Genomic DNA, 115,343 nt, shown 5'->3' on the forward strand with positions numbered 1-115,343 from the left:
TCGGGGCCTCTGACCTCGACGCGGCCGTGTTCAGCTATAACGACCGGCCCGCTGGCCAGACCGACCCCGCGCTGGTTCATTTCAGCCTGGCCCCCGATGAGCGCCACCTGATTCCGATACTCAAGGAAATTCTGGCCATCAACCCCCAGCTGAGCCTGATGGCCTCGCCCTGGAGTCCCCCCGCCTGGATGAAGGACAATGGTGCCAGCAAAGGCGGTTCGCTAAAGCCCGAGTTTTATCCGGCCTACGCCCAATACTTTGTCAGGTATTTGCAGGAGATGCAGGCGCGCGGTATTCGCATTGGGGCGGTTACGGTGCAGAATGAGCCCCTACACCCCGGCAACAATCCCAGCCTGCTGATGCTGGCCGAGCAGCAAGCCGAATTCATTGGTCGGCACCTGGGGCCCGCGCTGGAGCAAGCGGGGCTGAATACCCGTATCATCTGCTACGACCACAACGCCGACAAGCCCGAATACCCGCTCACGGTGCTGGGCAACGCCACCGCCAACCCCTACGTGGCCGGCTCGGCTTTCCACCTCTACGCCGGGACCATCGATGCCCTGAGCAAGGTCCACGACGCTTATCCCAACAAAGACGTGTACTTCACCGAGCAGTGGACGGGCTCGAAATCTGCCTTCGCCGACAATTTGGGCTGGCACGTGAAGAACCTCGAAATAGGGGCCCCGCGCAACTGGGCGCGCGTGGTCCTGGAGTGGAATCTGGCTGCCGACCCCGAGCAAAATCCGCACACCCCCGGCGGCTGCACCGAATGCCTGGGGGCTGTTACGCTGGCCCCCCACGACGAGGTGACGCGTAACGTGGCCTACTACACGGTGGCCCACGCCAGTAAGTTCGTGCCCGCCGGCTCGATACGGATAGCCTCCAGCAGCGCCGACCAATTGCCCAACGTGGCCTTTCTGACGCCCGGTGGCGGCCACGTGCTGCTGGTACAAAATGACCAGCCCTCGGTTCGCACTTTCGCTATCCGGCAGGGCGGCCGGACTGCTCTGGCCACGCTCCCCGCCGGTGCCATGGCCACTTATGTGTGGTAGATATTTCCTGCTAAAACAACACCGCCACCTGCATGCGGCCGGTATGGATGGCACTCAGGCCCTGAGGCTTGCGGCCGTCGTAGGCCAGCGTGATGTTGAGGCCGTTGCTCAGGCGTTGCTCCAGGTTCAGGTTCCAGGTGAAGTTGGTGCCGGGGCGCAGGGCATTGAGGATTTCCAGGCCCACGAGGCTCAGCTGGTTGCCCGTGAAGCCCACGCCTACATAGCGCCCGGTGGCCGACACGGTCCGCTTGCCCACCTGACTGATGCGGGTTTCCAGGCCGGCCTCGTGGAAGGTGCCCTTTGTGCCTACATCGGAGCCGGCCAGGTTGCGCTTGGTGCTGAACAGGTAGGTAGTGGTGAAGCGCCAGACGGTGGAGGGCTGGTAGCTGACTTCGGGCGCTACCTCGTACTGCTCAACCCGGAAATTACGGTTTTCGAGGTAACTCGATAAGTTTTCGCGGATGCTGCGGGTACCGTTGAGCCGGCCCGTAAACGACTGGGCCAGCGTGCGGCGCAGCAGCAGGTTCTGGCTGGCCAGGTTGCGGGTGTCGAAACCCTGGGTTAGCAACACCTTCTGCTGGGTTTGCTGAATGGTGAACTCGGCCCCGAAAATGGGGTTGGAGCGGTTGAAGTAGAGCGTGTTGCGTAGCAGCTTGTTCAGGCTTAGCAGCAGCGAATCGGCCGTTTGGAAGGCGAAGGGGTTGAGGCGGGAGTTGAGGGTGTTTTCGGTGCTTTTGCGGTCGAGCGTAACGGTAGACAGTGTGCTGAAACGGCTGACTAACCCGCGCCAGCCGGCCGCATCGCGCCACTCGCGCGGAGCCGAGAGCGTGAGGCGGTAGCTGAAGCGGTTGGTGAAGGCGGGCAGGTAGTCGTCGGTGGGCAGAAACACCTTGATGTAGGTGCGAAACTGCGCATCAGGCGTCTGGGCCTCGAAAAACTCGTTTTTCTGCTGGAGTCCGTCTTTGTTCAGGTCGTTCCAGAAGTGGGTGCCCTGGCCGTTGGGCACGGACAGGTAGGCGAAGTCGCGGCGCAATTCGCGGCCGGTGGCCACGGCGTAGCTCAGCTCCGAGCGCACAGTGTTCTGCCAGAAGCTGGCGTTCCAGTCGAGCTTGCCCAGCACGGTCCGGTCGCGCACGAAGCCGGGCGCCGGGGCACCGGGTTGGGTCTGGCCTATGGTGTCGCGGGCGCTCAGGTCGCGGTAGGTGGCCAGAATATTGAGGTCCTGGGTGGCGCTCAGGCGCGAGTTGAGCGTGCCCTGCCAGGTGTGGGCCCGGCCCCGTTCGCGCAGCTCGGTTCGTTCGGCGTTGGGCGTTTGGTCGCGGCGGAAGCTGTAATCGGCCCGAAACTTAATGCGGGCCGTGTCACGGCTCTGCACGAACAGGGCGTGCTCATCGTAGTAGTTGGCCGAGGTCAGCGAGTCGCCCGTCGAACCGGCCACGCGGTTTTTATCGAAGCGGTAGGCGTAGCCGGGCTCCAGGGCCCCGCCCACGTAGCGGGCGGCCGCCTCGCCCCGGGCCCAGCGCGAAGCACGCCGGCCGGCTTCCGAGTTCAACAGAAACAGGTTGCCCCGCAGCTGCACCCGGCCGAGTTGGTGGGCGGCATCGAGCCAGTGCTGCACCCCACTTACCTCGCCGGCCCGGTAGCGGCGGCTCAGGCGGTAGCCCAAGGCATTGTTGGCATCTTTTATCAGCCCTACGCCGGCGTTGAAGATGTTCTCCTCGCGGGGCGTTTGGTTGTTGCTGATGAGCGTGTTGTCGGTGCTCCAGTTGCGGTCGAACTCAATATCGCGGTACCGGTCGATGGGCGTGAACCGGCGGCTGGTGTACTCGTAATCGACATTGCTGCGCAGTCGGTACCCCGCCAGGCCGGGCAGATTCACCGGCCGGTTCTGTACCACGTAGCCCACCCGCATGGCTTGGCCGGTGGCACCATCAGACGCAAAGCGGTTCAGCTCCAGCTCCGAAGAAGCCAAATCGACGAACACGGTGGCCGTCGAGTCGAGGGCGTAGCTGGTGCCCACCGTAATCAGCTGCTTTTTGAGCGGCGTGGGCAGCACCCGCACCGGCTCATAGCTGCCGCGGTTCGTACCCACGAACGTGTACACGCGGCCGTTGGCGTTGGCCTCGCCGGGCGTGGTGCCTAGGTTGTAGCTGCCCCGGCCTGGCCCCAGGTTGGTAAACTGCACGTTGTACACCAGCGCCAGCGTATCGAGCGGCGGGTACACAAACGCGCGGGTGGGCAGGCCGGTGGCGGGGTCGGGCAGCGTTTCGCGGCGGTACTGAATCTGGCGCCGGTCGTAGGACACGAGCGTGTCGCCGGGGGCCGTTACGCGGCTTACGTTGCCGCTGCGGCGCAGCAGGGCCTTCTGGCCGTCGTTTAGCGTCAGGTTGGGCGAGTTGTCGGGGTTGTCGGCTTCGCGGTAGAAGTTGGCGTGCACCTGCAGGCGGCCCAGCTGCTGGTAGTGACTGGCCTGCACCAGCGAGCGGGCGTAGTTGAAGTCGGAATACTCGTAATCGACCTTGATGCGGGTGTTGCTGGTGATGAGGTGGCGGGGCGAAAACGTCAGCTCGGCCTGGTTGTAGTCGATGATGTAGTCGGCATCGAAACCGCGCACCAGCAGCCGGCCATCAAGGTACACGCGCTCGGAGTTGGCCAGCACGATGATGAACTGCTCGCCGTTGGGCCCACGCAGCCGGTACGGGCCCTGCACGTTCTCTAGGGGCGCAATGTCAATGCTGGCAAACTTGCCCTTGGCCCCGCCCGCCGCCACCGAGGTCGTGGCAAACGCCTCGCCCTTGGCCACCGACAGCAGTGGCTGCCGCGCCCCGGCCGCCCGGCGCGTGGTCACACTCTGGCTCTGGCTGGCCGCGTTGGGCCCGAGGCCGTTGGGCGTCAGGGCCCCGTCCCGCGGCGCGTAGGGGTCGGTGGTACCAGCCGGATTGACGCCGGGCTGCTGCTGACCCGAGCCGGCGGCCGGGGCCACGGTGGTCGGGCTGGTAATAAAGGTGCCGGTGCTGCCGCCGGCCGCGTTGGGATACTGGAACAGCTGCTGGTTGCTGATGCCCGCCCCCGCCCCGCCGCCGAAACCGCCGGCCGGCAGCTGGCCAAAGTTCACCTCACCGGCTCCGCCCTGGATATTTTTGTAGTAGCGCAGAAAGTAGTCGGGCTTGTTGCGTAGCACCACGTCGCCGGCCGTCAGGCTCCAGCGCGGATTAGTGAGGGTGATGTAGATACGGTCGAACTCCTGGAGCTGCTGAGTGTTTCCCTCGGGCTGAAAAGGCACGTTCTGGTCGGATATGGCCGCCGTCAGGTCGATGTTGTCCGTCAGCTTGCCTTCGAGCTGCAGGTTGAGCGAGGAGTTGACGAACACGTTTTGGGCGTTGCCAAACGACACGCCCCGCGACAGATTACCGGTTTTGTTGATGCCCGGCGTGCTCAGGATCTGCTCCTTCACCGAGAAATCCTGTGCGCCGAATGCGGGCCGCTGCCATATTTCCAGCGTATCGAGCAGGCTGCGGGGCCGCCGGAAGCGGGGTTCGGCCAGCCGTAGCGGCAGCACCCGGTAGCATACCCGCACCGAATCGGGCCCGGCGGGCGGCAGCACAATATCGGGCTGGCCGGGCTCGGGGCTGGGAAAGCGCGAAGTGGGCCGCACGTAGCGGTAGCGGTCGGTAGCAGGGTCGTAGGCCACCGAGCGGCCGTTCAGGCTCACGGAGGCTGGCACCACCGTCAGCGTATCGGGCAAGCTGAACAGCGTGGTATCCCCTTTCGCTGCCAGCCGCACCCACACGCAACGCCGGGTGCTGGGCGGCGCATCGGCGGCGGCGGGCACCGCCGGGCGCTGCTGGGCCAGCGCGGCGGCCGGCAACAGCAGCCACAGCAGTGCCAGCAGCAACCTCCACAGGCGGCCGGTGGCGTGAGTACATGCTAATGAAGGATTAAAAGTCATCCATTCCAGCGGAATTTCCTGCGCAGCTACTACTTAATAAACGCCGAGTTGAAGCGCAACGTCTGCCGATCCGGATAAAATCCGTAGCTGCTGCCGATTTGCTCCCAACAGCCGCGCGTATCGGCGGCGCCAACACTGTTTTTCACTTTCCGCATCCCCTACCCTGCCAGCGGCAGCTCTATGTAGAAGCGGGTGCCTACGCCTTCCTCGGTTTCAAACCAGATATGGCCGCCGGCACTCTCGATGCCGCGCCGCACGACGGCCAGCCCGATACCCGAGCCGGTTTCCTTGGTGGTGAAGTTGGGCACAAACATCTGAGACTGCACTTCGGCCGGAATGCCGGTACCGTTGTCGGCAATGCAGATGCGTACCCGCCCCTGGCCCGGCTCGTCGCCCAGAGGCTCCAGAATGGCCACGACCTCGGGGGTGCGGTCTTCCGGCACCGCCTGCAACGCGTTTATAATTAAATTATTAAACGTGCGCACCAGCAGGCTTTCGTCGGCAAATACCACGTACTGGTCGGGGGCCGTATCGGGTGGCAGCGTCAGGCGGATACCGCCCCCACCAGGCCGGCTTTGGTGCAGATGCACGCAGCGGCGCAGAATAGGCACCACATCGAGCCGCTCGGGGCGCATGGCGGGCAGGTTGGTGAAATTGCTGAATGAGGTGGCAATGTCGGTCAGCACGTCAATCTGGGTGATGAGCGTTTGCGACACTTTGGTAAGCAGTTCCTCCAGATTGGGGCGCCGGTCCTGAATGGCGCGCTGCAAAAACTGCAGGCTTAGCTTCATGGGCGTGAGCGGGTTCTTGATTTCGTGGGCCACCTGCCGGGCCATTTCGCGCCAAGCAGCCTCCTTCTCCTGAATAGCCAGCTCCTCCTTGCTCTCGTCCAGCTTCAGTAGCATCTGGTTGTATTCGCGCACCAACAGCCCTATCTCGTCATCCGACTCGTAGGCCAGCATCTCGTTCTGGCCCGTGAGGGTGGTCTGGCGCAGCTTTTCGGTGAGCAGCTTCAGCGGCTCCGTCAGCAGGCGCGAAGCCAGGAAAGCCAGCCCAAGAAACAGGATAAACATGAGCGTGAAGATGTTGAGCACGGTGCTCACCAGCTCCGTCAGCTTGTTATCGAGGTCCTTCTCCGAATCGAAGAATGGGATACCCACGTAGCCGAGTACCGGGCCGGGGCGGCCATCCTGCACCACACTGGAGCGTAGCGGCAGGTATAGCGCATTGAACGAGAGGGTACCGGCCTGCTCCGTGAGCAGGGCCCGGGGCTGCCCATCTTCACTGAGCTCCGTGATGGCCCGCGGGTTCATGAGGCTGCTTAGCAGGCTGGCCTCAAAAATGAGCGGCTGGCTGCTCACGAGCAGCTCGCCGCGGGCATCGTACAGGTTGAGGTCGGTTTCGGTGAGCGACGCTACGTTTTCGGCCAGCTCCACGAGGTCGGCCCGGTTGGCATCTTCGGCCAGCAACGCCCGGTTTTTCAGTAGGTTTTCCTGCACAGCCTGACCCCGGCGCAGGTACGAGCGCAGCAAATCGCGCTTGTAAGAGCTGGTTACCTGCCCGGCAATGGCGGCACTCACCACCACCAGTGGCACCAATACGCCCAGGTTAAGAAACACCTGAATTTTGGTACTGAAATTGGTGCGCAGCATGGAGCGGTAACGCCCACGGGCCAGCACTAACGCCCCCATCAGCAGCAGCCAGCAGAAGCTGTAAAGCAGAAACAGAAACGAGAAATTAGCCAGCCAGCCCGTAAACGAGTACGTGGCCGTCGTCACCACCACCAGCCGGTCGGACTTACCTGGCCCGCGTACGGCCAGGTGGTGGTAGCCGTTCAGCACGAGCCCCGTGGAGTACAGCCGCGGATCATCAAAGAGGCGGGGCAGCAACTCGTTGATGTAGTCGAAGTCGCCTTCGCTGTACACCAGCTGGTTTTTCTCGAAGCCCGCGTAGCTCAGGTCGGTACCCAGCTGGGGTTGAAAGAACTTCTGATCGACCAGCAGCTCGGGCACTACGCTGTTGGTGGTCAGTTTTTTCAGCGTCAGCTCCAGCGCAATGGTGCTGCTGCCTTGTTCGGGCTCGGGGGCGGGCACGGCAATAAAGGCCACATAGCGCCGCGAATCAAAGGCGCGGTTGCCGTCGCGCACCAGGTAAATGTTGGGGTAGTCGGTGGGGCTGGCGTTGCGCAGCAGATATTCGCGGGTCGTTTGTAGGTTGCCCCCGATAGCCACGCCCCGTCCCTCGGGCCGGAACAGCAATACCCGAACTTCGTATTTGTCAAAGTAGTCGCGCAGGTAGTACTTTACTACCTTCTGCTTGATCAGGTCGAGGTTGATAAAGGGACTGGCCAGCATCGTGCGCAGCACCGGGTCGCGGGCCATTTCGCCACCGCGCTCCACCAGCAGGTACTCACCCTGCAAATCATTATCGGTTAGCAGGTTGGAGGCCAGGCTTTGCTTATTGAGCGTGAGCTGGCGGTTGAAGTGCTCATAGAGAGCCAATGCACCCACGGCCGAGCTGAGGCCCAGCAGCACAAACACAAACAGGTATAACTGGTACGGCAGCGCGGCGGCGGCTGGTACCAGCCCCGTAAGCCGCAATCCCAGAAAAAAGGCGAGTGTGAACCCTAGCAGCGTACTATGCACCAGCTGCAGGCCCAAGCCAGCCGCCAGAAACACCACGGCCGAGAGCAGCAGCAGCCCCGCTCCCAGATAGCGCGTGGAAGGCCGGACCACCCGCACAAACACCTGCGCCAACAGATAAAAGCCTACCACGTAGCTGCCGGCATGCAGCACAATAGCCAAGCCCAGCAACACCTTGAACGGGCTTACCTGAATGTCCTGGGTGATATCGAGCAGCAACTGCGAGTTGCTGAAGCTGCTGCTGTAGAAATCGTAGAGCAGCTCCAGCAGCCCATAGAAGCCCAGCACCACGCCGGCACCCAACGCCATGCGCATCTGCCAGCTTTGCAGCCGTTCAATCCGGAGCGGCAACCCGTAGCGCCGAAACAGACGCAAGCCGTACCAGGCGGCTGCGGCCAGCAATAAAGCGTTCAGCAGCAGGTCGCCCAGCGAAGGCGAAAGCCAGGAGGCGGCATACACCCGCGGGTCGAAGAGCCGGAACTCCAGCAACGAAAACGGCAGACTCAGCTGCAGCATCACGGCCCGAAGGGCCAGCAGCGGCAACAGTACCAGCAGCACTCCGGCCAGCGCCTGGCCCTGGGCAAACCGGCGGCGGGCCCACAGCAGCCAGGCCGCCACGTAGGCTCCCACGCCCAGCAACAGCAGCGCCAGTGGCAGGTATTTGCCCGTAATGGCATCGGCCTGCAGGCTTTCCACCGAAAACAGGTAGTTGCCCTCGTTCGACACTACCCGAGGCCGGCCCGTGTCGGTCTTCTCCACCAACAACCGCACGCTCAGGCCCTGGAAAACGCCCTGGCCGTTGCCGTCGCGCAGGTAGCGGTTGCTGATGCCGTAGCTGATTTCGAGCGGAATGTACGTTAGCAGCACGTAAGGCCCCTCGGCGTGGCGCAGCACCAGAAACTTACCGAAACGGGTTTCCAGCAGCCGCTCGTGGTAGCGTTGGGTGGCCTGCTCCACATCGGGGCGCACCGCATGATCAGACCAGTACAGCAGCTGCTCGTTGCGGAACACGAACGTCGGGTAGGTCGTGTGGCTCGTCAGGCTGCGGAAATCCACCCGGCCCGTAGCCAGCCGCTGCAGCACATCCGTCGACTCCCGCTCGCCCGTCATCTCGGCTTCCATCAGCACCTCCTGTAGCCGGGTAGCCGAAGCCTGCAGTACCAGCTTGGGGTCCTGGCCGTAGCGGTTGCTCGCGTACGCCCCCACAAAGCACAGCGTTGCCAGCAGCAGCAGCCAGCGCGGAAGATTACGACGAAGTTTCAAACAGATACCACAAGTAAGGCAGGGCTGTAAACCTACAACCTTGGGGCCAAAAAAAACGCCCCCCGAAGGTGGCGTATATTCTCACAGCTTTACCGGAAGTGGCTACGCCTCTAGCGAGCCTGGCCGGCTTCAGCATACTGCGGGTTATAGTTCACACCACCAAACAGATAGAGCATCAGTGTGCGGGAGTAGCGCAGGTTGAAAGGCGTCATCAGCACGGCTACTATTGCTACGGCCATTATGTACACCCACGTATCGGGGTCGCCGAGCAAGTAGTACACCAGCGCGCCAATCACGAGCATCATACCCGTCGAGAAGCCAAAGCTGATGTACATAGCACCCCAGTAAAAGCCCGGCTCGGGCTCGTAGGCCTGGCTGCACACCGGGCATTGGGCAGGCATTTCGGTGAAACGGGCCAGGTTGAGAGCCGAATGTGTGAACAACGGGCCACGGCGGCAACGCGGGCAGCGCTGCTGCACCATACCCGCCAGCACCGAGTCGGCTGCTGCAGGATACGCCTTAGAGGCCATCCTGGGCAGCTTTCTTTTTCTTCTGCTGATTTGTGTGGCGATACCAGAAAAAGCCCACGCTGCCAATCAGCAAATACGGAATGGCCATCAGGTACACAATGCCCTTGTTGAGGCCCGTGGTATCGTAGCTATCCTTGTCTTTGCCACCCGCTACCAACTGGGTTTTGCATAGTGTGCACTGGGCCTGGGCGGGTGCTGGTACCAGCACACTCAGCAGCAAGGTTACCAGCAGGGCCAGCAGACCCGTTACAGCAAATTTCTTCATGGCGTTGAGATGATAAACGTGTCTTTGTATAACCCTGAAACCGGCCCCGAAGGTTCGGCCACAGCTCTTTCTAGGAGGTGTAGTAGGGCGAAATCATGAAATACACGATAACCCCGGTTACCGATACATACAGCCACACCGGATACGTCCAGCGGGCAATACGGCGGTGCTTCTGGAACTGCTCGGTAAGGGCGAAATAGAGCGTGAACAATACTAGCCCCACCGTGGCGGCGGCCAGTACTATGTGCGTGAGCAGAATGAAGTAGTACACGCCCCGAATCAGCCCCTGGCCCCCGAACGTAGTACTGGTAACCTGCGAGTGGTAGGCCACATACGACACCAGAAACAATGAGCCCAGTAAAAAGGCCAGTCCCATCATGGCGCGGTGCCGGGCCACCTGCTTGTTGCGGATAAAGTAGTAGCCCAACATCAGGCATACCGCCGTCAGCGAATTGAGCCCGGCATTTACGGCAGGCAGAACCTTCACATCGAGCCCCGGGATGACGAATACGCCGGGAAAGAAGTACAGTACGGCTACTGCGAGAGGCACAACAGCACCGAGCACGGCGGCCAGCACTTTGTACTTGGCGGCACCGGTAGCAGGGTTGGCAAGCGGGTTAGGGGTTGTCATAGATGTACAGCAACACGCTGATTTCAGTGATAAGCCGGTTCATATCTCGCTCGCTGGTACCGTTGTAGCGGCCACGCACGTAACCGTCGCGGTCTACGAGCAACACAACGAGCGGATCTGGGCCGGCACTAGCGGTGGTGGCGGAAGGCAGAAGCTGTAGCTCCTGCTTTAATAACCGGTTCACCGTGCTTTCGTTTCCGGTCAGAAAAAACCATTTGCCGGCAATAGCGCCTGCCTGCTCGGCGTAGCGTGCGGCGGCGGCCATCGAGTCGGGGCTGGTGAGCACCGAAGCCAGCCGCACGCGGGGTTCCTGCCGGTATTTCTCCTGTAGCCGCACCAATTGAGCCGTCTGGCGCTGGCAGTCGGTCGGGCAGCCGGGGGGCATTGCGCTCAGTATGTACAGGCCTTGGGCCTTCAGCTCGGCACCGGTTACCTCGCGCCCGCCGGCACCTTCGCGCAGCTGGAACGACCCGAGTTGGTGGTAAACAGTATCGCGCTGCCACTTTCCGGCCACCAGCGTCGAGTCAACGCGTTCGGGCAGATAAAAGGGCAGCGCGTAACGGTTGGTACCGAAGCCTTTCAGAAACAGAAAAGCCAGGACCGGAACCAGCAACATCAGGCCCAACAGTAATACTTGTTGGGGCCGCATAGGCTAGAAAATAGCTTCGTGAATGGCGTTACCCTCGGTAATGAGTGCCACCAGCAGCCAGATCAACAAGCCCATCGGAATCAGAATCGTCCAGATGAGGCCTTTGGTCTCATGCTTCAAGTGCATGAACTCGGCCACGATGAAGAAGGCTTTGAAGATGGTGAGGATGATGAAAATCGAGTTGCGCAACGTGCTCGAAGGCATAACGAAGGCAATAGCAAATTCCAGCGCTGTAATGGCCGTAATAATCCAGAAGGTTTTCCAGATCCAGGCCGTGTTGGGCTTCGGAATCTCGCCGGGATGGACCGGCATTTGCGTGGTGTGATTAGCCATGAGCGTAGATAGGGAAACACAGCTGCCGACTGGCCGCCCCAATGGGTGCCCGCCGGAAGCAGAGCCAGGAAAATTAAACCAGGTAGAAGAAGGTGAATACAAACACCCACACCAAGTCAACGAAGTGCCAGTAGAGGCCGATTTTCTCCACCATCTCGTAGTGGCCACGCTTCTCGAACGTACCGTTGGTGGTGGCGATGAAGCAGTAGATCAGCAGGCAGATACCCGAGAATACGTGCGTACCGTGGAAACCGGTGATGAAGAAGAACAGGTCGGCAAAGAGCACCGGACCGTACTGGTTGACGGCCAGGTTGGCTCCGAAAAACCGGGTACCGTCGTTCATTAGCGTGCCCTCGTCGGTGCCGGTGATGAAGTGACTCCACTCCCAGGCCTGGCAGCTTACGAAAATAACTCCGAACAGAATTGTCCACAGCAGCCATTTCTGCACATCCTTCTTATCGAAACGCTGGCCAGCCTCTACGGCCAGCACCATCGTTACCGACGAGAAGATAAGAATCATCGTCATCAGGGCCACAAAGGCCAGTGGCAGGTCGAAACCGTGCAGACCCGGGAAGGCGTTGAATACTTTTTCCGGAATGGGCCAGTAAGCCGTGGAGAACTCGAAAGCCTCAGGCGTGCCGGTGTAAGGCTGGTACCGGTGGCGGATAAGGCCGTAGGTGGTCAGGAAGGCAGCGAACGTGAAGGCGTCCGACAGCAGGAAGAACCACATCATCAGCTTGCCGTAGCTGGCATTGAAGGGCTCATTGCCGCCGTCCCAGGTGCCAGTGCGTGGCTTGTCCAGGGCGGAATCGGAAATTGCCTGCGTCGTCGGGGAAATGGTGGACATAGCGTGCGGGGGAGTTTACAACAATCTAGTTGTTCAAAAGTAAGAACAAATACAGGTACAACCAAAGTACGCCCAGGAAGTGCCAGTAGATGGTAACGTTGCCAATGGAGAGCATCTCGCGGGAATGCACCTGATACTTAAAGCTTTTCCGCACGACAACCAGCAGAAAGATGAGGCCTGTAATGAGGTGAAAACCGTGAACTCCGGTTAATACATACAGAAATGAGCCGGAAGGGTTGGAATCGGTGCCCGCAAAAAAGATACGGCCATCAACCAGTTGCCCCCAGAGCATCCACTGGCCTACCAGAAACGCCATACCCAGCCCGAAGGTGAGCAGCAGCGCCAGCCGCACTTGTTTCAGGTCGTCGCGGCGTGCGGCCACCCAGGCCCACTGCACCGTAGCCGAGCTCAGCAGCAGCACCACGGTAGTATACAGAAAACCAGGAGGCAGGTTGAATTCCAGCCAGTTGCCCTCATTGCGGCGCACAATATAGGCACTGGTGTAAGCAGCAAAAATCATGAAAATGCTGACCATCATCAGCATGAGCAGAAACCGGGTCGGATGTATTCCGGTGGCCGGCTCCTTGGTATTCAGGGCTTCGTTAGCAAGCATATGGTTGAATGTGAGATTATGAGAGGTAAGAAGTGAGACAGGCATCGGGAGATGGATCTTGGAGAACCCGGGGACGACGTCTGTTTATTTTTAACACTGAACAAGAGCCTTTTGTCTCACTGTTTAGGTCTCAAATCTCACTTCTAGAGAAAGAGCTATATTTTATCCAGCACCAACGCAATCTGCACGATGGGCAGATATAGAAAGGAACCGAACATGATACTCATGGCCGCTTTTTTGCTGACGGTCCGCATCAGGTAAAACGTCTGCATCAGAAACAGCACCCCGCACACGGCTGCCACCATCGGGTACACAGTCCCGGTCATCCCGAAGTAGAAGGGCAGCAGGCTGAGCGGAATCAGCACCATGGTGTAGGTCATTATCTGGAAGGCGGTGCGCAAATCCTTTTTGCCGGGCGAAGGAAGCATCTTGAATCCGGCCTTCTTGTAATCGTCGTCGAGCACCCAGGCAATGGCCCAGAAGTGCGGGAACTGCCACATAAACTGGATACCGAACAGAATCCAGCCTTGCAGGCCCAGAAAACCAGTAGCGGCCACCCAGCCAATAAGCGGCGGCAACCCGCCCGGAATGGCCCCAACAGCCACGCAGATTGGCGAGATGGTTTTGAGCGGCGTGTACACGAACCCGTACAGGATAAGGGAGAGCAGCGCCAGTGCCGCCGACAGCGGATTGAACACCAGCGCCAGCAGCGTCAGCCCGGCTCCGCCCAGCACGAGCGTGAATCCCCAGGCTTCCAGCGGGCTGAGAATACCCAGTGGCAGTGGCCGTTGCGCCGTGCGCTTCATCTGCCGGTCGAGGTCGATTTCGAAAATCTGGTTGATTGTATTAGCCGCTCCCGTAACGGCCAGCCCACCTACCATTACCAGTAGTGCCCGTCCCCAATGCAGTTCGTTGGCCCCCAGCAAATAACCAATGGCGCTGGAGAAAGCCACCGTGAGGGCCAGCCGGAACTTAATCAACTGGAAGTACGCCTTAGCCTTACTCATTAACGGGAGAAAAACGGTGTATATGGCGGAAAACCGCCCCCTAATGGGGGTGCAAAGCTACGCAACAACGGCCGGAGTAGCCACCTGCAACGGTATCTTAGTAGCCTGGCTGTAGGCAATCATAGCCTGAAACTGTGCCCCGAAAAGCATAGTGGCAAGTGTTAGGTGCACGGGCTGCGCAAATGCCGGGAAGGCGAAGTGAGCCAGCGTAATGCCCGCCACGATTTCGGATACTACGAGTACGGCAATGGCTGTCGCCAGCCGGTGCAGCCCGCGTGAAGGCAGCTTGTACAGCATGTACACCAGATAGGCGTTCAGCAGCACGATGAGAATAGAAAACGACCGATGCACTTTGAAGGTGGTTCCGAGCTGATCTACCCAACCGGCCCGGCCCAGGTAATGGCTAGCCGAAGCCAGCAGATCAACTTCCTCGCGTACCTGAGTGCCCAGCACAATCTGGCCGAAGGTGAAGAGCACGGACACGGCCAGCGCTGCTTTCAGACCCGGCAGGACCATCAGAACCTCCTGGGTACCTCCTGCCAGCCGTTGCGAACGGATAACGGCGTACAGTAGTAGCCCCACAATCACGAGGGCGAGTCCCATATGCACCGTTACCATAATAGGTAGCAGGTTGGTCGACACGACCAACGAGCCCAGCCAGCCCTGCACACCGGTTAGTAGAAATGAGGCCAATGCCAACCAGAACACCGGTCGGTCGCGACGCCAATACGGCAGCGCAAACAGCACCGTAGCGAATACAAACACCCCGATCAGTACTCCAATCAAGCGATTTATGTATTCAATCCAGGTTTTCACCGGATTGAAGTCCGTTTCGATGTACTGCGAAGGATGGTCGAAAATGTCGCCCGCCACTTGATGAAAGCCCATGCCCTCCAGCCGGGCCGCCAGTTTCTTGTTCTTCGCCACGCGCTGGGCCGTGTAAATTTCCTTGTAATCGGCGGGTAGCTGACTGATATGCGTAGGCGGCACCCAAGTACCAAAACACTTAGGCCAGTCGGGGCAGCCCATGCCTGAACCGGTGCTACGTACAATGCCACCCACCAGGAACAGCAGATAAACGGATGCCACCGTCAGGATGCCGACGAACCGGAAGCGGCGCACAAAAGCAGGAATTACCATTAGTTGAAAAACTGGTGGCTGTTAACTGTCGATCAGCGAAAAAAGCGACTTGAAAAGAAACCCCAAGGCTTGACAGGAGAGCTATACCTCTGCCCCCTTGCTTACCTTATAATAACCGTTTAAGGAGCTAATTGCTTCTCCGCAGAGACTATAATTATCCTTAATGATGAGAATATAGGCCGAGGAGTATCACGCAAAAAAACAGGCCGCCGTTGGTACGGCGGCCTGTTCTCAAATGCATGCACCAACTGGCGCTTACTCCATCTCCTTCTCGTAGGGCAGATTTGATGATTGCGTCTGCGAGTAAGGTACAGTCTGAGGAATAAAATCCTCTTCAGCACCAGGCTTGCTGTAATCATAGGGCCAGCGATGCACAGCGGGAATATCGCCAGGCCAGTTGCCGTGACCGGGAATAACCGGCGTCGTCCACTCCAGCGTCGTCGAGTTCCAAGGGTTCTCGGTGGCACGACGGCCGCGCCAGATGCTGTAGAAGAAGTTGAAGATAAAGATGAACTGACCCAGGAAGGCAATAATAGCCGCCACCGAGATAAACTTGTTCAGGTCAGCAAACTGGCTGAACGTGTCGAAGCCAGTCCAGGCGTAGTAACGACGGGGGAAGCCGGCAATACCTACATAGTGCATTGGCAGGAATACCAGATACACACCGGCAAAGGTCAGCCAGAAGTGCAGGTAGCCAAGTTTCTCGTCCATCATGCGGCCGAACATCTTGGGGAACCAGTGGTAAACACCAGCCCACAGACCGAAGAAGGCCGACGAACCCATTACGAGGTGAAAGTGAGCTACTACGAAGTACGTGTTGTGCAACTGAATATCAAGAGCAGCATTACCGAGAACGATACCCGTAAGACCACCAGCAATGAACAACGACACAAAACCGATAGAGAACAGCATAGCCGTAGTGAAGCGGATGTTACCGCGCCACAGCGTAGCCAGCCAGTTGAACACCTTAACAGCCGAAGGCACTGCAATAATCAGTGTCAGGAACATGAATACCGATCCGAGGAAAGGGTTCATGCCTGTCACGAACATATGGTGGGCCCACACGATGAAAGAGAGCAATGAAATGCCAAGCAACGAGCCAATCATGGCGCGGTAGCCAAAGACAGGCTTACGGGCGTTGGTTGCCAGAATTTCCGACACCATACCCATAGCAGGCATAATCACGATGTACACCTCGGGGTGACCCAGGAACCAGAACAAGTGCTGGAACAGAATAGGCGAACCACCGGTGTTAGGCAGGGCCTGACCAGCAATGTAGATATCAGACAGGAAGAACGAAGTACCGAACGAGCGGTCAAAAATCAGCAGCAATGCGGCCGAGAACAAAACCGGGAACGAGAGCAGACCCAGAATGGCCGTCAGGAAGAAAGCCCAGATGGTGAGCGGGAGCTTGCTCATGCTCATGCCCTGCGTACGCAGGTTGATGACGGTAGTGATGTAGTTTACACCACCCAACAGCTGCGAAATAATAAACAGCGCCATTGATACCAGCCAGAGCGTCTGGCCCGCACCCGAACCGGCAATAGCCTGAGGCAGCGCCGAGAGTGGCGGATAAATTGTCCAGCCTGCTGCAGCCGGCCCGGTTTCAATAAAGAGCGAAGCGAACATAACCACGCTGGATCCAAAGAAGAACCAGTAAGAGAGCATGTTCATGAAGCCCGATGCCATATCGCGGGCACCAATCTGCAGCGGAATCAGAAAGTTGGAGAACGTACCGGATAGGCCGGCAGTCAGTACGAAGAACACCATGATAGTGCCGTGCATCGTTACCAAAGCCAGGTAGAACTCAGGGTTCAATTTGCCGGCCTCAATCCACTTGCCTAGTAACGGCTTAAGCCATTCCAGCGTAGCCTCAGGCCAGCCCAGCTGCAAGCGGAACAGGCTGGAGAGAGCACCACCAATAATTGCCCAGAAGATACCCGTAATCAGGAACTGCTTAGCAATGTATTTATGGTCAGTGCTGAAAACGTATTTCGACAGGAATCCCTGCTCATGATGCTCGTCGTGGTGCGCGTGGTCGTGGCCCGGTTCGGTGGCCCCGATGCCACCCTGCACCTGCTCTTGCGTTGGAAAGTTAGCTGCCATAGGTAAAACGTGCAGTAAGAATGTTTAAAGCGAAGCCTTAGCAGCCGTAGGCGTTACCACCGCAGCGGCAGCCGGGGTAGCCGGTGCTTTATCAACCAATTTGTCCGACTTCTGTTTGAAGCTGGCTAATACTTCCGGGTTTTGTTCCGAGAACGACTTCTGCTTGGTAAACCAAGCTACATAATCGTCCGGCTCATCCACGATGATGCTCATTTTCATGGCAAAATGGCCACGGCCGCAAATCTGATTGCAAGCTAACTCATAGGTGAAATTCGGGTTGCCCGTTTGGGCCCGCATCTCATCAGTAGTTTTAGTAGGCGTAAACCAGAACTTGGTCGGCATACCTGGTACAGCGTACATCTGCACCCGGAAGTTGGGCATATAAACCGAGTGCAACACATCGCGCGAACGAATACGCAGCAACACTGGGTGACCTTTAGGAACGTGGATTTCTCCGGCCGTAAAATCGTCAACCCCATTCTGGTCGCTCAGATCGAATCCGAACTCATTTACCGCGTCGATCAGCCGGTAATTGACCACACCCAGCTTCTGGTCACGACCGGGGTAACGCACCAGCCAGTTGAACTGCTTGCCCATTATCTCCAGCACAACCGCGTCTTTAGGAGCGGGACCGGTGATACGGGTCCACTCCTTCCAGCCAGCAAATACCAGAGCGGCCATTACAATAGCTGGAATCAACGTCCAGATAACCTCGATCTTGTTGTTATGAGGGAAGAAGAAAGCCCGGCGGTTATCCTTATGCTGGTACCGGTATGAGTACCAGAACAGCAACACCTGCGTCAGCACAAAGGCTACACCCAGAACGGCCATCGACCCCCAAAACATTTTATCGGTGGCTAAACCGTGTACGGAAGCAATCGGCGGATTCATTCTGTCGAAGTTCTCAACGAATGACCAGGCGAACCAAGCGCCACCACCTATCAGGAACACCATAAAGAGAATGGCATTCACGCGGTTGCTTACGCCCACCTCCCGATTGGAGCTGCCCGAGAATATTGAAGTCAGTATCTGGAGGCGAAACAACAGGCCGAATACGACCAGTAACAGCGCCAAAACCAGAACAATGCTCAGAGTAGTCATTTGCAAGGGTAGAAGTGAGAGTTGAGAGGCTAAAGGCAAGTCCCTGCTACCAGAACAGGATGGCCTTTCTACTACTCAATACTCATGTCTGAGATTAAGTAGTGTGATGAACGCTTTCGTCGAGGAAGGGATGATGAATCGGGGTCAGGGAAGCCTGAGCCAGACGTTTAGTCATCAAAATCAGGAAGCTACCGAGGAAAATCAGTGCGATTCCAATCTCAATAATAAACCCGTTTTCCCCCTTCATTGTTCCGGGCATGAACATCAAATAGAAGTCAGACCAATGGCCAATTAGAATGGCGATGCTCACGATTTTGAGCATGATCATCTGACGCTTGGCATCGCGGGTCATCAGCACCAAGAAGGGGAAGACGAAGTTGATAGCCAAGTTGGAATAGAACAGCCAGGTATACTGGCCGTTAAAGCCGCCCAGACGCTGGTTGAAGTACACTGACTCCTCGGGCATGTTGGCGTACCAGATGAGCATGAACTGCGAAAACCACAGGTAGGTCCAGAAGATGCTGAAGCCAAACATAAACTTACCCAAGTCGTGTAGGTGGCCGTCTTTCAGCAGGGGCAAGTAGCCGGCCTGCTTGAGTAGGATGGCACACAGCGTAACAGCTGCAATACCCGATACCCACCATGAGGCGAATACATACCAGCCAAACATGGTAGAGAACCAGTGCACGTCAACCGACATTACCCAGTCCCAAGCCGACATCGACGATGTAACGGCGTAGAATACAAGGAACAGGGCCGAGACATTGATGCTCTTATGGAAGTAAGCAGTACCGCCGTTCAGGTCTTCGGACAACGACAAATCGCGCAGACGCTTGGTGAAGTAAATCCACAGGCCCAGGTAAACGACCATCCGGATAACATAGAACGGTATGTTCAGGAAGCCCGACTTACCAGCAATGATGGCATCGTAGTTAGCGTTGCCTTTGTCCATGATACCGGGTACGGTCCAGTGGAATAGGTCGTAGTTGATGAAGTTGAGGCCGAATACGACCAGCATAATCACCAGACCGGGCACCAACCAGGCGCTGAGTGCCTCATTGATACGCTTTACCACAACCGACCAGCCCGCGTAAGCCACGTACTGAATAGCCATGAACACGGTACCAATGGCCGACACGCCCGTGAAGAACACGTTGTTGTGCCACAGGCTCACGATGATACGCTTGAGCCAGGGTGCGCTGCTGTGATGCTCACCACCACCGTGGCCGGCAGCTACTGCCCCATGGGCCGCCGTGGCTCCATGAGCAGCGGCAGCTCCTTCGGCAGCCTCATGGCCACCGCCACCAAACAGCGAGACAATAACGCCCACTATCAGCAGAACCACACCGGCTATGATAATGAGGATGAAATTCTTACGAGTTCCCGAGGTTACCTCCAGGTATTCCGCCGTAACGCTTTCCTGATGTGTCAGAGTTGCCATAGCAGGGGATTAAATAGCTTCGCCGTTGCGTGCCGGGTCGCCCGCTCCGGGGTTCTTCGACATCTCGTTCGAGCCAGCTTTTGTGGGGTTCGTTTTCATCTGGCCTGACGTCATAATCGAGTCGGCCGTGGGTACGTTAGCATTAGGGCTGCCAACTTTTACCATATCAGCCAGCCCATCTGGGCCTTTGCCAAGCTGCAGAGCCCGCACATACATGGCTATTTTCCACCGCTCTTCAGGGTTCACCTGCGAGCCGTGTGGCATCATGCGGTTACGTCCCCACTGAATTACGTGGTAGATGTGACCGTCATTCTGGTTCTTGTATGCGCCTGCCGAGTAATTGGGCACCCCTTTGAACTTGATACCTACCGGTCCCTGTCCATCGCCCTGCTCACCATGGCAATGCTGGCAGTTACGCGAGTATAGCACCTTGCCTTCTTCCAAGTGAGTTTTGGTGTAGGCATACGGGTTGTTCAACGTAGTCTCTGCCGTTTCTACATCGTCTTTGGCGATGTGCGTGTAGTAGGCCAGCTTGCCGCGTGGAATAGTACCCACAGCCGGCGTACGCTCGTTAATACCCATAGGATTAACGCGGTTGGCACCCACTTGGCTCAGCGGCTCGTACGGAATAGAGGTGTACATCTCAGGGGCGTACTCCAGGCCCGGATCGTTGGCCTGATTACAGCCCGTAGTCAGCGCCGCAGCCAGCAGCACCGCCGACGCCTGTAGCGATATTTTCAGCGAGTGCATCATTAGAACTTGGACATTTCTTTTTGATTAACCTCCGATGCCCCATTCTCGCGCAGGATCTGCGTGAGCTTGTTCATATCGGTGTTCTCATTCACTTCAATGGCCATCACGAACTTGTCGTCGGTCGAACGCACATCCAGTACCGGAGTGCGCCAGCGCGGGTAGAGCTTGCTGATGGCGTAGAAGGTAATCACCATTCCGTGGCAGCAGAAAAGCACGGTCAATTCGAATGTTACCGGAATAAAGGCTGGTAACGCGATATGCGGCTTGCCACCGATAATCATCGGCCAGTCGAAACCCAACATATAGATCTGCATCCATAGTGCGAACGACAGGCCAGTGAGACCGAAGAAGAACGCGGCAATGGGCAGGCGCGACCGTTCGATACCAAGAGCGTCGTCGATGCCGTGGATGGGGAACGGGGTGAAGACTTCGTAGATTTTAACGCCGGCTTCCCGAACGTTTTCCACGGCGTGCAGCAGCACGTCCTCGTCTTCGAAAATACCGAGGGCGAAGCGCTTAGTCATGCTTATCGTAGTTTACCGGGGCCGAGGCAGGCACTCCGTGGGTGGTAACGGGTTGAGGGGCGTGGTGCGGATCGCGGCCGGTGTAGGTCGGGCCATTATCCACCGTGTACTTGAGCACCGACTTTACTTCGGCCATGTTAATGACCGGGAAGAACTTGGCGAACAGCAGGAACAGCGTAAAGAACAGACCAATTGTACCCACGTAGATACCTACGTCGATAATAGTTGGCGAGAACATAGCCCACGAGGAAGGCAGGTAGTCGCGGTGCAGTGAGGTTACGATAATCACGAAACGCTCGAACCACATACCGATGTTCACAATAATCGAGAGGATGAACGTGAGCGGGATGCTGTAGCGCACTTTACGGAACCACACCAGCTGGGGCGTAATCACGTTGCAGGTCATCATGGCCGCGTAAGCCCACCAGTAAGGGCCGGTAGCCCGGTTGATGAAGGCATATGATTCGTACTCCACCTGCGAGTACCAGGCAATGAAGAACTCCGTGATATACGCCACACCTACGATCGAGCCGGTTACCATCATGATTTTGTTCATGAGGGCGATGTGCTCAATGGTGATGTAGTCTTCCAGCTTAAACACAACCCGGGTAATAAGCATCAGCGTCAGTACCATGGCGAAACCCGAGAAGATAGCACCAGCCACGAAGTAGGGCGGGAAGATGGTGGTGTGCCAGCCCGGTACAACCGAGGTAGCAAAGTCCATCGATACGATGGTGTGTACCGAGAGTACCAGCGGGGTCGAAACACCGGCCAGAATCAGCGAAACGGTTTCGTAGCGGCTCCAGTGCTTGGCCGAACCTTTCCAGCCCATGCTCAGCAGCGAGTAGGCTACTTTAGCAATCGGACCCTTGGCCCGGTCGCGGATGGTAGCAAAGTCAGGAACCAGACCGGTGTACCAGAACACCAGCGATACGGTGAAGTAGGTCGAGATGGCGAATACGTCCCAGAGAAGGGGCGAGTTGAAGTTCACCCACAGCGAACCAAACGTGTTCTGCAGCGGGAATACCCAGTAGGCCAGCCACGGACGGCCCATGTGCAGTACCGGGAACATGGCCGCGCAGATTACGGCGAAGATGGTCATGGCCTCGGCGGCACGGTTGATGGACGTCCGCCACTTCTGACGGAACAGCAGCAGTACAGCCGAAATCAGAGTACCGGCGTGGCCGATGCCTACCCACCACACGAAGTTGGTGATATCCCAGGCCCAGCCGATAGTTTTGTTCAGACCCCACTCACCGATACCATACCAAAGGGTGCGGTAAACAGAGTAGAAGAATACGCCGAGGAGCAGAAGGGCGACGCTCAGGGCGGCCATCCACCGAATATTCGGGGCGGCTTCTACCTGGCGACACACGTCCTGGGTGACGTCGTGGTACGTTTTCCCCCCGGTTACGAGCGGCTCCCGTACAGGTGATACGTGCTGCATAGTGGTTGAATTTGGTTGTTGGGGCTTCAGGAATTCGGGGACTTGGCTTCGTGGCGAATGAACTGGCGCTATAAAACCAACTCCCTAAATCCCCAACAAGCTAAGCACCGATAGTTTAAACGTTGAAATCGAGTTGATCCGTGTTACGGATTTTGGTCAGGTAGGTGATGTTGGGCTGCACGTTGATGGAGTCCAGGGCGTGGAAAGCCCGCTCCCCATCTTCGCGGCGCAACAGCTGCGACAGGCGCGACTCGGGGTCACGCATATCGCCGAATACGATGGCTTGGGTAGGGCACGACTGAGCACAGGCCGAAACAACTTCCCCATCCCGGGGGCGACGCTTCTCCTTCTTAGCCTCCAGCTTACCAAGCTGAATCCGCTGCACGCACATGGAGCACTTCTCCATCACGCCGCGGGCGCGCACCGTTACATCGGGGTTGAGTACCATGCGACCCAGGTCGGTGAACATGTGGCCGTTTACAGCTTCGAACTTCTCGTTGCTGTAGTACGAGAACCAGTTGAAGCGACGCACCTTGTACGGGCAGTTGTTGGCGCAGTAGCGGGTACCTACGCAACGGTTGTAGGTCATCTGGTTGAGACCTTCCGAACTGTGGGTAGTAGCCAGTACCGGGCAAACCGTTTCGCAGGGAGCGTGATTGCAGTGCTGGCACATGAGGGGCTGGAACACCACCGACGGGTTGGCCGACGGATCTTCCATAGCCGCGTAGGTGTCGAGCTTGCCCTTCTCGTCAAACTGCTCTTTATTAGCGTCGGAGCTGTAGTAGCGGTCGATGCGCATCCAGTGCATCTCGCGGCGGTTGATAACCTCCTGCTTGCCTACTACGGCCACGTTGTTCTCGGCCTGACACCCAACTACGCACGCACCGCAACCGATGCACGAGTTAAGGTCGATGGCCATCCCCCAGTGGTGGTTCTTGTACTCGTAGTCCTGCCACAGCGACACTTTACGAGGAGCCTCCAGTCCGTCGGGGGTCGAAATTCTGATGTAGTTGGTTACCTCTTTGGGGTTCTTCTGGTACTCCTTCAGCGACGCCACCTGCACCACTTCTTCGCGGTCCATGATGGTGTGGTGGGTCTGGGTCTGAGCAATCGGCGACTGGGTGCCGGTAGCCTCAATCTGCACCGAGGTGGTGTAGTTGATAGTGCCGTTACGCATCGTCAGCAGCGGCAGCACGTTAGCACCAACCTGGTCGGCAACTTTACCGGCAGCCTCGCGGCCGTAGCCGATGGCAATACCGATAGTGCCGGTAGCTTGGCCGGGCTGAATCAGGATGGGTAGCTGAATACTCTTGCCGTTGGCCGTTACCTTCACTACATCACCCTGCTCCCACTTCTGCTCCACGGCATAAGCGCGGGGAACAGTTACGTAGTTACCCCAGGTAGCCTTCGAAATCGGGTCGGGCAACTCCTGCAGCCAAGGGTTGTTGGCTTGGGCGCCGTTACCAAGGCCTACTTTCTCGTAAACAGCCAGCTCAATGCCAGCGCCCTTGTTGGCACGAATCGCGCTCATGGCGCTATTCGTATCCATTGCGGGCTCCAACTGGGCAACCGGAGCGGGCAGAGCCGAGCCGCGGGCTACGCCATCGTGCACAACTTTATCCCAAGCTTTCACGAAGCCCGCGCTGCCTAATACGCCCTGCCACTGCTGGCGGAGGTAGTTGTAGTAAGTGGTCGGGTTACCGGCCCAAGTCAGGAGCGAATCCTGCGCCTGACGGGTGGCAAACAGTGGCGTAATGACGGGCTGGGCCAAGCTCAGGTAGCCGCGCTTGGGCTCATAGTCATTCCACGATTCCAGGAAATGGTGGTCGGGAGCGGCGTAAAGGCACAGCTTGCCGGTTTCGTCGAGCCGGTCGTTAAGCGAAATGCTGGTTTTTACTTTGCCAGCCTGCAGTGCTTTGCCCAGTTCGGCACCCATTGGGTGGTCGTACACGGGGTTGGCATTGTAGAAAATCACTGCGCCAATCTGACCGGCGATGATGTCCTTGATCAGACGGGCCATGCGGGCGTCGTCGCCCTGGCGTACGTAGGAAGGGTTAGCTGTATCGACAGCGGCTGAGCCGAGGTTCTGGTTGATAGCGGCTACCAGCGTCTGGATGCCGGGGTCGTTGATGCCCGATACGACAAGGCCGCGCGAACCGGCGCGACGCAGGGCGGCCGCCGCCTCGGCGAGCTTCTTGGAGGCTGGGGCAACGCCCCCTCCCACTACGGCATTATACAGGTCGGCTGTGGCCGCACCCATGGCCGAAGGCTTCAGCGACTCGCGAACATCGGCGTTGGAGCCGGTAAGCGAGAGGTTGGTTTCAAACTGGTAGTGCTTCGACATGGCACGCCGCTCGCTCGATACCTTGCGGTTCTCCACGTACTGGCGGGCAAACTCCACGGGCGAAATCCAGGTACCCAGGAAGTCGGCGTCAAGGCTCACAATAACGTCGGCCTTGCTGAAATCATAGGCCGGCAGTACGCCGCCATTAGCCCGGAGAAGTGCCGACGACGAGTTCACGTCGTACATCACATGCTCGCCCCCACCGAAGCGGGCGGTAAACTCGTTGATTACTTTTTTGGTCGAGGGGCTGATGATAGTCGGCGACACGATGGCCACGCGGCCCGCACCGGCCAATGCGGCCCGTACTTCTTGGTCGAGCTGATCGGTAGCAATGCGCTGGCCCTTTTTGGTAAAGAACTGCAGCCGGGCATTATCATACAGGCTCAGGACAGCTGCCTGGCCACGAGCCGACAAGCCGCCACCCGTGATGGGCGACTCGGGGTTGCCCTCCAGCTTGATCGGCCGACCCTCACGGCATTTCACGAGCACGGCATTATAATCCTGGCCGTTGAAGAACGTGGAGGCGTAGAAGTTGGCAATGGTAGGATCTACTTCCTCGGGCTTGTTGAGGTAAGGAATAGCCTTACGGACGGGCGCTTCGCAGCTGGCCAGCGTCGCGGCGGCCAATCCGAAGCCCATCAGCTTCAGAAAGTCGCGGCGCGGGGCAACTGTCGCATCCGTCGAACCGTGGCCTTCCTTCACCGGCATGAAGTCGGCAAACTCGGTCATGGCGTTCTTGATGAACTCCGGCGAGTTTTCCAGTTCCTCAATTCCCTTCCAGTACTTGGGCGACTCTTGCATTTGTTGGGGGCTTGGGTTCCTGCGCACTGGGGGTCTTATGTTCGACGCCCTGCGGTCCGCAAGAGGGTGCTTGTCTTGACTTGGGAAGTTGTGTGTTGATCTTATTGCGCTGAAGGCTGACAAGAGCAATTTTGATTGCTCTCCAGGCTTACCGCACTAAGCGCTTAGTAGTGGCACTTCGAGCACTCGGTGCCGCCATTCGACGATACCGTGAAGGGAACTGCGCCGTTCTTGGAGTCGTGCAGCTTCACGAGGTTGTCGTAGTAGCCGTTGCCCTTGGTGTTGAGCGGCGTTTCGCGGTGGCAGTTGATGCACCAGCCCATTGTGAGGGCCGAGTACTGGTAAACCACTTCCATGTTCTCGATAGGACCGTGGCAGGTTACGCACTCCAGACCGGCCACTTGGGTATGCTGGGAGTGGTTGAAATAGGCCAGATCCGGGATGTTGTGTACCCGCACCCACTGGATAGGCTGTTTGCGCTCGATGGCACGGTAAATCTTCTTGATTTCCGGCGACTCCGTCTTGATCTGCGAGTGGCAGTTCATACAGATGTTAGGCGACGGAATGTTGGCAGATTTGCCCTTGTACACCGAAGTGTGGCAGTAAGCGCAGTTGATCTGGTTTTCGCCGGCGTGCAGCTTGTGCGAAAAAGCAATAGGCTGGGTAGGCTGGTAGCCTTGGCTCAGGCCTACGCCCATGGCACCCTGAATAGTTTCGTAGAGCACAGCCAGCACAAACACGGTGCCCACGATACCGCGTACAGCCGTCGACTTGTAGATACGGCTGTAGTCGAAACGCTCCTCAATCTGCTCCCGGTCGCGGCCATCGAGGTCCTTGCGGCCGCGCAGCACGTCCTTCATGATGTTGGCAATAATAACCAGCGTTACCACCAGTACAATCAGCACCACTACCAGCACAATCAGCAGGATGTTCATGGAGCTGCTGGCCTCACCGTTTGCAGCAGCTGTACCATCCACTGCGGCAGCATCACCCGACTGGGCAGTCAGGCCAGTGGCTGCGCCCGTAGGCTTACCCTCTTCCGAAGTAATGTAGGCAACGATAGACGTGATTTCGGCATCCGAGAGCTGGAAGCTCGGCATCTGCTGCTTCTGGTACTGATTGTAGATTTTCACGGCGTACTCGTCGCCGGAAGCTACCACCTTGCTGGAGTTCTTGATCCAAGGAATGATCCACGACATGGGCCGACGCTTGGTGATGCCGGCCATGGCTGGTCCCACTACCACTTCGTTGATGGCGTGGCACTGGGCGCAATTGCCTTTGAACAGCGCATCACCGGCGGCAATGGCGGCCGGGTCGGCGGTGGTGGTACCGGCAGCGGCGGCCGGCGCAGCGGCGGCTACGGTGCCGGGCGTTACGCCAATGTCGCTGGGGTTGTTAGAAGTCGCCACCTCTGCCCCATCCGACTGGACTCCTTGGGCCATGGCATAACCAAAGCTGACAAAGAACAGAAGCAGAGCAAGAAAGAGGCGGGGAAGGGAACGTAGTCGGATGCTATCCATCGCACAGATTAGCTAAAAAAAAGAAACGCGGGGGTGCTTCAAGGCCACAAATGTAACTTGGGAAAGCCAGAGAACAAACCAACGGGGGCTATTTTTCGCCCTCCGCGGCAAGCTTAGACTTATTCTAAGCTCTATTATTTTGTTGCTTTCTAGCAACCCAGTACCTGCCTGAACACCTCAATTCGGGCCCGGCCGCCGCACAAGGGCTGCAACCTATTCGGCTCGGCAAAAAAACCCTCGTTACAAGGATAAGGTTTGAGGCTGGACAGTCAAAAAGCTGAGAGGCAAAACTTTCCCTGTAATCTACTTGAATATAGCTGGTTATTGCGGCTAAAAAGCATACCTTTGCCCCTCATTTATTTTTTCACATCATATTCCACCCCGTCGTAATGGCAGTAAGAAATTACGAGACGGTCTTCATTCTGACTCCCGTGTTGAACGAGAGCCAAGTGCAAGAGACGGTCGAGAAGTTCTCGCAGGTGCTTAAGGAAAATAGCGCCGACATCATCAACCTTGAATCGTGGGGCCTTAAAAAGCTGGCCTACCCGATCGAGAAAAAAAACACCGGGTATTATTTCCTCGTGGAGTTCACCGGCGAAGGCAACATCGTAGATGTGCTGGAGCTGGCCTTCCGTCGTGATGAGCGCGTCATCCGTTTCCTGACTACCGTACTGGATAAGTACGCCCTGGAATACGCTGGCCGTCGTCGCAAAGGCGAAATGAATCAACCCAAACCTAAAACGTCCGAAGCAGTTGGCTAAGCAACGTAAAATGAGTCTCGCCAACGAGCGTCTGCACAAGCAGGACGCCCGTAAGAAGTACTGCCGCTTTCAGAAAGCCGGTATCAAGTACGTCGACTACAAAGACCCGAACTTCCTGCTGAAGTTCGTCAACGAGCAGGGCCGTATTCTGCCCCGTCGTATTACCGGCACCAGCCTCAAGTTCCAGCGTAAAGTAGCCCAGGCAGTAGCCAAGGCGCGCCACCTGGCCCTGATGCCCTACGTAACCGACTCGTTGAAATAAGTTGTTGGTATTTAGTTGTCGGTTGTCAGTTGTTAGCTGAAGCAGACCTTTTGAATCTAACAACTGACAACTAACAACTAGCAACTCAAAAAAGACATGGAAGTATTTCTGAAAGACGACGTTAAGGGCCTCGGCTACAAGAACGACCTCGTGACGGTAAAGCCCGGCTACGGCCGCAATTACCTGATGCCCCAGGGCCTGGCCGTACTGGCCGACAAAACCAACAAGAAAATCGTTGCCGAGAACGTCCGTCAGGCCGCTCACAAGGCCGACAAGGTGAAGGGCGATGCCCAGGGCCTGGCCGACCAGATCGGTGACATGGTACTCGACATCCCGGCTAAGGTGGGTGAAAGCGGCAAAATTTTCGGCCGCGTAACCACACTGCAGCTCTCCGACGCCCTCAAGGCGAAGGGCATCGAGGTAGACCGCAAGCGTCTCTCGTTCGATACCGACCCCACGTCGGTAGGCGAGTACACTGCTTCGGCCGACCTGCACCGCGAGGTGAAGCACAAGATTCGTTTCAACGTAGTGGCCGAGTAGGCTGCCACAGAAACGCCATTGAGGCAAACAAAACGCCCGGTTGCTTTAGCAGCCGGGCGTTTTGTTTATTGGCCACGGCATAAACTGCCCTACTTATTACGACCTTTGTTCGTATACCCGTCTGGCTGGCTTCTTTTTTGAAGTTTGTGCCGGTCTTCTCTCCCATCTTAAAGGCAGCAACTGAGCCGCGTTTCCACATAGGCAATGCGCCCCGCTGACCGGTCCGTTTGGCCGGAAGCGGGCGGTTGAGTAGGTTGCCTGCCCGTTGGCCCGTTCGGGGTCTAATTCAGCCCAATGTTTCGTACTGAAATCCCGCTTACGCCCCTCCCCCACCAGTTGCCGCCCTCGGCCCGGGTGCTCACGCTGGGCTCCTGCTTTTCGGATGCTATCGGCGCGCGCCTGACCGAGTTCAAGGTCGCGACGCTGGTTAACCCGTTTGGCACTGTGTTCAACCCCATCTCGGCCTGCAAGCTGCTACGCGCGGCGGCCGGCGAGGATGTTGACTGGCAACAGCACTTGGTAGAGGCCCGTGGCCGCTGGCAGAGCTACGACCTGCACGCCGAAATTGGGGCCGACTCGCCGGTGGAGCTGTTGCAGCATATCAACGAGCTAACCCGCGAGGTAGGGGTGTTCCTGGCCACGGCCGATGTGGTGGTACTCACGCTGGGCTCGGCCTTTGCTTACCGCCTGCGTGAAACCGACGAGCTGGTGAGCAACTGCCATAAGGTTGCGGCCGACCAGTTCGACAAGGAGCTGCTGACGGCCGATGAAATTATTGCAGCCGTTGCCGAAACCCACGCGTATCTGCGCCGGGTAAATCCTAAGCTGCGTTTTGTACTGACAGTGAGCCCTGTGCGCCATCTTAAGGATACGCTGGTGCTGAACTCGGCCAGCAAGGCGATGCTGCGCGTGGCCTGCCATTACCTGAGCGAGCTGCTGCCCGATGTTACCTACTTCCCGGCCTACGAGCTGCTGGTAGACGACCTGCGCGACTACCGCTTTTACGCCACCGATATGCTACACCTCTCGGAGTCGGCCGAGAACTACGTGTGGGACAAGTTTACGCGCACCTACTTCGACGCGGCTTTCGGGCGCTTTAAGAAGGAGTGGGAAGGCATCCGGCAGAACCTGGGCCACCGGCCCCTGCACCCGGCTGCCCCCGAGCACCGCGCCTTCCTGGAAAGTACGCTCGAACGCCTGCGCAAGCTCAGCACCACAGCCGATGTGCGCATGGAGCTGCTGCATGTGGAGCGCGAACTGGCCAACCTGCCCGAGCCCAAGGCTCCGGCACCTATAGAGGAGGAGGTATACGATGATGGCGAGGAGCGCATCGACATCGGCTCGTTCGATGACCAGGCCGCGACCCCGAAAGTACAGCCCGTTGCCGCTGCGCCGGTAGTAGCTGCCGCCATTGAGCCAGCTACTAAGCCGGAAGCCGGCAAGAAGCAACCTGCGAAGAAGGAAATCAACCGGGCGGTGTTTGCCAAGACCCGGCTTACATCCCAGGCCAGCCTCATCCGGCCCGGTTCCGGCTTACTGGTAGAGGATGCCGAAGAGACGGAAGCCGAAGAAACCGATACGACTGACACAACTGAATCCGCTGATTCGACTGTGTCGGCTGAATCGGCTTACGACCACGCCTACTCGCCCACCAGCACCGACCTGACAGATGAGGTCGAAACTGATGAGGACGACGAAACTGACGAAGCCGATGAATCGGGTGAGCCAGAGACGCCTGAGGAAGCGGCCCGCCGTAAAAAGCGCCGTTCGCGGGGTGGAGCCAAGCGCACCAAGCGCAAGCACGCCCGCTTGGCCGCTGAGCAGGGCCACACCGAAGGGCAGCCCGAGGGCAGCGCTGTAGCCACTGCGCCCGCGCCACTGCCCGATGCGCCATTGCCCCGTACTTCGGCCAATACTGTTCAGCCTGATGACCAGGAGGAACCGGCATCGGAAGTGGTGTACGTGACGGAAGCACAGTTGCGCCAACCCCGCCCGCAGCCCACGCCCTCTGCTGACAGCCCAATCGAGCCAGCCAGCACCGACGACACCGAGCCGGCCACACCGGAAGCAGACGAAACAACGCCCGAAGCCCGTCGTAGCCGGAATAACCGTCGGGGCAACAAGCGCGAGCAGGCCCCACGTTATGGTGGCCGCCCCGGCCGCCAGCCGCTTTACGCCATCGATGCCGAAGGCCCTGCACCTATTGCTGCTGATACGGCTCCCGCGGCAACGACTACGCCCACGGAGAGCAACACCACTGAGCCGGTGATGCCGAGCCCGGCCGTACCAGCATCTGCTGAGGTAAGCGAGAAGCCAGCCGCAAAGAAGCGCACCCCAAGGCCGAAAGCGCCCCGGCAGCCGGCAGTTGCATCAGCTACTCCAGCCGAACCGGCACCCGTTGAAGCTGCGCCAGCAGCAGCGACTCCGGTAGCCACACCCGCTCCTGCCGCTCCAGTAACACCAGAGCCTGCCGCTGCTAAACCGGCGGCCCGGCCTGCTCGCCGCAAGCCCGCTGCGCAGCCTAAAGCGACTACCGCCGCTGTAGCAACCGAAGCTGCGCCACCGAAAGCTGCTGCCCAGCCAGCACCGGAAGCTGCCAAGGCTCCGGTCCGAAAGCGAGCTGCTGCCAAACCGAAAGTTGCGGCAACACCTCAGGCTGCTGCTACCACTGAACCTGCCCTGCCAAAGCCAGCCGCCCCTGCCAAGCCTAAAGCACCAGCCAAAGCGAAGCCGAAGGCGACCAGCGAGGCACCCCCCAAAAAAACTCCTAAAGCCGCAGCCAAGCCCAAAGCAGCGGCCGAGAAGGCTGTAGCTGATCCGAAGCTTACTGCTGCCAAGACGGCTCCGGCCAAAGCCCGAACAGCCGCCAAACCAGCCAAGAAGTCTGGGCCCAAAAAGCCAGAAGCGCAGTAAACACAAAACCCAGCCCCACCGGCTGGGTTTTGTGTTTATAGGGAATTTGCACTACTTCACAGACAGTCAGTTTTCACTGCAACTGCGCAGCTTGCAATAGCAGCTACCAGGCCCGAACTGTCGTCTGCACACAAAATCGGCTGGCAATTCGGGCAAGCTCCTGCCTCATTGCATCAAGCGCCCAACATGATGGTAGCAACGGGTGGAATTTGCGCTAACAGCTTCCGCGGGGCCGGCCGGTGCTGTATCTTTACTACCTGTTCCGCCACCGCGGGCTGCTGCCGGCCAGCCGGTATTTATGTTTCTGTTTTTGCCTTCTGTTGAGTCTTTCGTTTGATTTTGTACAGCCCGCGCCGGAACCGGCGGCCGACCGCGTCACGCTGTTCGCCGACGTTATTCTGCCCCTGCCGCTGCCCCGCCTCTACACCTACCGCGTACCGTTCGAGCTGAGCGACCAGGTGGTAATTGGCGGGCGCGTGCTGGTACAATTCGGGGCCAAACGGACGCTTAGCTGCATTGTGGCGGCCGTGCACCAGACGCCGCCCGCCGCGTACCAGGCCAAGTACATCCTCGAATTTATCGACGATGCGCCCGTGGTGACCCAGCCCCAGCTAAAGCTGTTCGGCTGGATTGCCGAGTACTACCTCTGCACGCTGGGCGAGGTGATAAATGCAGCGTTGCCCTCGGCCCTCAAGCTCAGTTCCGAAAGCCGGGTGCAGCTGCACCCGGCCTACGAGCCGGACAATCACCCCTACCCACTCGGCGAGCAGGAGCAGAAGGTGGTGGACGCGCTGAGCACCGGCGAGGAAGTAGGCAAGTCGCTGACGTTTACTGAGGTGGGCGAGGTGCTGGGCATTGCCTCCTTCCACAAGTACATCAAGTCGTTGATGCAGAAGGATGTGGTGTTCCTGTTCGAGCACCTCAAGGACAAATTTTCGCCCAAAGTGGTGAAGAAGGTGCGGCTGGCGCACCGCTACGTAGCCGAGGCGGCCTTGGAGGAGCTGTTCGGGCAGCTGGCCAGCAAGGCCAAGCAGCTCGATGTGGTGATGCGCTACCTGCAGCGGGTACCCGTGTATCAAAGTGAGCACGCCAACCACCGGGGCCTCGAAAAAGCGGCCCTTACGTCGGCTCCGCACCTGTCGCCCTCGGCGGTGAACACGCTTATCAAAAACGGCATTCTGGAGCAGTTCGACCAGATTGTATCGCGCTTTCCGTTGGATGAGGATGATGCCCAGGCCAACATGCACTTCACGCTGAGCGAGACGCAGGTGGAAGCCCGCGACGCGGTGATGCGCGAGTTTCAAACCAAAGACATTGTGCTGCTGCACGGCGTAACGGGCGCGGGCAAAACCGAAATCTACATCGACCTGATAAAGCAGGCGCTGGATGGTGGCGGGCAGGTGCTGTACCTGCTGCCCGAAATTGCCCTTACGGCCCAGATTGTCACCCGGCTCATGCGGGTGTTCGGCTCGCGGCTGGGCGTGTACCACTCCAAGTTCTCCGACAACGAGCGGGTAGAAGTGTGGAACGGGGTGCTCTCGGGCCGGTTTCAGGTAGTGGTAGGCGTACGCTCGGCCGTGTTTCTGCCCTTTGATAATCTCTCGCTCACGATTGTGGACGAGGAGCATGAGTCGAGCTATAAGCAGTACGACCCGGCCCCGCGCTACAACGCCCGTGAGGTGGCCCTGATGATGGCCCACTTCCAGGGCAGCAAAACGCTACTCGGTTCGGCCACGCCGGCCGTGGAAACTTACTACCAGGCCCGCGCCGGGCGGTACGGGCTGGTGAGCCTGACCAAGCGCTTCGGCGAGGCGGGCCTGCCCGAAATCGTACTCGTAGATACCCGAAAGAGTCGGGAGCAGAAGACCATGCTCAACCACTTCACGCCCGAGTTGATGGCGGAAATGGAGAGCAAGCTGGCCCAGCAGGAGCAGGTGATTCTGTTCCAGAACCGCCGCGGCTACGCCCCGTTCATCAACTGCCTCGACTGTGGCTGGATACCCAAATGCACCAACTGCGCCGTGAGCCTCAGCTACCACAAGCAGGCCCACGAGCTGCGCTGCCACTACTGCGGCCATCACGACCGGATGCCTACCCAGTGCCCCGCCTGTGGTTCGCGCAACGTGAAAACCGTAGGCTTCGGCACCGAAAAAATCGAGGATGACTTGAAGGTGATGCTGCCCCAGGCCAACGTGCAGCGCATGGACCTGGACACGACCCGCGCCAAGAATTCGTATCAGCAGATTATTTCCGACTTCGAGCAGCAGAAAACCAACGTGCTGGTGGGCACTCAGATGGTGACCAAGGGCCTCGACTTTGCCAACGTGAGCCTGGTGGGCATCATCAACGCCGACTCCATCATTCACTACCCCGACTTCCGGGCCCACGAGCGGGCCTTCCAGATGTTTGTGCAGGTGAGCGGGCGGGCGGGCCGCAAGGGCAAGAAGGGCCGCGTGATTATCCAAACGGCCGACCCCGAGCAGGTCATCTTCGACAAGGTGATGCGCAACGACTACCTGGAGTTCTACGAGTACGAAATAACCCAGCGCCGGGAGCACGGCTACCCGCCGTTTATGCGCATCATCCGCCTCACGGTGAAGCACGTGGATGTAACGGTGGGCGAGCGGGCGGCGCTGCTGCTGACCCAGGAGCTGGTAAACCGGCTGGGCCGCGAGGCCGTGCTGGGGCCCGAGGCGCCCTATATCTTCCGCATCCGCAACTTCTACCTCCAGGAAATCACCATCAAGCTCAGCCGCGAGCACACCGTGCTCAAAGCCGCCAAAGCCGACGTGATAGCCGCCATGGACATAGTGCGCGACCAGAAGGAGTTCAAGCAGGTGCGCCTGGCTGCCGACGTAGACCCGATGTAGGCGAATTGCAATGGCGGTGTTGCGCTACACGTGCAACTCATTGGGAGCCCACCAGCAACAAGGTAAATCCTGCTAGTAAAAGCAGGGCGGACAGCCACCAGAATAAAGCAGCCAAACCTAGTAATAGGCCTATCCCAAAAGTAACTCCAGCGCCTAAGAGAAGTTGCTTGCCTAATTTCTTACCTGAAGGCTTATCAATTTCATTTTTGATAGATAACACCGCTTCTGGGGTGGTATTCATTTCTCGCGCTTCCCTCTGTAAACGTCGCCGGCCCTTAGGTCCTTGAACAAACAGCAGTGCAACCCCTAGACCAAACAGAATAAATCCCGTCAAAACCCCGATTCCTTGGGCCAACCCTCCCCAAGAGGTTGGTGTAGGGTCTGTAGAGCCACTAACTATTGCAACACCCAATCCATAAGCCGCCATCACCGCACCGCCTACATTCACAACCGTTGTTAGCGGGTCGGCTGGGATGGTAGGAGTTGGTCGCAACAGGCGTTCTAGAGCCGTATCGGGTAGGGCCACCAGTAACGTGGGCGGAGCGACTACCCAGCCATCCCGCACCTGTACTACTGGTTGAGGTGTTAGACCAGCAATCAGGTCGGGAGATCCTTGGGGCAAGGCAGCGGATGGCACCGGCTCGGTAGCGTACTTATTTAACAACGGCGGCACATCGGCAGGTTGCGGGCGAACTGCACCGTACTCACTGACTCGCGGGAGGGTTGGCGAGAAACGGGCGCTTTGGCAGCAGGCCAGCAAAGTGCATGTTAATATAGCGGTCAGTAATGTGCTTCTCACCATAAAAATTGAGCGTAGATGTTGGCTGTATGAGAGGGACGAAGGAGCTACTATGGCCCTTATGTAATGGATGATGAAAAGTACTGCAATGCGTGGTAGTATCTAATCCTTTTTCAGCTGAATCAGATTTCACAAAAGCACTCCGGATGCCTTATAAAGCCGCTCACGGCACTCCGGGCCACGCTCAAATCAGACTTCACGAAAAACGCCCCGGCTGCCAACTGGCAACCGGGGCGTTCTATAGCAATGTACGCTTTGTCTAGATTTCGTCGAGCAGGTACAGAATAACCAGTACTACACCGATGATGAAGATAATGGAGCCAAGGATGCTGAAAATGGCACCGATAGTACCCCCTAGTACGCCAAGTAAGCCTACCAGCAAGCCCACCAGCATCAGAATAAGACCCTGACGCAACTTGCCTTCAAGGCGGTTGGTAGCAGCCGTTTCCGACGACTTCTTCACGATGCCGGCTTTGGCCGCCAGCTTATCAGCTTGCTTGGTGATTTTATTCACCAACGCTTTCTGCATGAAGTTAAGCTTGGCGGCTTTGGTACCCTTGGCCGGAGCGGCAGCCGTTACGGGAGCAGCCTTGGCAACTGGTGCAGCTGTGGCTACAGCGGCGGGGGCAGCTACGGGAGCTACAACAGCCTCGGGCATTGCCACTGCCTCAGCAGCAACCTGCGGCGCTACAGCAACCTCGGGGGCTGGGGTTGGCTTGATGATGGTAGACCGCTGGGTGCCGTGGTAAGCCGAGCCCGTTTTGGGCAGCATAGCATACTCGGCGCGGTTGCAGCTCGTTAGAGCAATACCAACGGCCGCTACAGCGGTGAGTTTGCGCAACAGACTGGACAAGTGTTTCATAATAAAAGAAAGAAAAGTGGAAAATGTGAGAGCGTTTTGTACGAGCTAAATTAGAAAATAAGCATACATAAACAGAAAAATCATCCAATTATGCGCCGGCGTGCGGAGACTCTGGCCAAGTGGCCAAGTGCTTACTGCCGCCCGCACCCGCTAACTCAAGCCATACCGAACCGTTCCACCGACCTTTCTGTTAGCAGCAAGTCCGATATTTGCCTTCCGCTTATGGTCAACCAAATGAGATTATTCCTGCCCATCAGTGCGCTGGGAATCCTGCTGCTAGGCATCGGGGCCTGTACCCAGTCGCTGAGCGAGGGAACGGCCGCCCAGCTCATTGAGCAGCGCCGCGCCAACATTGCTCCCGATACCAGCGGCTACGAGCGGCGTGCCCCGCAGGATATCAATGGTATCGGCAAATACTACATGGGCCGCCAGATTGCCCACGTAATGGGCCACGAGGGTGCCTCCTGGCTCGACCGCTCCAACCGCGCCCGCGAGGAAGACACCGACCAGCTGTTGCGGGCGCTCAAGCTAAAGCCCTCCGATGTGGTGGCCGACATTGGTGCTGGCACGGGCTATTTCACCTTTAAAATGAGCGCGCTGGTACCTCAGGGGAAAGTGCTGGCAGTCGATATTCAGCCCGAAATGCTGGCCAGCCTGCGCGCAACCACGGCAAAGCTGGGAGCCAACAACGTGATTCCGGTGCGTGGCACCACCCAAAACCCCAACCTACCCGCTGGCCAGGTCGATTTGGTGCTGTTGGTAGATGCCTACCACGAGTTCGACCACCCGCGCGAAATGGCCCGTGCCATCCGTCAGGCACTCTCGCCCACCGGCCGGCTGGCGCTGGTCGAGTACCGGGCCGAAGACCCCAACGTACCCATCAAGCGCATCCACAAAATGAGCGTGGCGCAGGCCCGCCGCGAAATGGCCGCCGTAGGCCTGCGCCTCACCGACTCGGTGGAAACCCTGCCCCAGCAGCATCTGCTATTTTTCCAGAAATAAGCTTTTTTCTTAGCTATTAGCTGACAGCTGTTGGCTGTTAGCTCCCGTTCTTTGCGCTGCCGTTTGCTTTTGCTGATTAGATTTCGGCAAAAGCAAACGGCTTTATCATACTCGCTCAAAAGCTAACAGCTGTCAGCTAATAGCTATCAGCTCAAAAAAAATGTCTGACCCGCGCCGGCTTTCCATTCACGATTTCACCTATCAGCTTCCGCCCGAGCGCATTGCGCCCGAGCCCTTGGCCAACCGCGACCAGTCGCGGCTGCTGGTTTATCAGCAGGGGTTGTTGGGCGACCGGACGTTCTGCGACTTGCCCGCACTGCTACCGCCCGATAGCCTGCTGGTGTTCAACGATACGAAGGTGGTGCGGGCGCGGCTGTTTGCCCGGCGGCCGACAGGCGGCATGGTGGAGCTGTTTTGCCTGGAGCCGGTAGCGCCGCACCGCGCTATTGAGTTGGCCATGCAACAAACCGGCTCCTGCGTGTGGAAATGCCTGGTGGGCAACGGCCGCCGCTGGAAAGAAGGCCCCGTAACGTTGGAGTTCGAAGCCCACGGCCAGCCGGCCACCCTCCGGGCCGAGCGCACCGAGCAGCACGACGGCTACGCCCTGATTGCTTTCAGCTGGGAACCGGCCGAGCTACCGTTTGCCGAGGTGCTGCGTGCCGCCGGCCACCTGCCCCTGCCGCCCTACCTCAACCGCCCCGATACGGACGTGGATGCCGTGCGCTACCAGACGGTGTACGCCGCCCACGAGGGCGCCGTGGCCGCTCCTACGGCCGGGCTGCACTTTTCGGATGCCGTGCTGGCCGAGCTGGCCGAGCGCCGCACTGCCGCCGCCCGGGTAACGCTGCATGTGGGCGCGGGCACGTTTCAGCCAGTGAAGGCCGACCAGATGGCCGACCACCCCATGCACGGCGAGCCGTTCAGTGTAACGGCCGACACGCTGCGGCGGCTGCTGGCGCACCTGGCAGCCGGCCACCCCATCATTCCGGTGGGCACTACCAGCCTGCGCACGCTCGAAAGCCTGTACTGGCTTGGGGCGGCGCTGGTGCAGCAGCCGGCCCGGCTGCCTACCTGGCACGTTAGTCAGTGGCAGCCCTATGAGCCCGACACCGAGGTATCGACCCAACAGGCACTGGAGGCGCTGTTGGCCCAACTGGAGCTCACCGGCTCCGATACGCTGCACGCCACCACCCAACTGCTGATTGCGCCCGGCTACCGTTTTCGAATGGTGCGCGGCCTCATCACCAACTTTCATCAGCCCGAAAGCACGCTGCTGCTGCTAGTAGCCGCCCTGCTGGGGCCCGACTGGCGGCGCGTGTACGAGCACGCCCTGGCCAACGACTACCGCTTCCTCAGCTACGGCGACTCGTCGTTGCTGCTGCCCTGAGCGGCAGGCGAAGCCACCAGCAGAAGGAAAGGGAGAGCAGAACCACGCGCCCGACCTTACCCGGAAGGACAGCTTAGGAGGTTCCAGCTCATGATGGTAGCCAGGCGAACTTTACTGTTGCAGAAACCTGTTTACCGTCTTATGCGGCTCATTTCCCGCTGTCTTCGGCATTTCGCCGTATAAGGCCCCAAGTTCTTTTTTCCACTTGCTTTCCATCATGAAAAAGATATTTCTAACAGCTGCTGCCCTGGTTTTCACTACGGCCGCTGCTTTTGCTCAAAGCACCCCAGCCACCATTACCCCCGCTCCTACTGCCGATGACCGGACCAAAGCAGGCGAAGTAATCCAGGATGCCAAGCAGGGCACTGTGGAGGCTGCCCAAGCGACGGGCAACGCAGTAGAAACCGGCGCCCGCGCAACCGGCAACGCAGTAGAAACCGGTGCCAAGGCAACCGGCAACTTCGCCGAAAAAGCCGCCAATAAAGCCGCCCGTGCCGCCAAGAAAGCCGCCCGCGCCACCAAGAAGGGCGCTAAGGCCGTTAAGAACAAAGCCGTAGACGTGGTTGACTAAACGCACTTCGTTTCTTGTATAAAAAAAGAGCTTGCCTTCGGGCAAGCTCTTTTTTTATGACTGCAACCAGCTGTAATCGGTCATTATAGAATAAATATGGCGTTGCCGAACAGCAGCTTGCCGCCCTGCCAGAAGGCCCGGAACAGCGGATTGTCGGCCAGGTACACGATTTGGCCGCGGCCCAGGTCCTGGGTACCCAGTACGAAGCTGTCGGTGAGGCCGGCGCGGGTTTTGCGGCCGGCGAAACCCGAGGCGTAGCTGTTCTTTTTGAGGACACCCACGTTCCAGCCACCTTCGGGCAGGAATTTGTAGTTGGGTGCTTCACGGAGCAGAGCGAAGTAGGTGTTCCCGTAACCAAAGGCCAGCGGGTGGGTGTTGTCGAGTTGCACCCGAAACACACTGCCTTGCACCCGGTCGGCAATACCGTCGCGCTCGGCGTCGGCGTAGCGGCGCAGGGCGGCGTAGGGCGCTTTTTTGTTGATGGCCGTCGAGTCGGTGGGTTTGGCTTTGAGCAGCAGGTCTTTCTGGCCAGCCAGGAAACGCGAGGCTCCTTCGAGGGCAATGAGGCGGCCACCCCCGCGCACCCAGGTTTTCACGGCGGCCAGGGCTTTTTCGTTCATGATGTCGTCGTAGCGGCCATCGGGCAGTATCAGCACATCGAACTTGCTAAGCGGTACGCTGCCGAAATAGTCGGTGCCAAGCACTGTGATGGGGTAGCCCACCTGCTGCTCAAAAAAGTGCCATACTTCGCCAAACGCCGTGGCATCGACGCCCGGGCCGGCCAGCACGGCCACGTTGGGCATAGCCAGCGGCCGCACCGAGCGCGAGCCCAGGTCGCCACCGCTGGTAGAAAGGCCCGACTGCACGGCCTGCACCAGCACGCCCGCCGAATCGGCCTGGGCACGTACCAGTTGGTCGAACCGTGCCCCGAGCCGCTCGTTGCCGGTGCGCGCAATAATGAGCGTGCCGCGGCTATACTTCTGGCCTTCGGTTTCGAAGGGCTCCTCGGCCACCCGCAGCTTCACGCCCTGCTGCAGCAACCGGCTCAGGAAGCGCACATCCTGCAGGTTATTCCAGCGGGCCAGGTAGGCGTAGGGGGCGTCGGTAGTTGTTGGTTGCTGGTTGTTAGTTGTCAGCTTGTTCTGGCTATTCGCACTGACAACTGACGACTGACCACTAGCAACTGAATTCACTGCCAGCTGCCCCTTCAGCGCGTAGCCATTCAGGCCAAAGGCGTAGGGCAGCGACCAGGCAGTAAGGTCATACGTGAGCGAGTCTTCGAGTTGGGCCTGGGGCTCGAACAGCACTTTTACCAGCGTCGATTTGGGCTGATACATGCTGATAACTACGTCCCGGGGCTCGATCTGCACGGTTTCGGTTTTGCCGGTGGCGTAGCTATAGCCGGCCTGGCGGGTACGTTTGGTTGCGAAGCCGTAGCTGATCTGCTGGCGGTCGAGGTATTGCGTGAGGGCGCGCACCTGGCCGGGGTCGGAGGAGCCGGCCAGCACGTACGACTTGTACTCGCCCTTGGGCCGCGTGCGGGCGTCGTCGTAGAACTTGCGGAACTCGCGGGTCAGGTCCTGGTGGCGCTCGGCGGCGGCCTGCAGCGTGGCCAGGCTGGTGGCGTGGTGGTGCTCGATGCGCTGGCTCAGGGTGAGCGTGTCGCCGTCGGTTTTGGCGTAGGCCACGCCGGCCACGCCGCCACCGCCCTGCTCGTAGGTTACGCCAATAGCGCCGTTGAAGCTCGGCCAAGTGTCGCCGTAGAAAGGCGCGAACAAGTCGTAGGTTTCGCGGGTGAAGTAGAGCCAGTTGTTCTTATCAAAAACTTTCCGGTTGTAGTCGCCGATGATGTCCTGGAACTGCCGCTGCCAGGCCGTGAGGTCGGCGTGGAAGGGCTTGGCGGCAGGCGAGAAGTAGTAGGGGTTGTTGGGCCCCATCTCGTGAAAATCGGCGTGCACCTGGGGCAGCCACTGGTTGTACACGGCAATGCGCTGGCGGCTCTCCTGCTGGGTCTGCCAGGCCCAGTCGCGGTTCAAATCGAAGTAGTAGTGGTTGTAGCGGCCGCCGGGCCAGGGCTCCCGGTGCTCCCAGCTCAGGGGTGAGGCGTTGGTTTGCTTGTTGGCGACACGGTTGTACCACTGCGCATACCGGTCGCGCCCGTCGGGGTTCACGCAGGGGTCCACTATTACCACCAGGTTCTGCAAGTAGCTCTGCACAGTGGTATTGGCGGGGTTGGCCAGGTCGTAGAGCACCTGCATCACGGCCTCCGACGACACCGCCTCGTTGCCGTGCACGTTGTAGCTCAGCCACACCACGGCCGGCGTAGCGCCCTTCACGGCCCCGGTTTCGAGGCCAGCCAGCCGCAGGTTGTCGCGCCGGATATCGTCGAGGCGGGCCAGGTTGGCGGCTGAGGCAATGTACACCAGCTCCAGCGGGCGGTTTTCGTAGGTGGTGCCGTAGCGCTCCAGCTTCATCCGGTCGGGGCTGTGGGCCGCAATGTGGGCCACGTAGCGTAGCAGCTCGGCATGGGGCGTGAAGCGGGCCCCCAACTCGTAGCCCAGAAATTGGGCGGGCGTCTGCAGCGGGCCATCGGCCGGGCCGGCCAGCGGGTTGGGGAAGGGCGCTGAGGCCGGCGCCTGGGCCAAGGCGCCAAAGCACGTTAGCAGCCCCACTAGCAGCAGGCTCAGGGCCTGTAGCGTAATTTTTTTCATCATGCAGCGGAAGTAAAATCGGAGAGCAGTGAAACTCTGGCTCAAAGAAAGCATATTTGAGCAGGCCTTGCTTAGCTAATAGCGAAAATACGCGCTGTAGCGCGAAGCTCCAGCTTCGCGTTTCGTTGAGCCAAATCAGCCCAACGTCAGCAACGACACGCGAAGCTGGAGCTTCGTGATACACCTTCGTCAACCAAAAATATGCCCCACTCCTACTTCCGCCCGGCCCTGCTGGCGGCCCTGTTCTCGGCCGGCTGCTTCGCGGCCCAGGCCCAGCAGCCCGTTTCGTACCCGCTACCTTCTGAAGCCGACCGGCAGCAAATGGCCCAGGTGTTGTCCGATACGCTCTACATTCAGCAGCACTACACCAAAACGGAGCACCGCATTGCCATGCGCGACGGCGTGAAGCTGTATACCGTGGTGTACGCGCCCAACGACGCCGACAAGGTGCGCTACCCGGTTATGCTCAGCCGCACTCCCTACGCCGTGGGGCCCTACGAGGCGGGCAAGTACAAAAAGAGCCTCGGCCCCAGCTCTACGATGATGCGGGAGGGCTACATTTTCGCCTACCAGGACGTGCGCGGCCGCTATATGTCGGAGGGCGAATTCGTGAATATGCGGCCCGCCAAAGACGCGCCCAAGGGCAAGAACGACATCGACGAAGGCACCGACACCTTTGACACCATTGAGTGGCTGGTGAAGAAGGGCCCGAAAAATAACGGCCGCGTGGGGCAGTGGGGCATCAGCTACCCCGGTTTCTACACCGCCACCGGCCTGCTCAGCCGCCACCCGGCCCTCAAGGCCTCCTCGCCCCAGGCCCCCATTGCCGACTGGTTCTGGGACGATTTCCATCACAACGGCGCGTTCTTCCTGCCCCACGCCTTCAACTTCCTGGCCTCGTTCGGGCTGCCCCGGCCCGTGCCCACGCCTACCGGCAATCCCGGCTTTAAGCATGGCACACCCGATGGCTACGACTTCTTTATGAAGATGGGCCCGCTTAAGAACGCCGATGCCCGCTACTACAAAGGGCAGGTAGCGTTCTGGAACGAGATGATGGCCCATCCCAATTACGACGCGTTCTGGCAGGCCCGCAACCTGCGGCCTCACCTCAAAAACCTGAACAAGCAGACGGCCGTGCTCACCGTGGGTGGCTTTAACGATGCCGAGGATTTGTTCGGAGCGCTCAAAATCTACGAGAGCATAGAAAAGCAGAACCCCGGCATGCAGAACGGCCTCGTGATGGGCCCCTGGGTGCACGGCGGCTGGGCCCGCGGCACCGGCGAGGTAGTGGGCAACGTTGCCTACGGCGAGTCGCCCTCGCTTTACTATCAGAAGGAGATTGAAGCCCCGTTTTTCAAATCGTATTTGAAAGACAACAAGCGGCCTAATGTGCCCGAGGCTACTGTGTTTGAGGGCGGCACCAACAAGTGGCGCACTTTTGATGCCTGGCCGCCCAGGCAGTCCCAGGAGCGCACGATGTATTTTCAGGCCGATGGTAAAATTGGGTTCGAAGCCCCAACCGGCGGCCAAGCCGAGTTCGACCAGTACATCAGCGACCCGGCCAAGCCGGTGCCCTCCAACGAAAACATGGCCACGGGCATGACCCGCGAGTACATGACCGACGACCAGCGTTTTGCCAGCCGCCGCCCCGACGTGCTCACCTACCAGACCGACGTACTGACCGAGGATATGACGCTGGCCGGCCCTATTGAGGCACTATTGCAGGTGGCTACCACTGGCACCGACGCCGACTGGGTGGTGAAAATTATTGACGTTTACCCCAACGATACACCTGACAACCCACGCCTGAACCCGAGCGTGAAGCTGGGCGGCTACCAGCAGATGGTGCGCTCGGAGGTGATGCGCGGCCGGTTCCGCAATAGCTTTAGCCAGCCCGAAGCCTTCGTGCCGAACCAGGTAACGGCCGTGCCCTTCACCGTGCAGGACCTGTGCCACACCTTCCGCAAGGGCCACCGCCTGATGGTGCAGGTGCAAAGCAGCTGGTTCCCGATGGTCGACCGCAACCCCCAGACCTTCGTGCCCAACATTTTTGAAGCCGACGAAAAGGACTTCCAGACGGCAAACCACCGCCTCTACCACTCCCCTGCCAAGGCCTCACAACTGAAGATACGCGTGCTTTAACGAGAAAAACAGGACGTCATTCTGAGCGAAGCCGGAGGCGAAGTCGAAGAATCTCTACCGCAGTGCAAACCTCTTTATTGGGTTTACTGATGTAGTAGAGATTCTTCGACTTCGCCTCCGGCTTCGCTCAGAATGACGTTTTTTTGGCTATTGATTTACAACCGGCCGATGTTACCGTAGTCGGGCTCGGGAATCTGGTGGCGCAGGTCGTGCTTCACTTTTTCTACCACGCCGCGGCCGAAGAGGCTGATGCCGGCATTGAGCACGAGCAGGGCCGCCGTACCGGCCGAAACCCATTCGGCGGTCGATTCGCGGCGGCGTTTTTTATCGGCGGCCCATTGCACCAGACAGGTACCCAGGCCGATAGCTAGGAGGCCGGCCGGAGCGAAGGCCAGCCATTTTTCTTTGTGCGTCATGATGGAGCTACAGATGCGGAGTTGGACGGAACGAGCGGGAATCTGCTAAGATAACCAGCCGGCCGGCTTTTTGGCTACTGCCGCTCCTGTAATCGTACCTTCGCGGCCCAAGGTTCCCGTTTTCAAGCCAGATTCTCCGGATTACTCCGGCGCCACTCCTGCTGCCGATGCCCAACTCTCCCTACCAGCGCCTGCTCGACTTAGCCTTCGCCGAGCCCGCCGCCGCCGCCCGCTACCTCACGCCCGCCACCCGCGAGGCCTACCACATTTTCGGGCAGGCCGCCCCCGCTGATATTGCCTACCGCTTCGAGCGGGTGCGGCTGGGCGTGGCCCTGGCCCTGCTGCGCCTGCTGGCCGAATTAGGCGACATGGAGGAGGCCCGCCAGGTACTCGATGTGCTGAAAAACGCACTACAAGCCCCATCCGTAGCCGGCATCGACAAGGCCATGCAGAAGGGCGCTACTACGTTCGACCGCCTCTACGCCAACCTTTATGTGAACGAAGACGGCGAGCAGGTGCTGCACCTGTTCGAGCGCGCCCTCGACGCCGATACCCAACGCCTGATGGACGACGTTATTAGCGAGGCGCTGCGGCTGGTTCCGACCCTGGATTTCAGCCACGACGAAGAGGACGACGACTAGGTGTTTATCTTTCAAAAAAGTTGCCTGGTGCTTTTAGGGTCCAGTTCTGCTGGGCATTGCCCTGAGCACCATTCAGGTTACTAAGTGTTATTTTTCAATCAAAAAAAGCCGTTCCGGATATTCGGAACGGCTTTTTTTGATTGAAAAATAACACTTGCTACTCGTAGCCAGGGTTTTGCACCAGGTTGGGATTGGCGTTGATTTCGCGCAGTGGAATTGGAAGCACCAGCCGATTGGAGTTGAAAGGCAGCACTTCGGTAGAAGCGTTGGGCGGCATAGTACTGCTTTGGGTGCGCTTAAGATCATGGAGGCTAAATCCTTCAAAAAGCAACTCCAGCCTGCGCTCCTTTAGAATGGCGGCCAGTGTGAGGTTTGCCAGGGCCGGCAGGGCCACCCGCGCCCGGATGCGGTTGATATCAGCCAGTGGCGCGGCACCCACGCTGCTACCGGCCCGGAAGTTAGCTTCGGCGCGCGTCAGGTACATTTCAGCCAGCCGAATCAGCTTGATGTTCCCATATAGCACATTATACTTGGTGCTATACACCACGCCGCTGATGGTTTGGAATAGCTCGGCCCGTGCGTCGCCCTCTTCAAACTGGTCCAGTAGCTGGTCCTGCACTTCGATATCGGCCCGGCGGTCGGCCGAGTAAAAGGTATTCAACTCGTTGCGCCCGCTTTGGGCCGTTACCTGAATAGCGAACAGGTCTTCGGTCGTGTTCCCCAGCAGGTCGTTGTTGGAGGTGAACTCATCGGCATAATCGGGCACCAGGGCCCCGCCGGGTACTTGCAGAGCGCGGTTGGCAGCGGCGGCGGCGGCGGGGTAGTTGCCCTGCTGCAGATACACGCGGGCCAGCAGGCCGGCGGCGGCGTACTTGTTAGCGAAGAAGCCATTACTGGCCGGCAGCAGGGTCTCCGCCGACGTCAGGTCGGTAATTACCTGAGCATACACTTCGGCCACCGTGTTGCGGCTCACTTGGTTGGCCGGCGCAATAATGCTGGTAGGCATGAGCACGAGCGGAACACCAAGGTTGCTCTGGGGGTTGCCATCGTTCCAGGCCTTGGCGTACAGGCGCACCAAGTCGAAGTACACCAGCGAGCGAATAAATCTGGCCTCCCCTTCCACCCGCGCCTTCTTGGCCGGCGTATCGAGCCGGTCGATGGCACTAAGCACATTATTTACCCGGTTAATGGCATTGTACGATACCAACCAGGTACTTTCGGTGAAACCATTATCGCGCAGCACCACCTTGCGCTGGTACTGGTTGGGCGGAATGAAGGTACCTACGAAGTCGATGTCGCCGGAATTGGCCAGCAAGTCGCTCGTCAGCTGAAAGTAGCCCCCGTAGGCCTCGATGTTCTGAATTCCGGTGTAGCTGCCCACCATGGCCGCCTCCACGTCGTTGGACGTGCTCAGGGCCACGGCGGCGTTTATGTTATCGACCGGCTCCACGTTGAGCTTGTCGTTGCAGCCGCCCACCAGCAGGCCTAGGCCGAGAAATGCGGCGGTAGCCGCCTGATACAGTATCTTTTTCATGAGTTCAGCGGTTTAGGATGTCCGGTTGCCGGGGCTAGAAGCCCAGCGTGACGCCGAAAGTATAGGTGCGGGGCTGCGGGGCAGTGTAGAAATCGATGCCCTGGTTGATGTTGCCCTGCGTACTGGTACCGTTACCTGTGGGGTTGGAGTTACCCGCCAAGTAATCGGTGCTTACTTCCGGATCCCAGCCTTTGTATTTGGTGAAGGTGAGCAGATTGAGGCCCTGCGCAAACACCCGCACCGACTGCAGCCGCACCCGTTGCGCCAGCGTTACGGGTAGCGTGTAGCCCAGCGTAGCGGTCCGCAGACGCCCGTAGTCGCCGTCGCGCACGAACCTCGACGACAGCGCAATACCATTGCCGCCGAACAGTTCGGCCCGCGGTACGTCGGTGATATCGCCCACCTGCCGCCAGCGCCGGAGCTGGTCGCGGGTCTGGTTATCGGGGCCGTTATTGAAGCCCACCGAGTAGAACTGCGCCCCGGAGTCGAAAATCTTGTTGCCAAACACGCCTACAACCACCACATTCAAATCAAACCCTTTGAAGGTGAATGTATTGGTGATACCGCCCGTCCAGGTTGGGTTGGGGTCGCCCAGCGGCACTAGCCCGGCCTCGTTGCTGTCATCCGTCGTGTTCCGGTCGTTGTTGCCGTTGGCGTCGGGAGTGTTTAGGTAGTAAAGCGCATTGCCAGTGGCCGGATCTACCCCGGCGTACTCCGGTCCTACAAACACACCCAGCGGCTGGCCTTCTTGCGCCCGGTTAAGGTTGGAGCCCAGAATAGGCGGCCCGTCGAGGTTGGTGACGCGGTTGCGGTTGCGGGCCGCGTTGAAGCTGGTTGTCCAGGTGAAGGGACCTTCGATGTTACGAGTGGTCAGGGACAACTCGATGCCCCGGTTTTCCATGTCGCCCACGTTCCGGAACACGGAGGCGAAGCCCGAGGTACCGGGTACCGGCTGCGAGAGCACCAAGTCACTGGTTTTTTTCAGGTATGCGCCCACCTCACCGCTGAAGCGTCCATCCAGAAAGCCAAACTCAATGCCGGCATCCGCCTGGGTAGTCGACTCCCAGGTGAGGTCGGGACTGGCCAGTTGCAACGGCCGCTGGCCCGGAATGCCCACGTAGCCCGAAGTGCCCGAATACAGAGGCAAGGCCGCGAAGTTGGGAATACCCTGGTTGCCAGTGCGGCCCAGGCTACCCCGGATTTTAAGTAGGCTCAGCGCCGCGTTATCCTGCAGAAACGATTCTTCCGAAACCAACCAGCCCACCGATGCAGCCGGGAAGAAGCCATAGCGGTTGTTGACACCAAAACGGGAGGAGCCGTCGAGGCGGGCGCTCAGGCCCAGCAGATACTTGCCCGCATAATTGTAGTTGGCGCGCCCAAAGTAAGATACTAACGTACTCGCGGTTTCGCCCGACGAGCCAGCCGTTATCTGAGCTGCACTGACCAGCGTTTTATAAGCATCGGAGGCAAACTGCGACCCTTCAACGCTGTTAGTTTTAATCTGCGTTTCCTCATACGAAGTGCCCACCGTTAGGTCGAGGGTATGCACCTCGTTCAGCACTTTGTTATAGCCCAGGTAGTTGTTCACCACCATCCGGGCGCTGTTGGTCGTCGCGTTGAAGCCGAAGCCGTTGGTAGGGCCGGTGTTACGCGAAGTAACGCGGCCCAAGAACTGGTTTTCGCTCTGGTTGATGATATCGGTACCCAGCTGCGAGTTGAACACCAGCCCCGGTAGCAACTGGTACTGCGCATACACGTTGCCCAGAATCCGGTAGGAGGTGGTAATATAGTCGCCGTTCTGGACGCTGATGAGCGGATTGTAGTAGAATGGGAACGTGGTGTTCGGCTCGCCGGTGGCCGGGTCGAGCAGACCACTCATAAGGCCTGAGCGCGGGTCAATGAAGGGCGTAATCGGGGCCAGGGCCACGATTTGCATGGGTGAGCTGAAGGCATTATCGTTAGGCAGCCGCTCATTTACCGAGCGCGAGAGGCCGATGTTGAGGCCCATTTTCAGCCGGTCGGTGGCTTGGTTGTCGAGGTTAAAGCGGGTATTGATGCGCTGGTAGCGGTTGTCGACCAAAATACCATTGTTGTCGCTGTACTGGCCTGAGAAAAAGAACTTGGTTTTTTCGTTGCCTCCGCTCAAACTCAGGTCGTACTGGCTGAACGGAGCCTTCTGGAAAGCGCGGTCCTGCCAGTTGGTGTCCACGCCATTGGTAGCATAATCGGGCTGGGCTGCATAGCGGGTGAGGCGGGCATTAATGGATGCTTGCGAGAAGCCACCATTCAGACCGGCTTCCGTCAGCAGCTCAATGTATTCTGTGGCATTGAGGAACTCGCGCTTGTTGGTAGGCGTGCTCCAGCCGGTCTGGTAGCCGAGCGTGAAGCGCGTACCACCCTGCTGGCCCCGCTTGGTCGTAACAATTACTACCCCATTAGTGCCCCGCGAGCCGTAAATAGCCGTTGCCGCCGCATCTTTCAACACGCTAATGCTGGCAATGTCGTTAGGGTTGATGTCGGCAATCGGGTTGGTGGTGGCCGAAGTCGATGAGAGGTTATCCGATACTACCGGAATACCGTCGACCACATACAGCGGCTGGTTGTCGCCGCTGATGGACGATACGCCCCGCACTCGCACCCGTATGCCCTGGCCCAGCTTACCGCTGCCGCTTTCCACAAAAACACCTGCGGCCTTGCCCTGCAGGGCCTGCTCGAACGAGGGCAGCGGCGCATTGGCCACATCTTTGCCACTCAGCTGCACGACCGAACCCGTCAGGTCGCGCTTCGACTGCGTGCCGTAGCCTACTACTACGGCCTCGCTCAGCTCGGTGGCATTGCTGACCAGCGCAATGCTGAGGCTGCTGCGCTCCCCCACGCTTGCGGTTTGGGTGACAAAACCGATGGAGCTGATAGTGAGGGTAGCGCCGGGGCTCACGCTGAGTGTGAAGCTACCGTCGGAGCTGGTGCTGGTGCCGTTGGTAGTGCCGCGTTCCAGCACCGTCACGCCGGGCAGTCCCGAGCCGCCCCCGTCCGTTACGCGCCCACTAACGGCGCGGGTTTGCCCAACAGCCGTGCCGGCAGTTAGCAACATTCCTCCCATCAGAGGAAACAAGTAGTTTTTTCTCATGCGTGGGACCTCTCAGAGAGGCAGCTAAAGTGAAGCAGCCACTGCATCGGGGCGGGGCCGGGGCACGAAGCTGGGCGCTGCTACCGAGACCAGAATCCAACCACTGTACCGGTCTGGATTCCGAGAGGACTGCAAGGTATCTGCAATAAGCAATATATTTTATCGGAAATGCAACTGTTCTAGTTTCAACTACTCGTATTTATGGCCAAACGCCGCCCGCTACCTACCTTTACTACCATTGCCCGCCAGCTTGTGCGGGCTGTCATTCTTGCCTATTACTTAATGCCCGATATTCAGTTTATCACAGACGCATCGGCCGTGGCCGAAGCGGCCCGCAACCTGCACCAAAGCACCCGCATCGCCCTCGACCTGGAGTTCGATGATATGCGCTACCGCTACGGCCGCCACCTGGCCCTGATTCAGGTGTTCGATGGCCAGACCGTTTACCTGATTGACCCGCTGGAGCTGGAGAACGAGGCCGAAGACCTGGAACCGCTCTGGCAGGTGCTGCGCGACCCGGCCATTACCACCATATTCCACAGCTGCAAATCCGATATTCTGCTGCTCGATGAGCTCTACGGCGTACACGTGCGCAACATCGTGGATACCAGCGTGCAGCACACGCTGCTGGCCGAAGCCGACAACAACATCTCGCTGGGTCGCCTTATTCAGGAGGAACTGGGCCTGGAAGTAGACAAGGGCGAGCAGAAGTCGAACTGGCTGAAGCGCCCGCTCACCGAGGCCCAGAAGCAGTATGCAGCCAACGACGTGCTGTACCTGTTCGAGCTGACCGACCGGCTCAGCGCTAAACTGGCCGCGTTGGGCCGCACCGCCTGGGCCGAGCAGGAAAACGAGGCCCTCGAAGCAGTGCGCTACACCCGCGACGAGCGGCCCTACATGCGCCTAGCCGGCAAATACCGGATTCAGCCCGTCGAGCTACCCATGTTCCGCGACCTGTTTATGCTGCGCGATGAGGTGGCCCGCCACATCGACCGGCCCTCTTATATGATTGCCAGCAACGACCGGCTGGCCGAGCTCACGCGCCTGCCCGTTACGAGCACAGGCCATCTGCGCAACGCCAACGGCCTGCACCCCGAGCTCAAGCGCGGCACCTTTGCCGACCGCCTCGTGGCCCTAAGCCAAGAAGACCGGGCGCCCGAGCCGCCGCTGCCCGCCGACCGCCGCGGCTTCCCGTCGCGGCGCCGCCTGAGCGGGGCCAAAGCCGCCGAAGCCGATGCCCGCGAAGCCCTGCTGACTACGCTCAAAACCCACCTCGCCGCCGACCACAGTGCCATCATGGCCAACCTCGTGCTCAGCAACCGCCTCATCAACGACATCATCGAGCAGGGCGCCGACCAGGTTTTGCGCCCCTGGCAGCACCAGTTGCTCACCGAAACTGCCCAAAAGCACAGTCTGGACTTTTCGAAAGTAGCCGGGCCGTTTGAGAAGTAAGATGTAGGGGCGGGGCTTGTCCCCGCCCGCCGCTCGCGCCGCTGCAACGGTAATCGTCCAGCGGCGCGGATGGCGGGCGGGGACAAGCTCCGCCCCTACATCGTGCCTACTTCAGCTTCTCGTTGTTCTTGTGCCGCGTGGCGTCGCGCTGAGTTTTCTTGGCCAGGTTGCGGTTCAGGGCGTCGGTGAGGTCGATGCCGGTTTGGTTAGCTAGGCAGATGACCACGAACAGCACATCGGCCAACTCGTCAGCCAGCACTTTGTCCTTGTCAGATTCCTTGAACGACTGCTCGCCATACTGCCGGGCGATAATGCGGGCCACCTCGCCCACTTCCTCCGTGAGCATGGCCATGTTGGTTAGCTCATTGAAGTACCGGACGCCGGTGGTCTTGATCCACGCATCTACAGTTTGCTGAGCTTCTTCGATAGTCATGAATCAGAAGTTTGAGGGGTGATGATGAGGAAGTTCGCAGGTGCTAACTGTCGAGTACAATGGTTACCGGGCCGTCGTTGAGCAGCTCTACCTGCATATCGGCCCCAAACTCGCCGGTGGACACGGGCCGGCCAAGCAGTCGGGCTACTGTCTGCACGAACTGCTCGTAGAGCGGCACGGCCAGCAGCGGCGGCGCGGCCCCAACATAGCTGGGTCGGTTGCCCTTGCGGGTGTCGGCCAGCAGCGTAAACTGGCTCACGACCAGCACTTGGCCACCCACATCCTGCACCGAGCGGTTCATCTTGCCTTCGTCGTCGGCGAAGATGCGTAGCTGCACCATTTTGCGGGCCAGCCGGTCGAGAATGGCGGCATCGTCATCGGGCGCGAAGCCGGCCAGCACCAGTAAGCCGGGGCCAATCTGGCCGGTAACGCGGCCCTCCACGGTAACCCGGGCATGGCGGACGCGCTGGAGAACAAGACGCATGGGCGGTGAGATGATGAGTTTTACGTGCTGCCAGTGCTTGGCAGGCAGTTTTCAGGTCAACAAAGAACGTCATTCAGAGCGAAGCGAAGAATCTCGCGTGAGTCGTTGCACAACTGCGCAGTGACTTCACGCGAGATTCTTCGCTTCGCTCTGAATGACGTTCTTTGCTGGCTCGGTTTTTCCTGCTTTAACCAGCGCCCGTTGAACAGCTCACTCCCCCTCTCGCGGCCACAATCGTACTACCTCGGCCTCGCACTGCTGCTGCTGGTGCCGGTGCGCCTGTACGGCCTCACCGAGGGCGCGCTGCCCGACTTCGACTCGGTGCGCAACTGGCAGATTGTGCAGGAAGTGGCCGCCGGCAACCTGCGCCACCTGTTCCGGCACGCCAGCCCGCTATTCATGCTGCTTTATGCGCCGGTGGCCTGGCTCACGTCCGATTATCGGGTGTTTCTGGTGCTCAACGCGCTGCTGGCCCTGGTGGCCGTGGGGCTGCTGGCGGCCTTTATAGCCCGCGAAACCCGGCTGCCGGGCTGGCAAACCGGGCTGCTCACGCTGCTCATGGGCACGGCCACTTTCCTCACCTACGGCGGCCGCGACTTTACCATGAGCGCCGGCAGCCTGCTGTGTTTCGCCGGACTGCTGGCCGCTTATTACCAACGGCTCCGGCAGCCTAGCTCAACCACCGTCTATCGGGCCGCTATCTGGCTGCTGCTGGGCCTGAGTTTCAACTATAAATTCCTGCTGACGCTCCCCATTCTGACCGTGCTGGAGTGGTGGCAGGCCGATGGGCTGCTGCTGCGGCGGGGCCACTGGTGGCGTGTGGGCCTGCTGCTGGCCGCCCCTTTCGTGGTGCTGAGCACTGTGGGCTGGCTGGCGGGCCTGCGCTGGTACGCCTGGTTGGGCGTGTATTACAACGTGCTGTTTCCGGGGGCCGCCAACGCTGCCGGCCGCATCGCTACGCTGCACCTCGATTTGCTGTACTACCTGCGCTTTATGCTCGATTTTGAATCGTGGCTGGTGTGGGTGGGGCTGCTGGGGCCGCTGGCATTGCTGGGGCAGCAATGGCGCGCCGGCCGCCTCGGGCGGGGTCAGCCGCTACCGCTGGAACTGTACGTGGCCATCTGGGGCTGGTGCCTGCTGGCAGGCATGTCGTTGCTGCTGAAAGCGCCGCGGGGGCTGCTGTGGGCCTACGGGCTGTGGTACGCGCTGGGGCTGCTGATGCTGGCACGGCCGTGGCGCGGCCGGCGGATTCCGGCTCCGGCGCTGTTAATGTTGGTACTTCTGGTGCTAGCTGGCAACCTCTACCGGCTTCAGCGCGAAGTGTACGCCTACGTCCGGCCCACCAGTTACCCGGCCGTAGCCGCGTGGCTGGCGGCCCACGGCGGCGGCCCCGTGGCCAGCACGGTAGGCTTGGCGTTGGCACCCTTTCATCCTGATACAGTGCGCTCAATAGTGAGCGAGCAGGCCCTGACCACCCTGAGCCACCGGGGCTACCGTTACGTGGTGCTCGACGCCTATTGGCGCGTGACCAACGTGCAACAGTTCGACTCGCTGCGCCGCCAGCCGCCGCTAGCCGCCTGGCCCGAACCTAGTCTCACTTCTCCTTTACTCTTTCTGGAGCACTCCGAGTTCACCGGCCTCAGCTACCAGCAAACCCTACACCTCCAGCAGCAAGCCCGCCAGGATACGGCGCAGCTACGGGTGTATGAGATAAGTGAATACGTGCAGTTACAGCACGACGTAGGGGCGGGGCTTGCCCCCGCCCGCCGTTGAACGATAGTCGTCAAGCAGAATCATTGAAACGGTGCGAACGGCGGGCGGGGGCAAGCCCCGCCCCTACGTCGTGCTGTAACATTCACCTCGCACTTCCTCAGCGTTTCACCCCCAGACTATCGAGGCGGCGCTGGTAGCGGCGGGCATTCTGTAGGTGTTCGGCGTAGGTTTCGGCGAAATCGGAGAAGCCGCTGCCGTCGGGGCGGGCGCAGAAGAACACGAACTTGTGGCGGGTGGGGCGCAGCACGGCATCAAGGCTTTGGCGGTTGGCCGACGTGATGGGGCCGGGCGGCAGGCCCTTGTACCGGTAGGTGTTGTAGGGCGAATCCACCAGTTTGTCCTTGTTGAGCACCCGCTTCACCCCGAAGTTGCCGATGGCCCAGAGCAGCGTGGGGTCGGCTTGCAGGCGCATGTTGGTGCGCAGGCGGTTGAGGTAGGCCCCGGCAATAATGGGTTTATCGAGCGGCTGGGCAGTTTCGCGCTGCACGATGCTGGCCAGCACGTGCACCTGGGTAAGCGAAAGGCCCAGCGAATCGGCTTGGCGGCGGCGCTCGGACGTCCAGAACCGGGCGTGGGTGGCGGCCGCCGAGTCGAGCAGCTGCGGGGCCGAGGAGTTCCAGAGCAGGCGGTAGGGCCCCGGCAGAAACAGCGTGAGTATCGTGGTGGTATCGAGGTGGTAGCGGCGTTGCAGGTGAGCATTGTCGTTCAGCAGGCGGCGCAGGCTTACCGAGTCGGCCTCGAAGGCGCGGGCCAGCTGCCGGGCCAGCTGGGGCTTGTACTTAAAGGCGTTCAGCGTGAAAGCCACCGTGTCCTGCTCGCCGCGGGCCAGCATTTCTACCAGCGCCCGGTTGCCCAGGCCGGGCCGCAGCTGGTAGCGGCCCGGCTGCACGCGCTGCGGATAGTTGTACCAGCGCGCCACCTGGTCGAAGGTCTGGTCATTCTTCAGCAGCTCGTGGTAGCGCAACGAATCGAGCACCGCCTCATAGTCGGCCCCGGTACCGATATACAGGTAGGCCGACCCGAACGCCGATTCGCGCACGTTGGGCCGCTGCAGCAGCCACCAGGCGGCACCCAGCCCCACTAGAATCAGGGTGCTGAAGGCCAGCAGGAAAATGAGCCAGAATCTGCGCAAAGTGAAGTCGTGAGGGTGAAGCAGTGACGGGTCGCCGGGGGCAGCCTGCCCTGCAAAGAAACAGGATTTGCAACGGCCCGCTTCGGCCCACCGCCAATAACAAGGTTCTGCCCCAGCGGTCAGCAGAAGGACCTCGCTGAACAGGGTTTAGAGCCGTGACCCTTCGCGGCTCTAAACCCTGTAAACGGGCTCGAAAACCTGCTCAGCTGAGCAGCGAATACGCTACGCCTCGTTTACCAGCGCCGCAATGGCGTCCTGTAACTCCTGCTGGCGCTGGCGGCGCTCCACTTCGAGCGGGGCGGCGGCGCGCACTTCACAGTCGGGGATGGTGCACCGCTCGCAGGTTTCGTTGACCTCCTTACGAATGATGGCGGGGTCGGCGGCGAAGCGGATTTTCTGGCTTAGCGTATCGTCGCAGAGCAGACCCACCGTCACGCTCACGGCGGGCTCGATGGCCGTACCGGCCCGGGCCAGTGTCAGGCACAGGTATTCGTCGCCGTTGGGGTAAAGCGAGCGTTGAGCGCCGAGCGTGTAGGCCGGCGCGCCAGTAGCCAGCGGCTGCTGGCGCAACTCGGCCAGCAGCCGCACCGAAATCCAGCGGCGGCAGTAGTGCTCGTGCAGCTCGTTGCCGTGGGGGTTGTGCAGGCGCGAAAGGTGCAGCTCCTTGGTCAGGCGGTAGTCGGCTGAGGCATTGGCCTGGTCGAAGCGCAGAAAAAACAGGCTCTGCAGCCCAAAATGGCGGGGCAGCAGGTTGGTGATGCGCTGCATGAACATCTCCGGCGACACATCGTAGCGCGTGAGCAAGGCCAGCAGATCGGCCGGCTCCCAGGTTTTTGCCGCAAACAGGGCCGTCAGGTCGCGCACCAGCGTTTCCTCATCCATCAGCAGGGCCCCGGCAAAGTACGAGGCCTTGAAGTTGTTGAGCACCTCATCGAACGAGCGCACCGGAAACGAGGCATTCACGTAGGGCCGGTCTTTCAGATTGAGGTAGTTGAAGGCCACCTCACGGCCCAGCACGAAGCCCTCCTGGGCCCCACTCAGGCCCTGGCGCAGCAACAGCCGCCGCGACTTGGGCTGAAACACCGACCGCAACCGCCCCAGGTGCGCGTACTCGACCAGCCCATCCCGGTCGAGGGTGTAGCCATACTGCGCGGTGAGCACCCGCTCCAACTGGGTCCGGTCGGGTGACGACGTAGCAGCGGCCACGCCATGCTCCACCACGAAGGTGCGCGCGTCCTGCTCCAGCTCCTCAAAATAGTTGTCGTGCATCTCCTGATAAGAGCGCAATGCGGCCAGAAAGAAGTTTTCCTGGCGCATCTCATAGTTGCGCGCAATTTCGAAGAGCGTGCTGATGAAGGCGTTCATCTTGGCCGGCGCGTTGGCAATCAACTCCACAATGCGCAACGGGTCGAGGCCGAACATTTCCAGCGGAAACTCCTTGAGCAAATCCGACTGTAGCAGCTCGGAAATGGGTTCCAGGCGCCGGCTCAGCGTCAGCGACACCAGCTGGTCGTAGCTCACGCCCAGCACCTTGCTCAGGCTCAGAATTTTATCGGCCTTGGGGTATTTTTTGCCCTTTTCTATCTCGTTGAGGTAGGACACCGACACGTCGCAGGCGCGGGCCATTTCGGCGGGCGTGAGGCCCCGCTCCTGCCGCAGCTCGCGCAACTTCAGCCCAAATATCAAGCGAACAACCTGGCCGTGGCTCAGCATATAGGAACTGGTAAGATGGGATGGAGCGGAAAGACCGGGCTTTGTGCCAGCCAGGAAATAGCGGATGTAAGGGGCAATTCGCTGATTGCCCTGATCCGGCCGGCACTGATTTACATGTTTTTTTTACGCCGTAAGCCCGTAAATCTACGATTTTGCTAACCCGATTAAAAATTAGCGAATATTCGCTTGTTTGATAAAATTCGCTTTTATACATTTGATGCACTGCCCCCGGGCAGCTTTCCCATCGTTTACTTCAACCCCGCTGCGTATGTCGCCTTTCGCCGAGCCCCAGATTCTGGCCCCCACCTACCGCACTCCCGAGCGGGTGCAGGTAACGGGCGAATACTCGCCCGCCTATGCCGAAATCCTGACGCCCTCGGCGTTGGCTTTTGTGGCCGAGCTGCACCGCCGCTTCGAGGCCACGCGCCGCGGGCTGCTGCAGCGGCGCACCGAACGGCAGCAGCGGCTGGCGGCCGGCGAGGCCTTCGATTTTCTGCCCGAAACCAGGCAGCTGCGCGAAAAGCCCTGGACCGTGGCCCCGCTGCCCGACGACCTGCTCGACCGGCGGGTGGAAATAACGGGCCCCACAGAGCGCAAAATGATTATCAACGCCCTGAATTCGGGCGCCAAGGTGTTCATGGCCGACCTCGAAGACTCGACTTCGCCCACCTGGGCCAACGTGGTGGAGGGCCAGCGCAACCTGCGCGACGCCGTGCGCCGCACCATTTCCATCAGCACGCCCCAGAAAGAGTACAAGCTGAACGAGAAAACCGCCGTGCTCATGGTGCGCCCCCGCGGCTGGCACCTGCTCGAAAAACACCTGCTCGTGGATGGCGAGCCGGTGAGTGCTTCGCTGTTCGATTTCGGCCTCTACTTCTTCCACAACGCCCACGAGCTCTGCGCCCGCGGCACGGCGCCCTACTTCTACCTGCCTAAAATAGAGAGCCACCTCGAAGCCCGCCTCTGGAACGACGTGTTTGGCTTCGCGCAACGGTCGCTGAAAATGCCCAAGTGCGTTATCAAGGCCACGGTGCTGATTGAGACGCTACCGGCCGCTTTCGAGCTGAACGAGATTCTGTGGGAACTGCGCGAGCACTCGGCCGGCCTCAACTGCGGCCGCTGGGACTACATTTTCAGCTACATCAAGCGGCTGGGGCTGGGGGCCGAATTCCGGCTGCCCGACCGTGCCGCCGTAACCATGACGGTGCCGTTTATGAGCGCCTACTCGCAGCTGGTCGTGCAGACCTGCCACCGCCGCGGCGTGCACGCCATGGGCGGTATGGCAGCCCAGATTCCCATCAAAAACGACCCCGAAGCCAACGAACGGGCCCTCGAAAAAGTCCGCCAGGATAAGGTGCGCGAGGCCCGCGCCGGCCACGACGGTACCTGGGTGGCGCATCCCGGCCTGGTGCCGGTGGCGCTGGAGGTCTTCAACGAGCTGATGCCCCAGCCCAACCAAATCGACAATAAGCGCGACGATGTGCAGGTGACGGCCCAGGATTTAGTGCAGGCGCCGACGGGCGACATCACCGAAGCCGGCCTGCGCCTCAACCTCGATGTGGCCGTGCGCTACCTCGAATCGTGGCTGCGAGGCAACGGCTGCGTCCCGATTCACAACCTGATGGAAGACGCCGCTACCGCCGAAATTTCCAGGGCCCAGGTGTGGCAGTGGCTGCACACGCCCGGCACCCAGCTGGCCGACGGCCGCCCGCTGACCGTAGCACTGTACCGTGAGCTGCTCCCGGCCCAGCTCGAAGCCATCCGCCAGGAAATCGGCGACGAGGTATATGCACAAGGCAAGTACCTCGAAGCCGCCCGCCTCTTCGACCGGCTGGTGATGAGCGAGCAGTTCATCGAGTTCCTGACCCTACCGGCCTACGAGCAGCTGGCGTAGTCAGAACGCTGTAGGGGCGGGGCTTGTCCCAGCCCGCCGTTGAACGGTTCCCGTTGAACAAGTACCGTTGCAGCGGCGCGAACGGCGGGCGGGGACAAGCCCCGCCCCTACACCGTTTTAATATTCTCTTCAAATTTTCCGGGTTTCCTCCACCGGGTCAAAGCACTGGTTTTGCCCCGCCAGGCCTCGCTTTGCCCATACTTTTCTCCTCCTCAACCCCCTACCGCCATGAACAAGCAGCAACGCATTACCGCCATTGAACAGGATTGGGCCACGAATTCCCGCTGGAAAGGCATCGTTCGGCCTTACACGGCTGAGGACGTGCTGAAGCTCCGTGGCTCCGTGACCATCGAATACTCGCTGGCCCGCAACGGGGCCGAGCGGCTGTGGCAGCTGCTGCACTCCGAGCAATATGTGGCGGGGTTGGGGGCCCTCACCGGCAACCAGGCCGTGCAGGAAGTGCAGGCCGGCCTCAACGCCATCTACCTCTCGGGCTGGCAGGTGGCGGCCGATGCCAACAACTCGGGCCAGATGTATCCCGATCAGAGCCTATATCCCGCCGACTCGGTGCCGGCCGTGGTGCGCCGCATCAACAACGCCCTGCTCCGCGCCGACCAGATTCAGAGTGTATCGGGCGAGGGCGACGTGCATTGGCTGGTGCCCATTGTGGCCGATGCCGAGGCGGGTTTTGGGGGCAACCTGAACGCGTTTGAACTGATGAAGATGATGATTGAGGCTGGGGCAGCAGGCGTGCATTTCGAAGACCAGCTGTCGTCGGCCAAGAAGTGCGGCCACCTCGGTGGCAAGGTGCTCGTGCCCACCCAGGAAGCCATTAACAAGCTCGTAGCCGCCCGCCTGGCCGCCGATGTGATGGGCGTGCCCACGCTGGTAGTGGCCCGCACCGATGCCGACGCCGCCGACCTGCTCACCTCCGACATCGACCCACGCGACCAGCCCTTTGTGCTGGAGGAAGCCGAGCGTACCTCGGAGGGCTTTTTCCGGGTACGTTGTGGGCTGGAGGCTGGCATTGCCCGCGGCCTAGCCTACGCCCCTTACGCCGACCTTATCTGGATGGAGACCTCGCACCCCGACCTGGAGCAGGCCCGCCAGTTTGCCGAAGCCATCCACGCCCAGTTCCCGGGTAAGCTGCTGGCCTACAACTGCTCGCCTTCGTTCAACTGGGCCGCCAAGCTCAGCGTGCCCGAAATGGAAATCTACCGCGAAGAGCTGGCCGCCATGGGCTACAAGTTCCAGTTCATCACGCTGGCCGGTTTCCACGCGCTCAATACCAGCATGTTCGAGTTGGCCACCGCCTACCGCGAGCGGGGCATGGCCGGCTACTCGGAGCTGCAGGAGCGCGAGTTTGCGCTCCAGAAAAAGGGGTTCAAGGCCGTCAAGCACCAGACGTTCGTGGGCACCGGCTACTTCGACGCCGTGCAGAACGTGGTAACGGCCGGCCGCTCCAGCACCGGCGCCCTGGTCGGCAGCACCGAAGAAGCCCAATTCAATAATCACTGATTGATCATGGATTAGCGCGGACTCTTTCGGATTTCACGGATTTTGTAGTCGATTAAGAAAGGCCACCTCAGGTTGAGGTGGCCTTTCCATTTTCAGCAAAAGAGCAGTTGTGGACTATCAGTGATGCGCCCCGACTACAAAATCCATGAAATCCGAAAAAATCCGTGCTAATCCGTGATCTGGATGCGGCCGTTTTTGAATACCGGCACCAGATCGTACTCATCCTGGCGGATGCAGAAGGCCATGTCCTGGTGGGCTTCGAGGTGGTTGAGGCGACGGACATGGGCCGAGCGGAGCAGGTAGCCGCCCAGGTCAGGCTCGGCGGCAGCCCACAGGTCGAGGGCGGCTAGGGTAGCATCGGAGGCGGTGGTATCGAAATCGGCTTGCAGGCGGGCAGCCAGGGCCCCGCCAAACAGCGTGTCTTCGAGGCAGAAATGGCCCTTCCAGCCGGCGCACACCACTACCACATCCTTGTTCAGGAGGCGCAGATGGTTGGCTACGGCCCCCAGGTTGAGGAAGGCCCCGACTACGATTTCATCGGCGGCAGCCGAGAGGTGCAGGGCGTGGGTGCCGTTGGTGGTGGTGAGGGCCACGGTACGGCCTTGCACGGCCACTTGGCCATCGAGGTAGCCGAAGGGCGAGTTGCCCAAGTCCACGCCTTCGGCCTGGCGGCCGTCGCGCTCGGCAGCCGTCAGGTAGCCCTGGGCGGCCATTGCCCGGCACTCGTCCAACTCGCTAAAAGGCACAAGGTGCGCTACGCCCGCGGCCAGCGCCGTTACAATGCTGGAGGTGGCCCGCAACACATCAACCACCACCGCCACCTTGCCTTTCAGGTTATAGAGCGGCAGTAGTTCAGGGGAGAAACAGATGTCGAGAGTAGGCATTGAACGTGTGAAAAGGGAACGTCATGCTGAGCGAAGTCGAAGCATCTCTACCGCAATAGCATATGATTACTGTTGCGGTAGAGATGCTTCGACTTCGCTCAGCATGACGTTCTACTCCGAATGAATTCTTAAACTTCCTCCGTGCCGGGTACGAAGGGCAGCTTGATCACCGTGGCGGGCAGGTTCTTGCCGCGTACCTGCACGAAAATAGAGGTGCCGGGGGCCGCCAAAGCGGTTTGCACGTAACCCAGACCCACGCCCTTGCTCAGGCTCGGCGACTGGGTACCGCTGGTTACCTCGCCAATGGTTTCGCCGGCTTCGTTTACCAGCGGGTAGTGGCTGCGCGGGATGCCGGGGCCGTCCATCAGGAAGCCGACCAGCTTGCGCTCCATGCCGGCAGCCTTCTCGGCCTTCAGGTTTTCGGAGTTAGTGAACTCCTTGGTGAACTTGGTAATCCAACCCAGACCGGCTTCCAGGGGCGAGGTTTCGTCGGTGATGTCGTTGCCGTAGAGGCAGTAGCCCATTTCGAGGCGCAGCGTGTCGCGGGCACCCAGGCCGATGGGCTTGAGCCCGTGAGGCTGGCCGGCTTCCATCACGGCATCCCAAACCTGCTTGGCGTGCTCGTTGGGCACGTACAGCTCGAAGCCGCCCGCGCCGGTGTAGCCGGTGGCCGAGATGATGACGTTGGGCGCGCCGGCAAACGTGCCCTGCACGAAAGAGTAGTACGGAATGGCGCTCAGGTCGGTATCGGTGAGGCCCTGCAGGGCGGCAATGGCCTTGGGGCCCTGCACCGCAAACAAGCTCATCTCCTCCGACACGTTCTGCATATCGGCACCCTCGGTGTTGAACTGCTGAATCCAGTTCCAGTCCTTCTCGATGTTGGAGGCGTTTACGACGAGCAGGTAGTCCTCTTCGGCCAGCATATACACCAGCAGGTCGTCTACCACGCCGCCGGTCTGGTTGGGCAGGCAGCTGTACTGGGCCTTGCCGGGCACAAGCTTGCTGGCGTCGTTGCTGGTTACGCGCTGAATGAGGGCCAGGGCCTGGGGGCCGCGCACCCGGAACTCGCCCATATGCGACACGTCGAACATGCCCACGGCCCGGCGCACAGTGTGGTGCTCGTCGAGGTCGGAGGAATAGCGCACGGGCATGTTGTAGCCGGCGAAGGGCACCATTTTGGCCCCGAGCTGCTGGTGAACGTCGTTGAGCGGAACGGTTTTGAGCGTGTCGGACATGAAAGTGAGGTGGGATGGTGAAACGAACCGGCCGGAAGGGGCAGAATGGGGTCATCCGGCGGTGGTGCGAAAGTAGCCAATTATGGCCGGCTGGTCCGCCGCGGGTTGGCTATCTTTGGCTCAGCGCCGCTCCGGCTGTTGTTCTGCCACACCGGTATTCGACCGGTTTGCCTCTACTTTTTCTCTATGACCGACGACCTGAAACAAGAATTCGATGCGGCCCGCATCAAGCACCTGCTCTTCAAGTCGAAGCTGCGCTCCTTTCTTTATGGCAGCGACACGGCCCAGGGACCCATCCGCGACCCGGAGCAATGTGCCATGGGTCAATGGATAACCCAGCGCGCCCTGCCTGCGTACGGCCATCTGCCCGAAACCCACGAGCTCGACCGTCTGCACCGGCTCATCCATCTGGAAGGAAGCCGCCTGATGGACCTGCGCCTGGCCGGCCAGTCCGACGCGGCCACGACCGGACTAGGCCATATCAACAAGCTCGCCGATGATATTGTGGCGTTGCTGCACATCATAGAAACCCGGGCGCGGGCGGCATAAGCCGCCGGCCACCTGTCTTCGCTCTCTCCCCCACCCCATGAACCTTAAGCTCCGGCTCTCCACCAAGCTCTTTGCAGGGTTTCTGACTATTTCGGCGCTTTTCGCGGCCGTGGTATTTCTCAATTACCAACTCTCGCGGGCCGTGCTGCGCAATTCGCAGCGGGTGGCCAATTCGCAGCGAATCACCAATGAGGCTACCTCACTGCTGCGCAACATCATCGACATGGAGGCTGGCTTTCGGGGCTACCTGCTGCTCAACAACGAAGTGCTGCTGACGCCTTACTACGAGGGCGAAAGAAAGCTGCTGGGCCGTTTTGGCAGCCTGCGCGACGAAATGCCGGTGGCCGGGCAGCAGTTCCGGCGGCTGCAGCAGGTGCAGCGGCTGTTCGAGCAGTGGAATTCCTATTCACACCTGCTCATTGGTGAGAAGCGCGAAGCTCTGCGCAGTGACCCTACCCAGATTGGCATCAGCGGCCTTGAGCACGCCAATCTGGCTTCCGACCTTACAGGCAAAGTGCTCATGGATCAGGTTCGGGTGGTGTTTGCTGAGTTCGACCAGTCGGAGGCCTTATCGCGCCGCCAGCAGCGCCTGCGCCTGCAGGCCAGCATCCGCGAAACCCGCATCCTGTCGGTGGGTGTTACGCTCTTTACTATTGCCTTGGGGCTGCTGTATGCGGCGTATCTGGTGCGGCAGCTTTCGCGGCGCATCGGCGGCATGGTAGGCCAGGCCCAACGCATTGCCGGCGGCGACTATGCCACCCATATTCCGGACACCGAGCAGGACGAGCTGACCAAGCTGGCCACGTCGCTCAACACCATGACCGACACCATCAATACCACCATCCGGCAGCTGGAGCGCCGCAACCAGGAACTCGACCAGTTTGCCTACGTGGTATCGCACGATTTGAAAGCGCCGTTGCGGGGCATCGAAACGGCTTCGCGCTGGATTGAAGAGGACCTGGGCCAGGATGTACCAGACCACATTCGCGAGTTTCTGGTGCTGATGCGCACACGGGTGCGGCGCATGGAACACCTGATTACCGGCATTCTTGACCTGGCCCGGGTAGGGCGCACGCCCCAGGCCGATGAGGCCGTGTTTGTGCGCCAGCTGCTGCGCGAAATCATTGATTCACTGGAGCTACCGGCCGGGTTCGAGGTGGAACTGCCCTTTTATCTGCCCACGCTGCACACCAACCAGATCCAGCTAGAGCAGGTATTCACCAACCTCATCAGCAACGCCGCCAAGTACCACCACGACCCGGCCCATGGCCACGTGGCCATCGGTTGCGTCGAAATGCCCGATTTTTACACCTTCTCGGTAACCGACAACGGGCCAGGCATTGCCCCCGAGTACCACGAGCGAATCTTTATCATCTTCCAGACCCTGACCGAGCGAGACACGCTGGAAAGCACCGGCGTAGGTCTGGCCATCGTCAAGAAAATTGTGGAGCGGCGAGGCGGCACCATCCGCGTGGAGTCGGCCGAAGGGGCCGGAGCCAGCTTCATTTTCACCTGGCCCAAGCGGGTGCTTACCCGCCCAATGCCCCCTTCGGAGCCAGTTGTCCGTATAGCCAAGTAATTCACTGCCTTTATCTGCTCTGCCTGCCCATGCCCCTCTCCTCCCAGCAACCTGCCATTCTGCTTGTCGAAGACGACCAGCTCGATATCATGAACGTACAGCGCGAGTTGCGCAAAAACAACGTGAACGTGCCGCTGCATGTGGCCCGCAACGGCCGCGAGGCCCTGGATTTGCTGCGCGGTGAAGGCGGCCAGACCCGTATTCCGCTCCCCCACGTGGTTATGCTCGATCTGAACATGCCCCGCATGAACGGGCTGGAGCTGCTCGAAATTCTGCGCGCCGACCCCGAATTCCAGCACCTAAACGTATTCATCACCACCACCTCCGATCTGGAAACCGACCGTCTTAAAGCCCAGCAGCTGGCTGTAAGCGGCTACATCATCAAGCCCCTGAGCTTCGATACGTTCGGCGAAGGCGGTACCACAGTCGATGGATTCAGCCTGTTTCTGGATCTGCTGAAGCTTAAGAGCTAACAGCCAAAGTCATCAAAAAGCGGCAAAGCGGCCATCAGATACGTCTGGTAGCCGCTTTGCCGCTTTTTAGTGGATACCACTTATACTAGCCGTTGCTTTACAGGAGCCGGAACCCCATGCGGTGGTGTTCGGTGGGGCCGTGTGCCCGAATGGCAGCACGGTGCGCGGCCGTAGGATAGCCGGCGTTCTGCTCCCAGCCATAGGCCGGATAGGCAGCCGCCAGCTCCCGCATCCGGTCGTCGCGGAAGGTTTTAGCCAGCACCGAGGCCGCCGCAATTTGGCGGTAGAGGCCGTCGCCGCCCACTATGCAGGTGTGGGGCAGCGTAGGGTGCGGCCGGAATCGGTTGCCATCGACGAGCAGGTGGGTAGGCGTGGGCCGCAGCTGGTTGGTGGCCCGGTGCATGGCCAGGTAGCTGGCCTGCGCAATATTGAGCGCAGTTATTTCGGCCACCGAGGCTTCGGCCACGGCCCAGGCTACAGCTTCGCGGCAGATTTCGGAGCGTACCAGCTCGCGGCGCCGGGCCGTCAGCTGCTTGGAGTCGTTGAGGTATTCTGACCTAAAATCGGGTGGCAGCAGCACGGCGGCCGCAAAAACGGGCCCGGCCAGGCAGCCGCGCCCGGCTTCATCAAGTCCCGCTTCGAGCGGCTCGCCGGTATAGGAAACCAATAGCATTTGCGGAGCAGGGCGCTTCATGAGCAGGGCGTAAAACTATTCCAGCTGTTAGGCTGCCAAAGAAAGGCCTCACTCAGCTGAAACAGCCACAAAGATGGTTGTTTCAGCCGGGTGAGGCCTTTGCCGGTTATGCTAGCCGGATATTCTGGACTTGGGTCGTTGTTAGTGCGTGCCGGCGTTCGAACCTTCGCGACCGGGATTCTGCTCGCCACGGCGGGTGCCCTGGCTGTCGCGGGGGCCGTTGTCGATGTTAGACTCCTCGTCTTCGGTCATGTACACGTTGGTCGTGGGGCCGAGGCCGTCGTTCTTCTCCGCCAGTGCCGACTCAGCTTCGGCATGCTTGAGGTTGAAGAGCGGGTCGCCTTCCTTCAACGACTTATCAGTTGGCTTGTTTTCGGGCTGCTTGTTGGGTTGGTTGGCCATTATGGGAATGGTGCCGGGCGGAATGTGAACGGCCGGCAGTAGTAGCCTACGCACCACTTTGGCGGGAGGTTGGCCCCGGTTGCGCGCCGAAGTCCCAATCGACCCACCTTGGACCAGAAAAAAGAGCAATAAAAAAGCCGCTACCCTAGGTAGCGGCCTTTTCGGTCATACTGGCTGGCAGCGGTTCATTCATCCACCCTACTAATTGCTGCCATGATGCCAATACTACGCGGTAAGAGCCTTCCTTTCCATAAACCTTACCAGCGCTGAATAATTAGTAGGTCAAAAGTATACGAACGGCGTGGGCCGAATGGATTTTTTGGCCCAACGGAAAGTTTCACCCGCTCAATGGATCTTTTTACCCGGTGGGCTGTAGGTGCGGTACGCACCTTTTTCTGCCGTCGTATCTTTACCCCCTTTCTGCTCCCTCACTTTTCCTCTATGGCCAACCCTGCCGCTGATTTCGACGAGACGCACAACCCCTGGCAGACGCAGGCCTCCGAAGTAAAGTACCAGAACCCCTGGATCCGGGTGCGTGAGGATCAGGTGATTACACCTGGCGGCACGGCCGGCATCTACGGCGTCGTGACGATGAAGAACAAGGCCCTGGGTATTGTGCCGGTCGATGCCGAGGGCAACACCTGGTTGGTAGGCCAGTACCGCTACCCCTTAAGCGAGTACAGCTGGGAAATTCCGATGGGTGGCGGGCCGGTGGAACTCGACATACTCGAATCGGCCCGGCGCGAGCTACGCGAGGAAACCGGCCTGCTCGCCCACCGCTGGACCAACATCATGCGCCTGCACACCTCCAACTCGGTAACCGATGAGGAAGGCTTTGTTTTTCTGGCCCAAGAGCTGGAGCAGGGCGACACCGAGCCCGAAGAAACCGAGGACCTGCGCCTCTGGAAACTCCCGCTGGCCGAAGCCGTGCAGCTGGTTATGGACGGCCGCATAACCGACGCCGTAAGCGTGGCCGGCCTGCTGAAAGCCGGCCGCCTGCTAGGCATGTAGGCGTGGCCATTCCGGCAGCGCCTACACGTCATTCCTAGCGACGTGAAGAATGACGGGCATTCTTTACCCAGCTATCCACCTTACTTTCGCGGCTATGATGCACCTGCTTCGTTACATCGGCCAGCGCCTGTACACCAGCTGGGCGACCTTCTGGTTTGCGGTTCCGTTTTTGGTTACCTACCCGGTGCAGTGGGGCCTGAGCCACTGGCCGGCGGGCTGGCCTTACCTGCGGGCGCTCAACAAAGCTTGGTCGCGGTTCTTCATTATGATGTGGGGCGTACCGGTGGAGACCATACGGGCCACCGAAACAGTGCCGCCGGGCCAGCCCTGCCTGTATTTGGCCAACCACAGTTCCCTCATTGATATTCCGCTGCTGTTTCGGACCCTGTCGGACGGCCCGAACGTGCTGGGCAAAAGCTCGCTGGCTAAAATCCCGCTTTGGGGGCCAATTTTCGGACGCGCCTACATTACCGTCGACCGCAACAGTGCCGTGAGCCGGGGCCGGGCCATCGTGCGGGCCCGCCAGGAGCTGGCAGCCGGCCGCTCGGTTATCATCTTCCCCGAAGGCCAGATTTCGAGCCAGCCCGGCCAGCAGCTGGAGCCTTTCAAGGAGGGTGCTTTTCAGCTGGCCATTGCCACGGGCGTGCCCATCGTGCCCATCACCATGCCGCTCAACCACCACTTTCTGCCCGATGTAGGCGGGCTGCGGGTGCGCTGGGCCCGGCTGGCCATCGTGATGCATGCGCCCATCAGCACGGCTGGTCTTACCGCCGCTGATGTGCCCGCCCTGCAGCAGCGCGTATTCGAGGTTATCACCAGCGGCCTACGGCCCGAAGCCGGCGGCATTCCCGGCCCAGGTAGCTGGCGCCCCCAAGCGGCCCGGGCCGAAGCGGCTCCTGCTGCTACTACTACCCGGCCCGAACCGGTTGGCTGAGCAGGGCACAACCGGCCGAAGGGCCGTATCTTGCGGCTATCAACTGCTTTTTTCACCTCTGAACTCCCCGCTCCCATGAGCACCGACCTGGCTACTCTGCGCGGCCTGGCCCACTTGGCCCGCCTCGAATTCGACTCCACCAACGAGCAGCAGGTGCTCGGCGACCTGAACAAGATCCTGGACTGGGTGGACCAGCTCCGCCAACTCGACACCACCGATGTGGAGCCACTGGTACACCTGAGCCAGGAAATAAACGTGCTGCGCCCTGACGAGGCACAAAACACCGTCGGCCACGCCGCCGGCCTAAGCAACGCCCCGCGCAAAGACTCCGACTACTTCCGGGTGCCAAAGGTGCTGGAGTAGGTTATGCACGCGATAAAGTTGTCATGCTGAGCGAAGCCGAAGCATCTCTACCGCAATAGTAATCCTGACGTTGGGTTAGCATTGCGGTAGAGATGCTTCGGCTTCGCTCAGCATGACTCGTTCTGGTAAACCCCTTATTCCCGCCCCGCTTGACTTCGCCCGTTCCTTCCCCGAGCACCCGCCGCTGGCCCTGGCCGTTACTGCTGCTGGCTTTGTGCGCCGCGTTGGCCGTTGGGCTGGCCAGCTGGCACTACTTCACGGCCGAGAATACCGTGCAGCCCCTGCAGCCCGTAACCCAGCTGACGCCGGTACCCACCACCGTGGCCGAGGTGGCCGTGGGGCTGGCCCGGCTGCCGGTGCAGGCCAACGGCTACCTCGTTACCCAGACCTACGACGTGGCCGGTCCGTTTCTGCGGCCCGGGGCGGCGCTGGGGCTGGTGGCGTTGCTGGGCGTGGCGCTGGCCTATTTTCTGGCGGCCGTCAGCCCCCTGAGCCGGCTCTACTTTGTGGCGGCAATGGCTCTGGTCATCTTCCTGCTCATGTCGCTGAACGCCGACCTACTGGATGTGTTTGAAACCGGCCGGCAGTATGTGCTGGTCCTGAGCCTGGTGCTGCTGGTGGGGCCGGCGTACTACTTCCATGCCTTCCGGCCCGAAACCCCTTTTAATACGCGCCTGGGCACGTTTGCTGCCTTAGTGGCGGGCCTGGGGCTATTGGTGTTTCTGCAAAACCCCAACCCCGCCGACTACACCGCGCTGCATCTGAGCGCCTATTTCACCCAGGCCGGAGCGGTGGCCTTTGCGCTGCTGGTGCTCTGGGTGGCCTTCGAGAATGTGCATGGCTTACTGTGGGTGAACACACAGGCCGCGACGCCTGCCGGCCGCTACGGGCTGTGGGCGTTCCTGCTGGCGGGTGGCTTGTACTTAACTATCCTGCTGCTTTATTACCTCAACCAGAACCAGTTGCTGGTGCTACCCGGCATCCAACTCGACCCCTATCTGCTGCTGCTGCCAGCCGTGGCCGTGGCCTGGCTGGGCCAAAGCCGCCGGGCCGCCACGCTGCCGGCCGGGGTGCCGCCGGGCGCTGCAGCCACCCTGCTGCTGGTGCTGGTGCTGCTGGCTGCCGGCACGCTCGGCTACGCCCTGGCCACCGCCAACGACCCGCTGCTGCAGGCCGGCCGCGACTTTACGGCCCTGGCCCTGCTGGGCGTGGGCGGGGCTTTCTTGCTCTATGTGCTATTGAATTTCGGGCCGCTACTGCGCCAGAAGAAGGCGGTTTACCGCGTGGTGTTTCAGCCCCAGCGGTTTCCGTTTTATGCCATGTACGCGCTGGGCATAGTGGCCGTGGTGGGCGTGAGCATGCGCAACAACTTTTTCGTGCTCGACCAGGTGCAGGCCGGCACCTACAATAACCTGGGTGATTTGGCCCGGCTGGAAAGCGAGCTGACACCCGATGATATGTCGCGGGCGCTGCTGGCGGAGCGCTACTACGCCGAAAGCGACGTGCTCGACCAGCACAACCACAAGGCCAGCCTGGGCCGGGCGGCGCTCTACCGCTTCCGCCTACAGCGCCAGAACGAAATCAACATCCTGCGCCGGGCGTTGGAGCGGCGGCCTTCGCCCCGCATCTCGTTGCGCCTGGCTGCCCTCTACAACGAACAGCAGGACTTTTTCGACCGGCTGGCCGTGCTGCAGGAAGGGCTACAAGCCAACCCCACCAACGCGGCCCTCAACGCCGACCTGGCTCAACTGTACTCCCGCTCCGCCCTATCCGACTCGGTAGCGCACTACCGCGCCCGCGCTGCTGCCGCCACCGGCTCCGATGACGCCATGCTGGCCGCCAACGAGCTGGCCTACCGCATCCGGCAGCAGGATTGGGCCGGTGCCGCCGCGCTGGTACAGGAAACCCGCTCCTCTGACCCTGACAATGCCGCCCTGCAGGCTAATGCCCTGCTGCTGGCCCGGCTCACCGGTAAGCCTGCCGCGGCCCCCACGCCCCTGCCCGACACTACCCGAACGCTCAACGAAGTCCGCTTCGCCCGGCTTTACCACGATGCCCTGGGCCGCGCTACCCGCCACGACACCACCTTGCTGGCGCTGCTGCCCGCCCTGGCCGCCAACCCCGCCAACGCCCCGTTTCTTGACCAGCTAACACTGCTCCGGGCCTTTACGCACCACTACGGCGGGCAGCCAGTGGCTGCCCAGCAGGCCCTGCTGCCACTGGCCAGCGGCTCAGGAGCCGGCTCGGCTTACTATCAGCAGTTGCAGGGGCTGTGGCTGCTCGACCAGGGCCTGCCCGCCCCGGCCGCCAGCCGTCTTCAGGAAGCCCGCGAAAACAGTCCCACCCTGCCGACGCTGCCCCTGGCCTACGCCCTGGCCCTGAGCGGTCAGCCCGATTCGGCCCGGCAGATAGGAGCCCGTACGCCGGCTGGCGCGCCTACCCGGCTGTTACGAGCGGCGTTGCAGCCCGAATTGCGCGAAACCTACAGTCTGGCGTCCGATTCAGTGAAAACCCAATACCTGGTGCTGCGCGGCGACGAACTGTCGGCATCAGCCCTATTGCCGGCGGCAACTTCCGTAACGGCGGGCCCGCTGCAGGCCACCGCGCTGCTAGCCCAGTTGCCTCGTGCACTGGAAGCCGGCCAGCTCGATGCCGTGCGCAACACGCTGGCGCAGGGCGCGCCGCCCATTGGGGCCGCGGGTGCTTCGCCCTGGAACGTGTTGCGGGGTGAGCTGTACGTGCGCGGGCAGCAGTGGCCCCAACTGCGCGAGCTAGTACAGAAAGGCACATTTACCGGGTTCGATACGTATCAGCGGCTGTATTTTCGGGCGGCGCTGGCCGAGGCCGACAAGCAGCCCGCCGAAGCCGGCCGCCTCTACGCCCAACTGGTGCAGCAGGCCCCTTTTGCCGAAAACGGGCTGGTCGCTGCCGCTGCTTTCCATGCCCGCCGCAACGAGTTTCCAGCGGCCTACGACGTACTGCTGCGTGGGGTGGAGTACAACCCCGAATCGGTGGCGCTGCTGAAAGCCTACGTGCTGGCGGCCGTGCCGGTGGGCCTGATGGAGTACGCCCAGGGCCCCCTCTACCGGCTCGGCACGTTGCTTTCGGCGGCGGATTATGGTACCTTTCGCAAGGAGTACGACGCGGCCCTGGCGGCCCGTAAGGCCTCCTGGAATTAACCCTTAGCGCCCCTTTCTATGCAGCCTCCTATTATCCAGACCGATGATATTTCCAAGGTGTACCGCATGGGAGCCGAGGAGATTCACGCGCTGCAATCGGTATCCATTACCATTCAGCGGGGCGAGTACGTAGCCTTCATGGGTCCGTCGGGCTCGGGCAAGTCTACGCTCATGAACATCATTGGCTGCCTCGATACGCCTTCGGGCGGCAGCTACGTGCTAAATGGGCACGATGTGAGCAACATGAGCGACAACCAACTGGCCGACGTGCGCAACCGCGAAATCGGTTTCGTGTTCCAGAGCTTCAACCTGCTGCCCCGCGCTACTTCCCTCGATAACGTGGCCCTGCCCCTCATTTATGCCGGCTATGGCAAAAGCGAGCGGCACGAAATGGCGCGCGAGGCCCTGCGCAGCGTGGGCCTGGCCGACCGCGCCATGCACAAGCCCAACGAGCTGTCGGGCGGCCAGCGCCAGCGCGTGGCTATTGCCCGCGCCCTGGTCAACAACCCCAGCATCATCCTGGCCGACGAACCCACCGGTGCCCTCGACACCCGCACCAGCCACGAAATCATGGAGCTGTTCGAGGCGCTCTACTCCCGTGGCAACACCATCATCATGGTAACCCACGAAGAGGACATTGCCATGCACGCCCACCGCATTGTGCGCCTGCGCGACGGCCTCGTGGAAACCGACGAGGTAAACGAAAACGTGGTAAGCGGCCAACTGGCGAAGGGGTAAGGGAGGTTTTTGTTGGTAAAATAGAACGTCATTCAGAGCGAAGCGAAGAATCTTGCGTGCTGATGTTGTTAATAGCCATCCGACGTCAGCACGCAAGATTCTTCGCTTCGCTCTGAATGACGTTCCACTTTACTATTTACCCCCTCCTCAACCCATGAAAATCTATACCAAAACCGGCGACAAGGGCCTTACCTCGCTTATTGGCGGCACGCGCGTGCCCAAATCCAGCTTACGCATCGAGTGCTACGGTACCGTGGATGAGCTGAATTCCTATATCGGCCTGGTGCGCGACCAGCCCGTGAACGAGGCCCGGCGCACGCTGCTCAAGGAAATTCAGGACCGCCTGTTTACGGTGGGTGCCTCGCTGGCTTCCGACCCCGAGAAGTCGAAGATGAAGATTCCGGACCTGCACGCCGAAGATGTGGAGCTATTGGAGCAGGAGATGGACCGCATGAACGAAACGCTGCCCGAGTTGCGCGTGTTTGTGTTGCCCGGGGGCCATCAGTCGGTATCGTTTGCCCACCTGGCCCGCTGCGTATGCCGCCGGGCCGAGCGGCTGGTCATTCACCTGAACGAGGACGAGTTCGTGGCCGAACTGGTGATTATGTACCTCAACCGGCTTTCCGACTACCTGTTCGTACTCAGCCGCCAGATGGCCCACGAGCTGAATGCCGAGGAAGTGAAGTGGGAGCCGCGCATGTAGTACAACTGGCTAACAGGCGTTAGGCAGCTTACGCAGAAATTTTGCATCTTTAAACTCAGCCAGCTAGTACAACTGGGCTGCTGTAGGCTGATAAACCACTGGCCACCAAACTTTCCGCGGTCCGGCCGGCAATTCATTTCCGGTGGGTACCGGGCCAAATCAGGTGCCGCCGTGGGTCCTGAGGCGGCGGCCGGCCAATTCATTCTCTCTTTCTACTCCACCATCCCACCCCATGCTCGATACGCTCACTATTTCTACCCAGCGCACCAGCGCCCCGCGTCTGCCCGGTATCGATTTCGCTCAGCTTGATTTCGGCAAAACCTTTGCCGACCACATGCTGGTAGTTGATTACCACGACGGGCAGTGGCAGGAGCCGCACATTGTGCCTTATGGCGATATGAGCGTAAGTCCGGCCAACTCGGCCATTCACTACGGCCAGTCGATTTTTGAGGGCATGAAGGCCTATAAGAACCACGACGGCGAGGTAGCCCTGTTCCGCCCGCTCGACAACTTCCACCGCTTCAACGCCTCGGCCCGGCGCATGTGCATGCCCGAGCTACCCGAAGAGGTCTTCATGCAGGGCCTGTTGCAACTCATTCGCCTCGACAGCGGCTGGGTACCCACCGACGCGGGTAGCGCCCTCTACATCCGGCCATTCATGTTCGCCACCGATGCCATGCTGGGCGTGCGGCCCTCCGAATCGTACCGCTTCATGGTTATCACCTGCCCGGTAGGTCTGTATTACGCCAAGCCGCTGCGGGTACGCTTCGAGGAAACCTACGTGCGCTCGGCCGAAGGCGGCGCGGGTGCGGCCAAAAACGCCGGCAACTACGGCGCCGCCATGTACCCCACCAAACTGGGCCAGCAGGAAGGCTACAACCAGCTCATCTGGACCGATGCCTCCGAGCACAAATATGTGGAGGAGTCGGGCACGATGAACGCGCTGTTCATCATCGACGGCCACTTGGTTACGCCTGCCCTGAGCAGTTCCATCCTCGACGGCATCACCCGCCGCAGCGTGCTGCAGCTGGCCCGCGACTGGGGTATGCCGGTAGAGGAGCGCAAGGTGTCAGCCATCGAAATCCTAGATGCTCAGCGCAATGGCACGCTTCAGGAAGCCTTTGGCGTAGGCACCGCCGCCACCATTGCCACCATTGCCGTTATCGGCTACCAGGGCCACGACTACGAGCTACCCACGCCTCCGGCCGATGCTTTCTCGCGGCGCGCCACTGCTGCGCTGGCCGCCATTCGGAATGGCGAGGCGCCCGATACGCATGGCTGGATGGTACGCGTATAGCCCCAGGCTACTTTTTTCGTAGCTCTCCGCCGCGGGAGCTACTCCGGCATAGAGCCGGTCTCCGGCTTTTGGGCGGGGACCGGCTCTGTTGCGTCCGGCGATAGTATTTTCCCGACCTTTACCCTTTGCCCAGCCTCTGTGCCGGCTCTTTTCTTATTTTAGTATCCACACTTTTTTTCCTATGACCCACGACCAGGTGAAGGAATTGAAGGGCCGCGCCGAGGCCCTGAGGAGGTATCTTTGACTACGATGCCCGCAAAGAACAGGTAGAAGAAATTGAGGGCCAGACCACGGCCGCCGGCTTCTGGGACGATTCTAAGCAGGCCGAAGCCACCATGCGCGAGCTGAAGGGCATCAAGGTCTGGACCGACGACTACGAAACCGTTGAAAAGCAGGTCGACGATGTGGAGGTGCTCTATGAGTTCCACCGCGAAGGCGACGTGCCCGAGGCCGAGATGCAGCGCGAATTCTCCGCCGCCGAGCAGTCCGTGGAGCGCCTGGAATTCAAGCGCATGCTCTCCGACGAGGAAGACCAGCTTTCGGCTGTCATAGACATCAACCCTGGTGCCGGCGGTACCGAAAGCCAGGACTGGGCCGAGATGCTCATGCGCATGTACATCATGTGGGGCGAAAAGCAGGGCTTCACGGTACGCCAGCTCAGCTACCAGCCCGGCGAAGGGGCCGGCATCAAGTCGGCTTCACTCGAAATCGATGGCCAGTTTGCCTATGGCTACCTGAAAAGCGAAATCGGGGTACACCGGCTTGTGCGCATGTCGCCTTTCGACAGCAGCGGCCGCCGCCACACCTCTTTCGCCTCGGTATTCGCCTACCCCGTGATTGACGATACCATTAATATCGAAATCAACCCGGCCGACATCAGTTGGGACACCTTCCGGGCGGGCGGGGCCGGCGGCCAGAACGTGAACAAGGTGGAAACCGCCGTGCGCCTCACGCACGCGCCCTCCGGTATCATCATTGCGGTGCAGATTGAGCGTAGCCAGCTCATGAACAAGGAGCACGCGTTACGCATGCTCAAGTCGCGCCTCTACCAGATTGAGATGGACAAGCGCAACGCCGCCCGCGACGTGGTAGAAGCTGGCAAAAAGCGTATCGACTTCGGCTCCCAGATTCGTAACTACGTGCTTCACCCCTACAAGCTCATCAAGGACCTGCGCACCGGCATCGAACGCACCGACGTGCAGAACGTGCTTGATGGCGACCTGGAGGAGTACATCAAGGGCTATCTGATGCAGAGTTAGCAATAGATATGTTCATTCTAACTGTACACGGCTCACGCTTAACAGTCATAGTGAAGTCATTCTGCCGCCAACTGCATTGATTATAAACAAAAAGGCCACCCAGATTGGGTGGCCTTTTTGTTTGATCATACTCCAATTCAGGGAGTAGGATTGGCAGCATCAAATGCTTTTTCAGCAGCTGGTCTCTCCAGGTTTGGGAACAACTTGAAGGGAGTGGTGGAGAAAGGAAGCGTTTGGTTAGGAGCTACCTGCGTACGCAGACGGTCCAGACGGCGCAGATCGACGAGACGGTGGCCTTCATAAAAGAGCGAGTAGCGACGCTGACGCAATATCTCGTTGATATATGCCTCCAGATTGGGAAGTTGAGCAGCCGTGAGGGCTGGTAACCCACCAGCACGGGTGCGGATAACATTGATATCGGCCAACGCACCTGCTAAGTCACCGGTATTGGCACGTGCTTCTGCTGCAATCAGAAGCAACTCCTCATTACGAATAATGTCAAGGGGCGAATTCTGAGTGGGAAATACACGGGCTTCATATACGCCGGTGATACCGCCTACTGTAAGTGGCGTGGTGCGTATTGGAGCCTTGGCCAGACGCAGGTCGCCAGTTTCAGCTTCAGTCACAAAGTTGGTCGGTACCGATACCAGAGCTGAAGGGCTACCATCAGCTACCTGGAAATACGCGTTACCGGCATCAGAAGCTGTGGTAGCGCTGAACACCATTTTAGGTCCCAATCCCAGAGCAGCGGTACGGCTGTAGAAAGAAGCACCTATTGCTGTTAGTGCGCCCGCGTAATCTTTTTGGTATAGAGCCACACGAGCAGCGAGGCCTCGGTTTACCTGAGCAAAGGTGGCTGGCGCATTGAAACCAGCATAGCCCGAAGACAAAGGGAAGAAGAAAGTGGAGCCAGCAGCCCCAAGATTGGTATTCGCTTCGTCGAGTTGCTGCCGGATGTTAGTCAAGGCTGCGTCTCGCGCTACGAATGGGCCGGGCCGCTCAATGTTATCAAGGTCAACACGAATACCATTGTCGCCCTGTAACATAAGCAAGTGCAGCTTGCTCAGTGCCTCATAGGTTCGGGTGAAACCGTCTACGCCAGATTTCTGAGTGGCATCAATAACGGAGCTGTTTGCGGCCGAAGCACGAAACACCCGTGCGGCCCGACCTACACGCGCGAAGCCCGTGTACTGCCCATTATAGAAGGCAGCGTCATCGAGTTGGTTGATCGAGGCCGTGGGAGATGCCCTGCCCTGCAACTCAAAATACCAGCGGCTTTCTGTTTGAGCCAGCACAGTTACTTCGCGGCCCAAAGTACCGAGAACCTGGTTGTTAGTGCTATTGCCAAGGTGGCCGAGGCGAAGCGAAGCTTCTGTACCAACAGCTAATGCGTTGAGTTGAGGCAACGAAGCGTTAGTGAGTACGCTTTCGATGCTGGCATTATTGGGGTCAGTTACAGAATCGATTTGGGTCAGATCATCGCACCCCGCCAGTAAAAGTAGCGTGGCCAACGAGCCACTCGCAAGCAGCGAGCGGCGGAAAGTCGGAGAAGTCAACATAAGTGAAACAGTCGGGCTGTTAGAAGTCTAGATTCAAGTGGAAGAAGATACGCCGCGTGTTCGGGAAGCTGGTTACATCGACTGCGGCAGCGCTAGACTGCGCTCCGAACAGGGAAACTTCGGGGTCGTAGCCTCGGTAATCAGTGAACGTAAGCAAGTTGTTGCCCGACACACCCACTCGAATGTTGCGTACAGCATCGTTCAAGAGGGAAGCCCGCAGGGTGGCAGGCAGCGTGTAGTAAATACCTGCCTCACGCAGACGTACGAAGCCGCTGTTCTGGATGAACTGCTGAGCAGAGCTGAAATCCTGCCGCTGCTGACCGTTTACAACACCGTCACCATCATCATCCTGGCTCCAGTCTTCGGTCGTGCCACCTTCGTCTTTCAGCAGTTCGCTCAGGTTACTCACGTAAGAGTCTTTGCGCCAAGCCAGCAAGAACGACACCTCCAACGCCTTGGCGATGGTGAAGCTGTTCGTAAACGACATGTTAAACTTCGGCTGAGCTTCCTGGAAACGGGTTAGGTTGCTGAAGGTATTGGGGTTATCGGTGCGGCTGGCGGGGTTACCGTACCAGCGCGTAGGCGATTCACCCAAGGCAAATACGTTGCGGCCAAAGCTGCTGCCAAAACCTGCGCCTGTAGCGAAGGCAGGCACCGTAATGCGCGTTACTTCGCTGCGGTTAAACCAGAATAGAGTAGTAGTATTCCAGGTAAAGTTATCTGAGCGCACAGGTACACCGCCGAGCGATAGTTCGATACCGCGGTTTTGCAAGTCACCTACCGGGAAGGCCTGTATCGAGGTAACACCAGTGGATGGCGCCAGTACGAACGTGTTGATCAGGTCTTTGGCCACCTTATTGTAAGCAGTTGCCTCAAAGTTCAAACGGCTCTGGAACAACGATACATCAAGACCAAATTCCAATTCAGTAGCCCGCTCTGGACCAATGTTCGGATTGCCTACTACTGTTGAGGGCAGGAATCCTACCCGGCCACCCGTACTCACGTTGGTGAGAGGCGAGAACGTAGCACCAAAGAATGCCGGTGCTCCGGTTTCACCGTATGCAGCCCGAACTTTCAGCAGGTTTAGAGCTGGCAGATCGAACAAGCCGAAGTTGCCAATATTAACAGCTAACGAGGCCCGTGGGAAAGTGTAGTACTTGTTTGGATCACCGTTGCGGCTCGACTTATCAAAGCGGACACCAACCGTGCCTATAATCCGGTCACGGTAGTTAACTTCCTGCTGAGCTACATGGCCAATGTCCTGCTCCGATTGCAGAAGCACTTGCTGCGTAACCAGCGAGCTACGGTTAGGGCTGAGCGGCGTACCAGGTGCCAGATTCTGTCCCTGGCTATAGCTCAGGTTGGAGTTGAGGCCGAGCCGAACCGAGCCAACTTGCGAAGTCAGGTTGATTCCTTCTCCCAAAGTCCAGTCGTAGATCAGGAATGCCTGTAAGTTGGAGTTGAAGAACTGGTTTTTCGCAATCCGGACAGCACCTGGGTTAGGCAAATTCCGCTGCGACTGTAAGTCGGCTGGCAGAGCCAGTGTGGCGTCGCTGCTCGAGAAATCGATACCGCCCTGTGCAGATAGGCGCAGGGAAGAAGTACCCTTGGTAAAGATGCGCCAGGTACCAGTAGCCGCCTGATTGGTTCGGTTGGTGGTTTCTTCGTTGACAGCCCGCTCTACGATAGCCAGTGGGTTGTCGCCACCGTATGGGTTATTGGGGAAATTACCCAGGTCATCGCGCTGTAACTGCGCATAGCTTGGTAGGTAGGCCAAGGTATAGCCTAAGCTAACGCCCACGTTGTCGTTACCAGTAAAGCCCCGACGGTTTTGCGAACGGTTGTAACCCGATGACAAGCTCAAGTCGATTTTGTCGCCCAGCTTCTGATCAACGTTAGCCCGAATAGAGTGGCGGCTGAAACCGGTCCGCTTTACAATGCCTTCCTCATCGGTAGTCGTACCCGATACGTAAAACTTTGTTTTTTCGGAGCCCCCCGATACACTCAGTGAAGTGTTACGAATAAAGCCCGTATTGCCAAATATCTCCTTCTCGTAGTCAATAAACTGACCATTTGCTGCTGCCAGAGCCGCCTTCTCACGGTTCCGATTGGCTGTAACGGAGGCTGTCTGGGCCGCCGTAGGGTTGGCAGGAAGAGGGAAGAAGGTATCTATTTTATCATTAGTCCAGTCTTCCTTACCTAGCAGATTCCACGCTTTAGCGAAACCAATATCCTGCGTAAAGCTTACACGAGTTTGCCCAGCCTGACCACGCTTGGTTTTGATAATGATTACACCCGCATTGGCACGCTGGCCGTAAATGGCGGCAGCGCTGGACCCTTTCAGCACTGTAATGCTCTCAATGTCGCTGGGGTTAAGATCGGACAGACGGTTAGTACCGTTATCCTGGTTAGTGCGACCAGCTCCGCCCGAGGCGCCTGTGAAGGCGGCGCTGCCAGCGCCGTTTCCAACCTCTGCGCTAATCGCATATACACCATCGATAATGTACAGCGGCTGGTTGCTACCCGTTAGAGTGGAAAGGCCTCGTAGCTGAACCGAAATACCTCCACCAGGAGCTCCTGATGTCTGCGCGATATTGGCTCCCACAATTTTGCCACTCAGCGCGGCGTCCATCGTTACCGGGCGTGTTACGCCTACCAGTTCCTTAGCAGAAACAGTCGTTACTGTATTAGCTAGGTTCTCGCGCTTAATGGTCGTAGCCAAGCCGCTGATTACCACTTCCCCCAACTGCTTGGAGTCGGTGCTCAGCCCCACACTGATGGTGGTGGCAGTACCGATGGAGCGCTCAATTGTCTGAAAGCCGATGGAGGAGAAAACGAGCGTAGTAGCCGTAGCCGGTACGTCGAGTGTATAGGATCCATCTGAATTGGTAGAGGCCCCAACGGTAGTGCCTTTCACCAGCACCGTAACGCCCGGGATTCCCTGGCCAGTGGCACGGTCCGTGACCTGCCCTGAAATTTGCCGGTTCTGCGCGGCCGCCTGCTGCAACAGGACAGGCGCGAGCAGCGCGGCGGTCAATAAAACTTTTCGCATGTGAGTGAAAAAGGAATTGGTGGAACAAGAAAGCAAAGACCTGTTTAATATTGTGATATTCGAAACGTTTATCACATCTTCCGCTAAAGTAGCCAACCTATTCGAAACTTGTTAAAAAAGCCTTAAAGATTTTTGCAAAACATTAAGACACACCTCGCTAAATGCTGACGTTCTTTAAGTAGCCCAAGTCCTGCTGGCCATTACTAAACTGTATTTATCAGTCCGGCCGCCAAGGTCCGGTCGTTGCTCAGACGAGGTACTTTGTTCTGGCCTCCCAGTTTGCCTAAAGACTTCATATACACCTGAAAAGACCCGGGTGACAGTGCAGTTAGCTGCAGGGGAGCCAGAATGTTGCCCGTGCGCAAGTCATTGTAGTAAGCGTTTCGCTGCTGCAGGCCGGTATCGAGCGCGTCAGCAAAGGCGGCCGGGTTGTGGGGGGGGCGGGCAAACTCGATCAGCCATTCGTGGCGCGAAGGCGTGGCTGGGTCGTTGCTGACCAGTGGGGCCACAGTGAACTCGATTACTTCGGCCTCGGGGTGCGCCGCCAGCGCTGCACGCAGGCTCTGCTCGACTTCCTCGCCGATAACATGTTCGCCGAAGGCCGACAAGAAGTGCTTGATGCGGCCCGTTACGACCACCCTAAACGGGTAGCGGCTGACGAAGCGTACAGTGTCGCCGAGACTGTAGCCCCACAGGCCGGCGTTGCTGGTAAGCACCACGGCATACTGCTGGTCGAGCTCAATTTCGGCTAGCGTGAGGCGGGGCGGATTAGGCTCGAAGAACCGCTCGGCGGGAATGAACTCGTAGAAGATGCCGGCGTCGAGCAACAGCAGCAGTCCGGGGTTGCCCGGCTCATCCTGGAACGCCAAGAAGCCCTCGGAGGCCGGGAACAGCTCCAGGCTATCGACGGGCCGACCGATGGTATCGAAGAGCTTGCGGCGGTAGGGCTCGAAGTTAACCCCGCCGTACACGAACAGGCTAAAGTCGGGGAAAACCTCCCCCACCGGCCGACCGGTGCGAACCACCACGCGGTCGAAGTACATCTGTACCCAGGGCGGAATACCCGAAATGAGCGTCATCGGGGCAGGTAGCGTTTCGTCCACAATCCGCTCCAGCTTCTGCTCCCAGTCCTCTATGCAGTTGGTATTGTAGCTGGGCAGCTGGTTACGGCGCAGATAGGCTGGCACATGATGGTTGACGATACCCGACAGCCGGCCGACATGGATACCGTTGAGCGTTTCCAGCTCCGGCGAGCCCGACAGAAACATCAGCTTACCATCGAGGAAACGACTTTTGCCGGTGCGCTGCACGTAATGCAACAGCGCGTCGCGGGCCCCGTTGAGGTGGTTGGGGATACTGTCGGCGGTGAGTGGGATGTACTTGGCGCCGCTGGTGGTGCCGCTGGTTTTGGCCAGATACAGCGGACGGCCGGGCCAAAGCACATTGGCCTCGCCGGTTTTCATGCGCTCGAACCAAGGCAGCAGCCCCTCATAGTCGCGGACGGGCACACGGGCGGCCAGGTCAGCGGGGGTGCTGGCGCCGGTCAGGTCGTGGGCTTGGCCGAAGGCAGTGCGGGCACCCTGAGCCAGCAGGCCGCGCAGCACCCGCTGCTGGGTGCCAATGGGGTCGTGCTGCCAGCGGGCGTACTGGCGGACGATGTAGGCAGCCAGTGGCCGGCTAAGAGTGGCTTTCAGACCCATCGGATAGAGTTAAACAGGAAAACTACGGTATACTGTGCGGCAGTCATCCAAAGGTACCTTTCGCACCTATATATATAGGAGTAGCGGGCGTCGCCTATCCTTTCGCCCCCGGCCCGCGTATGGGGAGCTACAGATTTCATACTTCAGCTTTCAACCCTACAACCATGACCAACCAACGAGGAACTGCCGTCTGGAACGGCGATATTAAAGGTAGCGGCGAGATTTCGACCCAGAGCGGTACCGTTAAGGCCCCCTACTCTACCGGCGCCCGCTTCGAGGGCGAGAAGGGTACCAACCCCGAAGAGCTCATCGGAGCTGCCCACGCCGGCTGCTTCACCATGTTTCTGACCAGCGTCCTCACCAAGGACGGCAAGCAGGTCAAGCAGATTACAACTGAGTCGAAAGTGACGCTCGATACGTCGGGCGAGGTACCGAAAGTGGTTAAAATTGCGCTTAGCACCGAGGGCGAGGTGGAAGGTCTCTCACCGGAGGAATTCCAGCAGTACGCCGAGAAGGCCAAGGAAAACTGCCCAATGTCGCAACTGCTGAAGGCAGTGCCCGAAATGACGCTGGCTTCGGCGAAGCTGAAGTAAGCGGTACCGACCGGCGCGGCGTTCAGGCTACTCAGCCGGCCGCGCCGGTTTTTTATTCCGCCTTCGGGCAATCTCCTCTCCAGGAACCCTACTACATGGCCTATCAACGAGGCAACGCCGTTTGGCGCGGCGGTATTACAGGCAAGGGCGAAGTGTGGTCGCAGAGTGGTGCCGTGCGGGCCGTTTATGCAACCGGCGCGCTGGTAGACGGCCAGAAAGGCACCAACCCCGAAGAGTTACTGGCCACGGCGCACGCCAGCTGCTTTACCATTTTTCTGGCCCGACTGCTGAGTCTGGATGGCAAACCTGCCCAACACATCCAGACCGAATCGAAGGCGACCATCGACACCTCGGGCGACGTGCCCAAAGTAGTGGGTATCAACCTGAGTACCGAAGCCGAAGTAGCCGGTCTGACGCCGGAGGAGTTCCAGCAGTACGCCGAAAACGCCAAGGAAAACTGTCCTATCTCGCAGTTGCTCAAGGGCAGCCTCGATTTGCAGCTGGTAGCTGCCCGGCTGAAACAGGCCCCGGAGTCGGGCAACTAAAAACAACTCCTTACTTTTACGGCTTCCTCCGGCTCTCCCCCGCCCCCTATGAACCCTAATTCTACCCGTGTCCGTCTTCGGCCAGCCAATACGCAACGTATTCCCTTCTGGGGTCAGCTTTTTCTGGGCCTGATGTGGGTGGCCTATACGGTTTCGCTGATTATAACCGATGCGGGAGCCACCGACATGTACTTCCTGCACTACGTGTTCCTGGTGTTCAGCCTCGTATACCTGGGCTATGTGCTGGTGCATAATGCCCCGATTTTCGGGACCCAGAGCTATCTGGAGTTCACGCCAGGCTACATTGTGCACAAGGAAGGACTGTTCAAAGCCAAACAGGCTTTTGCTGCCGAAACCATCCAGGCACTCGATATGGGCGGGCAGCAACTGCGCCTGCGCTTAACCGACGGCAACTCGCACGCCCTCAGCCTGCGCCAGGTACGAGGCCTGAAGCGTCGTCGCCTCATGCGCGACCAGGTACAGGCCTTCGCGACCAAGCACAATATCCCACTGAAGGCCTAGCTGTTAGCTGTTAGCTGTTAGCTGTTAGCTGTTAGCTGTTAGCTGTTAGCTGAAAAAACGAAGAAGGCCCCGCACTCGGTTGAGTGCGGGGCATTGTTTTTAGATAGATTCGACTGAATTTTCCGAAGCTAATAGCGAACCTGTTTAGAAAGTGTCCGCTATTTAAAAGAACGTCATGCTGAGCTTGCCGAAGCATCTCTACCGCTTCGTAGCAGTCGTTCAGCGAAGCGGTAGAGATGCTTCGGCAAGCTCAGCATGACGTGCTACTTGACTTCCTAAACAGCTTCAATGGCTTGAATATGCTATCTGCCAGCGAACTTCTTGCGCAACTCCACAATAGTAGAGCGGAACGACTTATCGGAATCAATCAGGTCGGAGACGGTTTGCACCGAGTGGATGACGGTGCTGTGGTCGCGGCCGCCGAAGTGGTGGCCGATGCTTTTGAGTGAGTGGCTGGTGTGCTCCTTGGCGAAGTACATGGCCACCTGCCGCGCCGTTACCACTTCCTTCTTGCGGGTTTTGGCCTTCAGCAGCTCCAGCGGCACACTGAAATACTCGGCGCAGGTTTTCTGAATGAAGTCGAGGTTGACCTCGGCCTCCACTTCCTCGATGATGTGGCGCAGGGCCTGCTTGGCCATTTCGAGGTCGATTTCGCGGCGGTTGAGGCTACTTTGGGCCACCAGCGAAATCAGGACGCCTTCCAGCTCGCGCACGTTGGTGTTCACCGAGTGGGCCAGGTACTCCACTACCTGGGGCGGAATATCGATGCCATCCTGCTGCATCTTGTTCTGGATGATGGCCATGCGGGTTTCGAAGTCGGGACTCTGCAAATCGGCCGTCAGGCCCCACTTAAAGCGCGAAAGCAGCCGGTCTTCGAGGCCCACCAAATCGCGCGGGGGGCGGTCGGAGGTCATCACAATCTGCTTGCCGGCCTGGTGCAGGTGGTTGAAGATGTGGAAGAACATTTCCTGGGTCTTGTCCTTGCCCGACAGAAACTGCACGTCGTCGAGAATGAGGATATCGACGAGCAGGTAGAAGTTGGCGAAGTCCTGCACCTGATTGGAGCGCAGGCTTTCGATGAACTGGTTGGTGAACTTCTCGGCCGACACGTAGAGCACGAACTTATCGGCGTTGGTGGCCTTGATGTGGTTGCCGATGGCCTGCACCAGATGGGTTTTGCCCAGGCCCACACCCCCATAAATCATCAGGGGGTTGAAGCTGGTGGTGCCGGGCTTGTTGGCCACGGCCAGCCCGGCCGAGCGCGACAGGCGGTTGCAGTCGCCCTCAATGTAGTTTTCGAAGGTGTAGGTACCGTTAAGCTGCGACTTGAGGTAGTCGCGGTCGATGCTTTTGCTGGCCTCGAAGGGGTTGCGCAGAATGTTGGGGGCCGGCGCGGGCCGCACGGCAGCGGCCGCCTCGTTGCGGGCCGACGACGCCTGGGCACCATACGCCACCGAGGCGGCCGCGGCCGTGTTCGAGGCGGTTGGCCCGGCCGCCCGGCGAGCGGTAGGCAGGTTCAGTGTACGCGGCTTCTGCTGGGCATTACCCTGATCTACCACGATGCTGTACTCCAGCCGCCCTTCTACGCCCAGCTCCTGGTGGATGGCCCGCTTGAGCTCCTCGACATAGTGCTCCTCCAGAAACTCGTAGAAATAGGTGCTTGGCACCTGAATCAGGAGCACATTATTGTGCAACTGCACCGGCACAATGGGTTGAAACCATGTGCGGTAGCTCTGCTCACCAATCGTTGATTTGATGACGCGAAGACAATTAGCCCAGACCGTATGGCAATCCTTCGACATCAAACAAACAGGGCAAAAGCAACGTGGGTGCGGGTGAGTACAGGACAGATAATGCGGGTGCCGCTACACCGCATTTTTTTTGGAGGGAGACAAAAATGTGGAAAACTCAGGAGACAAAAAACCCTATACCGGCTTGTATTTCATCCCATTTTAACACGTCTCTAATCTCACCCTTAAACTAGGCGGCCGAAACCGGGAGCACAACGGTAGAAGCTACTGTAGGGCGGCGCGATTTGCGGGCAAATGCGTAATCGATACGGCCCACATTAATACCCGACCAGCCAACCTGGTTGACGAGCGTGGTGTGGCCGTTGGGTCCGGCCACGGGCTCGGGTTTCTCCAGAAACGTGTGCGTGTGGCCGCCCAGTATCAGGTCGATGCCAGCTACCTGAGTGGCCAGTTTAATGTCGTCAATTTTGTCGCTGGCGTACTTGTAGCCCAGGTGCGAAAGGCAGATAACCATATCGCAACGCTCGGCCCCACGCAGACGCGTCACCATATCGCGGGCTATGGCCACCGGGTCGAGGTACTTGGTAGCCCCGAAGTTCTTGTCTTCCACGAGGCCGGCCAGGTCGAGGCCCACGCCGAACACGCCAATGCGCACACCCTGCTTTTCGAACACCTTGTAGGGCTGGAAGCGGCCGGCCAGCAGCGTGTCGGTGAAGTCGTAGTTGGCGCTCAGGAACGGGAATGTGGCGTTAGGCAGCTGCTTGTGCAGGCCTTCGAGGCCATTGTCGAAGTCGTGGTTACCAAGGGTGCTGGCGTCGTAGGCCATCTGGCTCATGAGCTTGAACTCCAGCTCGCCCTGGAAGAAGTTGAAGTAGGGCGTACCCTGCCAGATGTCGCCCGAGTCGAGCAGCAACACGTTGGGCTCCTGCTGGCGCACCTGCGCTACCAGGGCCGCGCGCCGGGCCATGCCGCCCATGCCGGCCCACTGTGCCGCATTCTCCGGAAATGGCTCAATGCGCGAATGCATGTCGTTGGTGTGCAGAATGGTCAGGCGCACCGTTTTATCATCGGCGGCGGCTACGGCTGGCACGGCGGCCGCCCCCATCACGCCCAGCGAGGCTACGCCCAGGCCGGTGTACTTCAGAAATTCGCGCCGGTTGATCATAATCACAGATGTTGCAGATGGAGCAGATAACGCAGAGGCTGGCAGCAGCTTGCAACGCACAGCAGGGAAACACAGTATTGAAAACCAGCAGGCAGCCTGGTTGCCTGTGGCAAAGGAGTTCGGCTGCGGAAGCAGGCAGTTGCCACTGCCGCAGCTATAGCACCTGCGCTTAGCGCTTGATGCGGCCTTCGATGGTGGCCTGAACGGGCTTGCCCTGGGCCGTTTGCTGCTTGATGTAGTTCATGATGGCATTGCGCAGCAGTACGCCGGTGCCTTCGGGCTTGAGCGGCTTGAAGAAGGCCATGGCGTCGCCGCCACCAGCCAGGTAGTCGGAAATGGCAATGGCGTAGTTGCGGGTGGCGTCGAAGGGCTGGCCGCCGATGAGAATGGCTTCAGGCTTGCCTTCGGGCGTAATGGTGAACGTAGCACCCGAAACGGCCATTTTGGTGCGGGCGGCGAAATCGAACAGCTGCTGCACCACGGCGCCGGGCGCGTCGAGCACCACCAGCTGGTTTTCAAACGGCATCAGCTCGAACACCGTGCCCACCGTTACGGGACCGGCCGGGATAGGGGCCCGCAGGCCGCCGTTGGTCACCACACCCAGCGGAATGGGGCGTCCCAGCGCCTTTTCGGCCTCAACGCGCTGCAGGTCGCCCACGAAGTTGGACAGCAGCGACTCGCCCGACTGCTTGGTCAGGGCTACCGGGGCGTTGCCCAGCACGGTCGTCATCTGCGACACCACCTTTTCGCGGTAGGGCGCAATGGTAGCCATAGCACGGGCATCCTCGGGGATGGATTTGCCGACGGGTTGGGCTGTAACCGGCACCAGCCGGGCCTGGGGCTGATACACGGCCCGCTGGCAGGCCGGAGCCAGCGCTACGGCCGCCAGCAGGCTCAGAGCCGCAACAGAGGAACGAAAAGTACGCATGAAGAATAAGTGGCAGCGGGGAAAGCGAGCTGCAAAGTTACTCCAACCCAGACGAAACCGCCACACCCAGACGCAAACCGACCGGTAGTGAATAGCTACGCTTCCCGCCGCCGGCCCACGTACATATTTACCGGGCTACTTGGTCAGATCGTAGCTTAGCAGCACGAAAAAGCGGGTAATACCACTGCTGACGCCCTGAGAGCTGGCAAAGCCGTTGGTATTTTCCAGGCGTAGCTCCAGCGCTACGTTCCGCTGGCTGGCAGTAGTCTTCACCACGCCTATGCTGCCCACTATTCCTGCTTCGAGCCGCGCCCCTTGCATCAGCGGTTTCCACTTCTCGTCGGGCAGCGGGCTCTGGCCCGGGCCTGGTATCCGGCGAACCTCGCTTTCGTTTTTTAAGAGGTAGCTTACCCCATAGCCTGCCTGGCCAAAGGGCCGTAGTTTGCCGCTGGGCCAGGTATAGCGTAGCAGCAGCGGTACCCGCACACTCCTGATGTCGGCCCGATACTGATACTGCTGCCCGGTACCGACGCCGTCGGTTGCAACCGCCGTTTCGTACTGCTGGGCGTGGTAGAGTGCCTGCAACTGCAACATCAGCTTTTCGCTGACTCTGTTGATGGGCACCGCTACGCCAAGGCCGATTACAGGCTGAATGCCCGCCGTTGTATTCGAACGAACATTTAGGAAGAACCGGTCGTCGGTTAAAGCCAGGCGGCTACTGCCGGCACCAGCCAGCAGCAGTAGCCGGGCAGGCGGCGTGCGCACCGCCAGTGAAGGCGCCGGCGCATCGCCCACGCACTCGTTGTAGCGCTCTACCAACCGGGTCAGGGGCCGCAGCCCAAATTCCACTTCGACAACTGCGGGCTGCAGCGCAATGCACTGCCGGGTTGCCTCCTGAAGTGTATAGCGAAAGTTGTTATTTTTCTTGTTGTAAAAGGCCAAATTGCCGGACTTGTGCCTGGACTCAATCCCACTATCGTACAAAGATTTGGGACCAACTACCTGCTCGGTGCCCTGTACCAGCTCGATTACTTGTCCGGTGGAAGTGCGTAGGTAATAATGCGACCGGCTTAGGCGGTCTTCGAGGTAAAGCAACGAAAGGGTGCCCTGCACCACCGTTTCCAGAAATACGGGCTGCTGCAACGTGTCCACGCGGGCCTGTGCAAACGACTGCTGCTGTAGCGAGTCGGCCAGCATAATGGTTTCGGTTTGATAGGTGCGGCCTTTGCGAAGGCCGTAGCCCCACAGCTCGGCCGGGAGGTAGCGTTGCACGGGTCCGTCCGGCGTGGCGCGGAAACCTACCTGCCGGGCATTACGCTGGGGCCCGCGGGCATCTACCTCGCCGCGCAGCGTGTCGCCACTGAGCGGAAGCACGTAGCCGGGGCGGAAACTAGACTGGGCCGCGGCCCCGAAGGAAGCACCTAAAAAGGCAGTAAAGAGTAGTTTTTTCAGCATATATACGATTCTGAGAAGCTGGATTGAACGATTGATATCGATTGTTGCCAGATTGAAACCGGGCAAAGATACCGGGGCCATTTCTAGCTAACAACCCCGATTTCCGGCCCCGAAACAGTATCTTTAAGCCGCGCCTCCGGGTGCGCTATTTCCCACCCCACCCCGCTGCCATATGGCCGATTTGCCGCAACCCGTGCCGGTTTCCTTTCCCGAATTTCAGCCCCTGACCACTGCCAAGTGGCAGGAGCGCCTCACCCGCGACCTGAAGGGCCAGGACCCGGCTACGCTGCGCTGGCAGACGCCCGATGGTTTCACGGTGGAACCGTTCTATCATCAGGAAGCCCTCGCGGAGCTGGGCGGTGCGCCCGCGCCGCTGATGCGGGCCGCCGGTGCATGGCGAAACGTGCCTACCTACGTGGTGCCGGCCGCCAGCCGGGGCCACGAGGCCATCGACCGGGCTGCGGCGGCGCTGAAGCTGGGAGCCGAAGGCGCCCACTTCGTGCTAACCCAGGCCGATGAGTTTGATGCCGATTACCTGGCACAGCAGCTGCCACTGGCCGACACCTACGTGGGCTATTCGCTGCGGCGCGGCGCGGCCGGGCTGCTGGGGCGGCTGTATGCTGCCGCCGGAGCACCCTTGCGCGGCTTTATGGTGTCCGACCCCATCACCCACCACGCGCCCGATTTGGCCACTCAGCGGCAGGAGTTGCACGAGGTGCTGACCGCCAGCCGGGCGTGGCCCGAGTTCCGGGCCTTGGGTCTGGATGCCGCGTATTACGGCAACCGTGGGGCTACTGCCACCCAGCAGATTGCCTTTGCCCTGAACACGGCTGCCCACTACCTCAGCAAGCTGCCCAATGAGGAGCTGACTGTAGCCGATGTGGCGGCCGCGCTGCACCTGCATGTGGCCGTGGCGCCCAACTACTTCTTCGAAATTGCCAAGCTGCGGGCCCTGCGCCGGCTGTGGGCCACGCTGCTGCACGCCTACGGGTTGCCGGCCGAAGCGGCGGAACGCCTGACGGTTTTCGCCAGCACCGCCACCTGGAGCCAGACCACCCTCGACCCGCACACCAACCTGCTACGCCACGCCACCGAGGCCATGAGCGCCGTGCTCGGCGGGGCTGATGCCGTGAGCGTGGGCACGTTCGACAGCCTGTTTCACGAGCCCAACGACTTTGCCGAGCGCCTGGCCCGCAACCTGCCGGTGCTACTGCGCGAGGAGGCCCATTTGGGCCAGGTACAGGATGCGGCCGCCGGCTCCTACTACCTCGAAACCCTTACCGATACGCTGGCCCGCGAGGCCTGGGTCCTGTTTCAGCGGCTCGAAGCCGCGGGCGGCCTACCCGCCGCTACCGGCCAGGTGCTGGCGCTGCTGCACGAAACGGCCCAGGCACAGTTCCGCCGGGTGGCCACTGGCGAGCAGGTAGTCATCGGCACCAACCGCTACCAAAACGCCCAGGAGCAGTTCGACTTCAACCCCAAGCGCCTGCTGCGCAGCCCCGGCTTCGATAGTACCCGCGCCACTTACCCCACCGAAGTGCTGCGGCTGGCCACGGCCCTGCACTTCGAGCGGCGCGAGCTGAAGAAGAAGCGGGCGGCACTGGTGCTGCTAGGCGCGCATACCAACGAAACCATTCTCGAATCTTTTCTGCAGACGCTACCCGAGTTGGAGCGACCAGAATTGCGCCATGCCCATCCCGAGGGCACGCTGTCGGTGCTGTTTTCGTCGCCCGAACAGGCCACGCTCATGTACGCTACGCCCGAGCAGTTCGGCCGCTTGGCCCGCACCGTTAGTGGCGTGCCGCTCGACGAATCTGGCTTCGTACCTCCAACCTTGCTCACCGCCGATTTAGCTACCATGCAGGAGGCTGTGCAGGTATTCGGGTTGAAGGAATTCACGGTGGAGGGTTATAGCACCGAAGACGTGCTGGCACGCCTGCAGGGTCGGGACGCATCGCCCGGATCTGCCGGAACCACCGAAGCCGAATAACCGCTTTTTATAGTATCCTTTTGATAAGCGGGCGCGCGCCATGCGCCCCGACGCGCCCGGCGGACTTACCCCGACGGACGCATACAATCCGCCCTTGCATGCCCGACTTCTCCCAGATACCCTACGACGCCGCCCAACTACCTGCGCCGGCCGCTGCTCCTATTTCCGAGCCCAACACCACGCCCGAGGGCATCACGCTCAAGCCCTACTACACGGCCGCCGATGTGCAGCACCTCGACCATCTGGGTTTTGGGGCGGGCGTGGCGCCGTATCTGCGGGGGCCGTACAGCTCGATGTATGTGCAGAAACCCTGGACGGTGCGCCAGTACGCGGGGTTTAGCACGGCCGAGGAAAGCAACGCCTTCTACCGCCGCAACCTGGCCGGCGGGCAGAAGGGCCTGAGTGTAGCCTTCGATTTGGCCACCCACCGGGGCTACGACTCCGACCACGCCCGGGTACAGGGCGACGTGGGCAAGGCGGGCGTGGCCATCGACTCGGTGGAGGATATGAAGCTGCTGTTTGATGAGATTCCGCTGGACCAGATGTCGGTGAGCATGACCATGAACGGGGCCGTGCTGCCGATTATGGCCTTTTACATTGTGGCGGCCGAGGAGCAGGGCGTGGGGCCCGAGAAGCTGGCGGGCACCATTCAGAACGATATTCTGAAGGAGTTCATGGTGCGCAACACCTACATCTATCCGCCGCTGCCGAGCATGCGCATCATTGCCGATATCTTTTCCTACACGGCCGCCCACATGCCCAAATTCAACTCCATCAGCATCTCGGGCTACCATATGCAGGAGGCTGGGGCCACCGCCGACCTAGAGTTGGCCTACACCCTGGCCGATGGCCTGGAGTACGTGCGGGCCGGGTTGGCGGCGGGGCTCAAGATTGATGATTTTGCGCCCCGGCTGTCGTTTTTCTGGGCCATTGGCATGAACCACTTCATGGAAATTGCCAAGCTCCGGGCCGGGCGGCTGCTGTGGGCCAAGCTCATCCAGCAGTTCAACCCCCAGAACCAGAAAAGCCTGGCCCTGCGCACCCACTGCCAGACCTCGGGCTACTCGCTCACCGAGCAGGACCCGTTCAATAACGTGGCCCGCACGGCCGTGGAGGCCATGGCGGCCGTACTCGGCGGCACCCAGAGCCTGCACACCAACGCCCTCGACGAGGCCATTGCCCTGCCCACCGACTTCTCGGCCCGCATTGCCCGCAACACTCAGCTGTATCTGCAGCACGAAACCGACGTAACCCGCGTCGTGGACCCCTGGGGCGGCTCCTACTACGTGGAAACCCTCACCCACGAGCTGGCCGACAAAGCCTGGGCCCTGATGGCCGAAGTGGAGGAGCTGGGCGGTATGGCTAAGGCCATTGAAACCGGCCTGCCCAAAATGCGCATCGAGGAAGCCGCCGCCCGCAAGCAGGCCCGCATCGACTCGAACAAGGAAATTGTGGTGGGCGTGAACCGCTACCGCCCTTCCGAGGAGCAGCAAATCGACGTGCTCGACATCGACAACGCGGCCGTGCGCGAGTCGCAGATTGCCCGCTTGCAGCATACCAAAGCCAACCGCGACGAAGCGGCCGTACAGGCGGCCCTAACGGCCCTAACAGATGCGGCCCGCGACGAGAACGGCAACCTGCTGGCGCTGGCCGTGGATGCGGCCCGCCTGCGCGCCACGCTGGGCGAAATTTCGGATGCCTTAGAGAAGGTGTACGGCCGCCACCAGGCCACTATCCGGGCTATTTCGGGGGTTTATTCGCAGGAGATGAGCTACGACGAGCAGTTTGCCAAGGCCCGCGAGGCGGCCGATGCCTTTGCCGTGCGCGAAGGCCGCCGCCCCCGCATGCTGGTGGCCAAAATGGGCCAGGACGGCCATGACCGAGGCTCTAAAATCATTGCCACCTCCTTCGCCGACGTGGGCTTCGACGTGGACATTGCGCCCCTGTTCCAGACGCCCGACGAGGTGGCCCGCCAGGCGGCCGAAAACGACGTGCACGTGGTGGGCGTGAGCAGCCTCGCCGCCGGCCACAAAACCCTGATTCCGCAGCTGCTCGCGGAGCTCAAGCAGCTCGACCGCGAAGATATCCTCGTCATTGCCGGCGGTGTCATCCCGGCCCAGGACTACAAGTTTCTCTTCGATGCCGGCGTGGCCGGCGTGTACGGCCCCGGCACCGTCATTGCCATTGCCGCCCAGGAGATTCTGACGAAGCTAGGGGAAGAGTAGGCGGTAGTTTTCCTGTATTTTTCAACCACCAGAGTCGGGCTTTCCGGTTCTGGTGGTCCTTTTTTAGGCTTATATGGCGTTTCCCATCAATATCAGTGAGTTGCTGACCGGCCAGACGGTGGAGTGGGAGCGGCTGGAGTTCAAAACCGGCTGGAACCCAGAGGATGTGGTTCATTCAATCTGCGCCTTCGCCAACGATATCAACAATCGGGGCGGGGGCTACTTGGTAATCGGGGTGGCGGAGCAGGACGGGCGGCCGGTGCTACCGCCCCAGGGCCTGCCAGCCGAGCAGCTGGACAGGATACAGAAGGAGCTGCTGAACCTCTGCCACCAGATTACGCCGCCTTATTTTCCCGTGGCTCAGCCAGTGGAGTATCAGGAGAAGATGCTGTTCATCATCTGGGTACCAGGCGGCCAGACCCGCCCCTACAAAGCGCCGCTTTCGTTGGGCAAAGAGCACAGGGGCCAGAAAGTGTATTGGGTGCGGCGGTATGCCAGCACCGTGCAGGTACGCACGGAAGCCGATGAACAGCAATTGCTGGAGTTAGCGGCCAAGGTTCCTTTCGATGACCGAATCAACCACCAGGCCGAGCTGGCCGATTTGAGTCCGGCCTTAATTCGGGACTTTCTGCGCGAAGTCAAAAGCAACCTGGCCCTGGAGGCGGAAACAATGCCTTTTGCCGACCTATGCGAACAAATGCGTTTGGTAAGCGGGCCACCAGAGTATCGGAAGCCGCTGAACATCGGATTACTCATGTTCAACGAGCAGCCCGAACGCTTCTTCCGGGGGGCAGTCATTGAAGTAATCGTCTACCATGATGAAGTGGGCGACAGTTTCACCGAGAAGCGCTTCACCGGTCCTCTGTCGCGGCAGCTGCGGCAGGCACTGGAGTTTTTGCGTAATCAGGTGGTGCGGGAAGAAGTGCTCAAGATATCGGGGCGGGCCGAGGCTGAACGGTTTTTCAACTACCCCTACGATGCGTTGGAAGAGGCACTGGCTAACGCCGTGTACCACCGCAGCTACGAGAGCCAGCAGACCATCGAGGTAAACGTGCGCCCCGGGCAGCTGGAAATCATCAGCTACCCGGGGGCGCTGCCGCCGGTTACGCCCGCTATGCTCACGCAGCCGCGCATCGTGTCGCGCGATTACCGCAACCGCCGGGTCGGCGACTTCCTGCGGGAGCTGCACCTGACGGAAGGCCGCGCCACTGGACTGCCCAAAATTCGCCGGAGCATGCAGCAGAACGGGTCGCCGCCGCCCGTCTTCACTATGGACGAGGCCCACTCCTACTTCCTGACCACGCTGCCCATTCATCCGCATTTCGTAACGCGGGTGCTGACCGAGCGCGAGCGGCAAATCCTGCGCTTCTGCCAGCAGCCGCGCAGCCGCAAGGGTATTCTAGCGCAGGTGGGCCTGGGGGCCTCACTCACCAACTCCACCCGCCACATCACGCCTTTGCTGACTGCTGGCTACCTATCGTTCACCATCCCGGCAACGCCCAAACACCTGCGCCAGCAGTACCTAATTACTGTTCGAGGGCAACAGGCATTGAGCGACGCGTAGCCATCAAGTGTATATGTATTAGCTACCAAACTGCCTTACCGGCTATCTAAAGAGCCTTTCCAACGCCAATACGTGTATATGTAGTGCATATGTTTAGCACATCTGCGGCGCTGACCGTAACTTGAGCCACTGCTGCTTCAACGGCGCTCATATTCTCGTCATTACCGGCGGCGTCATCCCGGCCCAGGACTACGCGTTTCTCTTTGATGCCGGCGTGGCCGGCGTGTACGGCCCCGGTACCGTCATTGCCATTGCCGCCCAGGAGATTTTGGTGAAGCTGGGGGAATCATAATATGAGATGGAATTTATGAAATATATTCTGATAAAAATATTTATGTTTTTACCCATAATTAGTTATGCACAGAATATTTCAACTTCCCGTAGAAAAGGTATTTTTGATAATCTGGAAAGTGCTTTTAAATATCCCGAAAGAGTTAAGCTTCTTGATTTAAGAGGGAAAAACTTGGATTCGTTATCCTCGTCAATAGCTCAATTTAAAAACTTGGAAGTATTACTTCTTGGAAGCAGACTTCGCAATCTTTGGCTATATCCACGAGCCTGGAAGTATGAGCTTAGACTAAAACGCCTTCCAGCAGGAGGATACGCTCATCTTCATGGGCGCGGGAATGGAATTTATTATTTGCAGAATAGGTTAGAGCATTTGCCTAGTATTTTGAGCAAACTGACCAATATGATGGTTTTAGACATTCGTTCCACGCGAATAAGTGATAATGAAGGAGAAGAAATAGAAAAACAACTTCTCGAAGTTAATCCTGAAATCAACATTATTAAGGAATCAATGAATTCAGAACAACGTATCAGAGCAAAGAAATATATGCTCAGATACGATATTAAATACTGGTAAATATTCATTATATAGCGGTTTCGTGAACCGTAGACACAGGCTATAGAGACGCATCTTTGCGTCTTATTATCCGCACCGTTAAACGGGCCGTTTATTGTGTCCGTTCAAAGATGAGACGCAAAGATGCGTCTCCACATCGGGCTGGATGCACCGTTCGCGAAACCGCTATATAGTTTGCTAGATTTCAGCAATCATTAATGCTCATCCCCGACCACGACCAAATCGACGCCGATATTGACTGGTTTGCCACCGATGCGGCGGGCCATGTGCTGCACGTGGCGTCGGGCGGCGGGGTGCTGCCGGGCTCGGTAGCCGCCTCGCAGGCCGATTTACTGGGGCTGCACCAGCACTTCCTCACGCGGCCGGAAACCGGGGCGGCGCAGCTGGCGGAAGGCGTCGATATGGCCGAAGCATCCGGTGCGGCCCGCTACGCCCGGCGCGGCCTGTTCTCGTTCGCCAAAACCAACCTGCACAACCGCGCTGATTCACGCTACCAGCTGGTGGCCCGCCCAGCGGTGCCGCTGCTGCTGGCCGAACTGCCCCCGGAGCTGGCGCAGCTGCTGCACCGCACCCAACTGCCCGGCTCGGTAGCAACTCTCGACCAACTCGACGCGGCAGCTATTGCCTGATTACCGGCCTACTGCTGAACGATACATGCCAACGCCCCGCCTCCTGGCAAACCGGAGGGCGGGGCGTTGAGCGTTTCGGGAGGAGCCGGTTGGGGCTACTCGGGCAGCACCGCCAGGGCGTGGTCGTTGCCTTTTTGGCGGGCCAGGTCGCGGGCCGATTGGCCTTTGTTGTCGCGCAGGGTGGCATCGGCCCCGGCGGCGAGGAGCAGGTCGAGGAATTCGTGGCGGCCGAACAGCACGGCGAACATGAGGGCCGTGCTGCCCTCGCCGTTGCGGGCGTTGAGTTCGGCCCCGTGGTCGAGGAGCAGCTGGGCCATGCCGGTGTGGCCCTTGAACGCGACGCCCATCAGGACGGTGTTACCGCCACCGACGGGCTGGTTGGGGTTGGCCCCGCCGGCGAGCAGGGCGCGGGTGGCGTCGAGGTGGGCGTCGTAGGCGGCCAGCACGAGGGGCGTGAAGCCGCGGCCGTCGGGGGCGTTAGCGTTGGCCCCTTCGGCCAGCAGGCGCGTGATGGTTGCCGCATCGTTTTGGCGGACGGCGGCAAGTAGCTGGTCTTGCAGGTCAGTGGCGGACATGGGCGGGTGAGTTGGTTGGGTGTAGGCGAGCAGAGGCGGGATACCGCCGGCAAGCGCGAGGATGCGCATTATCGGGCCACCCATAATGGGCCGCCCAGGCCCCTCATACGGCCAAAGCGCGCAATGGATTCCGGCACGGTGAATTCGGCAATGGCGCATTCAGGAGACTTACGCCACGGCCAACTTAGACTCCATCGGCAGGGCCAGCTGCGCTTGGCGGCGCAGGTGCCGGCGCGTAATCACTACGGAAAGCACGATGGTTAACACCCGAAACACGTTGGCCCCTACGCTGCCCACGGCCGAATTATCCACCTCAAACAGCATCCACCACCCGTTCATAAACACGTGCAGGAAGATGGGCACCCACAGATTTTTCCAGCTTTTGAAGAGCCAGCCGAACCAGACCCCACCCCCAAACGTGATGGCCATCACGCTGACGGCGGACATAAAATCATGGCTCTGGTAAAGGTGCAGCGAGGCGAAAATACCAGACTCGACCAGAATCACCAGCAGCCAGGGCAGCTTTCCGTGGCGGTAGAGCTGGCCGAAGAGGAAGCCCCGAAACAGCGTTTCCTCGCGCAAGCCAGCCAGTAGCGCGCCACCAAACAACCCCGAAAGCAGGGCCGGACCCGCCTTGGTGGTGAGCGGAAACAGCACCGCGTAGCCCAGCAGCATGGGCAGGGTACAGCCGAGGCCCATCAGCAGCCCCGTGCCAATGGGGGCCTGCCAACCCAGTTCCGACAGCACCCGACGGGGGCCGCACCAAATTGCCAGCATCAGCATCGGAACCCAAATCCACGAGCAGGAGATGTAAAGCAGGGTTTCCAGCTTGGAAAGTTCGCTGGGCTCCACGCCCAGCAGTTGCATGGCGTAGCCAGGGCCATACAGCGCCAGTAGGAAGGTTGAAAATGTAACGGCTACAAGTAAGAGGCGCTTTTTCATGACGTTTGAGGTAGTAGTGATGCCTCAAAAGTGCGGCACCAGCCCCCGTCAGGAAATGAGAAAAGCGGTAATCCGGGGAAAAATCCGATGAAGTCCCCCAACTCGGGGTTGAACTGCTTCAGCCCCAATTTCCCCTCCTTGAAGCCGTTTACAAAGTCCCCGGAATCAATCAGAACGTCATGCTGAGCGCAGTCGAAGCATCTCTACCACCAAAGTAGACATGCCACTGCGGTAGAGATGCTTCGACAGGCTCAACATGACGTTCTGATTGATTCCGGGGACTTTGTAAACGGCTTCAGCTTTATTTCCTTACCACTTCCTCACCCCATTACCTCATCACCCAACTACGCCATGGCCCGCACCAGCACCCGGCGCAGCGGGGGCCATTGGGCGGCCCGGAACGCCCCTTCGACCAGCCAGGGGGCGCGGGCCAGCAGGCGCATGAGGCGGTAGCGGCGGGCCAGGTCGCGGCCCAGGCGGCGCTCCACGGCGGCGGCGTAGGGCGCGAGGGCCTCGGGGCCGAAGGTGTTGGCGGCGCAGCAGCGGGCGGCGTGCTCGGCGGCCAGCAGCCCGCTGATAACGGCCGTATCGATGCCGTGGCCCTGCAGCGGGTCGATGAGGGCGGCCGCGTCGCCGCAGAGCAGGGCGCGGGTTCCGGTAAGGGGCCGGCTAGAGCCACCCAGTGGCAGCCCGAAACCTTGAATTGGGCCGAGTTGGCGGGCCCGGGTGAAACGCGGCACCAGGTGCGGGTGGGTTTCGAGCAGCTCCTGCAACACCAGTTTCAGGTCGAGTTTCTGGCGCGCCACATCCGAGGAAAGCATGCCGAAGCCCACGTTGAAACGGCCCGCGCCCACCGGGAACACCCAGCAGTAGCCGGCCCGGTAACGCCCCAGAAACAGAAAGTCGCTGGTGGTGGCGGGCACGTCGTCCACGTCTTCGAAGTAGGCCCGCACGGCGGCGCAGTGCCGGGTCCGGTCGAGGGGCGCGGGGGCCAGGGCGCGGGCTACGGCCGAATGGGCCCCGTCGCAGCCGATGAGCAGGCGGGCCATGAGGCGGCTGCCGTCGGCGAGCTGCACCGCCGCGCCGTCGGCATCGGCCGTTACGGTTTTCACGGGGCTGTTCTCACGGATGTCGGTATTGGTGCGGCGGCGCACAAGCGTGAGCAGGGCATCATCGAAATGCAGGCGCGGCGAGTTGAAGGCCGGCGCCTGCCAATGCACGCTCACGCCGGTGCCGGCCGGCGACACGAGGCGGCTGGTGCGCATGTCGGTGCGGTGGCCGGCCGTAAGTTCGCGCAGCTCGGCGGCCCAAGCGGGGTTGAGGCGGGTGAGGGCCTTGAGGGCGGGGCTGGGAATGGCGTCGCCGCACACCTTGTCGCGCGGGAATTGCGCCTTATCGAGCAGACCTACCCGCAGGCCGCTGCCGGCCAGCCCCAGCGCGCAGGCCGTACCCGCCGGCCCCGCTCCCACTATCAGCACATCGTAATCGTAGGGCATTTTTGGGGTGGGATGATTGGGACGATGGGGGAAAGTGGCGAACACAAATAACGGTCATGCTGAGCGAAGCGGAGCGCAGTCGAAGCATCTCTACCGCAATGGTAACCCTGACGGGGGGTGGGTGGCAACGAAGCGGTAGAGATGCTTCGGCTGCGGCTCCGCCTTCGCTCAGCATGACAACCGTTTCTCTTACTCCCCCCTTACCACCTCGCCATTCCCCCCTACCACCTTCCCTTACCACCTCACTTTTCCCTCCTACCCCTCCACCGCGTCGCGCAGAAAATCGGAGAACGGGCGCATGGTGCGGAAGGCGGCGGGGACGTACTCGGCCAGGTTGAGCTGGCGGGCCGTAGCATCGGCCACCGGGTGCGATACGACGAAGCTTTTGTGTTTGAGGTACTCAATATCGGGGTGGTCGGCGGGGTAGCCGGCGGGCGGGCGCTTGAGCTGCTCGCCCTCGAGGCCGGCGTAGAGCTGGCGGAAGGCGGGCGCTTCGAGGATGCGGTGCAGCGCCGGGCCGTTGTAGTCGATTTCCTGGCGGATGCGGGCCAGCTGCTCTTTTTCGGGCTGGTAGATGCCGCCGGCCAGCATCGTCTGGCCCCCGGGGCCGAGCTGAAAATAGTAGCCGGGCCCGACACTCTGCTTACCACCCACCGAAAAGTAGGCGCTGAAGTGGGTTTTGTAGGGCTCCTTGCGCTTGGAAAACCGCACGTCGCGGTAGATACGGAAGATGCACTTTTTGGCTTCCAGCGTGGCTAAGGCGGGTTCTTCGGCGGCCAGCGCTGCCAGAATTTGCCCGACCAGCACTTCAAATTCGCGCCGTAGCTGGTCGTAGGCAGGCTTGTGGGCTTGAAACCACTCCCGCTCGTTGTGGCGGGTAAGCTCGGTCAGAAAGTCGAAAAGGGCAGCTTGGTTCATGGCAGCAAAGGTAGCGGCAGCGGTTGGTTGTCGGTCATCAGAAAGCACGTCATTCAGAGCGCAGCGAAGAATCTCGCGTGCCAAAGTAATTCTGTTGTCAGGAGTTAGCATTGCACGCGAGATTCTTCGCTGCGCTCTGAATGACCTACCCTTCTAGTAACTGGCTTACTTAACCCGCTTCATCTCCTGGCGGCGCATGGGCATGCCGTCGATGGTGGCAAACAGGGCCGCTGGCGTAACCGGCTCCGTATCGCGCCGCTTCACGCCTCCGTCTTTGCCGATGAGCAGCACCCGGAACGAATCCGGCGACCCGCCCAGTTGGCGCAGGTAGTTTCGGTCGGCTTCCGGGAGGCTGGCCCAGGGCAACTCCCGCACCAGCAGGTTGCGCTCGGTGAGGCCAGCCCGGGCAGTTTGCAGCAAGGCACGCTGCTTCAGCAGCTGGGCATCGGTAGCAGTGGGCGCGCAGATGAGCAGCACCCGCTGCCGCCAATGGGCCGCTTTTAAGGTACTGGCCAGAGAGGCGGCGGGGGTGATTTGGGCCTGGGTGGTAGCGGCCGGCAACAGCGTTACAGTCATCAGCAGAAGAACGGATATTCGGATCAGCATACGCCTCTAACGCCGGAGCCGCTGGAGTGGTGCCCTGTTTTTTAGCCGGGGCAGCCGGGGCTTCGCAACACTGGCTTTTCACCGGGGCGAAGTTACCCCTCAGCCAACCTGTGCTGCCAGCCAGCGAAACAGCGTCGCATAGGCAGCAGCCCGCACATCAGGAGCCGACAGAAAGACGTCATGCACGGCGTCGGGAATGGCTTGCATTGTTACGTGCGGCCCCAGGTGGGGCCCGAGGCGGCGGATGTCGGCCACGTTGAGCACGATATCGGCGCGCCGGAACTCCTCCCGCCATTGCCGGCCGCCGGCGCTGCGCCCGGTGTGCAGCACCAGTACGGGCAGCGGCAACTCCAGCCCGCGGCGTACCTGCCGCTGGCCGCGCAGGATAGCGCCCAGCCAGCCCGCATTCACCCCAAAAACGTGGTTGGGCTTCCAGGCCAGGTTGTAGTCCCACTCGCCCCGATAGGCCTGATGCAGGCTCTGGCCGTAGGTATCGGGCAGACCGGCGGGCAGGGGCAAATTGGGTAGCGCCCGGCCCAGCATTCCGGCCAGCGGCGCGGCTAGCTTGCGCTGTAGCCACGGCTGATTGAGGGCCAGAAACGGGCTATTGAGCACCAACGCCACAAAGCTGGCCGGGTGCCGGGCCGCGTACCGGGCCGTAATCAGGCCGCCGGTAGAGTGGCCACTGAGTACGAGGCGCGAGTGGCCGGCGGCCCGGATTTTGGCCAGGGCCGCATCAAGGTCGGCGTCATACTCGCTCAGGTCGCGCACATTGTTGGGGCGCTGGTGGGGCAGCAGGGCCCGACCGTACTTGCGCAGGTCGAGGGCGAAGAAGTGGTAGCCGTGGGCGGCGTACTGCGCGGCCATTTCGCGCTGAAAAAAGTAGTCGTTGAAACCGTGCACATAGAGCACGGCCCCGACGTTAGGGGCGGCGGGCGTGGGCAGGTAACGCACCAGCACGGCCTGCACGGCGCCTTCGTAGTCGGGCAGTTGGGGCAGCACCAGCTGGCTGAAATCGGGGCCGAGCGGGTCGGGCTGGTAAGGAGGTTTCATGTGGGCAGTGTACGCAGAAATACCAAATCCGGCAATTTAACCGGCCCTGTAATGCCATTTCGAGAACGGCGTATCCTGCCGTAGAGATGCAGCAGTTGGCTACATCATTCGCAGCTTGGATTAACCCAGATTGCGAAGACCGGTGTAGGGGCGGGGCTTGTCCCCGCCCGCCGTTGAACGGTTAACATTAAACGCTTACCATTAAACGGTTACTGTTGCAGCGGCGCGAACGGCGGGCGGGGCTTGTCCCCGCCCCTACAGCGCCCTCCGCGAACTTGGCTCTATATCAGTCTGGCCGGATTCCGAGTTAGGGTGTTGCTTCCTACTTTTGACGATGAAGCTGTTTAGAAAGTCAAAAGAACGTCATGCTGAGCTTGTCGAAGCATCTCTACCGTTTCGTTACAGTCATTCAGCGAAGCGGTAGAGATGCTTCGACAAGCTCAGCATGACGTTCTAATTGATTCCGGGTACTTCCTAAACAGCTTCGATATTTTCACCTGCTTCCCGATGCGGAATCTTTTCTTTCTATCGGTGGCGGCGCTGGTACTGGTGGTGGCGCTGGCGGCCCGCCCGGCCACTCATCTGCCCGACCCCGAAGCCAACTTCCGCACCGGGCAGCTGCGCTACCCCCGGGTGCGCGAGGCCTATGCCCAATACCAGGCACCAGTGCAGCACCTGTTGCGCCGCAACGGGCTGGTTGCCGAACAGCTGGAGCTATTCGTGCGGGCCTTCAAAATTGGGCGGCGGGTGGAAGTATGGGCCCGCAACCGGGGCGAGGGGCCGTTTGTACTGCTGCGCACCTTCGGGCTTGCCGGCACTTCGGGCACGCTGGGCCCCAAGCGCCGGGCCGGCGACCGGCAGATTCCGGAGGGATTCTACACCATCAACCGCTTCAACCCCAATAGCCAGTACCTGCTTTCGCTGGGCCTCGATTACCCCAACGCGGCCGACCAGCGGCGCACCGCCCCCGGCCTCGACCCCGGCGACAATATTTTTCTACACGGCTCCAACGAAACTATCGGCTGCCTGCCCATCACCGATGCGGGCATTCGGGAGCTATATGTGCTGGCCGTGGAAGCCTACAGCGCCGGGCAGCTCAGCATTCCGGTGCACATCTTCCCGTTTGAACTGTCGGCCGACCAGCTGGCCCGCCGACAGGCCAGCCCGCATCTGGCGTTCTGGCAGGAGCTGGCCCCGGGGTATGCGTACTTCGAAACCCACCGCCAGCTACCCACCATTACGCTGGCTGCCGACGGGACCTATGTAGCCCGCTGAGCCCGGGTGCTGCCGGCGGCAGTATCTTGCAGCATGGCCCTCTCGCTTTCCATCCACGATTTCCCGCTGCCGCCTAACCTACGAGCTGCTGCAGTGCTGGTGCCCGTTTTCCGCGACGCGGCTGGCGAATTGCACGTCGTGATGGTGCGGCGGACGGCCTTCGGGGTGCATGGCGGGCAGCTAGCTTTCCCCGGCGGCAAGCCCGAGCCCCAGGACGCCGCCGACCTATGGACTACGGCCAGACGCGAGGCGTTCGAGGAAATCGGCCTGCCCACCACCAGCGTCGAGCTGCTGGCGGCCCTGCCTACTGTGCCCGTGCCCTCGGGCTTCCGCATCAGCCCGTTTCTGGGCCGTATTGAGCGGCCGGCCGCCTGGCAGCGGCAGGTGTCGGAGGTGGATGAGGTGCTGGAAATTCCGCTGCGCCACCTGGCCGCTCCGGCCACCCACACCGAGGAAATCTGGGAGCTGGCCGGCTGGCCGGGGCCACGGCAGGTGCCCTTCTACCGCGTGGGGCCCGAGGGGCGCTACCCACTTTGGGGCGCGAGCTACCGCATTCTGCAGCCGCTGCTACCGCGCCTGCTGGCCGGCGAGTGGGAGTTGGGCGCACGCTAGCGGGGCAGCCAATCCAGCAGATACTAACTACCTGCCGAAGCCCCATACCTCAATCTGGCACGATATTACGTTTGTAGCTGATATGAAAATCTTCGCTTTTCTCCGCTTCGCCCTTGTTTTGCCATTTCTAGCCGCGCTGCTGCCAGGTGCGGCGCTGGCCCAGCAGCAACAGCAGTCCATCTGGCTGTTTGGGCAGCAGGCGGGCCTGCAGTTCCCGGCCGATGGCGGCGCGCCCACACCGTTGCTCATCAGCAAGATGGCCACCTACGAGGGTTCGGCCGTGGCAACCAATAAGCAGGGCCAGCTGCTGTTTTATACCAATGGCGAGTTGGTGTTCAACCGCCAGCACCAAATAATGCCCAATGGCCGCAAGCTGATGGGCTCGGGCTCCAGCACCCAGAGCGCCCTGATTGTGCCCGATCCGGGCAGCGGCAACATCTTCTACATCTTCACCACGGGTGCCCAGGGTGGCCCTAACGGCCTGCGCTACTCTACCCTCGACATGACCCGCGACAACGGCCTGGGCGACTTGGTACGCCTCAACGCCCTGCTCGTGGCCCCAGTAGCCGAGAAGTTGGCCGCCGTGCGCCACCAGAACGGCCGCGACGTGTGGGTGGTGGCCCACCGCTGGAATTCAAATGCCTTCGTGAGCTACCTTGTAACGCCCGAAGGCGTGCAGAGCAAGCCCGTTATGAGCAACGTGGGCAGCATGCATGCCGGCCCCGGCCGCAACGCCATCGGGGCCATGAAATTCTCGCCCGATGGCCGACAGTTAGCGTTGGCTCTGTGGCGCGAAGCCAATAAATATGAGGTATTCGACTTCGACCGCACCACCGGCCAGGTGCGCAACCCGCGCTCCTATGGCCCCTACCCCGAGGCCTACGGCGTCGAGTTTTCGCCCGATGGCAGCAAGCTCTACGGTTCCAGCAACGGCGAAGGCGGCGGCCAGGCCCAGATTTACCAGATTGATCTGAAAAGCGGTAAAGCGACGGTTATCGGCAAGTCGGCCAACCGCAAAGTGGGCTCCCTGCAGCGCGCCCCCGACGGCAACATCTACGTTTCGCGCGAAGACAACCCGTTTCTGGGCGTCATCAAAAACCCCAACGCCGCCGAGGCCAGCTACGTGGATGACGGCCTCAAACTCGGGGGTCGTCGCGGCAAGCTGGGTCTGCCCAACTTCATCACCGAGCCGAAATGAGCCGGTGAGTGCGTGAACCATCATTCCGGAGCACACACAGCTTAAAGCACGCTGTAGGGGCGGGGCTTGTCCCCGCCCGCCGTTGAAGCTGTTGAACGATTATCGTTGAAATGGTGCGAACGGCGGGCGGGGACAAGCCCCGCCCCTACAGCGTTCAGTAACCAACTTAGTCACTCTTCCCGCCCAACCGGAACCGCAGAAAACCGGCGGCGACGGAGAGGTAGGGGTTTTCGGAAGCAACCAGCCCCACCACGTCGCGGGTGCTGATACCGGCTTCATAGTGCGTGGTGGCCAACGTGATACCCAGCGGCACGCTCAGGCCATAGCCTGCGCCACCACTCAGGCCGCTACTCAGGCGCAGCCAGCGGGTGGGCTTGAAATCGAGGCCCGCGCCAACGAAGGGCTTGGTGAAGTTGCCGGCTACGTCGTTGAGGGGCAGCGTAACGTCGAGACCGGCCTCGAAATACTCGCTCAGGCGCACCCCCACCCCGGCCCGCAGCTTGGTGGGCAGGTCGGCGCGACGCTCCTGATCGGCCTTGTACTCGAACAGGCTATCGGTGCCGGTGCCAAATATTTCGGCGGCTTCCTTGATGAAGTTGTAGGAGCCGATGCCTTCCGACTTGAGTTTCTTGAGCTTCTGGTCGTTGGCCGTGAGCAGGTTGCCGGTCCAGGTCATGTGGCCCAGGTCGGTGAGGGCCAGGCCCAGGCGCACGGCCTTGCCTACTTCGGCGGCCAGGCCCACATCGAAGCCGTGGCCCTCGCCCACGGGTTTGAGGCCCGCGCCGGTTTTCAGGTTGAAGCTGGGGTTGGTGGTTACGTTGCCGTAATCGACGTTGAACAGCGGCGAGAGGGAGCTGTAGGCTCGCAAATTGCCCGGCTCCACCCGAATATCAATGATGCCCACACCCTGGATATAGCGGTAGCCGGCCCCGGCCGAGAGCTGGAATAGCGGCAGATCGAGTATGCGTGTGCCCCAGGCCAAGTTGAACTCGCTCAGGGCCGCCAGTTGCAGGTTGGTGCCGGCCAGCGCCTCCGACACCAGCGGCACATTACCGGCCGTCGTCGATTGGTAAATGGGCGCATTACGACCCAAAAACGCTAGTTCGGCCGCGTTCTTGTTCAGGCCGATGTGCCCGGAAGTACGCAGCCGGTGGCTGACGGCCACGCCCCCCACCACCGGCAGCTGCACCGACAGCCCCACGGTAGTAGCATCGATGCTGAAGTTGGCCACGTTGTCGGAAGTAAATGCGCGGGCGGATTCCTGCTTCTGGGCTGGCGTGAGGGCCTCGTTGGTATCAAACACAAACTTGCGCAGCTGCTGCCGCGTGAGGGCCTGCGAACTTACGCCGGCCCCCACCTCGCCGATGGTAAACGCCACCAGCGCCCCACCCTTGCGGCCCAGGTTGGCCGGGTTGATGCCGATGGACTGGTAGTCGGTGGCAAATGTGGTGGCTACCCCGCCCCGGCCGGTGGCCGTAAAGTTGCTCAGTTCGTTCTGGGCCCAGCCGGCCCCGGGCAGCGCCAGCAGGCCGGCAGTAGTCAGGAGTAAAAAACGGTTCATGGGCGTAAATTGAGGCAGGGGAAGTAGCTTGCACAAGTGGTCTTGTCAAAACTGTCATGCTGAGCGAAGGCGGAGCCGCAGCCGCAGCCGAAGCATCTCTACCGCAACAAGTAACTCCATACTCCTGAGTGTCTAGCATTGCGGTAGAGATGCTTCGGCTGCGGCTGCGGCTCCGCCTTCGCTCAGCATGACGTTCTCTGTGAACCACGATTGGCTCCAAAGATAACGTTCTACCCTGCTTTCCCCGTGCCCAAACGCTTTTCTGCTTCCGACTATATCGAGGGGATTCTGGCCGGCAACCGCGTGCGGCTCAGCCAGGCTATTACCCTGGTAGAAAGCACGCTGCCCTCCGACCAGGAATTGGCCCAGCAGGTGCTCGACGCGGTGCTGCCCCACGCCGGCCACTCGGTGCGGGTGGGCATTACGGGCGTGCCGGGTGTGGGCAAAAGCACGTTTATTGAGGCCCTGGGCCTGCATCTGGTGCGCGAGCAGGGCCACCGGCTGGCGGTGCTGGCCGTCGACCCCACCAGCCAACGCAGCGGCGGCAGCATTCTGGGCGACAAAACCCGCATGAACGAGCTGGCCTTTCATCCGCAGGCGTTCATCCGGCCCTCGCCGGCCGGCCGCAGCCTGGGTGGCGTTACGCGCAGCACCCGCGAGGCGCTGCTACTATGCGAGGCGGCCGGCCACGACGTTATTTTTGTGGAAACGGTGGGCGTGGGCCAGAGCGAAACCGCCGTGCACGGCATGGTCGATTTTTTCCTGCTGCTGATGCTGGCCGGGGCCGGCGACGAGTTGCAGGGCATCAAAAAGGGCATCATGGAAATGGCCGACGCCATCAGCATCACCAAGGCCGACCAGGGCAACGAACTGGCTGCCCGCCGGGCCCGCCGCGAGTACCAGAACGCGTTGCACCTGTACCCGCTGGCGCCCAGCGGCTGGGTTCCCGAGGTAACGGTCAGTTCGGCCCTCACGGGCCAGGGTGTACCCACGGTGTGGGAAATCATCACGCGCTACGTGCAGCAAACGCAGGAAAGCGGCTACTTCGGGCAGCGCCGCCAGGAGCAAAATATGCACTGGCTGCACGAAACGATTCGCCAGAATCTGGAAACCCAGTTCTACCAGCGCCCCGCCGTGCGCGAGCAGCTGGCCGCCGTGGAGCAGGCCGTACGCGAGGGCCGCAAATCGGCTTTCGGCGCGGCCGGGGAGCTGTTGGGGCTGTAGGGGCGCGTTGCTCGCTGGTGAATGACTTGCGGTACGCTAACTCCCCACAAATCTTGCAGCACCGGGCTATTAGCACTAGCGGTTGGCCAGCTTTTGCTCGTAGCGGCTCTTTTGCAAAAAAGCCGGGAAGTCGCCGATATTCAGCATATCATAAACGGCCTGCTTTTTATCCGGAATTGCATCATAGTAAGCCTGGCAGATGCGGTAGCCCACGTAGTAGCCCAGGTCGGCGGGCTTATCGGGGGTTTCCTGGTCGCTGTTGGCAATCCAGTTGCCCCAATTGCTACCGGCCATTTCCCGCTTGAACTCCGCCCATAGTGCTTTCTCGTGGGCATCGCCGTAGGGCTGGAGGCGGGCGTTGGGCTGCTGGCCCGTCGTGAGCTCGGCCAGGAAATCGGCCATGCCTTCGTTGATGGCTCCGCTCAGCAGGCTGGCACCAGCAGTATTTTTCTGAAGAAAATGAATTTGCTCATGCGCTACTATGCTGGGTATTTCGGCCAGGGGTCCTGAGTTGTTCCGGTCCCACAAACTCAACTCGTGCAGGGGCACCTCAGGGGAGCGGGCCCGCATATCGGCCCCAATCAACAGCCCATTGGGAGTGGCCGTACCACCCGAGTTGAAACCGCCAATCACAAAGTACACGTCGGCAAAACGGGCGGGCGGGTACAGTTCCTTCAGCTTGCGGAAGCCAGCCAGCACCTGCGGCTTCATGGCGGCAATCTGCAGCGTGTTCGATCGGATAGCCTGGTAGTAGGCCGGTGTGGTGTCGAGCTTTTGCACCAAGCGATTCACCTGCCTGATTTTGAGGTCGAAGTAATCCTCCAGCCCCACGCTGGCCTTGCCAAAATACTCGCGCTCGAGTATTTGCTGGCGGCGGGCCGGGTCGCGGGCGGCGTGGTCGTAGGCACGCCAGAAGTTGTCGATATCAGTGGTTACGAACCGGACCTGTTCGGGATTAGCCTGCCTGGCGGTGGCCTGCTCCATGCGTTTCAGCAACGCCTGGAATTGCGGCATAGCACGCAGACTGTTCAGGTCGCTGTCTTGGCGAGTATGATCGGCATTTGTATAACCGGCTTTCTGGGCAGCTCCCAACTGCCGTAGTGCTTGGTTGGTGTCGCCGGCCAGCGCATAATAGCACGCGGCGTTATAGAAAGCACTGGCCTGAGCACTGCGGTGCGGCTCGGCCCGGGCCAGCGTTGCGTAGCGGGCCGCCGCTTGCGGGTACTGCTTGGCAACGGCCAGCTGCCGGGCACGGGCGCGCAACGAATCCAGCGGCATCGGAACAGCGGCCTGCTGGGCCTTGGCCGCGTAACCGATTAGCAGTAAGGCAACCGTAGGTAACAAGCTACGAAACCGGAGTATAGCCTTCATAAGAGAGAATAATTGATGACACATAACACTCCTGGCTACCCCCGCTTCGGGCGCAGCGTCAGGTAGTCGAGGAAGTAGAGGATCTTCACCGACACCGAGTTGTTGTGGGGCGTGTTGAGGGTGTTATTGAAGTTGGTGAAGTACTGGGGCAGCGTCTGGTCGCCGGCCAGCTCGCTGGCGTTGGCGTTTTTCCAGACCACCGTTATCTGCGAGCCGGGCGCGAACCACCACGAGAATACGGCGTCCACGTTGAAGGCGTTGAAGCTGTTGTCGCGGTTGCGCCGGTAGTCCACAGCTTCCTCCTCGCCGCCGGGGTTCAGGCGCGAGAAGTCGCGGTAGCGGGCCACGCTCAGGTAGTGGCGGGTGCGGATGGTGAACGACATGCGGTTGGTGAACGTGTAGTTGGCCGACACCGTGTTGGTGGTGGTGGTGCGGTTGCGGCGGCCCAGCAGCACGTCGGCCACACCGTTGCGGATAAAGGGCCGGTCTGCTTCCTGCCGGCTGCTCAGGCCCCCGGCATAGCCGATCTGGTTTTGCTGGAGCTGCCAGTCGAAGTTGTAGCGAAACGAGAGCCGGTTGCTGACCCGGTAGCGCGGGCTGATGCCCAGCCCGTAGTTGATACGGTCGGTACGCTGCCCATCGGCCTGGAACAGCCGGGTAGCCAGACTGATGTCATAGGCGAACTTTTTGCGGTAATCGGAGCTGCCGTAGCCGCTTATGCCCAGGTTGGCCGGCACCCGCACATAGTATGTGCCCAGGGGTCTGCGGCGGGGCTCAAAAAAGTCCTGCTCCTCGAGGTTGCCATTTACGTTTAAGCCCGTCGAGGAGAAGTTCTTCGTAAATGTGGTGTTTGCGCTGGCATAAAAGCCTAGGTTCTGAAACCGGGTAGGCTTATAGAGCAGGGTCTGGTAGATGCCCAGATTGGTCCTTAGCTGGTTTACTTTCCAGAACGGCTCGTACTTACTATAACTGACGGAAGCCTCCTGGCTGATGGAGTTATTGGAAAACAGAATGCCCAAATCGTTCGGGTCGTACGTCTCTGATTCGATGCCGTGGTTGACGCTCCAGTTCCAATTGCCGCTGATTTTGGCCAGCTCCAGCTGGTATTTGTACCCGTCTTGGTTATCGATCTGCTTCTCGGAGCCGAACTCAGTGCCCCGTCGGCGCGAGTAGTTTGCCTGGCCCTTCAGGGCGTAGCGGTTACTTTTATCGGCGAACCGGAACAGGCCGCCGGTTACGTTGGCATCGTAGGTGCTGCCTTTGCGCGTTACGTTGGTGTTGATGAGCGAAACGTAGGAGTTGTTTTTGAGGCTTTGGTCGAGCACGAAGATGTTGTAGTTGGAAAACGGCTGCGTAAGCACTTCGCGCCGTTCGCCGCTGGTACTGTCCTGCACCGTAGCGTACACGTCGTTGCTCAGGGCATTGAACAGGCCCACCCCCAGCCCGCCCTTGGTACGGCCCGATATTTTGGTGGCGTTCAGCAGCCGCGTTACGCCGGGGTTACTTACCACGTATTCGCCCTGTTTTATTTGCCCCTCAGGGCTGGTCGTGCGGCCGCGCAGCTTGCCATCTACCTCATAAAAGCCCAGGGGCTGCCCCCCCACCCTACGCGAGTAAAACAGGCCGCCCTTGTTGAACAGCTCGGTACCCTCGGTGAAAAACTGCCGGTTCTCGTTGTACTGCACCTCGAAAGGCGACAGGTTGAGCACCTGGTTGTCGCTCTGCACTTGTCCGAAATCGGGTACCAGCGTGGCATCGAGCGTGAAGCTTTCGTTGATGCCCCACTTCACATCGGCCCCGCCATTGAAGCTGGTGCTGGAGTTGCGTTTGCCCTGCTCGTTGAAGGGGAAATGCTCGTAGTAGCTCGATACGTAGGGCGTGAGCGAGAGGCGCAGTGGCGGCTTGATGTCGCGCACGCCGCGCAGCTCGCCCCACTGGTTCACAAAGCCATCTACCTGGGGCTTTACCTGGTTCCAGAAAAACTGCTGGCGCGTGCTCTGGCGCTGCCGCGCGAAGTTGATACCCCACACCTGCTCGGCCGCGTCGCTGAAGCGGATGGCCGAGTACGGAATCCGGATTTCGGCTATCCAGTCGTTGCCCCGCAGCTTGGTTTGGCTCATCCACACGGCGTTCCAGTTGAAATCTTCGCCCCCGGCGGGCGAATAGCGGGCGTCGAGCTCCACGCCACCGGGTGTCAGGAAAAACCCGTAGCCGTTGAGCTTGTCGTTGTAGGTATCCAGAAAGACGGCGAAGTAGTCGGTGTTGCCCAAGTCGTCGCGCTGGGTTAGCTCGCGGAAGATGGAATCGGGGCTCACATCGTGCATCACGGCCCCAATGTAGAGGGCGGCATCATCATAAAGCAAGCGCACTTCGGTGGCGTGCTTTTCGGGCCGGCCGGGCGTGGGCCGGGTCTCGATAAAGTTGGTGGCTACCGGCGCGGCGCGCCAGACGGCTTCGTCCAGCTCACCATCCACTTTAATGGGCTCTGTAATGCGGGTGGCCTGGAACTGGCGCTTAGGGGCCGGAATGGCGGCGCTGTCGGCCGTGGCAACTTTGGGGCCGCCAGCGGCCGACTTCTGGGCATAGGCCGGAGCCGCCAGCAACAAAATAAACAGGCTCAGCAGAGCATAATAAGGCTTCACGACGAATCGACGAGAGAGTAAAAAAATCAAACCAATCAGCAGAAAAAAGTAACGAACACGCCTCCCCAAACCCGGCAACCAGGCTACCACGACACCAGTAGCCCTGCCCGGACCGGCGGCTTGCCGCCATAGATGCGGGCCGCGCCCCAACCGTTGCCTGTTTGCCAGGAAACTTCCGGATAAAAACCGGCCGCCGTTGCAGCGGCGGCCGGGGCAGGCATACGCCCTTACTCACTCACTGAAATCTGGATGTTACGGCTGTTTTTGCCGTCAGGGCTAGGCTGCACACCAAGCAGGCGGCGGTACTTATCGGCCACCTCGGCAGGTTGCTGCTGGCCGTTTACGGTCATGGTTTTATCGTTGAGCTGGAACTGGAATCCCTTGTCGGTAGCTCCAATCAGCCCATCACGTCGCAGCGCAGCCCGGATTTTATCGGTATCGAGCCGGGGCGGGGCGGGCGGGGCCGGAGGCATGTTTGCCGAGCGAAGTGCGGGCGGAGCCGGTGGCGCAGGCATAGCCTGGGGCGTGGGCGCGGCGCGGGATGCGGGCGGTGCGGGCGGAGTCATCATTGTCCCCACTATATTGGTCGTCGAGCCCGAAGTCTGGTAGTTGAGATTGTACGCGCCCCGTAGCGGCTGGCCCTGCTGCTGCTCTATCAGCCGCAGATACTTCTGCTGCACGGCGGCGGGCTGCTTCTTCCCATTCACCGTCATGCCGCTGGCCGAAAGGCTGAGCTGCAGGTTGTTGGTGTTCTGGATGAGGTTGTCGCGGCGAAGCTCCTGTAGCAGGGCGGCGGTGCCTTTATCCCGGCGGGCCTGCTCCACGTCGCGGCGGGCCTGGTCGGCATCCCGGCGGGCCTGGTCAGCGTCGCGACGGTGCTGCTCCACGTCGCGGCGGGTTTGGTCGGCATCGCGCCGGGCCTGTTCCGCGTCGCGGCGGGCCTGCTCCTGGGCTTCGCGGATATCCTGCCGGATATCACGCCGCTGCTCCATCACAACGTCTGCCCGCGCCTGCTGCCGTTCGCGCATGGCCTCCACTTGTTCCTGCAGCAGCTCCCGCTCCTCGTCGGTGCGGGCCGACTTGACGGCGGCCTCCAACTCCTTCTCCGCCTGAGCAAAAGCGTTGCGGGTGATGTCATCGATATCCATCTCCCCTACCGCTTTCTGCGCCTCGGCCAGTGCCAGCGCCGATAGCTCCTGCGCATCGGCAGCGCTGGGGGCGTCGCCGCTCAGTGTCGCCCGGTTCATGCGCAACGCCAGTTCCTCCAGTCGCTGCTGGTCGTTGGTCTGTGGCAGTGGGGCCAGCCGGTTTGCACGGCTGTCGAGTCGCACTACATCCACCTGGTCGCCCTTTTTGCGGGCCGGGGCGATGTCAACTGGCTGTCCGTCAATCAGCAGCTCCGTAAGGCGGCCCTTCTTGTCGCGCTTGATAATTACCGTGCTGGCATCGTCACTTCGGCGGCCGGCCCTCGACCAGCGCATCAGCCGCGGGTTGCAAATGGTGTCGAAGCTGATTTCGGTGCTGCCCAGGCGGGCCTGCGCCTGTCCATCGGCCGACACACTGAGGATGCGCAACGCCTCCTGGCTACTGGCTGCGGCCGCCGGAGCAGCCGCTGCTGGCAGCACAGGCACCGGCATAGTGGCGCGGCGCAGGGCAGCGGCCGGCTTGGCCAGCGTGGCCGCCAGCGAAGTAGCAGCCGGACGGGCCAGCGCCACCGCAGTACTGAGTACTACCACGCCCACCAGCACTACGCAGGCCGCCATAAAGCCTTCGGCAAACGTGGGCCGCTGCCGGCCCTGCACCAGCCGCCGGATGCGGCCCAGCACCGAGCCATCGGGCCCCAGCGCCGACAGCGCCAGGCTTGCCCCAACGGGGGCGGGGGCGGCCGTTAGCTCGGCCAGGGCGGCCAGAGCGCGGGCCACCGTGAGGGGATTGCCACCCACCAAGGCCGTGGCCACGTCGTCGCAGCAGTTTTCGCGCTCGGTACGTAGGCAGGCGGCCATAAACCACACGCCCGGATGATAGAAGAGGACGGTTTCGGCCACGGCCTGCAGCAGGTTCAGCAGGTAGTCGCGGCGTTGCACGTGGGCCAGCTCGTGGGCCAGTACCGCTTCAAGGTACGTAGCGCCCAAACCCGTAACGGTACCCAGCGGCAGCAGCACCACCGGCCGCAGATGCCCCACCACCACCGGCACCTTCACCAGCGCCGATTCGAGCAGCTCTACGCGCTGCTTCAGGCCGGCGCGGTCGGCCAGGGCAGCCAGCCGCTCCTGCCACTCGGCGGCCAGCGGCTGCACCCGGTAGCGCCGCAGGCGCTGCACGTAGGCCAGGCTACCCAGCAGGCGCAGCATCATCACCAACAAGCCCATCAGCCACACGGTAACCAGCAGCGGCAGGTTGGCATCGAAATATGTCTGCCACGAGTCCAGCCAGCTAGGCGCAGCCGGGCTACCAGCTAACCGGGCAGCCGGGGCGGCCGCTACGGCAGCGCCCAATGTGCCTCCCGTTTCGGCCGGCTGTACTACCGCAGTGGTAGCCGGGCCGGCAGAGGGCGCCTGGTAATAGTAGCGCCCGAACGTGAGGCCGCACAGCAGCAGCAGTGTAATCAGGCCGGCCGAGGCGGTGCGGTAGCGCACCTGGGCCGAGTGGCGGCGCAGCAAAAGCAGCAGCCCGGCCAGCGCCAGCGCCACTACCGCTCCCTGCCAGAGCGAATGAAGGAGGGTCCAGCCCAGCGCCCGTACCAGGGCCGGAGGCAGCAGTTGTTCGAGCCAGTTCATTGCGCAGGGTCGTTAGCGGGTGAGTTGGTATCGTTCTGAATCTCGATGTCGTTGAGCAGGCGGCGAATCTGGGCCAGCTCCTCGCGCGAGGTGCGGCGGTTGCCCAGCGCCTGCATCACCAGCTTCATGGCCGAGCCACCGAAAGCGGCATCCACGAACTTGTCGAGCAGCAGCCCCTGGGTTTCCTCCTCGCGCACTGCCGCCCGGTACACATGGGTGCGAGTGTCGTCGTCGCGCAGCACCAGCACCTTGTCAAGCATCAGCTGCAGCAGCTTGAGCGTGGTGGTGTAGCCGATTTCGCGGCGCTGGCTCAGCTCGTCGTTTACAAAGCGCACCGTGCTGGGACCGTGCTGCCAGAGCACCTGTAAAATCTCCAGCTCCGATTCGGTGGGCTTGGGTATCATCTTTTTAGTCATTGTAAATCAGCCAATAGAAGGTACGACATTATTCGTACTTCAAACATATACGAAACATATCGTATATCCAAATATATCGTACGAATTGATTCGTATTTACAAAAAAAGTTTAGCCTTCAGCTGAGAACCGTCAGCTAAAGGCCTAAACAGAAATTACTGCTGCCCGCCTTGCTGGCCACCGCCGCCTTTCACGTCGTCGTTACTGATGGTTTTACGGCGGCTTCCCCCTCCCGACTTCGCGTCGCCGAAGCGGTAGCCGAAGCTCAGGCGCACGGCCCGGTTATAGGCCCGGTATTCGTTGGCTTCCTCGAAAAAGGCGGTGCGCAGGCTGCTGCGGTAGGCCCAGTACTGGTTGAAGGGGTTGGTCACGTTAAGCGTGAGGTCGGCCCGCTCCTTCCAGAACGTCTTCTTGCCCCCTATCGAATAGAACAGGTTGGCCGCGCCGGTGCCCTGGATCTGGGGGTCGGGCAGCGAGCCGTACAGAAACGCCTGGACCATAAATTCCTTGGGCAGCTTATAGCTTGTATTCAGGCTGAGGCCGGCCGTGAAGCCCTCGCGGCGCAGGTTGAGGGCGGCGCTGCGACGGGTGATGTAGCGCACGTTGGGGCCGCCGCTCACATCCCAGCCCTTGGCCGGTTTTATCGAGCCGTACACGTTCAGCTCGTAAAAAGTGTTGGCGGCCACGTTGCGAAAGGTTTGCTCGGTGAGGTTGTCTTCGAGGCTGATGAGGCGGCTGACCTGCTCGATGGCGTTGCCGGTGCGCCGCACCGAGCCCGACACGTTCAGCGTAGCCGTTTTGATACTGGTGTTATAGCCCAGCTCGTAGGAGTCGGTCAGCTCGGCGTCGAGGTTGGGGTTGCCAAAGCTCACCACGTTGGGGTCCGACACGTCGGGGAACGGGTTGAGGTAGTAGATGTAGGGCCGGGTAATGCGGCGGCT

At 60.2% G+C, this 115,343-nt stretch carries 91 protein-coding genes (2 of these 91 cut by a window edge); 39 read left to right on the plus strand and 52 right to left on the minus strand.

The genetic code is table 11. The features are described from left to right. A protein-coding gene (locus HW554_RS01425; RefSeq protein WP_317170813.1) for a glycoside hydrolase family 30 protein crosses the window boundary here: on the plus strand, positions 1-1,052 show its 3' portion. The gene continues 253 nt to the left of window position 1, outside the view; the window shows 1,052 of its 1,305 coding nt (coding positions 254-1,305); the start codon falls outside the window, past its left edge; its stop codon occupies positions 1,050-1,052. 10 nt (positions 1,053-1,062) lie between these two features. Here HW554_RS01425 and HW554_RS01430 read toward each other — a convergent pair whose 3' ends face one another. The 19 genes from HW554_RS01430 to HW554_RS01520 all read right to left on the minus strand — a co-directional run bounded on the left by HW554_RS01430 (position 1,063) and on the right by HW554_RS01520 (position 26,880). Further along, positions 1,063-5,001, minus strand: coding sequence for a hypothetical protein (locus HW554_RS01430; RefSeq protein ID WP_176906572.1), 3,939 nt, complete (start codon positions 4,999-5,001; stop codon positions 1,063-1,065). 158 nt (positions 5,002-5,159) lie between these two features. Then, the gene (locus HW554_RS01435; protein WP_176906573.1) at positions 5,160-8,906 is read right to left on the minus strand and encodes a sensor histidine kinase; all 3,747 of its coding nucleotides are present in this window, start codon (positions 8,904-8,906) and stop codon (positions 5,160-5,162) included. A gap of 110 nt (positions 8,907-9,016) precedes the next feature. Beyond that, positions 9,017-9,436, minus strand: coding sequence for a DUF983 domain-containing protein (locus HW554_RS01440; RefSeq protein ID WP_246285045.1), 420 nt, complete (start codon positions 9,434-9,436; stop codon positions 9,017-9,019). Further along, entirely contained in the window at positions 9,426-9,701 is a 276-nt protein-coding gene (locus HW554_RS01445; protein WP_176906574.1) for a hypothetical protein, read from the minus strand. The genes HW554_RS01440 and HW554_RS01445 overlap by 11 nt, the downstream gene beginning before the upstream one ends. A gap of 70 nt (positions 9,702-9,771) precedes the next feature. Beyond that, positions 9,772-10,332: a DUF420 domain-containing protein gene (locus HW554_RS01450; protein ID WP_176906575.1), complete on the minus strand. Its 561-nt coding sequence runs from the start codon at positions 10,330-10,332 to the stop codon at positions 9,772-9,774. Beyond that, on the minus strand, positions 10,319-10,981 hold the full coding sequence (locus HW554_RS01455) for a hypothetical protein (RefSeq protein ID WP_176906576.1): 663 nt from the start codon (positions 10,979-10,981) through the stop codon (positions 10,319-10,321). The genes HW554_RS01450 and HW554_RS01455 overlap by 14 nt, the downstream gene beginning before the upstream one ends. Before the next feature lie 3 nt (positions 10,982-10,984). Then, on the minus strand, positions 10,985-11,314 hold the full coding sequence (locus HW554_RS01460; protein ID WP_176906577.1) for a cytochrome C oxidase subunit IV family protein: 330 nt from the start codon (positions 11,312-11,314) through the stop codon (positions 10,985-10,987). A 73-nt stretch (positions 11,315-11,387) separates the two neighbouring features. Then, positions 11,388-12,161: a cytochrome c oxidase subunit 3 gene (locus HW554_RS01465; protein WP_176906578.1), complete on the minus strand. Its 774-nt coding sequence runs from the start codon at positions 12,159-12,161 to the stop codon at positions 11,388-11,390. 25 nt (positions 12,162-12,186) lie between these two features. Beyond that, complete coding sequence (locus HW554_RS01470; protein ID WP_176906579.1) at positions 12,187-12,774, minus strand: cytochrome c oxidase subunit 3; 588 nt, start codon at positions 12,772-12,774, stop codon at positions 12,187-12,189. A 155-nt stretch (positions 12,775-12,929) separates the two neighbouring features. Then, positions 12,930-13,781: a heme o synthase gene (cyoE, locus tag HW554_RS01475; RefSeq protein ID WP_176906580.1), complete on the minus strand. Its 852-nt coding sequence runs from the start codon at positions 13,779-13,781 to the stop codon at positions 12,930-12,932. A 57-nt stretch (positions 13,782-13,838) separates the two neighbouring features. Then, a complete protein-coding gene (locus tag HW554_RS01480; protein WP_176906581.1) occupies positions 13,839-14,921 on the minus strand; it encodes a COX15/CtaA family protein in 1,083 nt (360 codons plus the stop codon). 255 nt (positions 14,922-15,176) lie between these two features. Beyond that, a complete protein-coding gene (locus HW554_RS01485; RefSeq protein ID WP_218134548.1) occupies positions 15,177-17,027 on the minus strand; it encodes a cytochrome c oxidase subunit I in 1,851 nt (616 codons plus the stop codon). Positions 17,028-17,051: 24 nt separating this feature from the next. After that, the gene (locus HW554_RS01490; RefSeq protein WP_176906582.1) at positions 17,052-18,128 is read right to left on the minus strand and encodes a cytochrome c oxidase subunit II; all 1,077 of its coding nucleotides are present in this window, start codon (positions 18,126-18,128) and stop codon (positions 17,052-17,054) included. Between the two features lie 94 nt (positions 18,129-18,222). Then, the gene (locus HW554_RS01495) at positions 18,223-19,569 is read right to left on the minus strand and encodes a quinol:cytochrome C oxidoreductase (protein ID WP_246285047.1); all 1,347 of its coding nucleotides are present in this window, start codon (positions 19,567-19,569) and stop codon (positions 18,223-18,225) included. A 9-nt stretch (positions 19,570-19,578) separates the two neighbouring features. After that, on the minus strand, positions 19,579-20,322 hold the full coding sequence (locus tag HW554_RS01500) for a c-type cytochrome (RefSeq protein WP_176906583.1): 744 nt from the start codon (positions 20,320-20,322) through the stop codon (positions 19,579-19,581). Next, complete coding sequence (locus tag HW554_RS01505; RefSeq protein ID WP_176906584.1) at positions 20,322-20,846, minus strand: DUF3341 domain-containing protein; 525 nt, start codon at positions 20,844-20,846, stop codon at positions 20,322-20,324. The genes HW554_RS01500 and HW554_RS01505 overlap by 1 nt, the downstream gene beginning before the upstream one ends. Further along, entirely contained in the window at positions 20,839-22,293 is a 1,455-nt protein-coding gene (gene nrfD, locus HW554_RS01510) for an NrfD/PsrC family molybdoenzyme membrane anchor subunit (protein ID WP_246285049.1), read from the minus strand. The genes HW554_RS01505 and nrfD overlap by 8 nt, the downstream gene beginning before the upstream one ends. Positions 22,294-22,408: 115 nt before the next feature. After that, the gene (locus HW554_RS01515; protein WP_176906585.1) at positions 22,409-25,438 is read right to left on the minus strand and encodes a TAT-variant-translocated molybdopterin oxidoreductase; all 3,030 of its coding nucleotides are present in this window, start codon (positions 25,436-25,438) and stop codon (positions 22,409-22,411) included. 164 nt (positions 25,439-25,602) lie between these two features. Further along, the gene (locus HW554_RS01520; RefSeq protein WP_176906586.1) at positions 25,603-26,880 is read right to left on the minus strand and encodes a cytochrome c3 family protein; all 1,278 of its coding nucleotides are present in this window, start codon (positions 26,878-26,880) and stop codon (positions 25,603-25,605) included. Between the two features lie 467 nt (positions 26,881-27,347). Here HW554_RS01520 and rpsF point away from each other — a divergent pair, with 467 nt between their 5' ends. The 5 genes from rpsF (at position 27,348) to priA (ending at position 34,304) form a co-directional block, all read left to right on the plus strand. Then, positions 27,348-27,719, plus strand: a complete 372-nt coding sequence (rpsF, locus tag HW554_RS01525) for a 30S ribosomal protein S6 (RefSeq protein ID WP_092738889.1) — start codon at positions 27,348-27,350, stop codon at positions 27,717-27,719. A 10-nt stretch (positions 27,720-27,729) separates the two neighbouring features. Next, positions 27,730-27,981 carry a 30S ribosomal protein S18 gene (rpsR, locus tag HW554_RS01530; RefSeq protein WP_019947036.1) on the plus strand — a complete coding sequence of 84 codons (252 nt, stop codon included), beginning with the start codon at positions 27,730-27,732 and terminating at the stop codon, positions 27,979-27,981. 96 nt (positions 27,982-28,077) lie between these two features. Then, positions 28,078-28,521: a 50S ribosomal protein L9 gene (gene rplI / locus HW554_RS01535; protein ID WP_176897942.1), complete on the plus strand. Its 444-nt coding sequence runs from the start codon at positions 28,078-28,080 to the stop codon at positions 28,519-28,521. Positions 28,522-28,815: 294 nt separating this feature from the next. Further along, positions 28,816-31,434, plus strand: a complete 2,619-nt coding sequence (locus HW554_RS01540; protein WP_176906587.1) for a GSCFA domain-containing protein — start codon at positions 28,816-28,818, stop codon at positions 31,432-31,434. A gap of 320 nt (positions 31,435-31,754) precedes the next feature. Beyond that, positions 31,755-34,304, plus strand: coding sequence for a replication restart helicase PriA (gene priA, locus HW554_RS01545; RefSeq protein WP_176906588.1), 2,550 nt, complete (start codon positions 31,755-31,757; stop codon positions 34,302-34,304). Between the two features lie 37 nt (positions 34,305-34,341). Here priA and HW554_RS01550 read toward each other — a convergent pair whose 3' ends face one another. Beyond that, positions 34,342-34,659: a hypothetical protein gene (locus tag HW554_RS01550; RefSeq protein WP_176906589.1), complete on the minus strand. Its 318-nt coding sequence runs from the start codon at positions 34,657-34,659 to the stop codon at positions 34,342-34,344. A 703-nt stretch (positions 34,660-35,362) separates the two neighbouring features. Beyond that, the gene (locus HW554_RS01555) at positions 35,363-35,965 is read right to left on the minus strand and encodes a hypothetical protein (RefSeq protein WP_176906590.1); all 603 of its coding nucleotides are present in this window, start codon (positions 35,963-35,965) and stop codon (positions 35,363-35,365) included. A 234-nt stretch (positions 35,966-36,199) separates the two neighbouring features. Between HW554_RS01555 and HW554_RS01560 the strand changes: the two genes are divergently transcribed. The 3 genes from HW554_RS01560 (at position 36,200) to HW554_RS01570 (ending at position 38,925) form a co-directional block, all read left to right on the plus strand. After that, positions 36,200-36,967, plus strand: coding sequence for a class I SAM-dependent methyltransferase (locus HW554_RS01560; RefSeq protein WP_176906591.1), 768 nt, complete (start codon positions 36,200-36,202; stop codon positions 36,965-36,967). A gap of 160 nt (positions 36,968-37,127) precedes the next feature. Then, on the plus strand, positions 37,128-38,354 hold the full coding sequence (locus HW554_RS01565) for an S-adenosylmethionine:tRNA ribosyltransferase-isomerase (protein ID WP_176906592.1): 1,227 nt from the start codon (positions 37,128-37,130) through the stop codon (positions 38,352-38,354). A 217-nt stretch (positions 38,355-38,571) separates the two neighbouring features. After that, positions 38,572-38,925, plus strand: a complete 354-nt coding sequence (locus HW554_RS01570) for a hypothetical protein (RefSeq protein ID WP_176906593.1) — start codon at positions 38,572-38,574, stop codon at positions 38,923-38,925. 83 nt (positions 38,926-39,008) lie between these two features. Here HW554_RS01570 and HW554_RS01575 read toward each other — a convergent pair whose 3' ends face one another. After that, the gene (locus tag HW554_RS01575; RefSeq protein WP_246285050.1) at positions 39,009-41,639 is read right to left on the minus strand and encodes a M14 family metallopeptidase; all 2,631 of its coding nucleotides are present in this window, start codon (positions 41,637-41,639) and stop codon (positions 39,009-39,011) included. A gap of 198 nt (positions 41,640-41,837) precedes the next feature. On the opposite strand from HW554_RS01575, the gene HW554_RS01580 reads away from it, so the two are divergent. Further along, positions 41,838-43,778: a CocE/NonD family hydrolase gene (locus HW554_RS01580; RefSeq protein WP_176906594.1), complete on the plus strand. Its 1,941-nt coding sequence runs from the start codon at positions 41,838-41,840 to the stop codon at positions 43,776-43,778. A gap of 155 nt (positions 43,779-43,933) precedes the next feature. Here the strand turns inward: HW554_RS01580 and HW554_RS01585 are convergent, their stop codons facing one another. Continuing rightward, positions 43,934-44,194 (minus strand): hypothetical protein, encoded by a 261-nt coding sequence (locus HW554_RS01585; protein WP_176906595.1) that lies wholly within the window; start codon positions 44,192-44,194, stop codon positions 43,934-43,936. A 167-nt stretch (positions 44,195-44,361) separates the two neighbouring features. On the opposite strand from HW554_RS01585, the gene HW554_RS01590 reads away from it, so the two are divergent. Next, positions 44,362-44,835, plus strand: a complete 474-nt coding sequence (locus HW554_RS01590) for a hypothetical protein (RefSeq protein WP_176906596.1) — start codon at positions 44,362-44,364, stop codon at positions 44,833-44,835. A 157-nt stretch (positions 44,836-44,992) separates the two neighbouring features. Here the strand turns inward: HW554_RS01590 and HW554_RS01595 are convergent, their stop codons facing one another. Continuing rightward, positions 44,993-46,369, minus strand: coding sequence for a RagB/SusD family nutrient uptake outer membrane protein (locus HW554_RS01595; protein ID WP_176906597.1), 1,377 nt, complete (start codon positions 46,367-46,369; stop codon positions 44,993-44,995). 34 nt (positions 46,370-46,403) lie between these two features. Then, a complete protein-coding gene (locus HW554_RS01600) occupies positions 46,404-49,460 on the minus strand; it encodes a SusC/RagA family TonB-linked outer membrane protein (RefSeq protein WP_246285051.1) in 3,057 nt (1,018 codons plus the stop codon). 237 nt (positions 49,461-49,697) lie between these two features. Between HW554_RS01600 and HW554_RS01605 the strand changes: the two genes are divergently transcribed. After that, positions 49,698-50,948, plus strand: a complete 1,251-nt coding sequence (locus HW554_RS01605; protein ID WP_176906599.1) for a ribonuclease D — start codon at positions 49,698-49,700, stop codon at positions 50,946-50,948. 106 nt (positions 50,949-51,054) lie between these two features. Here the strand turns inward: HW554_RS01605 and HW554_RS01610 are convergent, their stop codons facing one another. Further along, positions 51,055-51,381: a nucleotide pyrophosphohydrolase gene (locus tag HW554_RS01610; RefSeq protein WP_176906600.1), complete on the minus strand. Its 327-nt coding sequence runs from the start codon at positions 51,379-51,381 to the stop codon at positions 51,055-51,057. A gap of 43 nt (positions 51,382-51,424) precedes the next feature. After that, positions 51,425-51,865: a D-aminoacyl-tRNA deacylase gene (gene dtd / locus HW554_RS01615; protein WP_176906601.1), complete on the minus strand. Its 441-nt coding sequence runs from the start codon at positions 51,863-51,865 to the stop codon at positions 51,425-51,427. Positions 51,866-52,066: 201 nt separating this feature from the next. Between dtd and HW554_RS01620 the strand changes: the two genes are divergently transcribed. Beyond that, entirely contained in the window at positions 52,067-53,638 is a 1,572-nt protein-coding gene (locus HW554_RS01620; RefSeq protein WP_176906602.1) for a hypothetical protein, read from the plus strand. Between the two features lie 97 nt (positions 53,639-53,735). Here HW554_RS01620 and mltG read toward each other — a convergent pair whose 3' ends face one another. Together mltG and HW554_RS01630 are read right to left on the minus strand one after the other, a co-directional pair. Beyond that, positions 53,736-54,770, minus strand: coding sequence for an endolytic transglycosylase MltG (gene mltG / locus HW554_RS01625; protein ID WP_176906603.1), 1,035 nt, complete (start codon positions 54,768-54,770; stop codon positions 53,736-53,738). A 222-nt stretch (positions 54,771-54,992) separates the two neighbouring features. Next, a complete protein-coding gene (locus HW554_RS01630; RefSeq protein ID WP_176906604.1) occupies positions 54,993-56,483 on the minus strand; it encodes a helix-turn-helix domain-containing protein in 1,491 nt (496 codons plus the stop codon). A 268-nt stretch (positions 56,484-56,751) separates the two neighbouring features. On the opposite strand from HW554_RS01630, the gene aceB reads away from it, so the two are divergent. After that, positions 56,752-58,377 carry a malate synthase A gene (gene aceB / locus HW554_RS01635; protein WP_176906605.1) on the plus strand — a complete coding sequence of 542 codons (1,626 nt, stop codon included), beginning with the start codon at positions 56,752-56,754 and terminating at the stop codon, positions 58,375-58,377. Positions 58,378-58,605: 228 nt separating this feature from the next. Then, complete coding sequence (gene aceA, locus HW554_RS01640; protein WP_176906606.1) at positions 58,606-59,895, plus strand: isocitrate lyase; 1,290 nt, start codon at positions 58,606-58,608, stop codon at positions 59,893-59,895. A 167-nt stretch (positions 59,896-60,062) separates the two neighbouring features. Here the strand turns inward: aceA and HW554_RS01645 are convergent, their stop codons facing one another. Then, positions 60,063-60,779, minus strand: a complete 717-nt coding sequence (locus HW554_RS01645) for a 2-phosphosulfolactate phosphatase (RefSeq protein WP_176906607.1) — start codon at positions 60,777-60,779, stop codon at positions 60,063-60,065. Positions 60,780-60,907: 128 nt separating this feature from the next. Continuing rightward, positions 60,908-62,014, minus strand: coding sequence for a glycine cleavage system aminomethyltransferase GcvT (gcvT, locus tag HW554_RS01650; RefSeq protein WP_176906608.1), 1,107 nt, complete (start codon positions 62,012-62,014; stop codon positions 60,908-60,910). A gap of 186 nt (positions 62,015-62,200) precedes the next feature. Here gcvT and HW554_RS01655 point away from each other — a divergent pair, with 186 nt between their 5' ends. The 3 genes from HW554_RS01655 to HW554_RS01665 are packed head-to-tail and all read left to right on the plus strand — an operon-like array spanning position 62,201 to position 64,615. After that, a complete protein-coding gene (locus tag HW554_RS01655; protein WP_176906609.1) occupies positions 62,201-62,563 on the plus strand; it encodes a CZB domain-containing protein in 363 nt (120 codons plus the stop codon). A 37-nt stretch (positions 62,564-62,600) separates the two neighbouring features. Continuing rightward, the gene (locus HW554_RS01660; protein WP_176906610.1) at positions 62,601-64,142 is read left to right on the plus strand and encodes a sensor histidine kinase; all 1,542 of its coding nucleotides are present in this window, start codon (positions 62,601-62,603) and stop codon (positions 64,140-64,142) included. A gap of 29 nt (positions 64,143-64,171) precedes the next feature. After that, positions 64,172-64,615, plus strand: coding sequence for a response regulator (locus HW554_RS01665; protein WP_176906611.1), 444 nt, complete (start codon positions 64,172-64,174; stop codon positions 64,613-64,615). Between the two features lie 97 nt (positions 64,616-64,712). On the opposite strand, the gene HW554_RS01670 is transcribed toward HW554_RS01665, so the two are convergent. Together HW554_RS01670 and HW554_RS01675 are read right to left on the minus strand one after the other, a co-directional pair. Further along, the gene (locus tag HW554_RS01670) at positions 64,713-65,288 is read right to left on the minus strand and encodes a ribonuclease HII (protein WP_176906702.1); all 576 of its coding nucleotides are present in this window, start codon (positions 65,286-65,288) and stop codon (positions 64,713-64,715) included. 162 nt (positions 65,289-65,450) lie between these two features. Then, entirely contained in the window at positions 65,451-65,765 is a 315-nt protein-coding gene (locus tag HW554_RS01675) for a hypothetical protein (protein ID WP_176906612.1), read from the minus strand. 387 nt (positions 65,766-66,152) lie between these two features. On the opposite strand from HW554_RS01675, the gene HW554_RS01680 reads away from it, so the two are divergent. The 8 genes from HW554_RS01680 to prfB all read left to right on the plus strand — a co-directional run bounded on the left by HW554_RS01680 (position 66,153) and on the right by prfB (position 75,195). Continuing rightward, positions 66,153-66,722 (plus strand): NUDIX domain-containing protein, encoded by a 570-nt coding sequence (locus tag HW554_RS01680; RefSeq protein ID WP_176906613.1) that lies wholly within the window; start codon positions 66,153-66,155, stop codon positions 66,720-66,722. A 94-nt stretch (positions 66,723-66,816) separates the two neighbouring features. Then, entirely contained in the window at positions 66,817-67,656 is an 840-nt protein-coding gene (locus HW554_RS01685) for a lysophospholipid acyltransferase family protein (RefSeq protein ID WP_176906614.1), read from the plus strand. A 75-nt stretch (positions 67,657-67,731) separates the two neighbouring features. Further along, on the plus strand, positions 67,732-68,019 hold the full coding sequence (gene gatC, locus HW554_RS01690; RefSeq protein WP_176906615.1) for an Asp-tRNA(Asn)/Glu-tRNA(Gln) amidotransferase subunit GatC: 288 nt from the start codon (positions 67,732-67,734) through the stop codon (positions 68,017-68,019). A gap of 149 nt (positions 68,020-68,168) precedes the next feature. After that, on the plus strand, positions 68,169-71,198 hold the full coding sequence (locus HW554_RS01695; protein ID WP_176906616.1) for a tetratricopeptide repeat protein: 3,030 nt from the start codon (positions 68,169-68,171) through the stop codon (positions 71,196-71,198). A gap of 18 nt (positions 71,199-71,216) precedes the next feature. After that, positions 71,217-71,936, plus strand: coding sequence for an ABC transporter ATP-binding protein (locus tag HW554_RS01700; protein ID WP_218134550.1), 720 nt, complete (start codon positions 71,217-71,219; stop codon positions 71,934-71,936). A 154-nt stretch (positions 71,937-72,090) separates the two neighbouring features. Next, the gene (locus HW554_RS01705; RefSeq protein ID WP_176900233.1) at positions 72,091-72,639 is read left to right on the plus strand and encodes a cob(I)yrinic acid a,c-diamide adenosyltransferase; all 549 of its coding nucleotides are present in this window, start codon (positions 72,091-72,093) and stop codon (positions 72,637-72,639) included. A gap of 232 nt (positions 72,640-72,871) precedes the next feature. Further along, on the plus strand, positions 72,872-73,936 hold the full coding sequence (locus tag HW554_RS01710) for a branched-chain amino acid aminotransferase (protein ID WP_176906617.1): 1,065 nt from the start codon (positions 72,872-72,874) through the stop codon (positions 73,934-73,936). Positions 73,937-74,117: 181 nt separating this feature from the next. Further along, a protein-coding gene (prfB, locus tag HW554_RS01715; RefSeq protein WP_176906618.1) for a peptide chain release factor 2 occupies positions 74,118-75,195 on the plus strand; the annotation gives its coding sequence in 2 pieces (ribosomal slippage) (positions 74,118-74,177 and positions 74,179-75,195; 1,077 coding nt in all). A 137-nt stretch (positions 75,196-75,332) separates the two neighbouring features. Here the strand turns inward: prfB and HW554_RS01720 are convergent. The 3 genes from HW554_RS01720 to HW554_RS01730 all read right to left on the minus strand — a co-directional run bounded on the left by HW554_RS01720 (position 75,333) and on the right by HW554_RS01730 (position 81,506). Further along, positions 75,333-76,754, minus strand: coding sequence for a RagB/SusD family nutrient uptake outer membrane protein (locus tag HW554_RS01720; protein ID WP_176906619.1), 1,422 nt, complete (start codon positions 76,752-76,754; stop codon positions 75,333-75,335). 19 nt (positions 76,755-76,773) lie between these two features. Then, positions 76,774-79,806: a SusC/RagA family TonB-linked outer membrane protein gene (locus HW554_RS01725; protein WP_176906620.1), complete on the minus strand. Its 3,033-nt coding sequence runs from the start codon at positions 79,804-79,806 to the stop codon at positions 76,774-76,776. 203 nt (positions 79,807-80,009) lie between these two features. Further along, positions 80,010-81,506: a GH3 auxin-responsive promoter family protein gene (locus tag HW554_RS01730; RefSeq protein WP_176906621.1), complete on the minus strand. Its 1,497-nt coding sequence runs from the start codon at positions 81,504-81,506 to the stop codon at positions 80,010-80,012. Between the two features lie 164 nt (positions 81,507-81,670). Here HW554_RS01730 and HW554_RS01735 point away from each other — a divergent pair, with 164 nt between their 5' ends. From HW554_RS01735 to HW554_RS01745, 3 genes are all read left to right on the plus strand, one after another. Next, entirely contained in the window at positions 81,671-82,099 is a 429-nt protein-coding gene (locus HW554_RS01735) for an OsmC family peroxiredoxin (protein WP_176906622.1), read from the plus strand. Positions 82,100-82,194: 95 nt separating this feature from the next. After that, positions 82,195-82,644 carry an OsmC family peroxiredoxin gene (locus tag HW554_RS01740; RefSeq protein ID WP_176906623.1) on the plus strand — a complete coding sequence of 150 codons (450 nt, stop codon included), beginning with the start codon at positions 82,195-82,197 and terminating at the stop codon, positions 82,642-82,644. Positions 82,645-82,692: 48 nt separating this feature from the next. Beyond that, a complete protein-coding gene (locus tag HW554_RS01745) occupies positions 82,693-83,166 on the plus strand; it encodes a hypothetical protein (protein ID WP_176906624.1) in 474 nt (157 codons plus the stop codon). Between the two features lie 302 nt (positions 83,167-83,468). Here HW554_RS01745 and dnaA read toward each other — a convergent pair whose 3' ends face one another. The 4 genes from dnaA to HW554_RS01765 form a co-directional block, all read right to left on the minus strand. Beyond that, on the minus strand, positions 83,469-84,968 hold the full coding sequence (gene dnaA, locus HW554_RS01750; protein WP_176906625.1) for a chromosomal replication initiator protein DnaA: 1,500 nt from the start codon (positions 84,966-84,968) through the stop codon (positions 83,469-83,471). A 178-nt stretch (positions 84,969-85,146) separates the two neighbouring features. After that, complete coding sequence (locus HW554_RS01755) at positions 85,147-86,082, minus strand: bifunctional metallophosphatase/5'-nucleotidase (RefSeq protein ID WP_176906703.1); 936 nt, start codon at positions 86,080-86,082, stop codon at positions 85,147-85,149. 169 nt (positions 86,083-86,251) lie between these two features. Further along, positions 86,252-87,010 carry a 5'-nucleotidase C-terminal domain-containing protein gene (locus HW554_RS01760; protein WP_176906626.1) on the minus strand — a complete coding sequence of 253 codons (759 nt, stop codon included), beginning with the start codon at positions 87,008-87,010 and terminating at the stop codon, positions 86,252-86,254. Between the two features lie 135 nt (positions 87,011-87,145). Continuing rightward, complete coding sequence (locus HW554_RS01765) at positions 87,146-88,465, minus strand: porin family protein (RefSeq protein WP_176906627.1); 1,320 nt, start codon at positions 88,463-88,465, stop codon at positions 87,146-87,148. A 172-nt stretch (positions 88,466-88,637) separates the two neighbouring features. On the opposite strand from HW554_RS01765, the gene HW554_RS01770 reads away from it, so the two are divergent. The 6 genes from HW554_RS01770 (at position 88,638) to HW554_RS01795 (ending at position 95,738) form a co-directional block, all read left to right on the plus strand. After that, the gene (locus HW554_RS01770) at positions 88,638-90,455 is read left to right on the plus strand and encodes a methylmalonyl-CoA mutase family protein (RefSeq protein ID WP_176906628.1); all 1,818 of its coding nucleotides are present in this window, start codon (positions 88,638-88,640) and stop codon (positions 90,453-90,455) included. 98 nt (positions 90,456-90,553) lie between these two features. Next, a complete protein-coding gene (scpA, locus tag HW554_RS01775; RefSeq protein WP_176906629.1) occupies positions 90,554-92,680 on the plus strand; it encodes a methylmalonyl-CoA mutase in 2,127 nt (708 codons plus the stop codon). 73 nt (positions 92,681-92,753) lie between these two features. Continuing rightward, the gene (locus tag HW554_RS01780; RefSeq protein ID WP_176906630.1) at positions 92,754-94,244 is read left to right on the plus strand and encodes an RNA-binding domain-containing protein; all 1,491 of its coding nucleotides are present in this window, start codon (positions 92,754-92,756) and stop codon (positions 94,242-94,244) included. Between the two features lie 121 nt (positions 94,245-94,365). Then, positions 94,366-94,536 carry a hypothetical protein gene (locus HW554_RS01785; RefSeq protein ID WP_176906522.1) on the plus strand — a complete coding sequence of 57 codons (171 nt, stop codon included), beginning with the start codon at positions 94,366-94,368 and terminating at the stop codon, positions 94,534-94,536. A gap of 15 nt (positions 94,537-94,551) precedes the next feature. After that, a complete protein-coding gene (locus HW554_RS01790; RefSeq protein WP_176906631.1) occupies positions 94,552-95,109 on the plus strand; it encodes a hypothetical protein in 558 nt (185 codons plus the stop codon). A 197-nt stretch (positions 95,110-95,306) separates the two neighbouring features. Then, positions 95,307-95,738, plus strand: coding sequence for a hypothetical protein (locus HW554_RS01795; protein WP_176906632.1), 432 nt, complete (start codon positions 95,307-95,309; stop codon positions 95,736-95,738). A gap of 95 nt (positions 95,739-95,833) precedes the next feature. Here HW554_RS01795 and HW554_RS01800 read toward each other — a convergent pair whose 3' ends face one another. The 6 genes from HW554_RS01800 to HW554_RS01825 form a co-directional block, all read right to left on the minus strand. Next, positions 95,834-96,313, minus strand: a complete 480-nt coding sequence (locus tag HW554_RS01800) for an ankyrin repeat domain-containing protein (RefSeq protein ID WP_176906633.1) — start codon at positions 96,311-96,313, stop codon at positions 95,834-95,836. 168 nt (positions 96,314-96,481) lie between these two features. Next, positions 96,482-97,255 (minus strand): CPBP family intramembrane glutamic endopeptidase, encoded by a 774-nt coding sequence (locus HW554_RS01805; protein ID WP_176906634.1) that lies wholly within the window; start codon positions 97,253-97,255, stop codon positions 96,482-96,484. Between the two features lie 344 nt (positions 97,256-97,599). Beyond that, positions 97,600-98,751, minus strand: coding sequence for a geranylgeranyl reductase family protein (locus HW554_RS01810; protein ID WP_176906635.1), 1,152 nt, complete (start codon positions 98,749-98,751; stop codon positions 97,600-97,602). A gap of 255 nt (positions 98,752-99,006) precedes the next feature. Continuing rightward, the gene (locus tag HW554_RS01815; protein ID WP_176906636.1) at positions 99,007-99,669 is read right to left on the minus strand and encodes a DUF2461 domain-containing protein; all 663 of its coding nucleotides are present in this window, start codon (positions 99,667-99,669) and stop codon (positions 99,007-99,009) included. Between the two features lie 165 nt (positions 99,670-99,834). Next, positions 99,835-100,245, minus strand: a complete 411-nt coding sequence (locus HW554_RS01820) for a DUF4174 domain-containing protein (RefSeq protein WP_176906637.1) — start codon at positions 100,243-100,245, stop codon at positions 99,835-99,837. A gap of 129 nt (positions 100,246-100,374) precedes the next feature. After that, complete coding sequence (locus HW554_RS01825; RefSeq protein WP_176906638.1) at positions 100,375-101,328, minus strand: alpha/beta hydrolase; 954 nt, start codon at positions 101,326-101,328, stop codon at positions 100,375-100,377. Positions 101,329-101,835: 507 nt separating this feature from the next. On the opposite strand from HW554_RS01825, the gene HW554_RS01830 reads away from it, so the two are divergent. The 3 genes from HW554_RS01830 to HW554_RS01840 all read left to right on the plus strand — a co-directional run bounded on the left by HW554_RS01830 (position 101,836) and on the right by HW554_RS01840 (position 104,413). Further along, positions 101,836-102,603 carry a L,D-transpeptidase family protein gene (locus HW554_RS01830; protein WP_176906639.1) on the plus strand — a complete coding sequence of 256 codons (768 nt, stop codon included), beginning with the start codon at positions 101,836-101,838 and terminating at the stop codon, positions 102,601-102,603. Positions 102,604-102,636: 33 nt separating this feature from the next. Beyond that, the gene (locus tag HW554_RS01835; protein WP_176906640.1) at positions 102,637-103,215 is read left to right on the plus strand and encodes an NUDIX hydrolase; all 579 of its coding nucleotides are present in this window, start codon (positions 102,637-102,639) and stop codon (positions 103,213-103,215) included. A gap of 82 nt (positions 103,216-103,297) precedes the next feature. Next, complete coding sequence (locus HW554_RS01840) at positions 103,298-104,413, plus strand: TolB family protein (protein WP_176906641.1); 1,116 nt, start codon at positions 103,298-103,300, stop codon at positions 104,411-104,413. Positions 104,414-104,579: 166 nt separating this feature from the next. Here HW554_RS01840 and HW554_RS01845 read toward each other — a convergent pair whose 3' ends face one another. Beyond that, positions 104,580-105,974 (minus strand): DUF5723 family protein, encoded by a 1,395-nt coding sequence (locus HW554_RS01845; RefSeq protein WP_176906642.1) that lies wholly within the window; start codon positions 105,972-105,974, stop codon positions 104,580-104,582. 246 nt (positions 105,975-106,220) lie between these two features. Here HW554_RS01845 and meaB point away from each other — a divergent pair, with 246 nt between their 5' ends. Then, the gene (gene meaB, locus HW554_RS01850; RefSeq protein WP_176906643.1) at positions 106,221-107,198 is read left to right on the plus strand and encodes a methylmalonyl Co-A mutase-associated GTPase MeaB; all 978 of its coding nucleotides are present in this window, start codon (positions 106,221-106,223) and stop codon (positions 107,196-107,198) included. Positions 107,199-107,273: 75 nt separating this feature from the next. On the opposite strand, the gene HW554_RS01855 is transcribed toward meaB, so the two are convergent. The 5 genes from HW554_RS01855 to HW554_RS01875 all read right to left on the minus strand — a co-directional run. Then, complete coding sequence (locus HW554_RS01855; protein ID WP_176906644.1) at positions 107,274-108,569, minus strand: TPR end-of-group domain-containing protein; 1,296 nt, start codon at positions 108,567-108,569, stop codon at positions 107,274-107,276. Between the two features lie 35 nt (positions 108,570-108,604). Next, positions 108,605-111,241 carry a DUF5916 domain-containing protein gene (locus HW554_RS01860; RefSeq protein ID WP_176906645.1) on the minus strand — a complete coding sequence of 879 codons (2,637 nt, stop codon included), beginning with the start codon at positions 111,239-111,241 and terminating at the stop codon, positions 108,605-108,607. Positions 111,242-111,438: 197 nt separating this feature from the next. Beyond that, positions 111,439-113,988: a M56 family metallopeptidase gene (locus HW554_RS01865; protein WP_176906646.1), complete on the minus strand. Its 2,550-nt coding sequence runs from the start codon at positions 113,986-113,988 to the stop codon at positions 111,439-111,441. Continuing rightward, the gene (locus tag HW554_RS01870; protein WP_176906647.1) at positions 113,985-114,404 is read right to left on the minus strand and encodes a BlaI/MecI/CopY family transcriptional regulator; all 420 of its coding nucleotides are present in this window, start codon (positions 114,402-114,404) and stop codon (positions 113,985-113,987) included. Before HW554_RS01870 ends, HW554_RS01865 begins: the two co-directional genes overlap by 4 nt. Positions 114,405-114,557: 153 nt before the next feature. Further along, a protein-coding gene (locus tag HW554_RS01875; RefSeq protein WP_176906648.1) for a TonB-dependent receptor domain-containing protein crosses the window boundary here: on the minus strand, positions 114,558-115,343 show its final stretch. 1,737 nt of this gene lie beyond the right edge of the window; the window shows 786 of its 2,523 coding nt (coding positions 1,738-2,523); its start codon lies off the right edge, out of view; the stop codon is at positions 114,558-114,560.

The sequence above is a fragment of the Hymenobacter lapidiphilus genome (assembly GCF_013377885.1).
Lineage (GTDB): Bacteria > Bacteroidota > Bacteroidia > Cytophagales > Hymenobacteraceae > Hymenobacter > Hymenobacter lapidiphilus.

Excerpts from the sequence above, each read along its gene's own strand:
- dtd (WP_176906601.1), bottom strand. The coding sequence starts at position 51,865 with ATGCGTCTTGTTCTCCAGCGCGTCCGCCATGCCCGGGTTACCGTGGAG.
- HW554_RS01450 (WP_176906575.1), bottom strand. The coding sequence starts at position 10,332 with ATGACAACCCCTAACCCGCTTGCCAACCCTGCTACCGGTGCCGCCAAG.
- HW554_RS01555 (WP_176906590.1), bottom strand. The coding sequence starts at position 35,965 with ATGAAACACTTGTCCAGTCTGTTGCGCAAACTCACCGCTGTAGCGGCC.
- HW554_RS01485 (WP_218134548.1), bottom strand. The coding sequence starts at position 17,027 with ATGGCAGCTAACTTTCCAACGCAAGAGCAGGTGCAGGGTGGCATCGGG.
- HW554_RS01520 (WP_176906586.1), bottom strand. The coding sequence starts at position 26,880 with ATGGCCCAAGGAGTCCAGTCGGATGGGGCAGAGGTGGCGACTTCTAAC.
- HW554_RS01730 (WP_176906621.1), bottom strand. The coding sequence starts at position 81,506 with ATGGGTCTGAAAGCCACTCTTAGCCGGCCACTGGCTGCCTACATCGTC.
- HW554_RS01680 (WP_176906613.1), top strand. The coding sequence starts at position 66,153 with ATGGCCAACCCTGCCGCTGATTTCGACGAGACGCACAACCCCTGGCAG.
- HW554_RS01795 (WP_176906632.1), top strand. The coding sequence starts at position 95,307 with ATGCTCATCCCCGACCACGACCAAATCGACGCCGATATTGACTGGTTT.
- HW554_RS01845 (WP_176906642.1), bottom strand. The coding sequence starts at position 105,974 with ATGAACCGTTTTTTACTCCTGACTACTGCCGGCCTGCTGGCGCTGCCC.
- HW554_RS01660 (WP_176906610.1), top strand. The coding sequence starts at position 62,601 with ATGAACCTTAAGCTCCGGCTCTCCACCAAGCTCTTTGCAGGGTTTCTG.
- HW554_RS01870 (WP_176906647.1), bottom strand. The coding sequence starts at position 114,404 with ATGACTAAAAAGATGATACCCAAGCCCACCGAATCGGAGCTGGAGATT.
- HW554_RS01500 (WP_176906583.1), bottom strand. The coding sequence starts at position 20,322 with ATGATGCACTCGCTGAAAATATCGCTACAGGCGTCGGCGGTGCTGCTG.
- aceB (WP_176906605.1), top strand. The coding sequence starts at position 56,752 with ATGTCGCCTTTCGCCGAGCCCCAGATTCTGGCCCCCACCTACCGCACT.
- HW554_RS01720 (WP_176906619.1), bottom strand. The coding sequence starts at position 76,754 with ATGTTGACTTCTCCGACTTTCCGCCGCTCGCTGCTTGCGAGTGGCTCG.
- HW554_RS01840 (WP_176906641.1), top strand. The coding sequence starts at position 103,298 with ATGAAAATCTTCGCTTTTCTCCGCTTCGCCCTTGTTTTGCCATTTCTA.
- HW554_RS01735 (WP_176906622.1), top strand. The coding sequence starts at position 81,671 with ATGACCAACCAACGAGGAACTGCCGTCTGGAACGGCGATATTAAAGGT.
- HW554_RS01465 (WP_176906578.1), bottom strand. The coding sequence starts at position 12,161 with ATGTCCACCATTTCCCCGACGACGCAGGCAATTTCCGATTCCGCCCTG.
- HW554_RS01610 (WP_176906600.1), bottom strand. The coding sequence starts at position 51,381 with ATGACTATCGAAGAAGCTCAGCAAACTGTAGATGCGTGGATCAAGACC.
- HW554_RS01445 (WP_176906574.1), bottom strand. The coding sequence starts at position 9,701 with ATGAAGAAATTTGCTGTAACGGGTCTGCTGGCCCTGCTGGTAACCTTG.
- HW554_RS01630 (WP_176906604.1), bottom strand. The coding sequence starts at position 56,483 with ATGCTGAGCCACGGCCAGGTTGTTCGCTTGATATTTGGGCTGAAGTTG.
- rplI (WP_176897942.1), top strand. The coding sequence starts at position 28,078 with ATGGAAGTATTTCTGAAAGACGACGTTAAGGGCCTCGGCTACAAGAAC.
- HW554_RS01830 (WP_176906639.1), top strand. The coding sequence starts at position 101,836 with ATGCGGAATCTTTTCTTTCTATCGGTGGCGGCGCTGGTACTGGTGGTG.
- HW554_RS01725 (WP_176906620.1), bottom strand. The coding sequence starts at position 79,806 with ATGCGAAAAGTTTTATTGACCGCCGCGCTGCTCGCGCCTGTCCTGTTG.
- HW554_RS01665 (WP_176906611.1), top strand. The coding sequence starts at position 64,172 with ATGCCCCTCTCCTCCCAGCAACCTGCCATTCTGCTTGTCGAAGACGAC.
- HW554_RS01580 (WP_176906594.1), top strand. The coding sequence starts at position 41,838 with ATGCCCCACTCCTACTTCCGCCCGGCCCTGCTGGCGGCCCTGTTCTCG.
- HW554_RS01705 (WP_176900233.1), top strand. The coding sequence starts at position 72,091 with ATGAAAATCTATACCAAAACCGGCGACAAGGGCCTTACCTCGCTTATT.
- HW554_RS01565 (WP_176906592.1), top strand. The coding sequence starts at position 37,128 with ATGTCTGACCCGCGCCGGCTTTCCATTCACGATTTCACCTATCAGCTT.
- HW554_RS01515 (WP_176906585.1), bottom strand. The coding sequence starts at position 25,438 with ATGCAAGAGTCGCCCAAGTACTGGAAGGGAATTGAGGAACTGGAAAAC.
- HW554_RS01740 (WP_176906623.1), top strand. The coding sequence starts at position 82,195 with ATGGCCTATCAACGAGGCAACGCCGTTTGGCGCGGCGGTATTACAGGC.
- HW554_RS01685 (WP_176906614.1), top strand. The coding sequence starts at position 66,817 with ATGATGCACCTGCTTCGTTACATCGGCCAGCGCCTGTACACCAGCTGG.
- HW554_RS01460 (WP_176906577.1), bottom strand. The coding sequence starts at position 11,314 with ATGGCTAATCACACCACGCAAATGCCGGTCCATCCCGGCGAGATTCCG.
- HW554_RS01755 (WP_176906703.1), bottom strand. The coding sequence starts at position 86,082 with ATGATCAACCGGCGCGAATTTCTGAAGTACACCGGCCTGGGCGTAGCC.
- HW554_RS01790 (WP_176906631.1), top strand. The coding sequence starts at position 94,552 with ATGAAATATATTCTGATAAAAATATTTATGTTTTTACCCATAATTAGT.
- dnaA (WP_176906625.1), bottom strand. The coding sequence starts at position 84,968 with ATGTCGAAGGATTGCCATACGGTCTGGGCTAATTGTCTTCGCGTCATC.
- HW554_RS01560 (WP_176906591.1), top strand. The coding sequence starts at position 36,200 with ATGAGATTATTCCTGCCCATCAGTGCGCTGGGAATCCTGCTGCTAGGC.
- HW554_RS01440 (WP_246285045.1), bottom strand. The coding sequence starts at position 9,436 with ATGGCCTCTAAGGCGTATCCTGCAGCAGCCGACTCGGTGCTGGCGGGT.
- HW554_RS01760 (WP_176906626.1), bottom strand. The coding sequence starts at position 87,010 with ATGCGTACTTTTCGTTCCTCTGTTGCGGCTCTGAGCCTGCTGGCGGCC.
- HW554_RS01655 (WP_176906609.1), top strand. The coding sequence starts at position 62,201 with ATGACCGACGACCTGAAACAAGAATTCGATGCGGCCCGCATCAAGCAC.
- HW554_RS01605 (WP_176906599.1), top strand. The coding sequence starts at position 49,698 with ATGGCCAAACGCCGCCCGCTACCTACCTTTACTACCATTGCCCGCCAG.
- HW554_RS01470 (WP_176906579.1), bottom strand. The coding sequence starts at position 12,774 with ATGCTTGCTAACGAAGCCCTGAATACCAAGGAGCCGGCCACCGGAATA.
- HW554_RS01815 (WP_176906636.1), bottom strand. The coding sequence starts at position 99,669 with ATGAACCAAGCTGCCCTTTTCGACTTTCTGACCGAGCTTACCCGCCAC.
- HW554_RS01490 (WP_176906582.1), bottom strand. The coding sequence starts at position 18,128 with ATGACTACTCTGAGCATTGTTCTGGTTTTGGCGCTGTTACTGGTCGTA.
- HW554_RS01495 (WP_246285047.1), bottom strand. The coding sequence starts at position 19,569 with ATGGCAACTCTGACACATCAGGAAAGCGTTACGGCGGAATACCTGGAG.
- HW554_RS01595 (WP_176906597.1), bottom strand. The coding sequence starts at position 46,369 with ATGAAAAAGATACTGTATCAGGCGGCTACCGCCGCATTTCTCGGCCTA.
- HW554_RS01865 (WP_176906646.1), bottom strand. The coding sequence starts at position 113,988 with ATGAACTGGCTCGAACAACTGCTGCCTCCGGCCCTGGTACGGGCGCTG.
- gcvT (WP_176906608.1), bottom strand. The coding sequence starts at position 62,014 with ATGTCCGACACGCTCAAAACCGTTCCGCTCAACGACGTTCACCAGCAG.
- HW554_RS01600 (WP_246285051.1), bottom strand. The coding sequence starts at position 49,460 with ATGTTGCTAACTGCCGGCACGGCTGTTGGGCAAACCCGCGCCGTTAGT.
- HW554_RS01835 (WP_176906640.1), top strand. The coding sequence starts at position 102,637 with ATGGCCCTCTCGCTTTCCATCCACGATTTCCCGCTGCCGCCTAACCTA.
- HW554_RS01430 (WP_176906572.1), bottom strand. The coding sequence starts at position 5,001 with ATGACTTTTAATCCTTCATTAGCATGTACTCACGCCACCGGCCGCCTG.
- HW554_RS01585 (WP_176906595.1), bottom strand. The coding sequence starts at position 44,194 with ATGACGCACAAAGAAAAATGGCTGGCCTTCGCTCCGGCCGGCCTCCTA.
- HW554_RS01855 (WP_176906644.1), bottom strand. The coding sequence starts at position 108,569 with ATGAAGGCTATACTCCGGTTTCGTAGCTTGTTACCTACGGTTGCCTTA.
- HW554_RS01575 (WP_246285050.1), bottom strand. The coding sequence starts at position 41,639 with ATGATGAAAAAAATTACGCTACAGGCCCTGAGCCTGCTGCTAGTGGGG.
- rpsF (WP_092738889.1), top strand. The coding sequence starts at position 27,348 with ATGGCAGTAAGAAATTACGAGACGGTCTTCATTCTGACTCCCGTGTTG.
- nrfD (WP_246285049.1), bottom strand. The coding sequence starts at position 22,293 with ATGCAGCACGTATCACCTGTACGGGAGCCGCTCGTAACCGGGGGGAAA.
- HW554_RS01820 (WP_176906637.1), bottom strand. The coding sequence starts at position 100,245 with ATGACTGTAACGCTGTTGCCGGCCGCTACCACCCAGGCCCAAATCACC.
- HW554_RS01765 (WP_176906627.1), bottom strand. The coding sequence starts at position 88,465 with ATGCTGAAAAAACTACTCTTTACTGCCTTTTTAGGTGCTTCCTTCGGG.
- HW554_RS01780 (WP_176906630.1), top strand. The coding sequence starts at position 92,754 with ATGGCGTTTCCCATCAATATCAGTGAGTTGCTGACCGGCCAGACGGTG.
- HW554_RS01800 (WP_176906633.1), bottom strand. The coding sequence starts at position 96,313 with ATGTCCGCCACTGACCTGCAAGACCAGCTACTTGCCGCCGTCCGCCAA.
- HW554_RS01480 (WP_176906581.1), bottom strand. The coding sequence starts at position 14,921 with ATGGTAATTCCTGCTTTTGTGCGCCGCTTCCGGTTCGTCGGCATCCTG.
- HW554_RS01700 (WP_218134550.1), top strand. The coding sequence starts at position 71,217 with ATGCAGCCTCCTATTATCCAGACCGATGATATTTCCAAGGTGTACCGC.
- HW554_RS01455 (WP_176906576.1), bottom strand. The coding sequence starts at position 10,981 with ATGCGGCCCCAACAAGTATTACTGTTGGGCCTGATGTTGCTGGTTCCG.
- HW554_RS01810 (WP_176906635.1), bottom strand. The coding sequence starts at position 98,751 with ATGCCCTACGATTACGATGTGCTGATAGTGGGAGCGGGGCCGGCGGGT.
- HW554_RS01540 (WP_176906587.1), top strand. The coding sequence starts at position 28,816 with ATGTTTCGTACTGAAATCCCGCTTACGCCCCTCCCCCACCAGTTGCCG.
- HW554_RS01570 (WP_176906593.1), top strand. The coding sequence starts at position 38,572 with ATGAAAAAGATATTTCTAACAGCTGCTGCCCTGGTTTTCACTACGGCC.
- HW554_RS01745 (WP_176906624.1), top strand. The coding sequence starts at position 82,693 with ATGAACCCTAATTCTACCCGTGTCCGTCTTCGGCCAGCCAATACGCAA.
- HW554_RS01645 (WP_176906607.1), bottom strand. The coding sequence starts at position 60,779 with ATGCCTACTCTCGACATCTGTTTCTCCCCTGAACTACTGCCGCTCTAT.
- scpA (WP_176906629.1), top strand. The coding sequence starts at position 90,554 with ATGCCCGACTTCTCCCAGATACCCTACGACGCCGCCCAACTACCTGCG.
- HW554_RS01825 (WP_176906638.1), bottom strand. The coding sequence starts at position 101,328 with ATGAAACCTCCTTACCAGCCCGACCCGCTCGGCCCCGATTTCAGCCAG.
- rpsR (WP_019947036.1), top strand. The coding sequence starts at position 27,730 with ATGAGTCTCGCCAACGAGCGTCTGCACAAGCAGGACGCCCGTAAGAAG.
- HW554_RS01670 (WP_176906702.1), bottom strand. The coding sequence starts at position 65,288 with ATGCTATTGGTTTCCTATACCGGCGAGCCGCTCGAAGCGGGACTTGAT.
- aceA (WP_176906606.1), top strand. The coding sequence starts at position 58,606 with ATGAACAAGCAGCAACGCATTACCGCCATTGAACAGGATTGGGCCACG.
- gatC (WP_176906615.1), top strand. The coding sequence starts at position 67,732 with ATGAGCACCGACCTGGCTACTCTGCGCGGCCTGGCCCACTTGGCCCGC.
- HW554_RS01505 (WP_176906584.1), bottom strand. The coding sequence starts at position 20,846 with ATGACTAAGCGCTTCGCCCTCGGTATTTTCGAAGACGAGGACGTGCTG.
- HW554_RS01710 (WP_176906617.1), top strand. The coding sequence starts at position 72,872 with ATGCTCGATACGCTCACTATTTCTACCCAGCGCACCAGCGCCCCGCGT.
- HW554_RS01805 (WP_176906634.1), bottom strand. The coding sequence starts at position 97,255 with ATGAAAAAGCGCCTCTTACTTGTAGCCGTTACATTTTCAACCTTCCTA.
- HW554_RS01590 (WP_176906596.1), top strand. The coding sequence starts at position 44,362 with ATGCCCAACTCTCCCTACCAGCGCCTGCTCGACTTAGCCTTCGCCGAG.
- HW554_RS01770 (WP_176906628.1), top strand. The coding sequence starts at position 88,638 with ATGGCCGATTTGCCGCAACCCGTGCCGGTTTCCTTTCCCGAATTTCAG.
- cyoE (WP_176906580.1), bottom strand. The coding sequence starts at position 13,781 with ATGAGTAAGGCTAAGGCGTACTTCCAGTTGATTAAGTTCCGGCTGGCC.